110 protein-coding genes, 1 tRNA gene, 2 pseudogenes and 1 riboswitch (1 of these 114 running past the window's edge) are annotated in these 104,492 nt (G+C 66.9%); of the genes and pseudogenes, 75 read left to right on the top strand and 38 right to left on the bottom strand.

Annotation, left to right across the window (positions count from 1 at the left end):
* Positions 1 to 685: 685 nt before the first annotated feature.
* Complete coding sequence (locus tag ACFE87_RS04140; RefSeq protein WP_375458349.1) at positions 686 to 1,603, bottom strand: toll/interleukin-1 receptor domain-containing protein; 918 nt, start codon at positions 1,601 to 1,603, stop codon at positions 686 to 688.
* A 776-nt stretch (positions 1,604 to 2,379) separates the two neighbouring features.
* Between ACFE87_RS04140 and ACFE87_RS04135 the strand changes: the two genes are divergently transcribed.
* On the top strand, positions 2,380 to 3,504 hold the full coding sequence (locus ACFE87_RS04135; protein ID WP_375458348.1) for an ImmA/IrrE family metallo-endopeptidase: 1,125 nt from the start codon (positions 2,380 to 2,382) through the stop codon (positions 3,502 to 3,504).
* Here the strand turns inward: ACFE87_RS04135 and ACFE87_RS04130 are convergent.
* Together ACFE87_RS04130 and ACFE87_RS04125 are read right to left on the bottom strand one after the other, a co-directional pair.
* Positions 3,494 to 4,438, bottom strand: a complete 945-nt coding sequence (locus ACFE87_RS04130) for a hypothetical protein (RefSeq protein ID WP_375458347.1) — start codon at positions 4,436 to 4,438, stop codon at positions 3,494 to 3,496. The two genes, ACFE87_RS04135 and ACFE87_RS04130, sit on opposite strands and share 11 nt — an antisense overlap.
* Position 4,439: 1 nt before the next feature.
* Complete coding sequence (locus ACFE87_RS04125) at positions 4,440 to 5,462, bottom strand: thymidylate synthase (RefSeq protein WP_375458346.1); 1,023 nt, start codon at positions 5,460 to 5,462, stop codon at positions 4,440 to 4,442.
* Positions 5,463 to 6,103: 641 nt separating this feature from the next.
* Here ACFE87_RS04125 and ACFE87_RS04120 point away from each other — a divergent pair.
* From ACFE87_RS04120 to ACFE87_RS04095, 6 genes are all read left to right on the top strand, one after another.
* The gene (locus tag ACFE87_RS04120) at positions 6,104 to 6,685 is read left to right on the top strand and encodes a DUF3489 domain-containing protein (RefSeq protein ID WP_375458345.1); all 582 of its coding nucleotides are present in this window, start codon (positions 6,104 to 6,106) and stop codon (positions 6,683 to 6,685) included.
* Positions 6,682 to 7,182 carry a DUF2924 domain-containing protein gene (locus ACFE87_RS04115; protein WP_375458344.1) on the top strand — a complete coding sequence of 167 codons (501 nt, stop codon included), beginning with the start codon at positions 6,682 to 6,684 and terminating at the stop codon, positions 7,180 to 7,182. Before ACFE87_RS04120 ends, ACFE87_RS04115 begins: the two co-directional genes overlap by 4 nt.
* Positions 7,179 to 8,723, top strand: coding sequence for a recombinase family protein (locus tag ACFE87_RS04110; RefSeq protein ID WP_375458343.1), 1,545 nt, complete (start codon positions 7,179 to 7,181; stop codon positions 8,721 to 8,723). Before ACFE87_RS04115 ends, ACFE87_RS04110 begins: the two co-directional genes overlap by 4 nt.
* Positions 8,724 to 9,105: 382 nt before the next feature.
* Complete coding sequence (locus ACFE87_RS04105; protein ID WP_375458342.1) at positions 9,106 to 10,383, top strand: tyrosine-type recombinase/integrase; 1,278 nt, start codon at positions 9,106 to 9,108, stop codon at positions 10,381 to 10,383.
* A 65-nt stretch (positions 10,384 to 10,448) separates the two neighbouring features.
* Positions 10,449 to 11,177, top strand: coding sequence for a hypothetical protein (locus ACFE87_RS04100; protein WP_375458341.1), 729 nt, complete (start codon positions 10,449 to 10,451; stop codon positions 11,175 to 11,177).
* Between the two features lie 96 nt (positions 11,178 to 11,273).
* Positions 11,274 to 11,534 (top strand): hypothetical protein, encoded by a 261-nt coding sequence (locus tag ACFE87_RS04095; protein ID WP_375458340.1) that lies wholly within the window; start codon positions 11,274 to 11,276, stop codon positions 11,532 to 11,534.
* Positions 11,535 to 11,992: 458 nt separating this feature from the next.
* On the opposite strand, the gene ACFE87_RS04090 is transcribed toward ACFE87_RS04095, so the two are convergent.
* Positions 11,993 to 12,382 carry a hypothetical protein gene (locus tag ACFE87_RS04090; protein WP_375458339.1) on the bottom strand — a complete coding sequence of 130 codons (390 nt, stop codon included), beginning with the start codon at positions 12,380 to 12,382 and terminating at the stop codon, positions 11,993 to 11,995.
* Positions 12,383 to 12,459: 77 nt separating this feature from the next.
* Here ACFE87_RS04090 and ACFE87_RS04085 point away from each other — a divergent pair, with 77 nt between their 5' ends.
* The 5 genes from ACFE87_RS04085 (at position 12,460) to ACFE87_RS04065 (ending at position 15,832) form a co-directional block, all read left to right on the top strand.
* Positions 12,460 to 13,872, top strand: coding sequence for a phage/plasmid primase, P4 family (locus ACFE87_RS04085; RefSeq protein WP_375458338.1), 1,413 nt, complete (start codon positions 12,460 to 12,462; stop codon positions 13,870 to 13,872).
* A 128-nt stretch (positions 13,873 to 14,000) separates the two neighbouring features.
* Positions 14,001 to 14,456 (top strand): hypothetical protein, encoded by a 456-nt coding sequence (locus ACFE87_RS04080; RefSeq protein WP_375458337.1) that lies wholly within the window; start codon positions 14,001 to 14,003, stop codon positions 14,454 to 14,456.
* Entirely contained in the window at positions 14,453 to 14,722 is a 270-nt protein-coding gene (locus tag ACFE87_RS04075; RefSeq protein ID WP_375458336.1) for a hypothetical protein, read from the top strand. Before ACFE87_RS04080 ends, ACFE87_RS04075 begins: the two co-directional genes overlap by 4 nt.
* 560 nt (positions 14,723 to 15,282) lie before the next feature.
* Positions 15,283 to 15,546, top strand: coding sequence for an HGGxSTG domain-containing protein (locus ACFE87_RS04070; protein WP_375458335.1), 264 nt, complete (start codon positions 15,283 to 15,285; stop codon positions 15,544 to 15,546).
* Complete coding sequence (locus ACFE87_RS04065) at positions 15,506 to 15,832, top strand: helix-turn-helix domain-containing protein (protein WP_375458334.1); 327 nt, start codon at positions 15,506 to 15,508, stop codon at positions 15,830 to 15,832. The genes ACFE87_RS04070 and ACFE87_RS04065 overlap by 41 nt, the downstream gene beginning before the upstream one ends.
* Before the next feature lie 172 nt (positions 15,833 to 16,004).
* Here the strand turns inward: ACFE87_RS04065 and ACFE87_RS04060 are convergent, their stop codons facing one another.
* Positions 16,005 to 17,810, bottom strand: coding sequence for a response regulator (locus ACFE87_RS04060; RefSeq protein WP_375458333.1), 1,806 nt, complete (start codon positions 17,808 to 17,810; stop codon positions 16,005 to 16,007).
* 626 nt (positions 17,811 to 18,436) lie between these two features.
* Here ACFE87_RS04060 and ACFE87_RS04055 point away from each other — a divergent pair.
* Genes ACFE87_RS04055 through ACFE87_RS04045 form a run of 3 tightly spaced genes read left to right on the top strand, consistent with a single transcriptional unit; the run spans position 18,437 to position 23,419 of the window.
* Positions 18,437 to 18,937: a hypothetical protein gene (locus tag ACFE87_RS04055; RefSeq protein WP_375458332.1), complete on the top strand. Its 501-nt coding sequence runs from the start codon at positions 18,437 to 18,439 to the stop codon at positions 18,935 to 18,937.
* Between the two features lie 11 nt (positions 18,938 to 18,948).
* Entirely contained in the window at positions 18,949 to 20,709 is a 1,761-nt protein-coding gene (locus ACFE87_RS04050; RefSeq protein WP_375458331.1) for a hypothetical protein, read from the top strand.
* Positions 20,681 to 23,419 carry a hypothetical protein gene (locus ACFE87_RS04045; protein ID WP_375458330.1) on the top strand — a complete coding sequence of 913 codons (2,739 nt, stop codon included), beginning with the start codon at positions 20,681 to 20,683 and terminating at the stop codon, positions 23,417 to 23,419. The genes ACFE87_RS04050 and ACFE87_RS04045 overlap by 29 nt, the downstream gene beginning before the upstream one ends.
* Here ACFE87_RS04045 and ACFE87_RS04040 read toward each other — a convergent pair.
* The 3 genes from ACFE87_RS04040 to ACFE87_RS04030 all read right to left on the bottom strand — a co-directional run bounded on the left by ACFE87_RS04040 (position 23,416) and on the right by ACFE87_RS04030 (position 24,466).
* Positions 23,416 to 23,808, bottom strand: a complete 393-nt coding sequence (locus tag ACFE87_RS04040) for a hypothetical protein (protein ID WP_375458329.1) — start codon at positions 23,806 to 23,808, stop codon at positions 23,416 to 23,418. The genes ACFE87_RS04045 and ACFE87_RS04040 overlap by 4 nt on opposite strands.
* Before the next feature lie 129 nt (positions 23,809 to 23,937).
* Complete coding sequence (locus ACFE87_RS04035) at positions 23,938 to 24,213, bottom strand: PilZ domain-containing protein (RefSeq protein ID WP_375458328.1); 276 nt, start codon at positions 24,211 to 24,213, stop codon at positions 23,938 to 23,940.
* A gap of 4 nt (positions 24,214 to 24,217) precedes the next feature.
* Entirely contained in the window at positions 24,218 to 24,466 is a 249-nt protein-coding gene (locus tag ACFE87_RS04030) for a helix-turn-helix domain-containing protein (protein ID WP_375458327.1), read from the bottom strand.
* A 106-nt stretch (positions 24,467 to 24,572) separates the two neighbouring features.
* Between ACFE87_RS04030 and ACFE87_RS04025 the strand changes: the two genes are divergently transcribed.
* From ACFE87_RS04025 to ACFE87_RS03960, 14 genes and pseudogenes are all read left to right on the top strand, one after another.
* On the top strand, positions 24,573 to 24,740 hold the full coding sequence (locus tag ACFE87_RS04025; RefSeq protein ID WP_375458326.1) for a hypothetical protein: 168 nt from the start codon (positions 24,573 to 24,575) through the stop codon (positions 24,738 to 24,740).
* A 3-nt stretch (positions 24,741 to 24,743) separates the two neighbouring features.
* Positions 24,744 to 25,094, top strand: a complete 351-nt coding sequence (locus ACFE87_RS04020; protein ID WP_375458325.1) for a hypothetical protein — start codon at positions 24,744 to 24,746, stop codon at positions 25,092 to 25,094.
* A gap of 5 nt (positions 25,095 to 25,099) precedes the next feature.
* Complete coding sequence (locus tag ACFE87_RS04015) at positions 25,100 to 25,345, top strand: hypothetical protein (RefSeq protein WP_375458324.1); 246 nt, start codon at positions 25,100 to 25,102, stop codon at positions 25,343 to 25,345.
* Positions 25,346 to 25,405: 60 nt separating this feature from the next.
* The gene (locus tag ACFE87_RS04010) at positions 25,406 to 25,882 is read left to right on the top strand and encodes a hypothetical protein (RefSeq protein WP_375458323.1); all 477 of its coding nucleotides are present in this window, start codon (positions 25,406 to 25,408) and stop codon (positions 25,880 to 25,882) included.
* Between the two features lie 64 nt (positions 25,883 to 25,946).
* Entirely contained in the window at positions 25,947 to 26,636 is a 690-nt protein-coding gene (locus tag ACFE87_RS04005) for a hypothetical protein (RefSeq protein WP_375458322.1), read from the top strand.
* A gap of 3 nt (positions 26,637 to 26,639) precedes the next feature.
* Positions 26,640 to 27,341, top strand: a complete 702-nt coding sequence (locus ACFE87_RS04000; RefSeq protein ID WP_375458321.1) for a hypothetical protein — start codon at positions 26,640 to 26,642, stop codon at positions 27,339 to 27,341.
* Position 27,342: 1 nt separating this feature from the next.
* Positions 27,343 to 27,654, top strand: coding sequence for a hypothetical protein (locus ACFE87_RS03995; RefSeq protein ID WP_375458320.1), 312 nt, complete (start codon positions 27,343 to 27,345; stop codon positions 27,652 to 27,654).
* 623 nt (positions 27,655 to 28,277) lie between these two features.
* Positions 28,278 to 29,144 (top strand): ABC transporter permease, encoded by an 867-nt coding sequence (locus ACFE87_RS03990; protein WP_375458319.1) that lies wholly within the window; start codon positions 28,278 to 28,280, stop codon positions 29,142 to 29,144.
* Between the two features lie 6 nt (positions 29,145 to 29,150).
* Complete coding sequence (locus ACFE87_RS03985) at positions 29,151 to 29,894, top strand: ABC transporter ATP-binding protein (RefSeq protein ID WP_375458318.1); 744 nt, start codon at positions 29,151 to 29,153, stop codon at positions 29,892 to 29,894.
* Between the two features lie 393 nt (positions 29,895 to 30,287).
* Positions 30,288 to 30,372 (top strand): annotated as a pseudogene (locus ACFE87_RS03980) (integrase core domain-containing protein); the annotation flags it as partial.
* A 276-nt stretch (positions 30,373 to 30,648) separates the two neighbouring features.
* Positions 30,649 to 31,287: a Crp/Fnr family transcriptional regulator gene (locus ACFE87_RS03975; protein WP_375458317.1), complete on the top strand. Its 639-nt coding sequence runs from the start codon at positions 30,649 to 30,651 to the stop codon at positions 31,285 to 31,287.
* A 380-nt stretch (positions 31,288 to 31,667) separates the two neighbouring features.
* Complete coding sequence (locus ACFE87_RS03970) at positions 31,668 to 32,600, top strand: glycosyltransferase (protein ID WP_375458316.1); 933 nt, start codon at positions 31,668 to 31,670, stop codon at positions 32,598 to 32,600.
* A 13-nt stretch (positions 32,601 to 32,613) separates the two neighbouring features.
* Complete coding sequence (locus ACFE87_RS03965) at positions 32,614 to 34,107, top strand: hypothetical protein (RefSeq protein ID WP_375458315.1); 1,494 nt, start codon at positions 32,614 to 32,616, stop codon at positions 34,105 to 34,107.
* A gap of 301 nt (positions 34,108 to 34,408) precedes the next feature.
* Complete coding sequence (locus ACFE87_RS03960; RefSeq protein WP_375458314.1) at positions 34,409 to 34,606, top strand: hypothetical protein; 198 nt, start codon at positions 34,409 to 34,411, stop codon at positions 34,604 to 34,606.
* A 520-nt stretch (positions 34,607 to 35,126) separates the two neighbouring features.
* Here the strand turns inward: ACFE87_RS03960 and ACFE87_RS03955 are convergent.
* The 3 genes from ACFE87_RS03955 to ACFE87_RS03945 are packed head-to-tail and all read right to left on the bottom strand — an operon-like array spanning position 35,127 to position 35,916.
* Entirely contained in the window at positions 35,127 to 35,294 is a 168-nt protein-coding gene (locus ACFE87_RS03955) for a hypothetical protein (RefSeq protein ID WP_375458313.1), read from the bottom strand.
* Positions 35,291 to 35,608 carry a hypothetical protein gene (locus tag ACFE87_RS03950; RefSeq protein WP_375458312.1) on the bottom strand — a complete coding sequence of 106 codons (318 nt, stop codon included), beginning with the start codon at positions 35,606 to 35,608 and terminating at the stop codon, positions 35,291 to 35,293. Before ACFE87_RS03950 ends, ACFE87_RS03955 begins: the two co-directional genes overlap by 4 nt.
* On the bottom strand, positions 35,605 to 35,916 hold the full coding sequence (locus ACFE87_RS03945; RefSeq protein WP_375458311.1) for a hypothetical protein: 312 nt from the start codon (positions 35,914 to 35,916) through the stop codon (positions 35,605 to 35,607). The genes ACFE87_RS03950 and ACFE87_RS03945 overlap by 4 nt, the downstream gene beginning before the upstream one ends.
* 115 nt (positions 35,917 to 36,031) lie before the next feature.
* Here ACFE87_RS03945 and ligD point away from each other — a divergent pair, with 115 nt between their 5' ends.
* Positions 36,032 to 37,072, top strand: coding sequence for a non-homologous end-joining DNA ligase (ligD, locus tag ACFE87_RS03940; protein WP_375458310.1), 1,041 nt, complete (start codon positions 36,032 to 36,034; stop codon positions 37,070 to 37,072).
* The gene (locus tag ACFE87_RS03935) at positions 37,056 to 37,193 is read left to right on the top strand and encodes a hypothetical protein (RefSeq protein WP_375458309.1); all 138 of its coding nucleotides are present in this window, start codon (positions 37,056 to 37,058) and stop codon (positions 37,191 to 37,193) included. The genes ligD and ACFE87_RS03935 overlap by 17 nt, the downstream gene beginning before the upstream one ends.
* 681 nt (positions 37,194 to 37,874) lie before the next feature.
* Here ACFE87_RS03935 and ACFE87_RS03930 read toward each other — a convergent pair.
* On the bottom strand, positions 37,875 to 38,417 hold the full coding sequence (locus tag ACFE87_RS03930; protein ID WP_375458308.1) for a hypothetical protein: 543 nt from the start codon (positions 38,415 to 38,417) through the stop codon (positions 37,875 to 37,877).
* 562 nt (positions 38,418 to 38,979) lie between these two features.
* Here ACFE87_RS03930 and ACFE87_RS03925 point away from each other — a divergent pair.
* On the top strand, positions 38,980 to 39,255 hold the full coding sequence (locus ACFE87_RS03925; protein ID WP_375458307.1) for a hypothetical protein: 276 nt from the start codon (positions 38,980 to 38,982) through the stop codon (positions 39,253 to 39,255).
* Positions 39,256 to 39,854: 599 nt separating this feature from the next.
* On the top strand, positions 39,855 to 40,550 hold the full coding sequence (locus ACFE87_RS03920; RefSeq protein WP_375458306.1) for a Crp/Fnr family transcriptional regulator: 696 nt from the start codon (positions 39,855 to 39,857) through the stop codon (positions 40,548 to 40,550).
* A gap of 146 nt (positions 40,551 to 40,696) precedes the next feature.
* On the opposite strand, the gene ACFE87_RS03915 is transcribed toward ACFE87_RS03920, so the two are convergent.
* The gene (locus ACFE87_RS03915) at positions 40,697 to 41,089 is read right to left on the bottom strand and encodes a hypothetical protein (protein ID WP_375458305.1); all 393 of its coding nucleotides are present in this window, start codon (positions 41,087 to 41,089) and stop codon (positions 40,697 to 40,699) included.
* A gap of 72 nt (positions 41,090 to 41,161) precedes the next feature.
* On the opposite strand from ACFE87_RS03915, the gene ACFE87_RS03910 reads away from it, so the two are divergent.
* On the top strand, positions 41,162 to 41,338 hold the full coding sequence (locus ACFE87_RS03910; protein WP_375458304.1) for a hypothetical protein: 177 nt from the start codon (positions 41,162 to 41,164) through the stop codon (positions 41,336 to 41,338).
* A gap of 7 nt (positions 41,339 to 41,345) precedes the next feature.
* Here the strand turns inward: ACFE87_RS03910 and ACFE87_RS03905 are convergent, their stop codons facing one another.
* Positions 41,346 to 41,579: a DUF6894 family protein gene (locus tag ACFE87_RS03905; protein ID WP_375458303.1), complete on the bottom strand. Its 234-nt coding sequence runs from the start codon at positions 41,577 to 41,579 to the stop codon at positions 41,346 to 41,348.
* A 185-nt stretch (positions 41,580 to 41,764) separates the two neighbouring features.
* On the opposite strand from ACFE87_RS03905, the pseudogene ACFE87_RS03900 reads away from it, so the two are divergent.
* The 4 genes and pseudogenes from ACFE87_RS03900 to ACFE87_RS03885 all read left to right on the top strand — a co-directional run.
* A pseudogene (locus tag ACFE87_RS03900) lies at positions 41,765 to 41,944 on the top strand (SOS response-associated peptidase); the annotation flags it as partial.
* A 76-nt stretch (positions 41,945 to 42,020) separates the two neighbouring features.
* A complete protein-coding gene (locus ACFE87_RS03895) occupies positions 42,021 to 42,269 on the top strand; it encodes a hypothetical protein (RefSeq protein ID WP_375458302.1) in 249 nt (82 codons plus the stop codon).
* Positions 42,270 to 42,345: 76 nt separating this feature from the next.
* Positions 42,346 to 43,089, top strand: a complete 744-nt coding sequence (locus ACFE87_RS03890; protein WP_375458301.1) for an SDR family NAD(P)-dependent oxidoreductase — start codon at positions 42,346 to 42,348, stop codon at positions 43,087 to 43,089.
* Positions 43,090 to 43,701: 612 nt separating this feature from the next.
* Positions 43,702 to 43,905, top strand: a complete 204-nt coding sequence (locus ACFE87_RS03885) for a hypothetical protein (protein ID WP_375458300.1) — start codon at positions 43,702 to 43,704, stop codon at positions 43,903 to 43,905.
* 119 nt (positions 43,906 to 44,024) lie between these two features.
* Here ACFE87_RS03885 and ACFE87_RS03880 read toward each other — a convergent pair whose 3' ends face one another.
* The 6 genes from ACFE87_RS03880 to ACFE87_RS03855 form a co-directional block, all read right to left on the bottom strand.
* Positions 44,025 to 44,417, bottom strand: a complete 393-nt coding sequence (locus ACFE87_RS03880) for a DUF6883 domain-containing protein (protein ID WP_375458299.1) — start codon at positions 44,415 to 44,417, stop codon at positions 44,025 to 44,027.
* Positions 44,414 to 44,686, bottom strand: a complete 273-nt coding sequence (locus ACFE87_RS03875) for a DUF4926 domain-containing protein (RefSeq protein ID WP_375458298.1) — start codon at positions 44,684 to 44,686, stop codon at positions 44,414 to 44,416. Before ACFE87_RS03875 ends, ACFE87_RS03880 begins: the two co-directional genes overlap by 4 nt.
* A gap of 235 nt (positions 44,687 to 44,921) precedes the next feature.
* Positions 44,922 to 45,221 carry a hypothetical protein gene (locus tag ACFE87_RS03870; protein ID WP_375458297.1) on the bottom strand — a complete coding sequence of 100 codons (300 nt, stop codon included), beginning with the start codon at positions 45,219 to 45,221 and terminating at the stop codon, positions 44,922 to 44,924.
* Positions 45,222 to 45,281: 60 nt separating this feature from the next.
* A complete protein-coding gene (locus ACFE87_RS03865) occupies positions 45,282 to 46,250 on the bottom strand; it encodes a hypothetical protein (protein WP_375458296.1) in 969 nt (322 codons plus the stop codon).
* Positions 46,251 to 46,654: 404 nt separating this feature from the next.
* Positions 46,655 to 46,730, bottom strand: a tRNA-Ala gene (locus ACFE87_RS03860).
* A 76-nt stretch (positions 46,731 to 46,806) separates the two neighbouring features.
* The gene (locus tag ACFE87_RS03855) at positions 46,807 to 47,484 is read right to left on the bottom strand and encodes a class II aldolase/adducin family protein (RefSeq protein ID WP_375458295.1); all 678 of its coding nucleotides are present in this window, start codon (positions 47,482 to 47,484) and stop codon (positions 46,807 to 46,809) included.
* Positions 47,485 to 47,651: 167 nt separating this feature from the next.
* Here ACFE87_RS03855 and ACFE87_RS03850 point away from each other — a divergent pair, with 167 nt between their 5' ends.
* From ACFE87_RS03850 to ACFE87_RS03800, 11 genes are all read left to right on the top strand, one after another.
* Entirely contained in the window at positions 47,652 to 49,058 is a 1,407-nt protein-coding gene (locus ACFE87_RS03850) for a peptidoglycan-binding domain-containing protein (protein WP_375458294.1), read from the top strand.
* A 142-nt stretch (positions 49,059 to 49,200) separates the two neighbouring features.
* Positions 49,201 to 50,343, top strand: a complete 1,143-nt coding sequence (locus tag ACFE87_RS03845) for an ABC transporter ATP-binding protein (protein WP_375458293.1) — start codon at positions 49,201 to 49,203, stop codon at positions 50,341 to 50,343.
* Positions 50,344 to 50,378: 35 nt separating this feature from the next.
* A complete protein-coding gene (locus ACFE87_RS03840; protein WP_375458292.1) occupies positions 50,379 to 51,494 on the top strand; it encodes an ABC transporter substrate-binding protein in 1,116 nt (371 codons plus the stop codon).
* Between the two features lie 205 nt (positions 51,495 to 51,699).
* On the top strand, positions 51,700 to 52,533 hold the full coding sequence (locus ACFE87_RS03835; RefSeq protein WP_375458291.1) for an ABC transporter permease: 834 nt from the start codon (positions 51,700 to 51,702) through the stop codon (positions 52,531 to 52,533).
* Positions 52,530 to 53,324: an ABC transporter permease gene (locus ACFE87_RS03830; RefSeq protein WP_375458290.1), complete on the top strand. Its 795-nt coding sequence runs from the start codon at positions 52,530 to 52,532 to the stop codon at positions 53,322 to 53,324. The genes ACFE87_RS03835 and ACFE87_RS03830 overlap by 4 nt, the downstream gene beginning before the upstream one ends.
* 10 nt (positions 53,325 to 53,334) lie before the next feature.
* Complete coding sequence (locus ACFE87_RS03825) at positions 53,335 to 54,942, top strand: amidohydrolase (RefSeq protein ID WP_375458289.1); 1,608 nt, start codon at positions 53,335 to 53,337, stop codon at positions 54,940 to 54,942.
* A 110-nt stretch (positions 54,943 to 55,052) separates the two neighbouring features.
* Positions 55,053 to 56,060, top strand: coding sequence for a dimethylarginine dimethylaminohydrolase family protein (locus ACFE87_RS03820; RefSeq protein WP_375458288.1), 1,008 nt, complete (start codon positions 55,053 to 55,055; stop codon positions 56,058 to 56,060).
* 41 nt (positions 56,061 to 56,101) lie between these two features.
* Positions 56,102 to 56,338 (top strand): hypothetical protein, encoded by a 237-nt coding sequence (locus ACFE87_RS03815; protein WP_375458287.1) that lies wholly within the window; start codon positions 56,102 to 56,104, stop codon positions 56,336 to 56,338.
* A complete protein-coding gene (locus ACFE87_RS03810) occupies positions 56,335 to 56,616 on the top strand; it encodes a type II toxin-antitoxin system RelE/ParE family toxin (RefSeq protein ID WP_375458286.1) in 282 nt (93 codons plus the stop codon). The genes ACFE87_RS03815 and ACFE87_RS03810 overlap by 4 nt, the downstream gene beginning before the upstream one ends.
* Positions 56,617 to 56,625: 9 nt before the next feature.
* Entirely contained in the window at positions 56,626 to 57,390 is a 765-nt protein-coding gene (locus ACFE87_RS03805; RefSeq protein ID WP_375458285.1) for a class II aldolase/adducin family protein, read from the top strand.
* A gap of 18 nt (positions 57,391 to 57,408) precedes the next feature.
* Positions 57,409 to 58,335 carry a 2-hydroxyacid dehydrogenase gene (locus ACFE87_RS03800; protein ID WP_375458284.1) on the top strand — a complete coding sequence of 309 codons (927 nt, stop codon included), beginning with the start codon at positions 57,409 to 57,411 and terminating at the stop codon, positions 58,333 to 58,335.
* Here ACFE87_RS03800 and ACFE87_RS03795 read toward each other — a convergent pair.
* The 3 genes from ACFE87_RS03795 to rplS all read right to left on the bottom strand — a co-directional run bounded on the left by ACFE87_RS03795 (position 58,329) and on the right by rplS (position 60,795).
* Positions 58,329 to 58,553 carry a DUF2783 domain-containing protein gene (locus ACFE87_RS03795; RefSeq protein ID WP_375458283.1) on the bottom strand — a complete coding sequence of 75 codons (225 nt, stop codon included), beginning with the start codon at positions 58,551 to 58,553 and terminating at the stop codon, positions 58,329 to 58,331. The two genes, ACFE87_RS03800 and ACFE87_RS03795, sit on opposite strands and share 7 nt — an antisense overlap.
* Positions 58,550 to 60,250 carry an FAD-dependent oxidoreductase gene (locus ACFE87_RS03790; RefSeq protein WP_375458282.1) on the bottom strand — a complete coding sequence of 567 codons (1,701 nt, stop codon included), beginning with the start codon at positions 60,248 to 60,250 and terminating at the stop codon, positions 58,550 to 58,552. The genes ACFE87_RS03795 and ACFE87_RS03790 overlap by 4 nt, the downstream gene beginning before the upstream one ends.
* A 146-nt stretch (positions 60,251 to 60,396) precedes the next feature.
* Positions 60,397 to 60,795, bottom strand: coding sequence for a 50S ribosomal protein L19 (rplS, locus tag ACFE87_RS03785; protein ID WP_375458281.1), 399 nt, complete (start codon positions 60,793 to 60,795; stop codon positions 60,397 to 60,399).
* A gap of 296 nt (positions 60,796 to 61,091) precedes the next feature.
* Between rplS and ACFE87_RS03780 the strand changes: the two genes are divergently transcribed.
* The 10 genes from ACFE87_RS03780 (at position 61,092) to ACFE87_RS03735 (ending at position 69,566) form a co-directional block, all read left to right on the top strand.
* Positions 61,092 to 62,681 (top strand): ABC transporter substrate-binding protein, encoded by a 1,590-nt coding sequence (locus ACFE87_RS03780; protein ID WP_375458280.1) that lies wholly within the window; start codon positions 61,092 to 61,094, stop codon positions 62,679 to 62,681.
* Between the two features lie 151 nt (positions 62,682 to 62,832).
* A complete protein-coding gene (locus tag ACFE87_RS03775) occupies positions 62,833 to 63,813 on the top strand; it encodes an ABC transporter permease (protein ID WP_375458279.1) in 981 nt (326 codons plus the stop codon).
* 7 nt (positions 63,814 to 63,820) lie between these two features.
* Positions 63,821 to 64,771: an ABC transporter permease gene (locus tag ACFE87_RS03770; protein ID WP_375458278.1), complete on the top strand. Its 951-nt coding sequence runs from the start codon at positions 63,821 to 63,823 to the stop codon at positions 64,769 to 64,771.
* A gap of 61 nt (positions 64,772 to 64,832) precedes the next feature.
* Entirely contained in the window at positions 64,833 to 65,057 is a 225-nt protein-coding gene (locus ACFE87_RS03765; protein WP_375458277.1) for an antitoxin, read from the top strand.
* Positions 65,058 to 65,071: 14 nt separating this feature from the next.
* Positions 65,072 to 65,467, top strand: coding sequence for a type II toxin-antitoxin system VapC family toxin (locus ACFE87_RS03760; RefSeq protein ID WP_375458276.1), 396 nt, complete (start codon positions 65,072 to 65,074; stop codon positions 65,465 to 65,467).
* A gap of 49 nt (positions 65,468 to 65,516) precedes the next feature.
* Positions 65,517 to 66,527 carry an ABC transporter ATP-binding protein gene (locus ACFE87_RS03755; RefSeq protein ID WP_375458355.1) on the top strand — a complete coding sequence of 337 codons (1,011 nt, stop codon included), beginning with the start codon at positions 65,517 to 65,519 and terminating at the stop codon, positions 66,525 to 66,527.
* A complete protein-coding gene (locus ACFE87_RS03750; RefSeq protein WP_375458275.1) occupies positions 66,524 to 66,970 on the top strand; it encodes a DUF6978 family protein in 447 nt (148 codons plus the stop codon). Before ACFE87_RS03755 ends, ACFE87_RS03750 begins: the two co-directional genes overlap by 4 nt.
* On the top strand, positions 66,967 to 67,743 hold the full coding sequence (locus ACFE87_RS03745; protein ID WP_375458274.1) for a DUF1829 domain-containing protein: 777 nt from the start codon (positions 66,967 to 66,969) through the stop codon (positions 67,741 to 67,743). The genes ACFE87_RS03750 and ACFE87_RS03745 overlap by 4 nt, the downstream gene beginning before the upstream one ends.
* On the top strand, positions 67,740 to 68,789 hold the full coding sequence (locus ACFE87_RS03740; protein WP_375458273.1) for an ABC transporter ATP-binding protein: 1,050 nt from the start codon (positions 67,740 to 67,742) through the stop codon (positions 68,787 to 68,789). Before ACFE87_RS03745 ends, ACFE87_RS03740 begins: the two co-directional genes overlap by 4 nt.
* Before the next feature lie 36 nt (positions 68,790 to 68,825).
* On the top strand, positions 68,826 to 69,566 hold the full coding sequence (locus ACFE87_RS03735; protein WP_375458272.1) for a 2-keto-4-pentenoate hydratase: 741 nt from the start codon (positions 68,826 to 68,828) through the stop codon (positions 69,564 to 69,566).
* A gap of 92 nt (positions 69,567 to 69,658) precedes the next feature.
* On the opposite strand, the gene ACFE87_RS03730 is transcribed toward ACFE87_RS03735, so the two are convergent.
* The gene (locus ACFE87_RS03730) at positions 69,659 to 70,030 is read right to left on the bottom strand and encodes a YraN family protein (RefSeq protein ID WP_375458271.1); all 372 of its coding nucleotides are present in this window, start codon (positions 70,028 to 70,030) and stop codon (positions 69,659 to 69,661) included.
* Between the two features lie 3 nt (positions 70,031 to 70,033).
* Positions 70,034 to 71,002: a 16S rRNA (cytidine(1402)-2'-O)-methyltransferase gene (rsmI, locus tag ACFE87_RS03725; protein WP_375458270.1), complete on the bottom strand. Its 969-nt coding sequence runs from the start codon at positions 71,000 to 71,002 to the stop codon at positions 70,034 to 70,036.
* Positions 71,003 to 71,131: 129 nt separating this feature from the next.
* On the opposite strand from rsmI, the gene ACFE87_RS03720 reads away from it, so the two are divergent.
* Entirely contained in the window at positions 71,132 to 72,340 is a 1,209-nt protein-coding gene (locus ACFE87_RS03720; protein ID WP_375458269.1) for a penicillin-binding protein activator, read from the top strand.
* Between the two features lie 10 nt (positions 72,341 to 72,350).
* Here the strand turns inward: ACFE87_RS03720 and cbiB are convergent, their stop codons facing one another.
* On the bottom strand, positions 72,351 to 73,325 hold the full coding sequence (gene cbiB, locus ACFE87_RS03715) for an adenosylcobinamide-phosphate synthase CbiB (protein WP_375458268.1): 975 nt from the start codon (positions 73,323 to 73,325) through the stop codon (positions 72,351 to 72,353).
* Positions 73,325 to 74,212, bottom strand: coding sequence for an ABC transporter substrate-binding protein (locus tag ACFE87_RS03710; protein WP_375458267.1), 888 nt, complete (start codon positions 74,210 to 74,212; stop codon positions 73,325 to 73,327). Before ACFE87_RS03710 ends, cbiB begins: the two co-directional genes overlap by 1 nt.
* 213 nt (positions 74,213 to 74,425) lie before the next feature.
* Here ACFE87_RS03710 and cobT point away from each other — a divergent pair, with 213 nt between their 5' ends.
* The 6 genes from cobT (at position 74,426) to ACFE87_RS03680 (ending at position 81,002) form a co-directional block, all read left to right on the top strand.
* Positions 74,426 to 75,484: a nicotinate-nucleotide--dimethylbenzimidazole phosphoribosyltransferase gene (gene cobT / locus ACFE87_RS03705; protein WP_375458266.1), complete on the top strand. Its 1,059-nt coding sequence runs from the start codon at positions 74,426 to 74,428 to the stop codon at positions 75,482 to 75,484.
* Positions 75,474 to 76,241: an adenosylcobinamide-GDP ribazoletransferase gene (gene cobS / locus ACFE87_RS03700; RefSeq protein ID WP_375458265.1), complete on the top strand. Its 768-nt coding sequence runs from the start codon at positions 75,474 to 75,476 to the stop codon at positions 76,239 to 76,241. The genes cobT and cobS overlap by 11 nt, the downstream gene beginning before the upstream one ends.
* Positions 76,238 to 76,765, top strand: a complete 528-nt coding sequence (locus tag ACFE87_RS03695; RefSeq protein ID WP_375458264.1) for a tyrosine phosphatase family protein — start codon at positions 76,238 to 76,240, stop codon at positions 76,763 to 76,765. Before cobS ends, ACFE87_RS03695 begins: the two co-directional genes overlap by 4 nt.
* Positions 76,766 to 76,838: 73 nt before the next feature.
* Positions 76,839 to 77,035: riboswitch (cobalamin riboswitch) on the top strand.
* A 28-nt stretch (positions 77,036 to 77,063) separates the two neighbouring features.
* Positions 77,064 to 79,034, top strand: a complete 1,971-nt coding sequence (locus tag ACFE87_RS03690; RefSeq protein ID WP_375458263.1) for a TonB-dependent receptor plug domain-containing protein — start codon at positions 77,064 to 77,066, stop codon at positions 79,032 to 79,034.
* 190 nt (positions 79,035 to 79,224) lie between these two features.
* Positions 79,225 to 80,241 (top strand): FecCD family ABC transporter permease, encoded by a 1,017-nt coding sequence (locus ACFE87_RS03685; protein ID WP_375458262.1) that lies wholly within the window; start codon positions 79,225 to 79,227, stop codon positions 80,239 to 80,241.
* Entirely contained in the window at positions 80,238 to 81,002 is a 765-nt protein-coding gene (locus ACFE87_RS03680; RefSeq protein WP_375458261.1) for an ABC transporter ATP-binding protein, read from the top strand. The genes ACFE87_RS03685 and ACFE87_RS03680 overlap by 4 nt, the downstream gene beginning before the upstream one ends.
* Here ACFE87_RS03680 and cobD read toward each other — a convergent pair.
* Entirely contained in the window at positions 80,954 to 82,126 is a 1,173-nt protein-coding gene (gene cobD / locus ACFE87_RS03675) for a threonine-phosphate decarboxylase CobD (RefSeq protein WP_375458260.1), read from the bottom strand. The two genes, ACFE87_RS03680 and cobD, sit on opposite strands and share 49 nt — an antisense overlap.
* 174 nt (positions 82,127 to 82,300) lie before the next feature.
* Positions 82,301 to 85,204: an FAD-binding and (Fe-S)-binding domain-containing protein gene (locus ACFE87_RS03670; protein WP_375458259.1), complete on the bottom strand. Its 2,904-nt coding sequence runs from the start codon at positions 85,202 to 85,204 to the stop codon at positions 82,301 to 82,303.
* Between the two features lie 254 nt (positions 85,205 to 85,458).
* On the opposite strand from ACFE87_RS03670, the gene ACFE87_RS03665 reads away from it, so the two are divergent.
* Positions 85,459 to 86,652 (top strand): pyridoxal-phosphate-dependent aminotransferase family protein, encoded by a 1,194-nt coding sequence (locus tag ACFE87_RS03665; RefSeq protein ID WP_375458258.1) that lies wholly within the window; start codon positions 85,459 to 85,461, stop codon positions 86,650 to 86,652.
* A gap of 99 nt (positions 86,653 to 86,751) precedes the next feature.
* Here ACFE87_RS03665 and ACFE87_RS03660 read toward each other — a convergent pair whose 3' ends face one another.
* Complete coding sequence (locus ACFE87_RS03660; RefSeq protein WP_375458257.1) at positions 86,752 to 87,729, bottom strand: tripartite tricarboxylate transporter substrate-binding protein; 978 nt, start codon at positions 87,727 to 87,729, stop codon at positions 86,752 to 86,754.
* 125 nt (positions 87,730 to 87,854) lie between these two features.
* Here ACFE87_RS03660 and ACFE87_RS03655 point away from each other — a divergent pair, with 125 nt between their 5' ends.
* The 3 genes from ACFE87_RS03655 (at position 87,855) to ACFE87_RS03645 (ending at position 90,699) form a co-directional block, all read left to right on the top strand.
* On the top strand, positions 87,855 to 88,826 hold the full coding sequence (locus tag ACFE87_RS03655) for a Bug family tripartite tricarboxylate transporter substrate binding protein (protein WP_375458256.1): 972 nt from the start codon (positions 87,855 to 87,857) through the stop codon (positions 88,824 to 88,826).
* A gap of 81 nt (positions 88,827 to 88,907) precedes the next feature.
* A complete protein-coding gene (locus ACFE87_RS03650) occupies positions 88,908 to 89,804 on the top strand; it encodes an NAD(P)-dependent oxidoreductase (protein WP_375458255.1) in 897 nt (298 codons plus the stop codon).
* 94 nt (positions 89,805 to 89,898) lie between these two features.
* The gene (locus tag ACFE87_RS03645; protein WP_375458254.1) at positions 89,899 to 90,699 is read left to right on the top strand and encodes an N-acyl homoserine lactonase family protein; all 801 of its coding nucleotides are present in this window, start codon (positions 89,899 to 89,901) and stop codon (positions 90,697 to 90,699) included.
* Positions 90,700 to 91,038: 339 nt separating this feature from the next.
* Here the strand turns inward: ACFE87_RS03645 and ACFE87_RS03640 are convergent, their stop codons facing one another.
* From ACFE87_RS03640 to ACFE87_RS03605, 8 genes are all read right to left on the bottom strand, one after another.
* A complete protein-coding gene (locus ACFE87_RS03640; RefSeq protein ID WP_375458253.1) occupies positions 91,039 to 92,277 on the bottom strand; it encodes an ABC transporter substrate-binding protein in 1,239 nt (412 codons plus the stop codon).
* A gap of 233 nt (positions 92,278 to 92,510) precedes the next feature.
* Complete coding sequence (locus tag ACFE87_RS03635) at positions 92,511 to 92,711, bottom strand: GIY-YIG nuclease family protein (protein ID WP_375458252.1); 201 nt, start codon at positions 92,709 to 92,711, stop codon at positions 92,511 to 92,513.
* A 107-nt stretch (positions 92,712 to 92,818) separates the two neighbouring features.
* Positions 92,819 to 94,045: an ABC transporter substrate-binding protein gene (locus tag ACFE87_RS03630; RefSeq protein WP_375458251.1), complete on the bottom strand. Its 1,227-nt coding sequence runs from the start codon at positions 94,043 to 94,045 to the stop codon at positions 92,819 to 92,821.
* Positions 94,046 to 94,156: 111 nt separating this feature from the next.
* Positions 94,157 to 94,864: an ABC transporter ATP-binding protein gene (locus ACFE87_RS03625; protein WP_375458250.1), complete on the bottom strand. Its 708-nt coding sequence runs from the start codon at positions 94,862 to 94,864 to the stop codon at positions 94,157 to 94,159.
* Positions 94,851 to 96,677 carry an ATP-binding cassette domain-containing protein gene (locus tag ACFE87_RS03620; RefSeq protein WP_375458249.1) on the bottom strand — a complete coding sequence of 609 codons (1,827 nt, stop codon included), beginning with the start codon at positions 96,675 to 96,677 and terminating at the stop codon, positions 94,851 to 94,853. The genes ACFE87_RS03625 and ACFE87_RS03620 overlap by 14 nt, the downstream gene beginning before the upstream one ends.
* A 133-nt stretch (positions 96,678 to 96,810) precedes the next feature.
* Positions 96,811 to 97,764, bottom strand: a complete 954-nt coding sequence (locus ACFE87_RS03615) for a branched-chain amino acid ABC transporter permease (RefSeq protein ID WP_375458248.1) — start codon at positions 97,762 to 97,764, stop codon at positions 96,811 to 96,813.
* 118 nt (positions 97,765 to 97,882) lie between these two features.
* Entirely contained in the window at positions 97,883 to 98,785 is a 903-nt protein-coding gene (locus ACFE87_RS03610; protein ID WP_375458247.1) for an NAD(P)-dependent oxidoreductase, read from the bottom strand.
* A gap of 97 nt (positions 98,786 to 98,882) precedes the next feature.
* Positions 98,883 to 99,683 carry an SDR family NAD(P)-dependent oxidoreductase gene (locus tag ACFE87_RS03605; protein WP_375458246.1) on the bottom strand — a complete coding sequence of 267 codons (801 nt, stop codon included), beginning with the start codon at positions 99,681 to 99,683 and terminating at the stop codon, positions 98,883 to 98,885.
* 95 nt (positions 99,684 to 99,778) lie between these two features.
* Here ACFE87_RS03605 and ACFE87_RS03600 point away from each other — a divergent pair, with 95 nt between their 5' ends.
* The 5 genes from ACFE87_RS03600 to ACFE87_RS03580 all read left to right on the top strand — a co-directional run.
* Entirely contained in the window at positions 99,779 to 100,180 is a 402-nt protein-coding gene (locus ACFE87_RS03600; RefSeq protein ID WP_375458245.1) for a carboxymuconolactone decarboxylase family protein, read from the top strand.
* Positions 100,167 to 101,546 carry an MmgE/PrpD family protein gene (locus ACFE87_RS03595; RefSeq protein WP_375458244.1) on the top strand — a complete coding sequence of 460 codons (1,380 nt, stop codon included), beginning with the start codon at positions 100,167 to 100,169 and terminating at the stop codon, positions 101,544 to 101,546. The genes ACFE87_RS03600 and ACFE87_RS03595 overlap by 14 nt, the downstream gene beginning before the upstream one ends.
* A gap of 85 nt (positions 101,547 to 101,631) precedes the next feature.
* Positions 101,632 to 102,636, top strand: coding sequence for an ABC transporter substrate-binding protein (locus tag ACFE87_RS03590; RefSeq protein WP_375458243.1), 1,005 nt, complete (start codon positions 101,632 to 101,634; stop codon positions 102,634 to 102,636).
* Between the two features lie 152 nt (positions 102,637 to 102,788).
* Positions 102,789 to 103,463, top strand: coding sequence for a GntR family transcriptional regulator (locus tag ACFE87_RS03585; RefSeq protein ID WP_375458242.1), 675 nt, complete (start codon positions 102,789 to 102,791; stop codon positions 103,461 to 103,463).
* A 61-nt stretch (positions 103,464 to 103,524) separates the two neighbouring features.
* A protein-coding gene (locus ACFE87_RS03580; protein WP_375458241.1) for an MmgE/PrpD family protein crosses the window boundary here: on the top strand, positions 103,525 to 104,492 show its 5' portion. 331 nt of this gene lie beyond the right edge of the window; the window shows 968 of its 1,299 coding nt (coding positions 1-968); it begins with the start codon at positions 103,525 to 103,527; the stop codon falls past the right edge of the window.

The following is a 104,492-nucleotide window of genomic DNA, read 5'->3' as shown; positions in this document are numbered from 1 at the left end:
CAACGGCGGCGGATAAGGAAGGCGGGCACGCGCCCGCCATCGGCGCGAGTAGGATCGGAACTTGCAGCTCAAAGCGTTGGCAGAACCCGAAGGCTCGGTTGAGCGTGTCCGACATGAGCAACTCCTCACGGCAGGCCTAACCGGTGCAAAGCGGACCGAAAAGCCCGACGCCGTGCCCTACGGTTCAGCGAGCGTGAGCCACGTGTCCACAGGTAGCGCTACTCTCGTCCCAGTCGCGCCAGAAGCAGGCATTGTCATTCATCCCAAATCCAGACGTTCAGCAGGCCGACTCCGACTGGTTCAGCCCGGACGAAGCCCAACGCCTGCAACCCGCGTTTGAGCTGCCAGCAACGGACATCGTTATGACCCGAATGTCGAAGTTGGATCACCGCGTTCAGGGTGGCAGGCGCTAATCCGTACCGATGCGGATCTCTGGGCGACCCACCCAGACTTGATCTACACCCCGCACGGGGCACCGCAGGCCCTCCACGATGCCAGACGGCTGGCTCGGGGCTTCGGTCCTCGGGCGCGGCATCGGATCACACGCGATGGGATTCATCAACGTGCGGGACGTAGTCGGCAGCACTAAGTCTCGGAGCCAAGCTAATAACGGCCTGACCCAATGCCGTGTTGAACGAGTCAAAGCGGGCATTTCGCCAAAGCTGGTTCAGACATCACGAGGTCTTCAGAATGGGATGTCATCGTCGAGATCCCGAGCTTTCGGCCTTCTAGCGCTTGGGTCCATTTTCTCGATCAGGGCTTCTAAGCGCCCGGGCACTCCCCAGGAGGAGCCCACCTGTGTGTTGTCTCGAATTGCCGCTCTTACTCGCCCCGTGAATGATGGGTGCCAACTCGTCATATCTTCCAGATAGCCGGTCCTGACCCGAGCACTCTCAAAACTCCCGCTTTTCTCCAGCAAGCTAATCAGGACGTTTTGCATTGCCGCCTGAGATTGCTTGTTCTTTCGGTATGCGTTGAAGAGCTCGATGGCGAGGGCTGCGGGTGCCTTGCCGCTTCCATTAAAGGCCTGAAACCGGCCAATGAAGCCATAAGGATCTTGTCCTAGGCGCACGGCGAAGACCGGAATACCGCGCCCCATGGCGAACCCGATCTCCTGGTCCGTCCAGTTGCTAGCGTGAAAGTCGTCGTGAAGAAGCGCTACGAGAGAGTCGCATGTGGCAAGCCCATTCTCGATTTCGGTCTGCCACTCATATGTGGGCTCGATGTCCTTATGCGCGACGAACGCTGTAATGCCGTAGTGGGAGAGTGCCTCCTGAAGCTCACCAGTGAACTTCCGGTGGGCAGATAGGTGGGAGATAAAAACCTTTAGCGTGCCCTCCTTCCAAAACGAGGGATGCTGCACAGACGGAGTTCCAGGCATCGCAGCTGGCAGCTCAAAATGTTCGGCGAGGCCGTTCAGTGTCTCGTCGTCGGCATGTTTCGCCATTTCGACAACGTATGAGACTTTTTCTCCGTTCCAGTCGGAATCGGTCCGAAGCTTAAATTGAGTAAGAATTAGATCAACGAGAGGCCACTCCTCTGCTGCCAGCCGCTTCGAAACCTCGGTCAGGATCTTTACGCGTTGAGAAGGCGAGAGCGGCATCGGACATCTGGGGCTGAGTAGAAGCGCAGCTTTCTACCTGAGCCTAAGCCTAAGTCGAATGTGCCGTGCAGAAAATTTTCAGCTGGCACATCTGTGGCGCTCCCACAGCCCCGTAATGGGCTTTCGGTAGCGAGGTTGAACATAGCGATGTCCCGAACGCGGTCCCTCGTGCTACAAGCGGGTCGGAGGCCTTGTGTTTGTTCGCGGTGTGACGGCACGTTAGGTCACATGAGGCGAGGAACACACTATGTGCCATGCTCTTCACGAAAGCGCCTCCTAGCCGTCTGAGCGACGCGTTCGCGGGCGGAGGGCGCCGCAGGGGAACTTGGCTCGAGCTCCGGTCGCCTTTCTGCATGTGGACGGACGGATTGGCGGGCGTCGTGACCCTGCTTCCGCGCAGTCAAATCATCTACGGTCCAGTCGATTCGATCTTGGAAGATGGGCGTGATGGCTGGAACTCTGCACGATGGAGATCGCTTTTCGAACGAGGGGCCTGCGTTCATTGTGTCTAAACGGAACAGAAATGGACGATAGGTACGGCGCTGAGGCTGGTGCCCTGCTGAGAGGTCGTATCGCCGACATTCGGGCGGCTTCGTGCCTGGCCGAGGTTCCGATGCTCGATCTATCCGGGATGAGTGGCGGCGTCGCTCTTCCAGTAGGGATCAATTTGTCTCTTATATTTAAAGCAAACCACAGGACGCCGCCAATGACCCCTGACGGTCGGATCGATTGGCCCCGCGTCGACCGCGTCCTCCTTCAGCGCATTGAGCACGCTGGTGATTAACCCGGTCCGGGCCGAGGCGTTCGAGCCGGAGTGGGCGGAGCCGCCCGGCACCACCATCAGGGCAATCCTACACGCTCGCTCAATTTCGAAAGAGGCACTTGCTCATTTCCTGGGCGCGGACGTGCAAACCGTTCAACGGCTGCTGCTGGGCGTTGAGGCACTGGACGAGAACATCGCGATCCGGCTTTCAGAATGCCTCGGATCGTCGCGCACTTTCTGGATGGCTCGCGAGGCCGAATACCGCTCCGACATCGTGCGCGTCCAACAGCGCAATACGGCTTCGGACCCCGAATTCTGGGTAAAGCAGTTCCCTTCGCGCGAAATGGCCACCTTGGGATGGATCGGGCAGTTTAGGTCGCGGACCGAGGCCGCTGACCGATGCCTCGCGTTCTTCGGCGTCCCCGACGTGCCTACCTGGCAAGCTAGATACGCCGGGACGATTGCGGCGGCTGCATTCAGAATATCAGGATCAACAAAAAAGGATCCCGGCGCGGTAATCGCGTGGCTTCGCTGGGCAGAGTTGGCCGCGAGCCGCGTCCATTGTGACTCCTGGGACGCATCAGTATTTAGGGAACGGCTGCGTATAGCAAGGCGCCTGACCTGGCAAAAAGATCCGAGATCGTTCATTCCCAAACTGCGCCTTCTGTGCGCGGAGGCCGGCGTAGCGTTGGTTGTTGCCCGTACACCAAAAGGCTGCCCAGCCAGTGGAGCGACACATTTTCTTTCGCCTGAGAAGGCGATGCTGGTTCTAAGTTTCCGGTACCGGTCTGACGACCAGTTCTGGTTCACGTTCTTCCACGAAGCCGCCCACCTGCTGCTCCATAGGCCGGGTACTCTCTTTCTAGAAGGCGGCGACAGCGACGCGAGCACGTCCGAAGAGCGAGAGGCCAACGACTTCGCCGCGTCGGTCCTGGTGCCTCCGGCTCATCAAGATGAGCTCCTTTCGATTTGCGACAATCTAGACTCCATTCTCCGCTTTGCCAGCCGTGCGGGCGTCGCGCCGGGTCTGATCGTCGGACAGCTGCAGCACAAGGGCCTTCTCGGCAGAGACCGCCTCAATCGGCTTAAACGTCGGTATTCCTGGGATCAAATCGAGGCTGACGGGCTCATCCCCTAAACCTGGCGTATTTGCCTGGGCTTTTCTGCCAGTTGCACAGCGCGTCCTCCAGGGCTTGGCTGCCGAGCCCTGTTTGGCGCCCGAATTCTGCAAGTTTGGCGTCCAAGTGACGGGCCGAAAGGTCCGCCACGCGACTTCCGGCGTAAAGCAGGCGCGCCCCTTTCAGAGGGCCGGTCGCGCCCGTAAGAAACGTGGAGCCCGGGTCGATCGGAGCGATGCCGAGCTTCCCGAGCATAGCAAGGAAATCGAAACGTCCAAGGCGGCCGAAACGATGAACCGCGTCCATGGATCCGTAGAGCGCGGCGAAAACCGCTTGCGGGTCCTGTCCGACAGACTGATGCAGCTGCCGGACAAGGTCCGAGTGGGTCCTGGGTGGGGATACCCAGGCCACGTACGACGCCACAATCCGCGGAGTACCGGCAGCAGATGAGGCCCTTAAGCTTTCGTATTGACGGTGATTGCTGAAACGCCGGGTTACGCCATCGGAGCCCCGCAGAGTACCCTCATTGGAAACGAACCAGGACTGAAGGGCCGCCGGGCTTTGCGAAGTCGCCGCCCAGTTCCAATGGCCGCCTTGGCCGAGCCTTCCGTAAACGTCACGCGCCAGGCGCCATCCATCAGTGATGTGCTTTCCGAAGTGAGTTGCCAAGAACACGAGCCACCACGCCTCGTCAGCTTCGCCGCGGCGGCTGCGCAGGACCGCAGCCTTGAGTGGGTCAAAGAGCGGGGAGGAAGGATCCATCCTAGCCGGGTCATGCCTTGCGTCCCGAATGTGGTGCACGAATTCGATCCGGCGCAGGCTGTCTATGATCTGGGCCACCAAAGTCTCAAGGTGCCCTTCAGCGGCTATCCCCGGCAGTGAGCCTACCTCTTCCTGGTATTGCCCGATGGCTTCCGTCAGCGCGAGCGCACGAGCCTTGTCCGCGGGGCTCAAGTCAGCTCCGCCCTGTCGGAGCAAGCATGCCGGGCAAGTCTGGCTGAGACTCCAGCCGCCTGTGCGCTGCAATTTGGCGTCCGCGGATAAAGGCGTCGTACACAGGGCTTTCCATTTTAGCCTTCTCCTCGGCCAGCCGCCGCATGTCGCCGTTCCTATGTAGGACCTTGATACGAAGAAGCCGGGCGAGATCGAGCCAGTATCCAGGAATGCCGTCCGCGACCGGTTCTTGTCCTCCGAGCCTAATGGCCTGCTCGGCCTCGATCAGCCAAGCCACGGAATGCCATGGATCACCTTTTGGCATGGGAGGCATGCTCATAGGCGACTGCAGGCCTTCGCGCAGATAATCACGGGCAGAGAATTTGTCGCTTTCATAAAGGTGAAGACTTCCGACGAAGTGGCTATAACTTCCAACCTCCAAGCCGAGCGTTCTCGCTACGAGCTCTTGGATGAAGGTGAAGGCGAAGACGTCGCCTGGAAAGCCGCGGTAGGCGTCGTTCGATCGCATAGTTGCGATTGTGTGTAACTTGCCCTTCCGCGGAAGAAACTGAACTGTTGTGGTGCATGGAACGTCGCCGTTGCCTGGTATCAAGTCGGAGCGTTTGAATATCTGAGCTACGGCTTGCCGGGTGTCAGATTTCTGGAGCTTGTGCTCGAGCATCCTTACGAGTTGGGCCATCTGGCTACTCTCTCCACCTCCGAACAATCGTGGTCCGTAAGCTCCCGGCGCGCGGACAGCTCGCCGCGAGGCACCGATGAAGCTTCGATAGGCGGGAATATAGTATTCGATATGATCAAGACGGTCCGAGCCAGAATGGTACCACAATGTTTTGCCGACGAAGCTAAAGAGCGTTCCGCGGCCCTCAGTACGGCTAAATAGGGCAGTTGGATCCGACAATTTGAGCAGGACGCCGGTAAATTCGCGCGCTGTGCCCTTGCTGGAGCGGATCGGGTCGCCGTGCTTGGCTAAGCGACGAAGGATGTCGCTCAGAGCGTCGTCGAGCGTAGAGGACTTGAATAGCATCTAAAAGATTGTAGCCGGATTCGCGAAACGGAGAAGTCCCGCTGTCGCTACAATCCCAGCTTAGTTTACTGGGCGGGCAGTGGCTAGACGCCTTTGAACGAAGCTCGCATCTCGTTGACCCTCGGCGGCAGACACTTGCGGCAGGGGCGCCCAGGAAGCTACATCGGAAAGATCTCGATATTTTCGGGATCAGAGCGCCAAGTACGGACGCTCTGAGACGCGTTAGGCCAGAGACGCTGATTTCGGCTGCTAACCCAATTGGGCCTGCCGGAGGCAGACGTTCTGAACGTCCGCTTGGGGTCAACTTCAGACTCCAGGGCGGACCCAGTAGCGCCCCGGTCCAGTCCACAACGGTCGGGGCGGGCCGACACCGCCGGTATCTCCGACGTCCTTGCACAATACACTCGACTGTCGCGGCGAACGGAGCGTGTGTCCTGTCGTGGAGACGAGGGCACGGACGCGGCTGGGTTAGGTCAACGACCGCAACCGCCTCCTGCTCGCGCTCTGGGAGGCTCTGACCGCCGATCGATCGCCTCTCCGTGATCTCATCCTGCCCCGCCGGCTCTCGCCGATTGCGGGGCCCCGGTGGTGGCGGGCGAGACCCGTCCCGAGCCGAGGCTCGGACACTCTGGAGAGCACCGATGTCGAGCATCACCCTGAGTAAGACCGAGACGAAGATCCTGACCGAGGCCGCGGGCCGGGAGGGCGGGCTGCTTCTTCTGCCGGAGACCATGAAAGAGGTGAGCCGCCAGCGCCTGCTCGGCAAGTTGGAGAGCGCCGGCTTGATCGCTCCTGCGGGCCAGCATGGCGAGGATCCCACTCTGACCCCGGCTGGATACCGGGCGGTCGGGCTTCGGCCTCCCCGTGCCCGGAAGGGGAAGGTAGTAGACGTGACCACGGAAGCGGGATCCTCACCGGCCGATACTGCGCCTGTAGCCGAGGTAATCGGGTCGGACTCGGTCCGCCCCGGGACGAAGATGGCGCTGATTATGTCGCTGCTCGGCCGGCCGGAGGGGGCGAGTCAGGCGGAGATGATCGTCGCAACTGGATGGCTGCCGCATACGACTCGGGCGGCTCTGTCCCGCCTTCGGTCGGCCGGGCACGAGCTGTCTAAGAGCCCGCGTGAGGATGGCGTGACGGCATATCGGATCGCGGCTCCCGAGCCCGAGCCGAAGCGGCGCTCCCGCAAGGCAGCGGCTCCGGCCGAGGCGGCTGCCGCGTGACCGCACGGCATTTTGGTGGGGGTCGGCCGCCAGCCGACCCCCGTCTCACGGCCGATCTCGAGCGCCTCGCCGCGCTCGACCTCGCTGGTCTGCGACGACGCTGGCGCAGGCTGGTCGGGAGCCCGGCTCCCGCGCAGCTGCCACGCTCGCTCCTGCACCGCATCCTGGCCTACCGGGTCCAGGCTGCTGCCCTCGGCGATCTCGACCGCGACACGGCCCGGGAACTCCGCCGCATGGCAGAGGAAGGCCGTGAGGCGGAGGTGATGCCGCTGCCAGAGCTGCGGCCGGTGAAGCCCGGCACGCTGCTTGTGCGGGAGTGGGAGGGTACGCTCCAGCGCGTGATGGTGCTGGCCGAGGGTTATGCCTGGAACGGGGCTACCTACCCCAGCCTCACCGGCGTTGCCCGGGCCATCACCGGATCGAGCTGGAACGGCCCACGCTTCTTCGGCCTGCGGACCAGGAAAGCAGGATCACAGGACAGGAGGACGGGCCTGTGATCCAACCTGCCGTCCTGGCGCTCCGCTGCGCCATCTACACCCGGGTCTCGACCGAGCACGGGCTCGAGCAGGAGTTCAACTCGCTCGACAACCAGCGCGAGGCGGCCGAAGCTTATGTGAAGAGCCAGGCGCATGAGGGCTGGCGCTGCTTGCCGGGCCGCTACGACGATGGCGGCTTCTCGGGCGGCTCGATGGAGCGCCCTGCGCTGCAGCGGCTCCTGGCCGAGATCGCGGCCCGGCGGGTGGATGTGGTGGTGGTCTACAAGGTCGACCGGCTCACCCGATCGCTCAGCGACTTCGCCAAGCTGGTCGAGCTGTTCGACGCCCAGGGCGTGTCGTTCGTGTCGGTGACGCAGAGCTTCAACACCACGAGCAGCATGGGCCGGCTGACGCTTAATGTGCTGCTCTCCTTCGCGCAGTTCGAGCGCGAGGTCACGGGCGAGCGTATCCGAGACAAGATCGCGGCCTCGAAGAAGAAAGGCATCTGGATGGGAGGCGTCGTGCCGCTCGGTTACCGGGCTTCTGACCGCGCCCTGCACGTGGTCGAGGAGCATGCCGCGCTGATCCGCGAGGTCTATGACCGCTACCTCGCGCTCGGCAGCGTCACCCGGCTCGCGATCGAGTTGCAGGATGCGAACATCGTGGTTCCCGAACGGGTGGATGGTGGCGGGCGATCGTCAGGCGGCAAGCCGTTCAGCCGCGGCCATCTCTACGCCCTTCTGCAGAACAGGGTCTATGTGGGCCAGCTCTCCCACAAGGGCCGGGTCCACGCCGGGCAGCATCCCCCGATCGTCGATCCGGCCATCTTCGACGCAGTCAAGACTCAGCTCGCGGCTCACGCGCATCGTAAGGACCGCTCAAACACCCCGTCGGAGCATCTCCTGACCGGGCGCCTGCGGGATGATCGCGGCCATGCGATGAGCCCGACCCATGCTCAGAAGGGCAGCCGCCGCTATCGCTACTACGTCAGCCAGGCTGTCCAGCAAGGGCGCAAGCAGGAGGCCGGTAGCATCGCCCGCGTTCCAGCGGCCGAGATCGAGGCCGTGATCATCAAGGCGTTGCGGAGCGGCACAACAGCGTTATCCGATTCCAGCGATGCCGAGCTTGTCGAGACGATCCGGGAGGTGACGGTCCGACCGGATATCCTCGACATCGAACTCGTGACGGGCGAGCTGATCCAGGCTTCTTGGACACGCAGCCCGACGACCCGCCAGCGGGAGATCATCGTGCCGTCGGGAGGCGAGCCTGATCGCCTGCGGCCCGCCCGCAGCTTGGATCGCACACGGCTGCTGCGAGCCATCGCGCTGGGCCGTGGATGGCTGGACGAGATCGTCTCCGGCCGCATCGCCAACACGGATGCCATCGCGTCCCGCGAAGGCTGCAGCGAGCGCTCGGTCCGAATGACGCTGTCGCTCGCGTTCCTATCGCCGGAGATCGTCAGGACCATCGTCCAGGGCGGACTGCCGCGCGGCATCGGCCTATCCCAGCTCGCCGAACAGCCTGCGTCCTGGCACGCCCAGCACGATGCTCTTGGGCTCTGACGGCAGCATCTGCGGAAACGGAATTTAGGGCACCTGAGACTGGCGCCTGAAACGGCCGGAAAGAGACCTTCTAAACGCTTGAAGACGGTCTCTGCTTGCTGACCGGCCAGCTAAGTATCGGGAGAATCGATAGAACTCAGGCCGGTACCGAAAACGACGGTTTGGACAGACTGGGTGGTGGAGCTGAGCGGGATCGAACCGCTGACCTCTGCAGTGCGATTGCAGCGGACAAGGGATTACCCGGAATTAAGCGGGATTACCTGGGATCGCTCTGGCTTCCCAACCCCCTATGCGGTATGCCTTTTCGGGTGTCCGGCAGCGTTCTCGGCATTACCGAAGTTGCCGTGAGTTTCCCGCCCGCTGCTTACCTCCTGCTTACCCGATGGCCAAGCTGACCAAACGAACGGTTGATGCCGCCGCGCCGGATCCGACCCGGGAGCGGATGGTTTGGGATGGCGATCTCCCGGGATTTGGTCTCCGCGTGAAGCCGAGTGGCGCGAAGTCCTTCCTGATCCAATACCGGAACAAGAACGGCCGCAGCCGCCGGCTGACGATTGGTCGGTACGGGATCCTGACGCCGGACGAAGCTCGAGATATCGCTCGCACGCATCTGCTGCAGGTCGCAAAGGGCATCGACCCGGTCGAGACGCGAGCGGCTGACCGCACCGCCACGACGATGGCCATGCTCTGCCGCGAGTACCAGGGGCGCTGCGAGAAGGGCCTGGTCCTGACGAGGCGAAAGCGACCGAAGAAGCCGTCCACGATCTACATCGACGGCGGACGCATCGAGCGCCACATCATTCCGCTGCTCGGCAGCCGGACCGTCAAGGACCTCACCTCGGCTGATCTCCGCGGATTTCTGCGGGACGTAATCGGGGGCAAGACGGCTGCGGACGTGAAGACGAAGGTCAGGGGTCGGGCGCGAGTGACCGGGGGCAAAGGGACTGCGACGCGGACCATGGCGCTCCTCAGCACGATCCTGACCTACGCGAGAGATGAGGGATACCGTCCTGACAACCCGGCGGTCGGCATCAGGGTGCCGGCTTACAACAAGCGCACGGGCCGCCTCGATCCCGTCGAGTACCGACGCCTTGGACGACGGCTCGCCGCGGCGGAACGTGTCGGGCTTCGGTGGCAAACCCTTGAAGCGACTCGGTTGATTGCTCTGACCGGCTGCCGTCGTGGTGAGATCGAGGGATTGACCCGCGACGAGGTCGATTTCGGACGGCAGGCGCTCCGGCTCGTCGACACGAAGACTGGACCGAGCGTGCGGCCGATTGGGCGAGCCGCATGCGACGTGCTCCGCCGGGTGATGGACCGAAGCAAGGGCAAGTTTCTGTTTCCAGCCGTGCGGGGCTCCGGACAGTTCACGGGACTGCCGAAGGATTGGGCCAGGGTCGTCCGGCGCAGGCTCCCGGCAGTCACACCCCACACTCTGCGGCACTCGTTCGCGTCCGTCGGTGAGGATCTCGGCTTCACAATCCCGACCATCGGCGCGCTTCTCGGACACGCGGGAAGCGGGATCACGGCGGGCTACATCCATAAGCTAGATCCGGCGCTGGTCGCGGCTGCGAACCGGATTGCGAATGAGATCGCGGCCATGATGTCGAAAGCAAGCGCTGGGGCCGGCAACGTCGTCGAGCTACGGTACGGCAAATGAGGCCGAGCCGGATTAAGTGGGGCCGGCTTAGGTGGCGGCGTTCTGACGATGTCACGAGCGACGTGATGATGTCTCTCGCCCGGAGCGTGCTGGGAGAGCGGAACCGAGGCTTCGAGGGATGGGCCAGAGCTCGGTTCTTCATCGGCCTGTCTCGTGTGCTCACTGAATACGAGGATCGAGCGCGGTTGCACCAAGGCATCCCGGCGGACGTAATCAATAGGCGGCTTAAGACGGTTCGTTCTGCAATAAAGACACTGGGCCGGGTTGCTCGCGACGTTACGAAGGCCGAACGGTCGCTGCATTCGGCTGCCGACGCGATTCCCGCTTCGGATGTCAGATCGCGCGATATTGCACGCGACGTGCTGGGCGCGGTGATCAACGCGGGAAGTTCGGAACGGCTCAAGGCGATCGACAAGCGCCCTAACGGTCGGACGGTGTTCCTCATTCCTGATGATGAGGTGTCGCCTATTCATGCCGCGACGACGCTGTTTCGTTTGGCAAGTCGCCTGAGCGCGTGGTCGATTGAAGACACCCCGTCTAGGGCGCCTCGACCCGAGATAGCTCCGAAGAAGTGGCTGATCGGGCTCGCTCTTCCCGACGTGTTCCACCTGTCCTTCGGCGATCGGCCCGTCGAACAGCAGATTGATTTCACGTTAAGGTTCCTCGAAGTATTCAACATCCGTCCGGATCGTGGCGAAGCTTGGGACGCCGACACAATCCGCAAATATCGAAGGGCGTCATCGACCCGAGGGCGGATAGCCGACGCAAAGATTGCGCGGGCTGTCCCGCGATAGCACCCCTAAGACCCCCTAGCCTCCTCTCCGTAGCCACGAAGGGATGCGCGACGCTGAGCGTCAAGCATCGCCTCCCAAGCAGGAGAGGATCGGACGATGTACTACGTTCCGCAGAAGGGAGAGCAGCGCCTCCGCAGGCCTGAAGCCTCCAAGTACCTCGCCGAGAAATGGGGCATCCAGCTCTCGGCCCGCACGCTGACCAAGATCGCGTGCATCTCCAGCGACGGGCCGGTGATGGTCTACGACGGCCGGTTCCCGACGTATCCGGTCAGCGGCCTCGACGTTTTCGCTCAGGCCCGGCTCGGCGCCCCGGTTCGCTCGACCTCCGAGCGCGTCCTCCAATCCATCGCCGGCTAACGAAAACCCTCGCAACCGCCGTTAGGCAGAGCGAGGGCTGATCGTCACGATAATGGTTCTGGCAAGCTCCATATACGCGACGGCGGACCAGCGTTCAAATCCTTTCGGCGGCTCTATTTCTCATGGAGCCCCCAAATGCCTGGAAATCCCTTTCAACGTCATCTCGCCTCCGCCTCTCGCCGGCAGACCGTTTCACCATCGACTTCCGAACTTCGCCCGTACCTTGCGGACCGCGACGTCCTGCAAGCCGTCGTCACCCGACGTCTGGCGATGCGCTTCGGGATTACGGCCCCGATCGCGGCTACCGTCGCGGCGCTAGCCGGGCTCGGCCCGAATGACGGGAGCCGCGGATGAGCGGCCTTCCCTCAGTTGCCCGTCTCACGGGCACGTTCCTCAGCAACTTCGACCTGCTCCCGAGGGAGCGGGCTGAGATCGTCCGAAACGGTGTCGCTGAATCCTCAATCGACACGCCGACCCCGATCCGGGCCGGCCACGTCGTGTTCGCTGACGACGGTCGGTTCTCTTTCGAGCAACACGAGCGCAGCTTGTCTGTCCGGAGCGCTCGGGCTTTCCTGTTCCTCGTCGACGACATGCATGGCGAGCCCGCCGACATCGTCGCGTGGCAGCCCGCTCTCTCCCGAGTTGCATCCTGGCGCGGCGCCGCTTGGGGCATCGGGCAGTCCAAAGCTTACGACGTTCGGATGGCCGAGCACGACGGTTTGCCCGTCTGGCGCGATCCTCTCGACTGGCTTCGGGCTGGGCGACGAGGGATCGTCATCATTCGGCCGCGCCTTGCTGCCGCTTGGCTGTCCGATGCGGGCCCGCTTGTGGCCGAGGACTTCGAGCATGCCCGGGAGCTTCGGAGCGCCCTAACCCGCCCGGCGCCACGCATCCTCGTGCCGGCAGTGGCGAGGAGGGCGGCGGCATGACGGACTATGTCGACCTCGACGACCTTGAACCCGACGCTGCGTCCTATGACGAGGCCCCTCGTCAAGGGAGCGGCCGAAAGGCTGCCCACGATACCGGAACAGCGACGGAGGACGCAGCAGCCATCCGGTTCGCCGCGAAGTACGCGGGCCGACTCAGGTACTGCCACGACACCGGCGCCTGGTTCGGATGGGACAAGGTCGCTTGGCGGCCGAACCGGACGGGGCTCGCGTTCCGTTGGGCGCGCGAACTCGCCCGCGGTCTCGCGGAAGCCGCTCCTGCCAAGGCTCGCGGAACTATCGCTAAGACGTCGTTCGCGGCCGGCGTCGAGCGGTTCTGCCGATCGGATCCAGTGTTCGCGGTTACGGCCGAGTCGTGGGACACGGATCCCTGGCTGCTCGGTACGCCGGCCGGGACGGTCGATCTCAGAACCGGGAAGCTGCGCCGCTCCGATCAGGCCGACGGCATCACAAAGCTGGCCGCCGTGGCGCCCGCGGACGAACCCGATTGCCCGCTCTGGCTCGCCTTTCTGGATCAGGCCACAGGCGGCGACGTCGAGCTGATCCGCTTCCTGCAGCAATGGTGCGGCTACTCCCTCACGGGCAGCACCAGGGAGCACGCGCTCGTTTTCATCTACGGACCGGGCGGGAACGGCAAGTCCGTGTTCCTGAACGTGCTCTCGTCGATCCTCGGAGACTACGCGACGACGGCCGCGATCGACACATTCACGGCCTCAGCTGGCGACCGTCACACGACTGACCTCGCGATGCTGCGGGGCGCCCGCCTCGTCACCGCGTCTGAGACCGAGGAGGGCCGGGCCTGGGCCGAGGCCAGGATCAAGCAGCTGACAGGGGGCGACCTCATCACGGCGAGGTTCATGCGGCAGGACAACTTCACCTTCCTGCCGACCTTCAAGCTGACAATCGTCGGCAACCATCAGCCTGCGCTCCGTAACGTGGACGAGGCCGCCCGACGCCGCTTCCGGATCGTGCCCTTCGTCCGCAAGCCGGCCCAGCCCGACGCGACGCTCGAGGACAGGCTTCGGGCCGAGAGACCCGCCATCCTGCGGTGGATCATCGCCGGCTGCCTCGACTGGCAGGAAAACGGGCTCATCACCCCGGCCAGCGTCGTGTCGGCCACGGACGACTATTTCGTCGAGCAGGACCTCTTCGGACAGTGGCTTGCCGACTCCTGCGAACTCGACCCCGGAAACGATCACAAGTGGGAACAGACCGCGGAACTGTTCGCGTCCTGGACGGCGTACGCAAAAGCCGCGGGCGACGCGCCCGGCAGCACGAAGAGCTTCGCGCCGGCAATGCGCCGCCATGGCATTCGCAAGTCGATCGAAAACCGTCCGCGGCTGGGCAGGCATTCGGCTCAGGCAAAGGCAGCCATTCAGTCGGGAGGGTGACGGGTGACACATGGTGACACCTAGAATGGCATCCACCTCTTACGCGCACGTACATGCGCGCGCACGTGAGAGGAAACCGGAATTTGGCGTCACCAAGCGTCACCCGTCACCCGAACAGGAGAGTTTCCATGCTGATCGAGATCGATACCAACGTGATCATCAACACGAACCAGATCCAGACCGTTGAGGAGCTGCCCAGCGTTTCGACCCGAGGCGGTCGGTCCCGCGTCACGTTCGCTGATGGCCGGACGCTTGTGGTCAGCAGGGGCGTCGCCGCTCTTTCGAAGTTCACCGGTGTCATTCTGCCGGCCCCGCCTGGATACCAGGCCATCAGGGCGGTGGACGAAGAGGGCGAGCCGTTCTTCGCCACAACGACCGTCCTGGCCTTCCGATACGATGGGCTCGATGCCGGCCCTCTGTTTCCGATCACGGACGAGGGGCAATTCTCCGACGGCACGATCTGGGGGCTGATCCGACCTGACGGCACGGTCACGGATTACGACCGGGAGCACGACAGCGTCGAAATCTACAAGCGCCGCTTCGCCGAGGAATGCGCTGAGCTTCGCCGAAAGGCCGCAGCGTGACCTGGGGCCCGTTCGTTCCCGGCATAGACGCGGCCGAGCGTAAGGCACGGCTTCGGTCGCTTCGGGCTCTGGTCAAGGTTCTCACCGGCCCGCGGGGACACGATGCCAACCTTGCCCTCCTGAGGGCCGAGATCACGGACGGCGATTCCGACGTGCTTCGGGAAGCTCATGCGGAGTTCGGGCGGCTTGGCACCCTCGATCAGCGCCGCGTGCTCTCGAGCTTCGCGGACGTCCAAACCCCAATCCTGAAAGTGGTCCATGGGTGAGATACGGGCAGCACCGAGGTCGAAGGCTCGCGAGCGCCGGTTGCCTCAGATCAGCTTGGCGCCGTTCGATGCCGGCGGCGGTCGACCGGGCCTTACCATCAAGGTCGAACTCGGCTGCGAGGCGATGTTCGGCACGAAGGTCTCGGCCTTCATGGAGGATCAGATCTCGCTCCTCATTGGATCCGTGTCTCCGGACGGGGGCCATCCGAGCGAGCAGCGGATCCAGGCCATTCTCGCCATGGTCGCGGCCGTGAAGCCGAAGAACGAGATCGAATGCGCGCTCGCGGTCCAGATGGCCGTCACGCACATCGTCTCGATGGACCTGGTTGGTCGCGCCTTCCGGGCCGGCGATGCCGCGACACTGGACGCTCGAACAACGGCGGCGACCAAGTTTCAGAGGACGCTCCTCGCCCAGCTCGACACACTTGCCCGGATGCGTCGGGGCGGGAAGCAGACGGTCGTCGTCCAGCACACGACCGTGAACGGAGGACAGGCTGCCATCGTCGGCAACGTGACCGGGGGGAGGCGGAGGGGGCGGGCCGAAATCAAGGATCAAACTCATGCAGCGAATGACGGAAGAACCCTCGAGCTTGCGGCTGGCGCGCCGCTGTGGAGCGCGAACCCGATCCGGGACGCCGTGCTGCTCCCCGGCAACGAAGGGCAAGGCTCGATGCCGAATGCACGGCGGCGCTGCCGGTCACGGGGCACCTCGGAATGAGCGAAACGGGAACTACCGCCATGGCCGTTACACCTGCGAGGCGATCGCCGAACGTCGGCGCTTCCGTGACCTCCTCAGGATGGTCAGAACGCTCGATCTCGCGTGACGTGCCGCAGGTACTCATTCCGTTCGATCGACGTGAGGCTCTGACCCTGCGTGAGGCCGCGGACACCTCCGGCTTCTCGATCGAGACCGTGAGGCGCTGGGCGACGCTGAACGACATCGGGCGGAAGGTCGGAGGTACTTGGCTCGTGTCGAGGGTGGCGCTTGCCATGTTCCTGGACAGCGATAAGGCGGCGTTACGAGCTTATCTGGCAGGGGATCGTGCGAGCGGGTCGGTCCTTGCCTATTACAATCGGGACGGGGTGTGGCCAGAGGCCCGCGACGTCTGAGAGGGGATGGGTTGCGGATATTAAGCGCTCGCCTCCCAACGTCCTGATTGCGCCCATCCTCGCTCTTCAGAGCATGCCAGCCGCGTCCGCATATCGGACATCAACTGTGCAGCCGGTCCGTCCGAGACGGGGGGGGAACAGACATCTCGCCGTGACCTCTAATCGGCTCACCCTAAGGGCAATTGCTTAGCATGCCTTCGATTTTGGCTGTCAGCGCGTCCACTGCGAATGGCTTCGTCATGATCTCCATGCCTGGCTCCAGCCGACCGTTTCTGACGGCAGCGCTCTCTGCATATCCCGTCAAGAAAAGCACCCTCAGTTCGGGGCGCTGCACCCGCACTGCGTCAGCGAGCTGGCGCCCGTTCATGCCGCCGGGCAGACCGACATCGGTAAGGAGGAGATCGATGCGAACCCCGGTCTCGACGATCCGCAGGCCGGATTGACCATTCTCGGCCTCTAACACCCTGTAGCCGAGATGCGACAGCACTTCGACGATTACCATCCGCACCGCAACTTCATCCTCGACCACCAGCACGGCCGTGCCCGCTTCCGCATCCGGGGTCTTGGTGGCCGCAAGGGCTTCTCGCGCACCGTCCGCCAACCCGAGATGTCGCGGCAGATAGACCGATACCGCTGTGCCCTGGCCCGCTTCGCTGCTCAGGAGGACATGGCCGCCCGATTGCTGGACGAAGCCGTAAATCATGGAAAGGCCAAGGCCTGTTCCCTCTCCGGTCGGTTTGGTTGTGAAGAAGGGATCGAAGGCGCGCGCGATCACATCTGGGAACATGCCCGTCCCCGTGTCGGTGACGAACAGACCCATGTATTCGCCGGCCGGCACTTTCGCGGGCAAGGTGCTGGCCCCACTGCGCCAATCGGGAAAGACGCTGTTTCGGGTCTCGATCATGAGGCGTCCGCCGTCGGGCATGGCGTCTCGTGCATTGATCACCAGATTGAGCATCGCATTTTCGAGCTGATTGGGATCACACAGGGCTGGCCAGAGTTCGCCCGCCAGTTTGGTTTCGACCTGGATGCTCGGCCCAACTGTCCGGGTGAACAAATCCTCCATACCTGCAACAAGCCGGTTCACGTCCGTTGGCTTGGGATCCAGCGTTTGGCGCAGCGAGAAGGCCAGCAGCCGGTGGGTGAGTGCCGCAGCGCGGCTGACCGAGGTCATGGCCACGTCAATATAGCGACCGATGTCAGCCGTTCGGTCCTGGCTCATGCGCATTCGCATCAATTCCAGGGTGCCGGAGATGGCGGCCAGCAGGTTGTTGAAATCGTGCGCCAGACCCCCTGTCAGTTGGCCGACGGCTTCCATCTTGAGTGATTGGCGCAGGGTCTCCTCGATCCGTCCGCGCTCCTCGGCCTCGGTATGAAGCCTGGCGTTGACGTCCGTGAGCTCTTGCGTCCGCTCGGCCACTCGTTCCTCAAGCGCTGCTCGAAGACCTGCCTCACGGTTTCGCACCTCGCCGATCACGCGGATGCGGTCGACTGCGCCTGCGATCAGATTGGCGTAGCTGCGCAGAAAGAGGGTGTCGCTCTCGGTGAACTGGCGGGGGACGTGGCTGTCGATCTGGAGGATGCCAAACGGCGGCCTATCTTGTCCGCCAATAATGATGACGTTGGCCACCGCCCGAACGTTGTTGTCGATCAAGAACGCCGCGTACCTGAACCGCGTCTCCGTCGCGATGTCGGCGGAGATCAACGGTTCTCCGGTCAGGAGTGCGTGCCCCTCGGAGGTGTCCTCATCAGCGGTGATGGTGGCTATTCCGACGACGCCCGGTTTCCAGCCGACACCCGCGCGCACCCGCAGAGTCTTGCCGTCCTCCTGCAGCTCCACGACCTTGGCGAGGTCGGTTCCCAGGGCCTCGCCTGCCAGGCGGCAGGCTTCCGTCAGGATTTCATCCAGATCGTCCGACCTGAGGGCGAGTTCGCCAAATCGTGCGAGGGTCTGTTGGTGTCGCAGGACATCTTGCAATCCCCCTCCACCAGTCTCATCCAAAACGCACCCCATCAGTGGCCAGTCTGCAGATGATAGGATTTTAGCCTGTTTGGCGAGGTAAAATTTGCGCTTCATCCGCAACGAGCGGGCGAGCCGTCGGTGCTTCATCGATTGCCGCATTGAGCGAACTCGGCTCCGAAACGCCAAGTCAGCGAAGGCCTGCTATGGGGTCGGGAGTGGTCGCGGAGCGCAACCTCGGCTCTGCCAGGCCGGTCGCTGAAGCCGCCGTTCCGCTTCCGGGCTAGTCCCGGACGCTGCCTGCAACTTCGCGCAAGGGCCGAAATGGCGTCTACAACAGACGGAGCAGACAGCGAAAGGCCGGCCACAATCTCCACAATCATGTCTAGCCAGCCCCCTCTCAGATCGCGAGACTCCGGCACGGTCCGGAGGTTCGCCGATCATGTTCGATGCCGCTCCATTCGATGATGGTCGGGGCCGCTATCCCGACAAGCTAACAACGAATGTCCCGCGCGGGCTTCGGGCGGCGCTTCAGCGCGTTGCCGAACAGGAACGTGTCCCAGCGGCACAGATTGTGCGCGGCGCGATAGAGGCACGTCTCGCCGCAGCATTGCCGAAGCGTCGGCAGCCTGGGGATTGCCACCATGGCTAGCGCCGAATCCATCGACGCTCTTGCTGAGGCGATTACGGCGAAGCGGGCCGGCGCCCTCGAATTCCTCGACCTCGCGACCGAATTCCTGACCGACGCGCGCGCCCGCCTTCGGTATGCGCCTGGGGACACCTCCACGCTTGGCGACGCCCTTGAAATAGCCGAGGCCGCCATGACCGACGGGCGAGCCTCATTCAATGCCATGGTAGCGCTGGGCCGGGACCTGTCCACGCTCGTCATGACGGAGCCGCCTCGCGCTCCGGTCCAAACGACGACGATCGACCGCCGCCTTGGCGAGCTGACAGACCGCATCGCCTCCTCGGCCGAGAAGGAGCAGGCCGATCTCGGCGCTCTGGCGGATGTCGTCCGATGCCGGATTCCCGGAACGCCCGACGACGTGGCTCGGCTCTTCGAAAACATCCAGTCCTCACACGCGCAACTCGAAGCGTCCCTCGCGGAAGCCGGCGAGGTCGGCAACTGCGCCGGCTCCGCCTGAAGGATTCAGATATGGCGAACATCGGTGGCCTGGGTGGCCTTGGCGGATTTGACCCCGGAAATTTGTTCGCAGCGTTGGGGCATTCTCTCCTCACGTCCCCTAGCCATGCGCCTCTCTCGGGCTTCCCGGCCGGCATCGCTGCGGCGAATGCTCGAGGCGATCAGGAGAACAAGCGTGGTGCTCTGGCTCTCGCGTTGACACAGTCGGGCGTCCCTCAGGATGTTGCGGCCAAAATTGCCTACAACGACACGGCTGCGGCTCTGTTCATGTCACAGGCGAATAGCTCAAAGCAGGCTGCCATGGCGGCGCCGTATCTGGCAGGAGCCCGTACGGCAAACCCGATGCCGAACGACGACGGGACGCCTGCAGCCCCTGCCGCGCCTGGCTTCGCGCCGCCTGCCGCCGCGCCTCCCGTGCCGCGCCGCATGGGTTCCCTCGGCGGGCTGGGCGGCATCGCGGTCCCGGATACGCCGGCCATTGTCGCCAGCCCTGACGCCTCGTCCTTCCGGCCGCCTCCTGGCGCCCCTAAGGACCTGTATCGCGACGTCCCGGCCGATTACGGTGGAAACCCCGCGGCGCCTGCGCCGGCTCCGTTTCCGCCGGCTCGTCCGGCTGCGCTCGGCGTTCCCGTTCCCGCTCTACAAGACGAGACCACGCTGGCGTCCGGAGCCACGGCCAGGACGGATGCGAATGGCCTCCCCATCGGACAGGTCGCGTCGAACGCGAAGATCCCGCTGGCCGTGCCGAGCCTCGACATCAAGCCGTCCCGGCCGCCGCCGAACGTGGCGCCCGGCACGACGACGATGCGGGTATGGGCTCAGGACGAAATCAGGGAGGCACGTCGTGCTGCCATGGGCGGTCGGATGATGCCCGGCCCGATGGGCGAGGCTATCGCGAAGGATGCCGAGTTCCGGCTGAACCGCGCACTGAAATACCTCGATCCGAGCGAGACCGAGAAGGCGTTGACCTCCATCGGGATCCCGATCGGTTCGCCGGAAGGCAAGGCAATCATCCGCCAGCAGCTCGACAAGCGGCCGGAGACGGTCAAGGTTGCGGAATACGCTTATCCCGGGGACCCCAACCGTCAGCAGCAGGCTGTGCGCGCCGGTATGACGGACAACCGTCCGGAGGTCGTGCGCCTGGGCGAGGCCGCTCAGGATGCACCGGGCTTGGTGAGGTCCGGCATTGATACCGAGGCCGCACGAAAGGGCGCGGACACGCGGGCCACGTCGCGCGAGCAGGCCTATACGAGGGAGGCCGAGGGCGCGACACAGGGCGCACGGTCCGCAGGCCGGATCATGGCCGCCCTCAATGATGCAGAGGCCGCCTTTGACAAAGCCGCGAAGGGTGGCGGAACGGGACCACTTTCGTCCAGCAGGGTGGCAAGAAGCTTCGATGCAATGTCGCCGGGGTGGCTCGGTAGCGCGCGAACAAACGAAATTGCGCGGCAGGACTTCGACAACGCGATCGCGACCGTCCAGAAGCTGCCGTCGATCTCAAAGGCCAGGGCGCGGTCTCCAACTTCGAACGAACCTTGGCTGGTGCTGACCTTCCGTCGCTGCAATCCAGCGATCCCAGCACCTCCAAGAAGGCTTTTGCTCGACTCCGGACCCAGCTCAATAGCGCGCTCGCGCTCGACGCTAAGTACGGCCTGCACAAAGACGAGCGCCTGCCGCCGACCACGGCCACGGGCGCGCCCCTCACGACGATGCCTGACGGCACGACGATCCGACAGGTGCGGTGATGCCGACATTCGAACTCACCACACCTGATGGCCGGGTCTTCGAGGTCAACGCGACCGACGCTGCCACGGCGCACAGGGCTTTGACGCAGACGATCGGCAGCGGCACCTCGCCGGCCCCGTCTGCTCCGGCGACCTCGTCGGCGCCGGCCGGGCTGGGTTTCGACGAGGCAACCGGCGCCCGGGCCACTCAGGAGCGGTTCTCGGGCTACAACGGCATCCAGACTGAGACGGGGCCGGATGCGGCGCTCGGGTACGGTCTAACCCGCAAAGCGGACGAGATGCTGGTCGGGCCGGACAGCATCACGAACCGTGCCTCCGCCACGCTCCTGAACGCGGCCGAAATGGTCGGGATGGGGCTGCCTCGGAACATCGGCGCGGGCATTGCCACGGCACTCGGCAACGGTCGTACGTTTCGGCAAAACTTTGACCTCGCGGGCGATCATCTCTCGGCCCTCGGCCGGCAATCGCCTGGTGCGCGGGATTTGGGCGTCGCCGCGGGTGTGGTCGGCAGTCTGGGGCTTCCCGTCGCCAACGTGCTCGGCGGCGCCACGCTTGCACAACGGGCTGGCAACACGGCAGCGACGGTCGGCGGCTATTCAGGCATCGCCAGCCTCGCGGAGAGCGGGCTTGATCGCGTTGCGGAGCCCGACACGATCGCGAAGGCGATTAAGCACGCTGGCTTCGGAGTGATTGCCGGCGGGCTTACGCATGGCGCGATAGAGGTTGCTGCTCCTCGAGTTAGCCGTGCTGCTCGCGATTGGCTTGCGCCGGATGCAGCCCCAGCCTCCGCCCCGGCTGCTGCGGTGCCCGACGTGTTCCCGAAGGGTGTCTCGCCCGCCGTCGCTCGCGAAGCCGAGGCCGGCCAGTTCGGGATCAACCTGACGAAGGGCCAGGCGACCGGCGATTACGCGCAACAGGCCAGCGAGAACATGATGGCTCGGGGCGGGGGCGACACGCCCCCCGGCCAGGCCATGCGCTCGTTCTTTCAGGAACAAGAACGGCAGGTCGGGGCCGCTAAGGGCGACATCGGCCGGCAGATCGCGGGCGGAGCCGACCTGGTCGAGCGCCCGTTCGATGCCGGCGCCCGCGTGGGAGAGTTCGCCCGCAATTCGCAGCGCCTCGCGGAAACCGTGGCAGGCGGTGAGGAAGCGGCAGCGGCCCGCGCGAGCCAGGCGCTTGCTCCTGCCGATCCGATCAATGCCGCGACCGACGTGGCGGCGGGGGTACGCGGTCGAGCTGCGGCGGATCGCGCTCAGTTCAAGGGCAGCTATGATGAGGCGGCCCGAGAGCCCGGCGCGTTCGAGCCCGGCAGCTTCGATCGGATCGGCCCGTCTATTGAAGCCCGTATCGCGAACAGCGACCGACCTATCCCAATCGACCCCGCCCTGACGCCGGCCGCGTCTCGCGCCATGGCGGACCTGGGAAGGGCGCCACCGGCCGGCACGTCCATGGCGGAGGTGGATCAGGCGCGAAAGCGTCTCGTGGCTCTACGGGGCTCCACGGGCCAGAACGCGACCGATCGGGCGGCCATGGATCAGGTCATTCGGCACTACGACGATCATGTGGAGGACGCGCTCGCCAGCAAGCTCTTCTCCGGCAGCGATCGGGCGCTCGACTTGTACCGGACCGCCCGATCGCAGTTCGCCGGCTATCAGCGCACGTATCGGCCTCAAGGCGCTGGCGACGACGTTGGTCGGGCCATGCAGCAGATCGTGGACCGGAATGCTCAGCCGCAAGAGGTCGCCAGTCTGCTCTACGGCACCAGCCTGACCGGCAACACGGGTCGGGCCATGCGGCTCGCGGATCGCCTCAAAGAGGTTTTGCCGGCCGAGCTATGGGAGCAAACCCAGCGGGGCTATCTCGGCCGCATCGTGGGCGACGGCCTCGATCATGGGAAAATCTCCGACAACATTCAGAAGGCCCTCTCCGGCGAGGGGCGCGGGCTTACGTACAAGCTGCTGGGCGATGCTCAGGTCGCGGGTCTCCGCTCGATTCAGTCCGGATTGCGCTCGGCGGCTGCGGCGCGAGAGGCCGTTCCGGATTGGGTGAAGACGCTCGGCAAGGATGACTTCGAACCGAAAGCCGTCATCGAGAACCTGTTCGGGAAGTCTACGCTGACCGGGAACACGGCCTCGATCCAGTTTGCGAAGGGCGTTCGGGATGTCGTCGGGGCGGAGAGCGATACGTGGGCTGCGGTTCGGCAAGCCGGATGGCAGCACCTAGTGGCGAAGCCGGAAGGCGCGACGGCTGACTTTGGGCCTCAGGCCATCGCGAACCGGATCTCCAACTTCCTCGAGAAGGACGGGCGCGGCCTCGCAACCGTGATGTTTTCGGCCGAGGAGCGGGCGACCATGAAAGCGTTCGGAAACACGATGCGGACCCTCACGCCTGCCCGGATCGCGGGCGGCTCGGCCTCACCGAACAGCGATACGGCTCCGATGCTGGCCCGGTCGCTCGAGGCGCTTCGGAAGCACGAAGGCAAGCTCAACATGCTCCTGTCCGCGGTCGGGCTTGTGAGCGGCGGCCCGGCCGGCGCTGCGGCGGCCTACGGCGTCGCGAAAGGTGCCGGGGCTGTCGCGTCCAGGATTGCGGACCGGCAGGCCCTGGCGAGGGCTGCAGAGGCCGCGGCGGGCGCCCCTGCCGCTGCCGCGCCGGTGCGGCCTCGTCCCACTCCTCCCAAGCTGCCGCCGATCGCGGGGCCGCTCGGTCCGCTCCTCGGTCTGGTCGGGGCGAACTAATCCGGTTTCCAATGGCCGTACAGGATGCGAAATCGGAATTGCGGCCAGAAAATCGTAACTGCGAGCAGGAGCACAATCAGAAATGATGAGGCTGATTCCGTGCGCTTGAACTCTCGGAATAGATAGACGGTCGTGAACACGACGAGCGCCAGCACTGCGGCAAAGAGTAAGTCCGTGGCGGGGTGCCCACGGAAGGTTCGCCGAATCAGCGGATGGAACGCGAGGAGCGCCAGTATCACGGCGAGCCACAGGCTGAACAGCGAGTCGGTGTTCCAATAGTCGACGGCGGCGTATCCGATGGAGCCAACGACGAGGGCCAAGAGCATGCCCTCTAACGCGCGGACGGCGACGAGGCGGCTCTCGGTGGGATGGTTCTCGATCCGGTCCATGCCGGGCGATCATGCCTCAGTGCACCGGGGCCTGTCGATGCGGTTGCCCTTCTTGGCAGACCTCGCCGCGCTCGCGGCTCTGTCGTTCCTCGCCTCGCACAACCCTCTCCCGAGCATCCGACGCCGCCCTCACTCGGCGATCGTCGGCGGGTTTCCCGATGAGAGCACGAAGGTGACGCCGATCTCCTTCGCCCGCCGCCATACGACGCGACACTGGTGGGGCTCTCCAGAATCGAGGCTGAGCATGAACTGATCCGGGATGCCGACCGGCGACGCGATTTTCAGGCGCGCCCCGGTTTCCGAGAGGTCTCTGACCATGCAGTCGATCGTTGACGCGCCACCGTTAAAGACGATGTGCGCGCCTTTCAGGGTACGGTGACGCTGCGCTCGCCGGTGCTCCTCCATCCTTTTACTCGGCGATGATCGGCGGCAGCTCCGGCGGTTCTCCCGGTAAGCATAGGCACCCCTCAGCCGTGAACACGACGCCCGCGGCCTCGAATGCCCGCCGGATCGCAATCTTGTTGTTGGTGTGAGGCTCGCGCGCGCCACGCTCAAAATCAGTAATCGTCCTTTCGGCCAGGCCCGCCCGCGTCGCCAAATCCTCGCGTCGCCATTCGAGCCCGGCCCTGGCCGCCCTGCATTGTGCCCTCGTCAACATTCACTCGCTCCCGAAAACTGCACCCACGCTGACGATATTGCCGATATCGTGTTGACACTAATTGCCTGCGCATATAAGCACGGCAGCGGCAACTTCGGTAGCGCAAATGTCTTCCCTCCACTCCTTCACCCTCCTCGCCATCGAAATCCCCGGTCTCCGGAGCCGCATCGCTCGCCTTGAGCGGATGGCCGCTGGCCGGACCCTCAACGCAGACCAGGTCGCCTTCATTGCCGGCCTCAAGGCGCAGCTCGCCTCCCTCACTGGGGAGGCCTGAGCCATGTCCCTCCGCTCTTTCACCCTCCTCGCTCACACGGTCCGTGCCGAGAACCGCCCGGCCGCTCTCGTGGTCGCCGGCCGCTTCGTCCGCTCGGCGATCATGCGCGAGGCCGTCAGGCTCGCCCGGCAGCTCGCGCTTCGCTCCGGGCTGTCCTGGCGCCGTCGAATGGCGATTGGTCTGAGGACTGCATGGGGCCGGGCCAAGCAGGAACGCACTGACCAGGCCCGCACTGCCGCCGCCCTGAGCCGCCCGACTACTCCTGCGCAAACGCCTCGGTCTCGCCTCGCGCCGAGCCTGGATCGGGCCCGCGTCTTCATCAGCGGCTCCCGCTTCCACTCTCACGGCTGGTGAGGTCCATGTCCTGCCTCTGCCCCCGCCCTCTCGCCCCGGCCGAAGCCTCCGGGATGATCGCCGAGCTGGCGGCGCTCCTCGAAAAGGCATGGCGTCTCGACGGCCGCATCCGCGAGCGCGCCCCGGCAGGCCTTCTCGGAACCGTCGCCCCGGCCCTTAACGGCGCCGAGATCGACTTCCGCAGCATCGAACGGCTCAGGGCGATGTCGGCGGATCTCCGCCCGCCTGACGGGCTGACCTTCACCGCGTAGCGTACCCGCGCTGCTGAGCGGCCTCCCCTCCTCACCGATCACCCTCACGGAGACAGCACCATGTCGTCGAATGCTCTCGCACGCCTGCAGTCCAGGCGAACCCTTCTCACTGCGGCGCTGGCCGGCACCGCCGCCGGGAGTGTCGCCCTTGGCGGACAGGTTGCTCCTGCCGCTCCTCCGCAACCCGATCCGATTTTCGCGGCTATCGAGAAGGCGCGGACGTCCTACGCCGCATATAGCGAGGCCATTGCAGCCGAAGACAGAGCCATAACGAACCCGGACGTTTCCGACGTCGCATGCGACGAGGCAAGGCGCTTTGTCTGTGTGGCGGATGACGAATGGCGCGATGCATCGGACGCGCTTTACGGCACTCCGCCAGCCACCCCCGCGGGTCTCGTGGCCATGCTCGAAGCGTGGTGGGTCGAAAGCGAGACCGACTATGGCCTTCGCGAACCGGACCTGGAAGGCGATCGCGATAAGCGCACGCTCCGCAACCTGATCGACAGCGCGCAGACGTTCGGGACCTCGCTCTCCTGAATCTCCGGGTGTCCTAGCCGGGCGCCCATTCCCCCGCACGCTCTAACGCAACGGAGACATCGCCATGTCCACGAACGATCCCGCACGCCGGCATTCCCGCCGGGCCTTCCTGTCCAGCACGGCCGCCGTGGCCGCGGTCGGTCCAAGCGCCAACTTGGCGTCTGCATCCGCGGCTGAGCCCGATCCTGTCTTCGCCCTTATCGAAGCCGAGGGTCGAGCCTTCGACCTTTGGGGCGACGCTATCTCGACTTTCAGTCGAGCCGAGAGCGCCCTTTGGGAGAGCGAGTGGCGTCGGGGGCCTCGCGTCCTGGTCGGATATTTCACGCCCATGGTGCGGGGCCGCGAGTATGAGCCGATCCCACTTGGCGAACAGGTGGCCGAGCCCGTCTATCTGCGCGATCACGACGCGATCGACCGGGACTGCGACAGCGATCGCAAGGCGCCCGGTGCCGATCCCGCGAAGGTCGAGGCCCGCCGCGCCCGACTGCATCGCGAACTGGACGAGGATGCCGCGCAGATCGCCTCTGCGCCGGAGGTCATCAGGGAGGCTGAAACCGAACAAGCGAGGGACGAGGCCTTTGAACGTTGGGCAGAGGTCCGAGACGCGCTGCTCGCCGTGCCGCCGACGACACCATCCGGGCTGCTGGCGCTGGCCGTCCTTACTGAGGATCGGACCCATGACGGGATGGACGAGGACAAGTTTCTCGCCGGCCTAATCGCTGCCGTCCGGTCCCTCGTGGCCGGGAGGGCCTGAACCATGCCGAACCCATCCCGTCGCGGCCTCCTGGCCGGTATCGCTGCAGCCTCGGTTTCGACTGTCCCTACAATCGTCTCGGCCGCCACGAACGCCGACGCGGCCCTGATCGCGAATTGCGAGGAGACGATCCGGCTGCATGGGCAGGTCAACGCTTTATGCCAGCGCGCGAGGCTATTGCGGGAGCAGAACCCGACGCCGCCGCCGCCCGAGGCCCTGTTCCGGCGCAATTCCGATGGCTCTCTATTCTGGGGGTTCGTCGGGCTGATGCGTGAGGAAGACGGGCGCTACTGGTACGGGGATTGGTCGAGCATCCGGCGCCTGCAGACCGAGCGGTTCACCAACAACATGGTGACGTTCAAGGGCGACGAGGCCATTCAATATGAGGTCCGGGACGACGCCGCTCATGATCGCTCGGACGAGATCGTCGCCGCGTTCGATCAATGGGAAGCCGACATCGAAGCCGCCGCGGTAGCTTGCGGCGCCGCGGCCCTAGAGGCCGAAGCCGATCGCCTCAGTGATGCGCAGCGAGAAAAGTCGGCCGCCATCCGGAGCGCCGCCGCAACGACGATCGCGGGCTTGACCGCCAAGGCCCGATACGTCCTCGCCACGACGGGGCCGGTCGATACATGGCATGCCGATGGAGTGCCGACCGCCATGGAAGGCCTCATGCGCGATCTCCTCGCGATCGGCGAGGCGGCCTGATATGGGCGCCCTCGTCATCCAGGGCGTTCCGCCCGAACTCCTGAAACGGGAGGCGATCGAGGCGCATGTTGAGCGGCTGATCGCGCTTCTCGACATGCTGGACGGTGACACGGACCTTGAGCCCGATAGCGATGCGGAGCCGGCCGGCGACGAGGACGAGCCCTCGCTCGGGTGGCAGAACGGCCCGGGCTTCCGGGCCAGCGAGGGCCTTGATGATCGCGAGCAGGATGTCGGGGACGAGTGCGAGCCCGACGCCGACCGGGAGAACTGGCGGCAGCCGGCAGGTCTGAGTAACCCCGTTACCAGACGTTAACCGTAGAGAACGCCCGGGCGAACCCGATGTCAGTCAAGCGGGTTGCCGGGCCTGTCAGAGCAATTGAGACGTCCGGATGATGCAAATTGATGACGAAGTGTACATGGCTGCCGTCATCGTTGGAGCGATCGCCGTGGCGTGGTTCCTCATCGCGGCGGTCGATAGCGCATTAGGCTGATCGTCATGGCCGACGTCGGCTCGGCCGGCAGCGTCGCCCAATGCGTCAGCTCCAGGCCGATCGGACCGTTCATTGCGGCGCCCATCTGGGCCGGTCTGCGGATGCTCGGCCTCTTGCGGAGCCGCGTGAATCGGCTGCTGGCTTTCGTCTTCGGGCGTAAGATGCAGCTCCGTCGTGCCTTCCGGCAGAGTAGCCAGCTTGTTTGGTGCGGCCCTGCTCCGGTGACTAAAGCCGTCGAGCGCGTCTCCCCTTTGGACGCTCGACAGATCAGAGCGTGTAGCTTAAACGGCGCCCCTTCTGGCGGGATACGCCATCGTGAGCTCCCTGCGCCGGTGCCGCCAAGGCCAAGTCCGTTCTCACCCGAGTGGGTGGCAAGTTCGCTTCCGGACATTCTAAGTGCGAGGATGGTGGTGAAAGGCTGCAATAGGCCGATTAGGGATGCCACATGAGATCAGAAGACGTCACCGCAGTTGGCTCATCGGGTGTGGGCCAGGGGGTGCGTCCGGTCCAAACGGCCGACTCGTCACCCGTCTCTTTAGTGTTTCGCGACCTCGCCGACGGGGTCCGCCACTGGCGCATTTGGGGGATGCTGGCACTCAATGACGTCCGGGTGCGTTATCGGCGCTCGAAGCTTGGGCAGTTTTGGTTGACCTTGTCGATGGCGGTCACAATTCTGGCTCTCGGATTTGTATACTCGGATATATTTCAGATCCCGATCCAAACTTATCTGCCGTTGATTGCCGTCGGTCTGATCGTCTGGGCGCTTATTGCAGGGCTCCTCAATGAGAGCGCGGCCGTTTTCATCGACTCGGAAGGGTATATCCGTAGCGCCGCACTGCCGCGATCCGTTTTCATATTTCGGATGCTCCTGCGAAACTTGATCGCATTCGCTCACAACCTAGTGCTTGTGCCGGTCGTCTGGGTTGTCTTCGGGACGCCACTCGCGTGGAATAGCCTGCTGTTCATACCCGCGCTGGTCCTAACCCTTCTTGCCGGATTGTGGATCGCGATGGTGGTCGGCACGCTCTCGGCGCGTTTCCGAGACCTTCCGCCGATCGTCGCCGCATTCACGCAGATTGCCTTCTTCGTATCGCCAATCCTCTGGACCGAAAACGCACTCCGGGGCCGCATGCAGGCACTGCAGGATTGGAACCCCTTCGCGGCTTTCGTGCTCATTCTTCGGGAGCCGCTGCTCGGGCTTCCGCCGACCCCAGCCGCCTGGTATCTGGCCGTCGCTCTCAATCTGTTCGGAGGCGGCGTCGCGATCGTGTTCTTCGCACGGTTCAGAGCGCGCGTTGCGTATTATCTTTGAGGTAGTATGGCATCGATCAGCTTGCAGAATGTATCGCTCAGTTATCCTATCTACGAGGGCAGCTCGCGGTCTCTGAAGAACTCAGTCCTTAGAACAGTAGGCGGACAGCTATCGCGGACGAGCGGCCGCATCGATGTCCACGCGCTGCAGGACGTCTCGCTCGACCTCGCCGACGGTGACCGGCTAGCACTTGTCGGGCGCAACGGCGCTGGTAAGTCGACGCTACTCAAGGTGCTGGGCGGGATCTACGAGCCGCCAGCCGGCAGGGTCGTGATCGAAGGCCGCGTGTCGTCGCTGACCGACGTCAACATGGGTATGGACATGGACGCGACCGGTCGCGACAACATCGTCGCCCGGTGCATCTTTCTAGGCATGACGTTCGCGGAGGCGCGTGGCAAGCTCGCGGAGATCGAGGAGTTTACCGAACTAGGGGCCTTCCTCGACATGCCTGCCCGTACGTACTCGGCCGGGATGCAAGTCCGGCTCGGTTTCGCGGCTTCCACCGCAAGCCGCCCTGACATTTTAATCATGGACGAGATGGTTGGGGCGGGCGATGCCGCCTTCGCGGAACGGGCACAGCAGCGCATCACGCAGTTCGTCGAGCGGGCGAGCATTCTCGTGTTCGCCTCCCACAACAACGACATTCTAGCCCAGTTCTGCAACCGAGCGGTGTTGCTCGAGTCGGGTCGAATTGTCCTATCCGGATCGGTGGAGGCAGTCGTCGGCGCCTATCACGACGGTATTTCCTGACCTCGAGGGCGGAGCAGTTTGAGGTTGGGATGAGTTAAGGCCGGACTCCTGCGCCAGCCACGACGCGCGATCTGGGACGAGGCACGACGCGACCTGTTCGCTTACATCTAAGGTAACTACATAGCGCATCCACACGGCTCGGGTATGTCACGCCCGAGAGGGCAGTGCGGAAAGCGGGCTAACACGCGCCGGTCCGCCTGACGAGGATCGGAGGACTATCCGGGCCCTCGCTGTCGGCGGTCAGACCGGCGCCTTCGACTTTTGACGATGATCTCAATGCGCACCGCGACATTCCTGTGGTCGACGCCCCATTGGCCAACGATCTCTCAGCCGTCTCTCTGAATTGCGATAACGCACCGGGCTCTGGAGGACCGGCTCGAGAAGCGTCTGAGCGTCATCGAGAGCTGGCGAAAACACCACAACACCGTCCGACCCTACTCGTCGCTCGGCTATGTGCCGCCGGCTCCCGAGGTCGTCCTTGGGCGGCTGCGCAACCGCGACCAGCTCCGCCGCCTACCCCCAACCGTCGCGCCCAGGCCGACAATGCACTAAAGTTCAACCCGGACCACCACATGGGGGCTGGCCAAGCGATCTGCGCACTTCACGGCGGGAGAGCCCGCAGCTGATAATCGCTGGCTAAATAGAACCATTCAAAACGTTCGACGTCGAACACCGCTCTGCTCAAAGGTACACATTGCGCAATCAGACAAGTAGCTTGCTGGAATCTATTCCAGAACCGGACCTGAAGGCTCTAATGCCTTTTTTGGAGGAGAGAAAACTGCCGCGCGGCTTTGCGCTCCAGCTTCCGGGCGATCCAGTCAAGCGGGTCTACTTTCTGCGCCGGGGCTTCGCGTCAATCCTCATCGAAATCGGCACACGAACGATGGAAGTCGGTCTTGTCGGGCGTGAGGGGATGCTTGGCCTTCCGGCCGCCCTGGGCTCGGAGATCGCCCCCTACCGCGCCGTCGTGCGCGAGGATGTTCATGCATACCAGGTCTCCGTCGAGCGTTTCAAGGAGCTGATCAGCACGCACCCATCGCTCGGCGCCGTCATGCTGCGCTACCTGCAGGCAGGGGTGGCGCAGATCACCCATACGGCCTTTGCCAACGCGCATCTCACGATCGCGCAACGGTTGGCCCGCTGGCTCCTTATGGCCCACGACAGAGTGGACGACGATACCATCCGGGTCACCCACGCGGTCCTCTCGGATGCGCTCGGCGTGCAGAGGCCCGGAGTGACGCTCGCCCTGCACGAGCTAGAAGGCGACCGCTCAATCCGCTCCGTACACCGCGCGGTTATCATCCTGGACCGCGACAGCCTGATCGCAAGAACGTTCGGCTCCTATGGCCCGGCTGAGGCGGCTTATCGCCAGCTGCTCGGCCCACGGGCTTGAAAGCTCCCCGCACTAGGGACATCAGCAACCTTCGCCGCTCTTGACGTGGATAATCTGCATGCCGGGGACGGGACTCACGAGGCCAGGTCGGGCGTTTCCGTGGCGTCGCGACAGCCAGGACAGGTCCAGAAGATCAGAGCAAACGTACGACTTCAAACAACCGGTAGCCTGCGTGGACTAATCGGACTGCCCCTGAATGGCTGCTTTCGAACAATTGGGAAGAGTCGCCGCATTCCCTAGGCAAAAGCGTTTACATCTCTTCAGTACACAGCTAGATGATCTCCCCTAAGAGGACCGAGCCGACCGACTGCGTCCAGCAGCGGCTCGCGCGCGAAAGCTAGCGTATCGCGGCAAGGAATCCTGGGATGGGAACCGTGGCGTTGGTCATCATCACGATGACCAGACCGGCAGAGCTAGCGCGTCTACTCGTCGCAATTGGAGAGCAGGAGCGTCGGCCGGATTGCCTAATAGTCGTGGAGAACGGTCGAGACGCCGCAACGGCGGAGGTGCTCCGCGCCCACCCCATGGTTCAGCACCTCAGCAACGTCGGCAACCTCGGAGGTGCCGGTGGGTTTGCATACGGGATCCTGGCGGCACTAGCTCAGGGCGCCTCCAGCGTCTGGGTCATGGACGACGACGGCCTTCCTGAGGACAATCGATGTTTAGCCGAACTCGTGGCCCGCGCAGAGAAGACATCAGCCGACATCGTCTCTCCACTGATCGTTGACATCAACGACAGCAGCAAGCTTTCATTCCCTTATTATCTCGGTTTCAAGCGGCTGCGCTGCCGCAGATTGGTCCGGGCGATGCCCGAGATTCACGGCTTTGCGCATCTGTTCAACGGTGCTCTGCTCAGCGCAGATGCATGCCGCCGGTTCGGCGTTCCAGATTTCCGGCTTTTCATTCGGGGGGATGAAGTCGATTTCTTGAACCGTGTGCGCCGCGGAGGCGGCCAGATTCTCACCCTAACAAACGTCGGGTTCCGCCATCCTTCAGGCTCGTCGGAGACTGAACCGATACTCGGCGGATATTTGAACGCCGTGTTACCAAAGGGTGACTTGAAGCAGTTCTATTTCTTTCGAAACCGTGGCTATATAGTCAGAGAGCACCGGCTTGTTCTTCAGTTTTGCTCTGATTTGGTGCGGTATCCCGCTTACTTTCTCTTGAAGAAGCGCGGAGATTGGCGGGGCTTGTTGCGCTGGATCCGACTTACGGTACGGGGCTTCCGTGGAGACTTCACTCCTTTCGATCCGATCGCGGACTCCACCACTAGCATGGACCGCAGGACTGAACCTTTGTCTTCCATTCCCTAGCACGTGAGTTTTGATGCGGATTTTACTGTACAATTTCGAGCAGCCAGATGGAGCGAAGACGATCGGCGGAGGCGTTACGGTCTACTCGCGCAACCTGCTGGATGGCCTCTCGCGGGCCGGGCACGAGCTGATCTTCCTGAGTTCCGGCGAGCAATACGACTTCTTCAATCGCACTCCAAGACTTCGCTCGTTCAAACGTGGGACCCAACGTGCCGTGATAGTGAATTCTCCGGTTTTTGCGCCGGCCCATTCGAGTTTCCATGACCTTGAAACGTATCTCAGTTCTCCGACTCTCGACCCCGTTCCGAGTCAGATCAGAGAGCGTTACGGAGATATCGACGTATTCCACTTTCAAAACATTGAGGGACTGACAGCAGGATTCTTCGCGGCACTACGAGAGACATTCCCACGGGCTCAGTTGCTCTTGTCTGCCCACAACTATCACGTGGTATGTCCGCAGGTTAATCTCTGGTTTTCTGAGACGCGCCACTGTGTCGACTATGAAGACGGGCGCGCCTGCAGCCAATGCGTCCAAGGCGCCGGTCGACCGCGGTTGGAACTCAACATTCGTCGCATGGAAAAGATTTTAGCGTGTATCGGCGTTCAGAAACGGCCAATTCTGGCTTCCCTGATTAGGCAAGGGCTGCGGGCACCACTACGAGCAGCACGTCGTACACGGGCGCTACTGGCTCGGTTGCACTCAACGACGGAGCCGGCGCCGGCCGAGATGATCTTAGCCGTTCGGCCGGTCGACGCGCTTCCCTTCGCACGTTATCGGGCGCGGAACATTCATCTCTGCACAACTGTGTTCGATCGGATCGTTGCGGTCTCACGCCGGACCCGCGACGTATTAATCGAAAGAGGCGTCCCAGCGAACAAGATTTCAGTTTCCTATATCGGGACCGCTCACAAGGACCGCTTCACCGACCTTAGCCGGAGGATGGCTACAGAAGACGGTCTCCATCTTGCTTACCTCGGATATATGCGGCGTGACAAGGGATTCTACTTCTTTCTTGCATGTCTCCAACACATGCCGCGTGAGTTGGCAAGCGCCATGGCAATCACGATCGCTGCACGCGTTACGGATGACAAAGCGCTGGCGCAGATGAGGGCGATCGCGCCGTCCTTTAAGAGCTTCACGCTCTACGACGGCTACACTCACCATACGCTCGATAGCGTGCTGGAGGGCGTTAATCTTGGGATAGTGCCCGTCCTTTGGGAAGACAACCTTCCACAGGTTGCGATTGAGATGGTCTGCCGTGGGATCCCGCTGCTCACGTCCGATCGGGGAGGTGCGCAGGAAATTGGATCTAACAAGTCTTTCGTCTTCGCCGCCGGGTCGCAGACGAGCTTTTACGATCGGTTGGCCTCGATCGCGGGTGGACGCACGCCACTGGAGCGGTTCTGGATTCAGAACCCGAAGATCGTTTCAAATGAAGAGCATGTTGATGAGATCATGTCCCTTTATGCGCTCGGCACCCCTTTCGGGGGCAAGCGCTTGAACTAGCGACCGGTGGGGCCGATTACTTCTTCCGTCGGGACTGATAGTTCGCTCTTAATAGGTCGGGAGCGGCGATTGTCGGTCGGCTCTATATCGTACAGGCCGCTACGTAATCCACAGGCACCGGGCTGCCTGGCCCGTCCCATTACGCCGCCGTGCTTCAGCGCCGGGATGAGATCCACCGTGGCGGGCCTAGTCATTCGATCGTCATCGACCCGCAGGGTTCGTAGTAGCGCTTCCAAGTTCCTTCTGAGTGCCCGCCGTGCATGCCGTTGCGCGCTCCGGCGGGACGGCGCAAGGCTGTACGATGTTCGTGGTGATCTCAATCGGCCAGATTGGTGCGACTACCGCCACGATGAAGACCGTGGCCGACGTCGACCTCTACGTTGCCCAGCTCAGGGCAAAAGGGCACCGGGAGATCATGGTAGCCAAAGGTCCTGCGGTGCCGGAGCTCTACGACACGTGGCGCGACTCTCGGCCAGAGCCGCGGGCGAAGGGCATCTAAGGGCGTCATGCGAGACAGGAGGGCCGCCCGTCCTGATCATTACCGAGTATCGGTTCACGAGCCAGGCGGCACACTCCTGGCGACAAAGCCGCGAGCGGCATTTTACTATGTTTTAAGCAATCACTTCCCAGCCCCCTGTTCCGGGCTAGCATCGCCTTGGCTGTCACTGGTCACCTGAACCGCCCAGCTCTCGTGCTGGTGATAGCCGGGGCCCTGGTTCGTGTTAGTGAGCCAGGGCCCTCCCATCCTAGGCGATGGCGCTTGAGCGCAGTGAATTTGCAGACGCTGCTAGAGAGACCGTTCCAGAGCGCTCGCGGTCCACTCCTTACCCAACGGATCGATGATCCGGACCTCCTTGAAGCCGCGATCGGTCAACTCGTCCGCCTTGACGAGAGCCTGATATGCCGACCCGCAGGCGAAGCTGGCAGGCCCTGTTCTGCCGATTGCCTTCACAACGTACACGGCGCCCGCTCCTCCCCTTATAGGACAGAGCGCGGAACCTCAGTGGGTTACCGACGACTCAGGCCAGTGCCGGCTGTGTAGTACGTGTCGCTTCGATCACCTTCCCCTCGTCCTCATCAAACGTGACGGACAGGAGGTCGCAGGTCGCCTCGTCGGAGGCGTCGGCCGCGAGAGCTTCGTCGAGTGCGGCGAGGAAGGCGGCGTTCGGGGCTGGGCCGGGCGTCATCGGATGCCGAACCAGCGCTTGAGGCGCTCGACGTGCTCGGCGGGCGGAGTGCCCAGCTCCGGCTTACGAGCCGTGCCGACGTTCACGGCATCGTAGAACCACGCGATGGCATCCCGGTAAGTCAGGTCGAGAGCGGCCGTGGCCGGGCCTACATCGCCGATCTCGGCCCAGGCGGCCTTCAGCGCCTCGACCTGACTTGCGAACACGGTCGGATTAGGGGCACCGGACGCCGCGTGCAGGAGAGCGATGATCTTCTGCTTCTGCAGAGCGCCGTTCTGCTCATCCTCTGCGGCACGGTCGGGGTCGAATCTCATTCGTCGTCCGTCAGCCGCTTGAGAGCGTCGACCACCGTCTCGGCCAAATCGGCGAGGGCCGACACGGGGAGCGGGATATCGAGGCGCTGGCCCTGCACCGTCTCGATCTGCAAGACCATGATCAACTCTCTGAGCACGAGTTTGACCGTCTCGCCGCACATCGGAAGCAGGAAAGGACCTGGCCCGGGGAACGAGACTTCGGCCGGGTTGTCGTTCAACGCTTGGCTCGCGTCTGCACTCGGTTTCAGCAGCCCAAGGCTCTTGAGCGCCGCGGTGATTTCGGCTTCGTGATCGGGGCGGGATCTCATCTGGGTTGCCGATTAAAAGTGCGGCCGCGATCCTCTTCGCGCTCGCAGCAGGAGTCGAGTCGGCTATTCGAAGGGAGCTGACCCTACCTTAACCTACGCCCGCCATCCTCTATGGATGGCGACGCCACCCGACAAGCCGAAGCAGCGCCTGCGCGCAAGGCCCGCCACCGACACGGTCCTTCGCGGGCCGGACACGCGTCCGACACGCCAGGCACCGATCTTCCGCGACCCGATGCCGGAGCGGATCGAGCCGTGCCTTGCGACGCTCGCCACGAAACCGCCGACGGGCCCGCATTGGGCATTCGAGGTGAAGTGGGACGGCTACCGGCTGCACGTTCATGTCGAGCCGTCCGGCGTCCGCGTGATCACCCGTGGAGGCCACGACTGGACGCATCGCTTCCCGGCCATCGCCGCAGCTGCCGCTGAACTCGGGGCAGGGACGGCGATCCTGGACGGGGAGGCCGTCGTTCTCGACGAGCATGGTCGGTCCGACTACCCGGCACTGCTGCAGGCCCTGGGCGGCCGCGGGGGCAAGCGCGTCGCCCCGGAGGTGATGTTCTACGCCTTTGACCTCCCCTATCTCGACGGGATCGATCTTCGGGCCGGGACGCTCGACCAGCGCCGGGCCGTGCTCGAGCAGCTGCTGGCCGGCTCCGACCAGGCCGGCTGGATCCAGCTTTCCGAAGAGGTGCACAGCGACGGCGCGGCGCTGTTCCGGCATGCCTGCGAGCACGGGCTTGAAGGCATCATCGCAAAGGACCGTCGGAAGCCGTACCGCTCGGGTCGCGGCCTCGACTGGCTCAAGATCAAGTGCGTCGAGAGCGAGCGCCTCGTGATCGTCGGCTATGAGCCGTCATCCGTCGCCCGGGGCGGGCTCGGCCGGCTCCTCGTTGCGTGCCGCGAAGGTGACGGTCTCGCCTATGTCGGCGGGGTCGGGACCGGGTTCACGGAGACCTCGGCCCGGGCGCTCCGGCGCCAGCTCGACGGGATGGCGCGCGAGACCTCGCCCATCAAGCTCCGGCGCAAGGGCGTGGTCTGGACGGAGCCGACGCTCGTCGCCGAGGTCGAGTTCCGGGGCTGGACAGGAGACGGCAAGCTCCGGCATGCGTCCTACAAGGGGCTGGGCGAGGATGAGGCCGATGTCTTCCGACGCTGACGAAGTTCCCGTCACCGACGATCCGCTCGAAATCTGTCGCGCCAGCTACAAGAACGCCTGGGTGGCGTTGCGGATGATCCGCGACGCGGTCGAAACGCTCGGCCCCCCCCCGGCGCGCTGATGTCGGAAGAGGCCGTGCTGAGGTTCCACGGACCAGAGCCCGTGCACGAGGCTCAGGCGATCTGCGATGCGCTTACGAAGCTGCTCAGCCGATAGGCGCCAGAGGTCGCGCGGGTCGGCCGCCCGTTCCTCGACGTCGCGGCATCCATCCCTTCAGCGAGAGCCCTCGTTTAGTCGAGCATCTTGTGATGAAGGGCTGACTACTGCCTCCGAGACTGTCCAGACTGAGGAGGAGTGCGCTCGAGACACGCCCGGAAGGCGCGTTGGGTTCCCGCTGAAGTGGTACGCACGATGCTTCCATCTGCCCCGATAGGAATGCCGAGCTCACCGGCACACTTCTGACATCGAGGCCCGCATTGCTGCGCTGTTGCAGGCGGTGCCACGCAGGCCATCAACGCAGCAGCGGAGAATGCAGTAATCCAGGTTTTCATTTAGTCCCTCCCGGCTTCATCAAAACTGAAGGAACCACGTCGCTAACCAAGAGTCGATACGGTTGCTTTGAGTTCTTGCCAGCCGCTGCCAGACGTGGCTTTAGGCCGGCGGCCTGGGATAGTTTCATGCGCACAATCGTCAAACGTGCCGGGTGTCTGACGGACGGCCATGCCCATTCCCCGACGTGCCAGCCTCCATGCTCCGGGCAGAACACGAAGGAGCAGCAGTCGGGAGCGCCGATCGCGCGCGCTCAGCCGTTCAACTCTTCCCGCATCTTCTGGCCACCGATGACGCTGCGGGCATATTGCTCCCAGCTGGAACGGGTCCAGAGGAGGTTCGCGGTGAGCGCCTTGGCGGTGTTCTCGAGCTCGTCGAGCGCCCTCAGGTTCTCGACGAACAGCGCCGAGAGGTTCGCCGAGACGTCGCCCGACTTCGTGGTCTCGATCGAGGTCTCGAGCGTCTCGCCCGTCCGCCTGACCTCCGGGAGAATGCTCTCCAGGGTTTCGTAGAGGCGCGTGCGCTCCCGCTCGGCCGTCTCGAGGTGGAGACGCTGCTGCTCGAGGAGCCGCACCATCATGGTCCAATCACGCCCGCGGCGCGCCAGGTCCTCGGCAACCGCCGCGAACCCGCCCGAAATCTGACGCGGGAGGCCGGATGTCTGATGAAGCTCGATCTCTTGATCCGGTGCAGCGAGTTCGGCGGCGACATCGCTGCCCAGTCCAGTCAATGGGATCGCGTCACCCGGAAGCGGGTCGTCAGAAAGCTGCTCCGCGCTGGCGGTATCGAGGATCATGCTGAGTGCTCAAATTCAAGATGACAAACCAGCTCTTCGATAACTGCGCGCCCCTAAGAGAGCCAATGCTGATCAGATGTGGGGTTAACCGAACGCAGCTGAACCTATCCGCATACGAGAGACTGGCGCCGTCGTTTCCGAATCTCGGCGAACCGCGCCCGCTCGACCGGCTGAGGCGCCCGCGATCGACCTCCGTCTGCAACAGCGCAGCCTCTTCCCGTGCGAGGGTGTTGCGCGTGGCGGATGCTGCGCTGCAGTTCGGAGGGCGCCCGCCCGCCCGGCCCGGCGAGGACCAGGACCATTGGAGCGCGAGCGCCGCGCTCATTATCGTCCATCCATGGTCACGCTCGGTCGCCCGTACTCACCTACCACGTCACAACCAACCGGATCACGCCCGAGGTGTCCATCGGTCGGCCGGGACGGCGGTCAAATCGAAGGAGAGCAGCAGCCCCATTTCGATGTCCTTTCACAAAGAAGTGTTGTTAACAGATTGTAACTCTGTCTCTGAAGACCTTCCGGCGTAAGGTGAGCCTAAGGGGCGCTTCCTAGATGCAGGCACGCGATGAACAGGAATATTATTCTAGGCGGCTTGGCCGCCTTGACGATGGGCGGTGCGCTCGTGACTTCTTCGGCTCCGGCTGAGGCGCATTGGTATGGCGGTTATGGCGGTTATGGGTATGGCGGGTATCACCGAACCTATTACAGTAGTTACCCTCAGTATTACCGTCATCACTACAAGAGGCCCTTCGTCTACCGCTCCGGCTTCTACGGTGGCGGCTGGCGCCGCGGGTATGGTTGGGGCGGCGGCCGGGGCTACGGCTGGCGTCGGCACTGGTAAGCTGGGCTCGTTGGCCCGGGCCTTCGCCTGCGACTTAACCCGGTAGGCTTAGCTCCAAGCGATCAGGGACGAGCGCCTAAACTCTTCAATGGTCTTGGGCGGCATAGCCCCTCCCAAGACTCTTGAGTGTATGACCTGTCGAGGCTTGGCAGGGTAGGAGTTGCAGCCAGGGTGTCATCAGATCCAGGCAGCTCCATGACGTGCGACAGTGAGTTCGACGGACACGTCCCAGGCCAAGACCCAGCGCGCGTCCCGTCAACCGTCCACCACTCCCCGACGTGCCAGCCGCCGTGCTCCCGGCAGAAACGAGGTAGGTGCCTTGCGCAGTTCGCATCGGGTCGAAGGCGCGAGCGCAACCGGGTTGACCACGAGCATACGTTAGGCGACCACGACGGACGTGATCGCGACAGGGTGACTGATGCCAAAAGGCCAGCCCCGGCCCTCGCATCAACGGAGGCTTGGATCACCCCTGGTCCAGCTCCGTCGAGCGGCTCCTCCGGCCGCGCAGGGCCAAGGAAACGGAGGGCGGAGCCATGTCTAATCCTTTGACGCTCAAGTTGGAGCAGTTCACCAGCTTCACGGAGGCTGAGCGGGGTCGTTTGGATGAGCTCGTCACGGGTCGCAGGCGGACCTATGGGCCCCGCGACGTGATCGTCGAGGATGGGTCCGAACTACAAGAGATCCGTCTCGTCATCTCGGGCCTCGCGGCGCGCAGCAAGGACCTGAGCGATGGCAGCCGGCAGATTATGGCCTTCCTCGTGCCCGGCGATCTCTGCGACATTGAAGGTTTCGTCCTAAGAGCGATGGACCACCGCATCACGGCCGTCAGTGAGACAACATGCGCCCTAATCCCCGCTGCCGAGATCGAGAGCCTTCTGATCGAGTTTTCGTCTCTGACAAGGGCCCTGTGGTGGAGCACGATGACCGACTCAGCCGTGCTTCGAGCACGGATCATCGATCACGGTCGTAGGGACGCTCGCGAGCGCATCGCCCATCTTTTCTATGAGATGCTGATCCGCTACCGCGTGGTCGGGCGGACGACGGATCACACGTTCCCGTTCCCGGTCACTCAGGAGGAACTTGCGGATGCAACGGGAATGACCCCTGTCCACCTGGGTCGGATCCTGGGTGAACTCCGGGATGAGGGGCTCCTCGAGTGGAGGAGAAGGGTCCTCACCGTCCACGATCCTGCGGGGCTGAAGCGCGTCGCCCGGTTCGAAGCCGACTACCTACACCTGGACCGGACGGAAGCCCGAGACGGAAACGTGGCAGAGCGAGCTGGAGACCTCATCTGATCAGTTTTGGTCGCCTCGCTCAGTTCGGTCTCCGGCTGGAAGGCGAAAGCCGCCACCGGCTCGCTCATCGCCTTCCCCTCATGCTGATCAGGAAAAGGCCGACGCCTGCACCGGCAACGGCGGCCAAAAACGCCCTCGTCCTCCAGTCAGGCATCGGCCGCGGCCCGCTCGCTTACCAGCGGCGCCGGCGGCAGTTCGCCGTATTCCTCCACATCTCGGCCCGTTCCTGCACGGCGGCACAGTGCTCCAGCCACGCCTGTCGGTTGCCCGGGTGCTTTGCGCAGAGGTCTCGATAGCAGGCCTCGACAGCCGCCTTTGGCCGCCTCGCGCGTCGCCTCCCGGCCACGGTGCTTCTGGTAATCGCCACCGTGGCCCGAACTCCACATGCTCCACGACCACGCACCGAAGAGTTCGACGTGTCCGTCAGACACGAGCATGGCGCGCCCGATCGGAGCAGACCCATCGTAGGCCGTGCCGTCGTTCGGATCGTTGGTGTGGCCGCCGATCGACGTGACGCGCCAGGTGATCGGGATCGTCATGGTGTGCGAGGCTATGACAGCGCTGCCGATTCCGGAACGCTACGCTGCGAACGAAGGTCGAAGGGCGGGACGATGATCATCCGTGAGGACGCCGATATCGCCATGGTTGTGAGCGAAACCGTCGCGGCGCTGGAAGAGAGTACCCGGCACATCGGCAAGGCGGATCGAGCGATGACGAGCGAGCAAATCGCGGTAGTCGAAACTGCGATGGACGAGCTTCGAAAGGCTCTCGAGAGCAAGGGCCGGTGACCAGCGACTAGGTTGGCCCTGGGTCCACGGCGAAGCGGAAAGAGCACACATTGGCTCCGCTCTCATCCGTTACCCATGTCGTCCATTCCGGGTGATCCCAGAACGCCTCTCCCAAATCGCGAATTGCCTCGCCTGATGAACGCACTGCCGCAGCCCGCGCGGCCTTGGGGCCTGCGAGTAGCGTTCCCTCGTGGTCTAGGTACTCGACCCCGTCACGATAATGGAAAAAGTAGCGAGGCAAGCGCGTGCTCCGTTCGAGGCGGGAGCTCGACAACTCTCAGCCGCCGGAGCCTAGGGCATGACCGACGATGAGTTTCGATGCCATAATCTACGATGCCGTTCTCCAATCTAAGTTGGGACAATAGCCATCCGTCTTAGACCGCCCCCTTTGGGGGCAGAAGACGAGCGTTCGGCGCCCTGGCGTGAGTCGCGTCTATTCACCCAAAGGCCATGCCGGTCATCCTGACCGAACCCGGCGAGGTGGACGCCTGGCTCCGGGCGCCATGGTCCGAGGCATGCGCACTTCAACGGCCGCTGTCGGCCGCCGTGCTCCGTATCGTGGCGAGGGGCGGGCGGCAGGACCCGCCGAAAGGCATTGCCGCGTGATCCGCGCAGCGGTCCTCGCGTTGGCCGTGTTGGCGGCGAAACCGCCCATGCCCGGGACCGAACACCAGCTCAACTCATGGGCGGCCTCATCATGCTGCTCGCCATCTCGGAGCGGTGCGAGATCACAGTCTCGGCCGACGATCGTCAGCGAGTCGCCGCGGCCGGCCAGCGGATCCAGGACCGTATCGGAATGAGCGATGACGAGGTGGATAACGTGGCTCAGGACATCGCTGGCGACGTAAGCCGGCTCGACTGCGGCGGTGCCGGTCAGACCTTCGCGGATGTGATGCGGGAGACGCTGGCCGAAGCTGAACGGGTGCAGTGATCGACCCACTCGGCTGTTCGCCACGGTCCGCATAGGGTGTATCCACCCCGGGCGAACAGGAAAGGGTCCGACAGCGATGGATTTTTCGGGCAAGCTCGTCATCGTCATGGGCGGAAGCCGCGGCATAGGGCGCTCGATCGCCCTTGGCTTCGCTCAGGCCGGAGCCTCCATCTCGATCTGTGCGCGCAGCCCCGGCCCGCTCGATGAGACCAGGCAGGAGCTCGGGGCATGCGGTGTTACTGCGCATGCGGCGTCCGTCGACCTTGCCGACGAGGCCGCGATTGCTGCCTACGTTCCGAGCGCGGCTGAGGCGCTCGGCGGCCTCGACGTCCTGGTCAACAACGCCTCTGGTTTCGGTCAAACTGACGACGAAGAGGGTTGGGCAGCCTCGCTATCAGTGGACGTCATGGCGGTCGTGCGCGGCAGCCGTGCTGCGACACCGCTTCTCGGCCCCGGATCGAGCATCATCAACATCTCGTCGATCTCGGCTCTCCGCGCGACGTCGCGCTCGGCTCCTTACGGCGCCGTCAAGGCTGCGGTCATGCACTACACGGCCAGCCAGGCGAAGATGCTGGCCGGCCGAGGCATCCGCGTGAATTGCGTGGCGCCGGGCTCGATCGAGTTCCCGGGCGGCAGCTGGGAAAGCCGGCGCACGACCAACCCGGCGCTCTATGAGAGCACGCTCGCGCAGATACCGTTCGGGCGCATGGGCCGACCTGAGGAGGTCGCGAACGTGGTGTTATTCCTCGCATCGCCGGCCGCCAGCTGGGTGACGGGCCAGAGCATCGTCGTCGACGGCGGCCAGTTGGTCGGGTCGTAACGATCGGAGCGTCACGAGGTGTCTAGACCACCGGCGTCACGGGCAACAGCTCGGCCGAAGGCGAGGATCAGCGCGCTGAGCCTGTAGCGGTCAGGAGCGAGTTCAACCTGCCTCGATCGAGGCGCCCGCGCTGGCCTTGGCCCTCTGCGGGCGCCGGGGCGGACGTGTTCTGCATCCGCAACAGGCGATCCAGCCCGCCTGGATCGAGGAAACCGGATGCGTTCCAGGCGGCGAGGACCGCCAGCATCCCGACAGTCCCACACGCAAGCGCTGCTCTGGTCCCGAGCCTAACGGCGCCGCGCCGGGACAGATCAGGCCTGAGTGCCCTGGCAGAAGAGAGCCACCCGGACGAATGCCGCTCTGGCTCTGCAGCCGGTTTCGATCCGGGCTTTCTTCGGGGCCGGGCCATGCTCATACGCTGAGGCCGAAGCCGTTAGCGCTGAGCTAACGAGCCTTCAGCTTTGGAAAGTAGCCGGGCTGAGGCGCTGACACATGACCAACGCTTGACTCGCCCGCGGTCACGAGAACAGAAAGGGAACGTTTGGGGGTAGGAGACAGGCATGCGGCATGCTGGAGCGGACGTGAGCGATGGTTAGTTTGCCCCGACGGCACATGGATCCGGCGGAAGCTCAGGCCTTTGTCCAGGTGCTCGAGCGGCACCGGAGCGAGCTGGTCCGGTACCACATGCAGCTCCCGCTCAAGTCGCCCGCCAGAGCAGCGATCAAGACGCTCATGGATCAGCAGGCGGAGATCGTCACCCTGATTACCGGAGACCGAGATCACTTCAGGCTCAAGCCGCACACGGACAGGCACTGACGCACAAGAGGCTCGGCCGGCGAAGTCGGCAGCTTCGCCGCGTTCCCCGGGGCGGCGGTACATCCGCGCTCGCCCCGGTTCGCACGGTCGGGCTGATATACTGGAGAGAGGGCGAATTCCTACTCGGCGGGCCTCGCCGTGACGAAGGTAGCGAGAGGGAGCACCGTGCGACCGGTGGAAACCGTCGTGTCGGGTATCCAATTCCATGCAGTCAGAATCGTGGGCGAACGACCGTCGAGGCCGTTCAGGACGCCGACGGCGCTGATCTCTATTCCGTAACCTCTCGGGTGCGGGCGCGAGCTTACGTTGACGGCAGCCCGCGCCTGATCGACCAGCGCATCCATAAGGTGGATCGGCGCGCTGCGGTCGAAGCCGAACGCTAGAAAAAAAGCGGCCTTAGGGCCGCCTTTCACGTGCGTCAGATCCAGAAGGTAAGCGTGGATCTTCTTAGGATCGATGCTTAGGGCGAAGCTCGACAGCGATGTCACTTGCTGCAGCAGACCGCCGGTCATGCAATCTCGAGATCGTCCGCGGTGAGAGACGCCAAGCCAGCCGGGTCCGTAAACTCGACATCGTAAGCAGCACCGTCCTCCCAAACAGTGACGACAGTGCCTGTCGCCCCCGCCGGTATGGCCAGGCCGTCGAACGTCGTAGCTGGTACTCTGAGAGCCACGACGCTGAGTTCCGCGAGGACCTTCCGCTCAGGGACAAGAACCGGTCGCGGCCGGTACACGTAGGTCAGTTCGGGCTCGAGCGGAGGGTATTTCAGCACGGCTGACATGCGGACCTCCTTCCGATTTAGGCGTGGTTCCGATTGCATTCGTGCAAATGGGACAGCGCGCCGGCTTCCAGAAATGGATATGTCGTCGCGATTAACGGGCTGTCAACGGAAGTTTGCAGGCGTGGTTCACGGCCGCGGGCGCGACAAAAGGGCAAATCGGCGCGAGGCGTCATGAAGTCGCTTCGAGCGCCGACGCGCGCAAACCCCCTCAACCTTGTCGTCGAGCCGCTCTCGCTCAATCTCCGGGGCGCTCGACGACAAAGCCCTCGAGGCGGGCTTTTTCGGTCGCTGGCGTAGGGTCGGCTGGCTCGACAACGCTCATGGTCCACTCGACATCGAGCCCGGCTGAATGGATCAGTCGGCTGATCTCAACCGCATGCGCTTCCGGCCGGTTGCCGGCGACCGCGATGGACACGATCGGCTTCAGCGAGTCCTCCGTGCCCGTCTCGAGACCAACCATCCTCACCTCTGAGACGACCCCCGCTTCGATCAGCGGCTGCAGAGCAGCACGCACGCTCGCGACGATCTCGGCCATTTCAGCGCTCCTTCTGCAGGAAGCTGCGCCCGACCAGCCACTCCGTGACGATCCGGCAGATCACTTCTGCTTCGCCCGCGCCTTCGCGACGGCGGCCGGTTCTGCCCCAAGTCCAGGAAGCGGTTCCACCCGGTGCAATTCCGACCTATCGTCGATGGTTTGCCATTCCAGATCGGACAAGAGTTCCGCTTGGATCGTCACGTTCTCAGAGAACCGATGAGCGTTCTCGCGCAGCAAATTCTGTGCTGCCTCAGCCGCAGCTTCGCGTCCCTTACAGCGGACCTCGACAGTGTCCATCTCCCGCATCTCACGGTCACTGACCTGGTGCCAGACACGCAGCACAGCGAACCAAATACCTGTCCCGGTTCGTCGCCGTGCCTTGATCTCCCGTATGCGATCAGCCTGTGTGGCAACCCCTTCCCAGAGTGGGCGGTGTTCAGCCTCTTGGGCCGCAGTTTCCCGCGCTTCGAAAATAAGGCCCTTAAGAGCAGTCTCAGATAAGGCTTCGAGCTCGATCACAATAGACCCAATCTTAGAACCTAACTCGCTGACAGCGGACCTCGCTTCGTATGTTAGCGGCGGACGCTTTGCCGAACTGCCCTTTACTGACAGCAGCTGCTCCGCCTGCGCTGATCCTGGCCAGAGGTCGGCAGTGATCCTGTCAAGGATCTCAGCAGTAACATTCCACTTATTTTGAGATTGCCACTGCTTCTTCTTGAAATCAGGTCGAAGGTCTACGACCTTGCCCTCGCTTGCCGGCTCCTTGCGTTCGCCAAAGGCATAACTCAGTGCAATTGCGGCTTGCCGGTGAAGGTCGTGGTCTATCTTCCCTGCTTGGTCGAAGCTCCAATAGGAGCCTTCAGCATCGAGGATCCTGACCGGCTTTCCGTTCACGTTCTCAACGACAAGTCCCACCATACGTTGACGAGTGCCGGCGTAGGCTGGGAGCGCATCGTTGCCATGGACAAGCCCGTCGCACACACGGCGAGGAACTTTCCTGAGAACCCCGTCCTCCTCAAGGAGGTACATCTTGTACGTTATCGGCAACGTCGGTCACCCGCGGAGGTCGGCACCCAATAACAAATAGCGCGTGGCCGCAGCGGTCGCTAGCGACTTTTCGATCTGATCGGTCGGACCACGTTGGGCTTCCGCCCTGCCCTCCAATCCCGGCCGCAGTTGCTCGGAGCACCCCGACGCGGCTGCCGAACGTCGGCTGCTAGGGCGCGCCAAGAGTGAGAGGGGCCGCGCATTTTAGCATTCCCCTAAGCCGGCCTGGGGCCAGGCTGATGACGATCGCAGTTTGCGTGGAGACCTACGCCGACCAGGAGTTCGCTCGAGTCGGGGGCACCGACCAAAACCCGCGAACTGCTTACCTCCCGCTTACCTGCAAAGAGGCAACAGGGACGAGCGCGAAGCTAAAGCGTTGAGATGTTTGGTGGAGCTGAGCGGGATCGAACCGCTGACCTCTGCAGTGCGATTGCAGCGCTCTCCCATCTGAGCTACAGCCCCGGTCAGGGGCGGCCTTGTAGGGCGGTCTGGCGAGGGCTGTCAACGTTCTCCCGCGCCACGTCCCGACGATCGCTCTTCACGGCAACGCGTCGCGAGAGCCGGTGCGTTCGGACCGCGGGCCGTAGCTCCTGAACAGCTCGACGACGCGCGCGATCTCCTCGTCGGGCAGGATCCGCGGCTCTCCGACCTGCAGCGCCGCCGCGTATTGCCGGCAGAGCGTCTCGAGTTCCACCGCGATCCACATGGCCTTGGCGAGTGTCGGGCCGGTCGCGATGGTGCCGTGGTTTGCCAGCAGGCAGCAGGTGCGGTCCTCGAGCGCGGCCAAAGCGGCCCGGGACAGGGCCTCGGTCCCGAAGGTGGCATAGGGCGCGCAGCGCACGCTCGGGCCTCCCGCGATCGCGACCATGTAATGCGCCGCCGGGATGTCGCGGCCGCAGATCGCGAAGGCCGTGGCGTGGGTCGGGTGGGCGTGGACCACCGCGCCGACCTCCGGCCGGGCCTGGAGGATGTCGCGGTGGAAGCGCCATTCCGATGACGGTTTCAGGTCACCGTCGCAGGTGCCGTCCGGGCGGAGCCGGACGACGTCTTCGGGCCGCATCTCGTCATAGGGCAGGCCGGAAGGCGTGATCAGCAAATCGGCGCCGAGCCGCACGGAGATGTTGCCGGAGGTGCCCTGGGTCAGGCCGAGCGCGTTCATGCTGCGGCAGGCCGCGACGATGTCGCGCCGGATCTCGAGCTCGTCCGCGGCTCGCATCGCAGCAGGTCCCAGGCTGGCCCTCCGCAATCGCGGAGCGGGCGAGCCGTAGCGGCCCCGTTCCGGCCTCGTCAACGCTCTCTGCCCGGCCACGGGCCGAGATGGCGCTTCAGGCCGGCCCGCCCTTGTGGCAGGATCGACGCTGCTGCAGCGCGGGGGAGGCACGGATGGGCGGATCGAAGCCGAACGGTCTCGTGGTCCGGATCGGCTGGGCCCTCCTGGCCATGGCGCCGGTCGCCGCTCCCCTGCCCGCTTCGGCACAGATCGCCGGCCCGTCCACGGACGCGGCGCTCGCCGCATCGCTCGATTCGGCGCGGGCCGCCTTCGACCGCCTGCCCGAGGCGGACCGGATCGCGATCCAGGACGCGCTCGTCTGGACGGGCGATTACAGCTCGGCGGCGGATGGCAGCTTCGGCCGGCGCAGCTTCGAGGCGATCCAGGCCTATCAGCGCCGCAACCGGCAGGCCCCGACCGGGATCCTCGATCCGGCCGGCATCTCGGCCCTGGTCGCGGCCGGCGCGCGCGTCCGCAACGCCGCGGGCTTCGCCGCGGTCCTGGACCCGCCGACCGGGATCCGGCTCGGCATCCCGCAGAAGCTGCTGCCGAAGCAGAGCGCCAACGGAGCCGGCGGGTCGCGCTTCCAATCCGCCGACGGCCGGGTCACCCTCGACACCCGCGCCCTCGATGGCGACGGGGACGCGTTGAGGGGGATCTACGAGCGCAATCTCGCGATCCAGAGCCCCGGCCGGACCGTCACCTACCGGCTGTTGCGGCCCGACTTCTTCGTGGTCAGCGGGGAGACCGCGAACGGCAAGTTCTTCAGCCGCTATGCCGTCGGGCCTGCCGGCATACGGGCCATGTCGATCGGCTACGACAAGGCGCTGGCCGCCGATATCGACCGGATCGTCGTCGCGGTGGCGAACAGTTTTACGCCCTTTCCGCCCGCAGCCGGGATCGCCTCCGGAGGTCCGGGTCCGGTCCGTCCGCCCCTGTCCCCGTCTCGCCGGAGCGATCCGGCCAGCGTGCAGACCGGCTTGGCCGTGACGCCGAACCGCGTCCTGACCGCCGCCGCAGGGCTCGCCTCCTGCCGCGAGCCGCAGGTCGATGGCGCCCCGGCCCGGCTGGTCACGGCGGATGCGGCGCTCGCGCTGTTGGAGACGACGCGCCCGCACCGCACGGTTCCGCTCGCGCTCGCGTCCGCCGCCCCGGAGGAGACCGCGCTCGTCCTGTTCCTGGCTCCCGGCGAGGGTGGCAAGGCGGTGGCCGCGCCGGCGCAGATGCTCGGGAATGGCCGACTGGTGGCGCCGTTGCAGCCCGGCGGCGCGGGGGCCGTGCTCCTCGACCGCGCGGGGGCGGTCCTCGGGATCGTCTCGCTGGCGGCAACCGGATCCCGCGCCGTGGCCGGACTCGTGCCTCCGGCGAGCCACGGCTATGCAGGCTCGGCCGAGATCGCCCGGTTCCTCGGGCCCGATGCGCCCGCCGCCGCGAAGGCAGGCGACGCGCCTCGGGGCGGTGCCGCCGCGGCCATCGCGCCAGCGCTCGCCAGCGTCTCCTGCGCGGGACGGGGACCATGATGATGCCTGCCGCTTCGCCTGGTTAGCGATGCCATCGGCCTTGCTCGACCCGGGAAGGTCTGCTCATCTCGCGCCATCTGGCACCCGGCTTGCTCTCGTTTAGGTCCGAGCCCGCCGGCGGCTCCGAGGCGTCGAGAGGGTGATGAGCACGGGCGCGTTTCAATCGTCGCTGCGGATCGAGCATCTCTCGAAGCATTACGGTGCCGTGGCCGCCTTGGACGATGTCAGCCTCACCGTCGAGGCGGGAGAATTCCTGACGCTTCTCGGCCCGTCGGGCTCCGGCAAGACCACCCTCCTCATGTCGACGGCCGGCTTCGTCGAACCCTCCGCCGGCACGATCCGGCTCGACGGCCAGCCGATCCTTCATCTGCCGCCCGAGCGACGGCATTTCGGCATGGTGTTCCAGGGCTACGCGCTGTTCCCGCACCTCACGGTCGCCCGCAACGTCGCCTTCCCGCTCGAAGTGCGGGGCCGGGATCAGGCCACCGTGGAACGGGAGGTCCGGGCGGCGCTGGATCTCGTCCAGCTCGGCCACCTCGCCGGCCGCTTCCCGCGGCAGCTCTCCGGGGGACAGCAGCAGCGCGTGGCCTTGGCACGCGCCCTCGTCTTCGAGCCGCACCTGCTCCTCCTCGACGAGCCGCTGTCGGCGCTCGACCGCAAGCTTCGCCTCGAGGTTCAGATCGAATTGAAGATCCTGCACCGGAAGGTCGGCCGGACCTTCGTCTACGTGACGCACGACCAGGACGAGGCCCTGTCGATGTCCGACCGGATCGCCATCATGCGCGACGGCCGCATCGTCCAGCATGGCACGCCGCAAGATCTCTACGAGCACCCCCGCACGCGTTTCGTCGCCGACTTCCTGGGCCGCAGCAACTTTCTCGAGGGCCATGTCGAAGGGCGATCCGCGGCGGAGATCGCCTATCGGTGCGGCGCGTCCCGCTTCGTCCAGGCGATCCGGTCCGGCGATGTCGAGGCGGCGGCTGCCGGCGATGCCGTGACGGTCTCGCTCCGGCCCGAGAAGATCCGGCTGCTGGCGGAGGGCGAGCACGCGCCGAACGTGGCCGCCGGCCGCCTCGCCAGCTGGAGCTATTTCGGCACCCAGTTCCACCTGGTGGCGCAGGTGGACGGACTCGGCGACGTCGCCCTGACCGTTCCGGCAGGGCGCGGCCAGGCGCCTCCCGATTTGGACAGCGAGATCAGGCTCGGCTGGGACGCCCATGCCGGCACCATCGTCGCGAATGACAGAGCTGCCGAGGCGACGACGAACCTGGCCGAGGTCGCCTGACTCGAGCTCGGCCGAACCCAGAACGGGAGATGATCATGGACCCAACACAGAGCTTCGGAGCGGACCTGGCCGACATCGCCGAGGCGGAGCGCCGACCCGGTCTCAGCCGCAGGCAATGGCTCGCGAGCCTGGCGGCGCTCGGCATTGCGCCCTCCGCCCTCGCGACCATCGGCGGCTCCCCGGCGGGGGCCCAGGCCCTGAAGGAGGTCGTGCTCGCGAATTTCGGCGGCGACGCCGTGAAGGCCTTCACCGAGGCGTTCGTCGTCCCCTACGAGAAGCGGACCGGCGGCAAGATGGTGATCGACGGCTCCGGGCCGTCGAACGGCAAGGTCAAGGCCATGGTCGAGGCCCGAAACGTGACCTGGGACATCATCGATTCCGGGCTCGCGGGAACGGGCGAGCTCGGCCCGCTCGGTCTTCTCGAGGAGATCGATTACAACATCGTCGAGAAGTCGAAGGTCGTCCCGGACTTCGCCTACAAATACGGCGTCGTGAACTACATGTTCTCGACCGTGATGGCCTGGGACACGGCGCGGGTGAAGCAGAAGCCGACGCTGGCCGACTTCTTCGACCTGAAGAAGTATCCGGGCAAGCGCATGATGCGGAAGAACTCGCAGGCGATGTGCGAGCTCGCGCTCATGGCGGACGGCGTGCCCAAGGACAAGCTCTATCCCCTCGACGTCGCCCGCGCCTTCAAGAAGATCGCGACGATCAAGAACGAGGTCCTCTACTGGAATAGCGGCGCCGAGAGCCAGAGCCTGCTCCGCGACGGCGAGGTCGCGATGGGCTGGCTCTGGCATACGCGGGCGAACATCCTGAAGCGCGACACGAAGGGCCGCGTCGACTGGACCTTCGAGGGCGGCCTCCTGCAGCCGGGCCTGTGGGTGGTGCCGAAAGGCAACCCGGCCGGCAAACAGGCGATGGTCGCGATCGCCTCCATGCAGGCGCCCGAGGGGCAGATCTCGCTCTTGCGGGCGATGGGCAACGGCCCGGCCAATCCCGCGGCCGAACCGACCGTTCCGGCGGACCTGAAGGAGGTCGATCCGGGCTCCGCGGCCAATTCCGCGCTGCAGGCCAAGATCGACGCGGCCTGGTACGAGAAGCTCGGGGCCAAGACGAACCAGGACTTCCTGGATTTGATTTCGTCGTGAGGCGTCGGGTCGAGTTGGTGGACCGCCCCCTCCACCGCCCTTCAGGCGGTCCCCCTCTCCCAAAGGGGGAGGAGACGATGGGGCACCGTTCCGCCCCCGCCACCATCCATCGCCCGTGCAGGATGGGCGTCTCCTCCCCCCGTGGGGGAGGGGGACCGCCCGCAGAGCGGTGGAGGGGGCGCGCGCTGCCGACCGCCACTCACCCATGAGCAAGGGCGACCGCCTCTACGCCTGGCTGCTGGCGCCGGCTTTGGCGCTGATGCTCGTCTTCTACGTCTATCCGGTTGCGCGCGTCCTCTGGATCAGCGTGACCGATCCCGCGCCGGGTCTCGGCAACTACGCGCTCCTGTTCACCAGCGCCTCGATCCAGCGGATGATCGTGACCACGGCCCGGATCTCGGTCCTGACCACCCTGATCACGCTCGTCCTCGCCTACATCGTCGCCTACGTGCTGATCTTCTCGTCCGAGAGCGCGAAGCGGATGATGCTGGTCGGGATCCTGATCCCGCTCTGGATCTCGGTCCTGGTCCGGGCCTTTGCCTGGGTCGCGCTGCTCCGCCGCGAGGGGGTGGTCAACAACGCCCTGATGGCATCGGGCGCCATCGACCAGCCGCTCGCACTCATCTGGAACGAGACCGGCATCATGATCGGCATGGTCCATTACATGCTGCCGCTCGGAATCCTGCCGCTCTATTCCGCGATGCGCGACATCGACCTGCGCTGCATCGCGGCCGCCCGCGGGCTCGGCGCCAGCCCGTTCCAGGTTTTCCGGCGCGTGTTCTGGCCCTTGTCGCTGCCCGGCGTGATCGGATCCGGACTCCTGGTCTTCATCTTCTCGCTCGGCTTCTTCGTCACCCCGGCGATCCTCGGCGGCGGCCGCACGCTGATGGCCGCGGAATACATCAACGTGCAGATCCACGAACTCGTGCGCTGGGGCATCGGGACGATGGTGGCCTCGACCCTCGTAATCGTGGTCGTCGCCCTCGTGCTGCTACTCGGGCGGCTCGTCGACATCAGCCGTCTGTTCGGGTCGCGATGAGCGACCTCGCCGTCACCGTCTCCCGCCCGGTGCGCTGGAGCGCCTGGACCGTCGTCGCCTTCCTGATCCTGCCGATCTCGGTCGTGATCCCGATCTCGATGACGGACCACCGCTACCTCTCCTTGCCAGAGGAGCGGCTTTCGCTCGAGCATTTCCAGAACCTTCTCACCAGCGCGGCCTGGCTCTCCTCGATCGGGCAGAGCTTCGTGATCGCGATCGCCTCGACCGTCATCGCGCTCGCGGCCGGCACGCTGTGCGCGATCGGATGCTGGCGCGTGGATCCGCGGCTCGGCAACCCGGTCCGAATCCTGATGCTCCTGCCGATCATGATCCCGACCATCATCTACGCGCTCGGGCTCTACCGGTTCTGGATCGATCTGCGCCTGCTCGATACCTATACGGGCGTCGTCATCGCGCATGCCGTGACATCGATCCCCTACGTGGTGATCACCGTGTCGACCTCGCTCGCCGGCTTCGACCCGCGGCTCGAACAGGCCGCCCGCAGCCTCGGCGCCACCATTCCGCAGACGCTCCGGCGGGTGATCCTGCCCTCGATCGTGCCGGGCGTCCTGTCCGGCGGCATCTTCGCCTTCGTGCATAGCTGGGACGAGCTCGTCATCGTGCTCTTCATCGCGAGCCGGGCCATCTTCACCCTGCCCCGCCGCATGTGGGACGGGATCAACGAACATCTCGACCCGACCATGGCGGCCGTCGCCGTGATCCTGGTCGCCCTGTCCACCTGCCTGCTGCTGCTCGATCTCAAGGTCCGGGCGGCGCGGGCCCCCCTGTGAGCCGCCACGCTTGACCGATCCGACACCGCCCTCCCCCGCGAAACGGGCCGCCCTCGACTGGATGGACGCGAACGAGGCCGCGCTCTCGCGCGACCACATGACCATCTGGAACCTGCACGAGCCGTCCTGGCGCGAGTACAAATCCTGCGCCTGGTATGTCGCGCGGCTTCGGGCGGAGGGCTTCGAGGTCGAGGAAGGCTCGGCCGGCATGCCGACGGCCTTTTGCGCGCGCTGGTCGAACGGGCCGGGCCCGGTGCTCGGCGGCTATGCCGAATATGACGCCATTCCGGGCCGTTCGCAGGCGCCGGTGCCCTGTCGTCAGCCACGCGAAGGCGTGAGCCGCTTCGCGGCCGGCCATACCGATCCGCATTCCGCGCTCGGCATCGGCTCCTTCGCGGGCTTCCTGGCCGCCAAGCACGCGATGGAGACGCAGGGCCTCACCGGCACGCTGAAATTCTTCGGCGAGCCGGCCGAGAAGATGTGCGGCTCGAAACCCGTCCACGCCGCGCATGGCTATTACGACGACCTCGACGCGGCGATCTCCTTCCACCCGCATTCCTTCGCGGCGCTCGCGAATTCCTGCTTCTGGGACACGCATTCGGCCCCTTATTGGAGCCGCATCTACACCTTCGAATGCCCCGATCCCGAGACCTGGGGCCGGATCAATTCGGGCCAGGGCGGCTCGGGCTCGTCGGGCGTGCAGCATGGCCATTCGGCCGCCCGAGCGCCGGGAGCCATCGATGCCGTCTGCCTGATGTACACCTCGTCGAAATACATGAAGGAGGCGATGCTGCCCCATACCGGCAGCTGGAGCCTGAACGAATTCATCCCGGTCGCCGGGATGGCGGCAGCCGACAATCTCGCGCCGAATATCGGCCAGATCCAGTATTCGCTGCGCGCCCCGACGCTCGCCATGTGCGAGCAGGTCTTCGCCGTCCTCGACCGCAACGCCGAGCATTGCGCGGCGATGAGCCATTGCACGGTCGCGAGCGCCTGGATCACCAAGACCCGGCCGGGCCTGCCGAACCACGCCATGGCGGAGATCACCTACCGCAATCTCGAACTCGTCGGCGCGCCGCGCTGGAGCGAGGAGGCGAAGGTTTTTGGGCGCGAGATCCAGACGGGGCTCGGTCTCGTCCCGATGGATGACCCCTTCCTGCCGGAGATCCAGCGCCTCGTGCCGCCGCAGGAGGGCGAAAAATCCTTCCGGGCGCAGCTGCCGCCCTGGCAGGTCAACCTCGCGGCCGACGATTATGTCGACTACACGTGGCATGCTCCAACGGTCAGGCTCTATGTCGGCCGCCCCACGCTGGCCCCGCCCGAGCCCGGCTTCCGCTACCCGGAATGGACCCGCCACGCGATGGGCGGCGTGCCGGCCTGTATCGATCCGATGTGGGCGACCGCCGGGCGCGTGATCGGCGCGACGCTGGTCGACCTCCTGTCCAAGCCCGCCCTGCTGGAGCGTGCCCAGGCCGAGTTCCGCGAGCGCACCGGCGGCGGGATCGGCGGCTCGACATGGGTCGCCCCGCTCCTGCCGAAGGATTTCCAGGCGCCGGTGGATTACCGATGGCCGGAATATGTCACGACCGCGCGCGGCGAGGGCTGGACGATCCCGTGAGGGCCGGCCCTCCCCGCTCACCCCGGCGATAGCCGGGGTCCAGACACCGCCGTCTGGGTACCGGCTTTCGCCGGTAGGAGCGGTCAACGCAAAGATCAGGAGATGACCTCATGTCGATCATGACCGAGGGCGAATACCGCTACAACATGCTGATCAAGACCTTCGCCTCGCGGCCGGAGCCGGCCTTCGAGGACGAGGGCGAGCAGGCCGAGGTCTGGGGCCGGGCGTGGGGCTGTTCGAACGATGTCGGCACGCTCCGGCTCGTGCTGATGCACCGGCCCGGCGCGGAGCTGAACGTCGTCGACCCGGCGAAGCGCCTGCCGGAGATCGGCGCCTTCGGCGATCCCGAGACCGGCTGGTATTGGCGCGGCAACGAGATCCCGGATCTCGCCTCCATGCAGGCGCAGCATGACGGCCTCGTCGCGGCGCTCCGCGAAGAAGGCGTGGAGGTCGTGTTCCTCGACGAGGCGGCGCCCGGCCGGATGAAGTCGATCTACACCCGCGACAGCGTCATCGCGCTCGATGGCGGCGCCATCGTCACCCGGATGGGCCCGCCGATCCGGCGCGGCGAGGAATTGCCGGTCATGCGGGCGCTCGCGAAGCTCGGCATGCCGATCCTGCGCACCATCCACGGCACCGGCATCCTGGAGGGCGGCTCCTTCGCCTTCATCACCCCGAAGGTGGCCGTCGTCGGCGTGTCGAGCCGCGTCAACGAGGAGGGCGTCGACCAGCTCGAGGACGTGCTCCGCCGCCACGGGGTCGAGCTGCTGCGCGTCCACCTCACCGGCTACCGCCTCCATATCGACGGCGCCTTCGTGATGATCGACGTCGACACCGCGATCATCAACCCGACCCAGCTCCCCTTCTGGTTCCTGCAGCGGCTCGACGCGATGGGCATCCGGACGATCGAGGTCTGCCCGGACGATGCCGTCTCGACCATCAATTGCCTCGCCGTCTCGCCCGGCCGCGTCCTGATGTCGGACGGCGTGTCGGACCGAACCCGCGAGAAGCTGGAGCGCGCCCAGATATCGGTCCGGGTCGTGCCCTACGAGAAGGTCTATCTCGGCGGCGGCGGCATCCATTGCTCGACCGGCCCGCTCGTCCGGGACAGGATTTGAGGCCAGTGATAAGCTGTGACTCTGGCTGGATGGAGGTATCGATGGGCGCAGTGCAATCTCTTCGCGCATTCATCGACGGTGTCGAGGCGACGTGGTCGGCCGAGGATTTCGAGGAGCTCGTGGCCTATGCACGGGACATCGAAAGCCGCCGCACGGGCGTGTACATCCTGTCGGATGACGAGCGCGCGGCGATCGAAGAGGGGATCGCGCAGGCCGATCGGGGTGAATTCGCCACCGAAGAGGAGTTGGCAGCGGATCGGCGCCGGTTTGGCTTGTGAAGCTTCGGCTCACCCCGCGCGCGCGGCAGGACCGGCTCCGGATCTTCGACTACCTTGTGGCGCAGTCTGAAAGCGGCGCATCGAGCGTCATGTCGGCCTTGCAGCGAACGTTCGAGGTGATCGAGCAATTTCCTGAAGGCGGACGGCGGACGGACGGACGTCCGATCCGGTGCCTGACAGTGTCGAGCTATCCGTATGTCGTGTTCTACCGCGTCCGCGTGAACATGATCGAGGTCATCCACATCCGCCACACGTCGCGCCGGCCCTGGGCCGGCTGAGAGAACCCCATGAGCGCCAGACTCGCCCTCGATCCCGCCTCCGCCTTCGAACCGGCCGAATGGGCGCTCCGCTGCGATCTCGCCGCCGCCTACCGGCTGATCGCGCGCTTCGGCATGGACGACCTCGTCTACACGCATCTATCCATGCGCCTGCCGGGCCCGGGTGACCGCTTCCTGATCAATCCCTATGGCTGGATGTTCGACGAGATCACGGCATCGAGCCTCGTCGTGGTCGATGCCGAAGGCATGCCGGCCAAGGGCAGCGACGCGGCCGTCAACCCGGCAGGCTTCGTCATCCACTCGGCCATTCACCGGGCTCGGGCAGACGCGCATTGCGTGATGCACACCCATACCTTGGCCGGCATGGCGGTCGCAGCGCTCGATTGCGGGCTCCTGCCCGTGAACCAGATGTCGATGGAATTCCACGGCCAGGTCGCCCTGCACCCGTATGAGGGCATCGCCGACGACCTCGCCGAGCGCGAGCGCCTGGTCGCGGATCTCGGCGCGAAGCCGGCCATGATCCTGGCCAATCACGGCCTCCTCACGGTCGGCCGCACCGTGGCCGAGGCCTTCTACTACATGTACTATTTGGAGCAGGCCTGCCGCATCCAGGTCGCCGCGATGTCGACCGGCGCGAAGCTCTCGCTACCCTCGCCGGAGGTCTGCGAACACGCCGCCGGCCAGTTCGGGCGCGGCAGCCCGACCAAGGGGCAGCGGCCCTGGGCTGCGCTCCGCCGCCGGCTCGACCGCGAGGCGCCCGACTATCGGGATTGATGCTCCGCTGATCCTGCCATGACCCTCGTCTACAAGGCGAATGCCGCCCGCGGACTCGCCTGGAAGCGCATCCAGGCGGAGCGCGCGCCCGATCTCGCATTCCGGATCTGGCCCGATATCGGGGACCCGGCCGCCGTCCGCTACCTCGCCGCCTGGCATCCGCCCGAGCGGCCGGGCGAGACCTTTCCCAATCTCGAGATCGCCTTCTCGGTCGGGGCTGGCGTCGACCATTTCGACGCCGCCACGCTGCCGCCGCATGTGCCGCTCGTCCGGATGGTGGAGCCCGGCCTCGTGGACGCGATGGTCGAATACGTGACGCTGGCCGTGCTCGCGCTTCACCGCGACCTCGTCGCCTATGTCGACCAGCAACGCCGCGAGGTCTGGAAGGAGATCGTCATCCGGCCCGCCCGCGAGCGGCGGGTCGGCATCCTGGGTCTCGGGCAATTGGGCCAGCCGGCCGCCCTGCGGCTCCGCGAGCTCGGCTTCCGGGTCTCGGGCTGGAGCCGCTCGGGCGCCACCCTGGACGGGGTCGAAGGCTTCGCCGGAGCCGAAAGCCTGCCGGCCTTTCTCGGCGCGGTCGACATCCTGGTCTGCCTCCTGCCGCTGACCGAGAGCACGCGCGGCATCCTCGACCGCACCCTCTTCGCCCGGCTCCCGGCGGGCGCCTCCCTCGTGAATGTCGGCCGCGGCGGCCACCTCGTCGCGGCCGACCTCGTCGAGGCGCTGGATTCGGGCCACCTGTCGGCCGCGATCCTCGACGTGGCCGAGCCGGAACCGCCGCCGGCCGGCCATCCCTTCTGGCGTCACCCGAAGATCCTGCTGACCCCGCATGTCGCGAGCACCAGCCGGGTCGAGGATGCCGTCGACTTCGTCCTCGACACGATCCGGCGTCACCGGGACGGCCGTCCCCTCCTCGGCCTCGTCGATCGCGCGCGGGGCTATTGAGTCCCGCTCACGTCGCCCAGGCTTTCCCGGGCCGTCCGGATGGCCGCAGCGAGAAGGCCCTCGTCCCCGATGTGGTTCGCCAGGATCAGGACAAGCCTGGTGTCGAGCGCGGCGCTGTCCTCGTCGCTCAGACCGCGATGGGCCCGAAGCAGCATCTCGTAGACGGCATCCGCCCGTCCGGCGAAACCGTCCTCCAACCGGAGCCGGTCCGCCGTCATGCCGCCACCTGGGCCGCGCTATCCGCCCGGTCGGTTGCCCGGGCGAGCGCCGCCGCGATCCCGGCCGGGTCGAACCGTTCGAACCGCGCCGCCACATGGGTGTCGGGCCGGATCAGGATTGTCGTGCCGGAGGCGGCGTTGTAGCGGCGATGGGCCAGGCCCTCGACGTCGACGACGGCTCCGGGACAGCCCGGCTCGCGGGTGACAATCAGGATTTCGAGAGCGGACGAGAGCGAAGCGGACTGCGCGGCCGTGCCGGGATCGCCGAAATGCAGCAGCGTGAAGTCTGGGCCCAACGCCTGGAGGAGCCAGCCCGGAGAGCCATCGGGCAAGAGGATGGGCGCGTCGCAACATGGCGCGCCCGGTTCACCTCCCGCCTGAGAGGACCGCACGGGAACCCTCTCGCCGCCGGGGAGAGGCTGGTGGCCCTCCTCCGCCGGTGTCTGCAGCCCGCATCCGGCGAGACGGCAGGGCTTCGACAATCGCCCGGCATTGAGGAATGCGCGGGCGAAGGGATGCTGGCGGGCGAGAGCGAGGACACCGTCGCGGTAGCGGCGGTCGGCGGCGGTCTTCGGCGTCATGAAGGTCGTGGTGCGGCGCGAGGCCTCGATATTCTCGTCCGCGCCGCGCCCGCGCTCCTCGTCGTAGCTGTCGAGGAGGCTCGCGGGCGCCTTCCCTCTCGCGACCAGCGCGAGCTTCCAGCCGAGATTGTCGGCATCCTGGATGCCGCCATTGCCGCCGCGGGCGCCGAAGGGCGAGACGACATGGGCGCTGTCGCCGGCGAAGATCACCCGTCCGTGGACGAACCGCTCGAGCCGCGCGCAGCGGAAGGCATAGACCGAACACCATGCGAGCTCGAACGGGGTCGTCTCGCCGAGCACGGCGCGGACGCGCGGGATCACCCGCTCGGGCCGGCGCTCCGCCTCGGGATCGGCGTCGGGGCCGAGCTGGAAATCGAGGCGATAGACGTCGTCCGGCTGCTTGTGCAGCAGCGCGCTGCCGCCTGGATGGAAGGTCGGCTCGAACCAGAACAGGCGCTCGTTCGGGAAATCCGCCTCGACCCGCACATCCGCGATCAGGAAACGCTCCTCGAAACGCTGCCCCGCCAGGGCGAGGCCCATCCGGGCGCGGGTCGGCGAGCGGGCCCCGTCCGCCGCCACCACCCAATCGGCCGTGTGGCGATAGCGGCCGTCCGGCGTCGACATCTCGAGCTCGACGCCGGACTCGTCTTGCGTGAGACCGATGACCTCGTTCTTCCAACGCAGCTCGATCAGATCGGGAAAGTCGCGCGCCCGCTCCACGAGGAACTGCTCGACGTAATATTGCTGCAGGTTGATGAAGGCCGGCATCTTGTGCCCGCCTTCCGGAAGAAGGTCGAAACAGTAGACTTCCGCATCGCCGTGGAAGACGCGGCCGACCTGCCAGGTCACGCCTTTCGCCACCATGCGGTCGGCGACGCCGAGCCGATCCCAGATTTCGAGGGTGCGTTTCGCCCAGCAGATGGCGCGACTGCCCACCGACACGCGGTCGGATTCGTCCAGGACGACGACGGGAACGCCACGGGTCGCGAGGTCGATCGCGACCGCCAGCCCGACGGGACCGGCCCCGATGACGACGACGGGACGGCGGCCCGACGCGGCCCCGGTCAGTTCAGGCGCCGTCACATAGGCGAAAGCCTCGTGGTGATCGCTCAGCATCCGGTCCCCACCGGTCCCGCGTGATACGGCCCTGTTTGCCGCATCCCGGTCGGGGGCGCCATCCTGCCGGTTCCGCGCCGAGGCGAGGTGCCGAGGTCGGGATCGTGTTCGGGATTCCGAGCCCGACGACGCTCGGCCCTGAGACCTTACTCGGCGGCTTCGGGAGCCTTCTTGCGCTTGTCCATGCTGCGACGGTCGGTCCGCTCGGCGATACGGGCCGACTTTCCGCGGCGATCGCGCAGGTAATAGAGCTTCGCGCGCCGGACCTTGCCGCGACGCACGACCTTGATCGAGTCGATCAGGGGCGAATGCACGGGGAACACGCGCTCGACGCCCTCGCCGTAGGAGATCTTGCGGACCGTGAAGCTCTCGTTCAACCCGCCGCCGTTGCGGGCGATGCAGACGCCCTCATAGGCCTGGACGCGGGAGCGGTCGCCTTCGACCACCTTCACGTTCACGACGACGGTGTCGCCGGGCTCGAAATCCGGGATCGTCTTGCCGAGCTTCGCGATCTGCTCGCGCTCGAGTTCCTCGATGATGTTCATGACCAAACTCCGGCATTCCGCGAGGCATGTGCCGCGCGAGGATTTCGCCACCCTGTTGTGAATTGCCGCGGCCTATACAGGACCGGCTTGGGCCTGTCGAGCGCTCCCCTCCGCGGCCGGCTCCGCTGCAACCGTCCGGCGAGCGCCGCACGAGGACTGGACGCCCGGCGCGATCTGCGGATAGGCTCGATTTACGCCCGACCCGCCCGGGGAACCATGACGACGGCGCCACCGGAGGGTAGCGCCGACCGACATGGCCGGGCGACGGCCCACCGACCGACACGGAGATCGTTTTGATGAGGACACCCGGCTCCCTCTGGGCTCTGGCTTTGGCCGGATTGTTGGCCTCGGCGCAGACCGCGTCGGCCGTGACGCTCAGATATGCGAACCAGGGCGATCTCAAGTCGCTGGACCCCTATACGCTGAACGAGACGACGACGATCGCCCATCACGGCCACGTCTATGAGGGGCTCACTCGTCGCGGCAAGGACCTGGCGATCGAGCCCGGCCTCGCCGAGCGCTGGGAGACGCCCGAGCCGACGCGCTGGCGCTTTCATCTTCGCAAGAACGTGAAGTTCTCCGACGGGACGCCCTTCACGGCCGACGACGTCGTGTTCTCGGCAGACCGGGTGCGGGCTCCGGGCTCGAATTTCGCGACGCGGGTGCCTTCGGCCGCGAAGGTGGTGAAGATCGACGATCATACCGTCGATTTCGTCCTGCCCAGCGCAAATCCGATCATGCATTACCAGTGGGATACCTGGTACATCATGTCGAAGAGCTGGGCCGAGAAGAACAATTCGGTCGCGCCGACGCCTGCGGCCGCGACCACCCCGACCTACGCCTCGCTGAATGCGGTCGGGACCGGGCCGTATACGATCGAGAGCCACCAGCCCGGCGTGAAGACGATCTTCAAGAAGAACCCGAATTATTGGGGCAAGATCGAGGGCAATATCGACGAGATCGTGTTCACGCCGATCTCGAACGACTCGACCCGCGTCTCCGCGCTCCTCTCCGGCGAGGTCGACGTGATCGAGCCGGTGCCGCTGCAGGATATCGGCCGGGTGAATTCCTCCGGGGGCGCCCAGGTCCAGACCGGGCCCGAGGTCCGCACCATCTTCCTCGGCTTCGACCAGGTCCGGGACGAACTCCTGAACTCGAACGTCAAGGGCAAGAACCCCTTCAAGGACAAGCGCGTGCGGGAAGCCTTCTACAAGGCGATCGACGTCGACGTGATCAAGTCGCGCGTCATGCGCGGTCTCTCGACGCCGACCGCGCTGATGATCGCGCCGGAATTCTTCAAGTTGTCGAAGGACTTCGCCCGACCGAAAGCCGATCCGGACGCGGCCAAGAAGCTGCTCGCGGATGCCGGCTACCCGAACGGTTTCGAGGTCGGCATGAACTGCCCGTCGGATCGCTACGTCAACGACGGCGACATCTGCCGGGCCGCGATCGGGATGCTGGCCCGCATCGGCATCAAGATCAATCCGATCATCGAGCCGAAGGCGCAATACTTCGCCAAGGTGCTGAAGTCGGGCGGGTTCAACACCTCGTTCTACATGCTCGGCTGGACGCCCGGCACCGGGGATTCGCACAACGTGCTCTTCGAGATCATGGGCTGCCGCAACGACCCGAAATCATCGCGGGGCGACACCAATCTGGGCGGCTATTGCAACCCGAAATTCGACGAGCTGACCGATCAGGTCCTGGGCGAGTTGGATCCGGGCAAGCGCGACCTGCTGATCAAGCAGGCCTACCAGATCTCGATCGACGACTACGCCTATATCCCGCTGCACCAGCAGGCTCTGGCCTGGGGCGTGTCGAAGAAGGTGAAGCTGGTCCAGCGGGCCGACAACCAGGTGCTGCTGTACTGGGCCTCGAAGGAGTGACGCGAAGGTGGGCCGTCATTCCGGGGCTCGCTGAAGGCGAGAACCCGGAACCCACTGCTCGCACGACGTCGACCGTCACCTCCCGTTCGTTCCTCGTTCTCGGGTTCCGGGTTCGCCGCGTCGCCGCGGCCCGGAATGACGGCGGTCGAGCATGATCGCCTTCCTGCTCCGACGCGTCCTCCAGGCTCTGGGCGTGTTCCTGGCTGTCGGCGTCATCGCTTTCTCGATGTTTCGCTTCGTCGGCGACCCCGTGAACCAGATCGTGTCGATCGACACGCCCTACGAGGAACGCGTCAAGGTCCGGGCGTCACTGGGGCTCGACGATCCGGTGCCGGTGCAGATCCTGCGCTATCTCGCTCGCGCCGTGCAGGGTGATTTCGGCATCTCCTATCAGTTCCGGCAACCGGTCTCGGCGCTCTTCGCCGAACGGCTTCCGGCCACGCTCGAACTCGCCTTCTGCGCCACGATCTTCGCGCTCGGCTTCGGGGTGTTGCTCGGGGTGGTGTCGGCGCTTCGTCGCGGCACGGTCTTCGCGTCCGTCCTGAATGCCGTATCGCTTCTGGGCATCTCGCTGCCGACCTTCCTGATCGGAATCCTCCTGATCTACCTGTTCTCCGAGACGCTGCGCTGGCTGCCCTCCTTCGGACGCGGCGACACGGTGCGGGTCGGCGGCTGGACGACCGGCTTCCTGACCACGTCCGGCTGGCGCGCTTTGGTCCTGCCCTCGATCACGCTCGGGCTGTTCCAGCTCACCCTCGTGATGCGCCTCGTACGGGCCGAGATGCTGGAGGTATTGCGCACCGACTATGTCCGCTTCGCCCGCGCCCGCGGCCTGCGGACGCGCGTGATCCATTTCAGTCATGCGCTGAAGAACACGCTGATCCCCGTCATCACCATCGCGGGGCTTCAGCTCGGCTCCGTCATCACCTTTGCGATCATCACCGAGACCGTGTTCCAATGGCCCGGGATGGGCGCGCTGTTTCTGCAGGCCGTGCAGAATGTCGACATCCCGATCATGGCCGCCTACCTGCTGCTCGTCGCCGGAATCTTCGTCGCGATCAATCTCGCGGTCGACATCCTCTACACCGTCGTCGACCCCCGATTGCAGGTTGCCGGAGCCAAGGGCGGATGACCCGCGGATGAGCGTCGAGACGGGCCTCCTCGGCGAGGCCACCGCGCCAGGCTGGTTCGCCCGCGGGCTCGATTCCGACCTGTTGGCGAGCTTCAAGGGATCGAAGCTCGCGATGGTGGCCGCCGCCGTGACCTTGCTCCTGTTCCTGGTGGCGCTGCTGGCGCCTCTCCTGTCTCCGCAGGACCCGTTCGACCCCGCCCAGCTCGAACTCATGAACAGCCGCCTTCCCCCCATCTGGTCGGCCGAGGGACAGAAGCCCTTCCTCCTCGGTACCGACGACCAGGGCCGGGACATCCTGTCGGCGATCCTCTACGGGCTCCGCGTCTCGATCATGGTCGGTTTCCTGGGCGTCCTGTTCTCGGCCGCGCTCGGGATCCTGCTCGGCCTCGTCGCCGGCTATGTGGGCGGGGCGATCGACGCGGTCATCATGCGGATCGCGGACGTGCAGCTCACCTTTCCGGCGATCCTGATCGCACTCTTGATCGACGGCGTCGTGAAGTCGGTGCTAGGCGGCCGGATCACGACCAGCGCCATCCTGACCGTCCTCGTCTTCTCGATCGGCCTCTCCTTTTGGGTCCAATACGCCCGCACGGTGCGGGGCTCGGTGATGGTCGAGAAGAACAAGGATTATGTTCAGGCCGCGCGGCTGATCGGGCTCTCGTCGCCGGTGATCATGGTCCGGCACGTCCTGCCGAACGTGATCGGGCCGGTCTTCGCCATCGCGACCATCAACTTCGCGCTTGCCATCATCACCGAGGCGACGCTGTCCTTCCTGGGCTCCGGCATGCCGGACACCCAGCCCTCGCTCGGCACCCTGATCCGGATCGGCAACCGCTACCTCTTCTCCGGCGAATGGTGGATCGTCGCCTTCCCCGGCGCGACGCTCGTCGCGCTCGTGCTCGCCGTGAACCTGCTTGGAGACTGGCTCCGCGACGCGCTGAATCCGAGGCTGCAGTGACATGCCCTGGACACCACGGACAGAGCCGAGGTATATACGCGCCGTCGATACGGAACGTGCCATGCCCGTGACGAGGGTCTTTCAATCCGGCAACAGCCGCGCCGTAAGGCTTCCGAAGGGGTTTCAGCTTCCGCTGGGCGAGGTGGAGATCTCTCGTCGCGGCGACGAAATCGTGCTTCGGGAACGGACGTCGAACGTCCAAGATGCGGTGGACGCCATGCGGGAGCTCGCGCGCCTGATCGAGCTGCCTGAAGATCGGCCGCCTCAGCCGATCGAGCCCTGGTGACGGCGCCCCGGTACATGCTCGATGCCGATATTTGCATCGCGCTGGAACGTGGTCCCGGTCCTCATCTCGCGGAGCGACTGCTCGCGCTCGAGCCAGGCGAAGCTGTGGTATCACTCGTCGCCTACGGCGAGTTGCGTGTGGGTATCGAGAAGAGCAGACATCGAGACCGCGCCCTGAAAGCTCTCGACCGGATTACGGCAGCCTTTCCTGTCGCGACCCCGGCAGTCGCGGTCGCCCAGGCCTATGGATCGATCAGGGCCGATCTTGAGCGGCGCGGAACCATCATCGGCGAGAACGACCTCTGGATAGCCGCGCATGCCCGATCGGTAGGACTCATTCTCGTTTCTGCCAATGAACGCGAGTTCAGACGCGTGCCCGGCCTCTCGGTCGAGAACTGGGCCGCTGAATGACCCGGCTTCCGCCGACACGCTTCGGCCCCGCGCTTGCACCATGAGCGGTATGACTCCCGTCCTCGACGTCCGCGACCTCACCGTCGAATTCGTGACCCGTCGCGGCACGCTGCGGGCGCTCGACCGCGTCTCCTTCGAGATCGGCCGGGGCGAGGTGCTGGGGGTCGTCGGCGAATCCGGGGCCGGCAAGTCGGTGACGGGCTCGGCCGTGATCGGCCTGATCGATCCACCGGGCCGCATTGCCGCCGGCGAGGTGACGCTGTCGGGCGAGCGCATCGACAATCTGCCCCCCGAGAAGCTCAGGCGAGTGCGCGGAAAACGCATCGGCATGATCTTCCAGGATCCGCTGACGAGCCTGAACCCGCTCTTCCGGATCGGCGACCAGCTCGTCGAGACCATCACCACCCATACCGACCTGTCGACCAGCGCCGCCCGCCAGCGCGCGCTCGATCTCCTCACCGAGGTCGGCATCTCGGCGCCGGAGCGGCGCATCGATTCCTACCCGCATCAATTCTCGGGCGGCATGCGGCAGCGGGTCGTGATCGCGCTCGCGCTCTGCGCCGAGCCCGAACTCGTGATCGCGGACGAGCCGACGACCGCGCTCGACGTCTCCGTCCAGGCCCAGATCATCACCGTCCTGAAGCGGATGTGCCGCGACCATGGCACGGCCGTGATGCTGGTGACCCACGACATGGGCGTGATCGGCGAGACGGCCGACCGGGTCGCCGTCATGTATGCCGGCCGCGTCATCGAGATCGGGGCCGTGTCCGACGTCGTGCGCCAGCCGCTCCATCCCTACGCCCAGGGCCTCATGGGCGCGATCCCGACGCTCGCCGACACGGCTGACCGCCTCGCCTCGATCCCGGGCTCGATGCCGCGCCTCTCCGCCATCCCGCCGGGCTGCCCCTTCAACCCGCGCTGCCCGCATCGCTACGAGCCCTGCACGACGATCCGGCCCGAACTGATCGAGCCCGGCACCGGCGCGCTGCCCGCCCCGGGCCACAAGGTCGCCTGCCATCTCTACGACCCGGCCCTCGCGCCCGCGAAGGTGGCGGCGTGAGCGCAAATATCCTGCAGCAAACCGAGGCCGACGCGCTTCTAGCGCTGCCGAAGAGAGCGGTCACAGATCGTGAGGTGCAGTTTCCGGATTTAGGGAAAGGATTGAGCCTCGACCTCGTGTCGATCGATGGTCGGGAGGCTTTCCTGCTCGATATTGGCCGAAGTTATGTCAAGCTAACGAAATCGACCTACCAGACCCGAGCCAGGGCTACTATCATCTTGGCACGTCTCGATCTGGACGGCGCTCCTCACACAAACCCCGATGGTACGGAACTCGGCTGCCCGCACCTGCACCTCTATCGCGAAGGATATGGCGACAAATGGGCCTTCGAAGTCCCTACGCACGCCTTCACTGATATCGGCGATAGGAGAAGGGCGCTCTCGGATTTTATGGTATATTGCGCCGTTGATCCGATCCCTTTCAGGTTCGATCTGTTGTCATGACTCAGCTCCTAGACATCGGGCAACGAGTAAATGAGTACCACAATTGGCTTAAACAGAAGACCTCTGTAAAAGGCCTTGGATCCGGCTGGGCCGAGATAACAACGCCGTTCCTGAATCGGCACAACGATCACATCCAGATCTTTGCTCGCCAGGAGAGTGAATTTTACGAGCTCAATGACGACGGAGAGACCCTTCGTGATCTCGAAATTTCTGGCTGTTCGATCGACACGCCTCGGCGGAAAGGAATGCTCGATACTACGCTGAATGGTTTCGGCGTCACCCTAGAACGAGGAATTCTTCGCGTCAGGGCAACGCAGCACAATTTTCCTATGCGCAAGCACAGCCTTGTACAAGCGATTGCTGCCGTGAACGATATGTTCTACGCATCATCCCCCTCGAATGTGGCCAACTTCTTCAAGGAAGACGTTGCAGGTTGGCTCGAAGCTGAAGATATTAGGGCCGTCGTTGACGTGCAGTTCGTAGGCAAAAGTGGTTTCCAGCATCGTTTTGACTTCGCCGTTCCCCGATCGCGGGCCGCGCCCGAGCGCTTGATCAGAAGTGTAAATCGGCCAACGAAAGACAGCGCTCTCAGCTTCATTGTGGCCTGGAGCGACACGCAGGAGGCCCGGCCAGTAGACTCGCGCGCACTGGCTATCCTGAACGACAACGAACACCCCGTGGTGCCGGCCGTTATTGAGGCCCTGCACCATTATCGTATCGAAACCGTGCTTTGGTCGGAGCGTTTCGAACATAAGCAATTGCTTGCCGCATGAGAAGCAGTGCTCCCGCATTCGCCGAAATCCGCGATCTCCGCCGCGTCTTCGACGTGTCGAAACCGCTCCTCAACCGCATCGTCGATCGCGAGCCGAAGCGCTTCCTGACGGCGGTCGGCGGCGTCACCTTCGACATCGCGAAAGGCGAGACCTTCGCGCTCGTCGGCGAATCCGGGTCGGGCAAGTCGACGGTCGCCCGCATGGTCGTCGGCCTGCTGGAGCCGAGTGGCGGGGACGTCACGATCGACGGGATCCCCATGCAGGGAAGCGCCTCGGCCGAGGCGCGGCAGCGCCTGCGCCGACGCATCCAGATGATCTTCCAGGATCCGTATGCGAGCCTGAACCCGCGCTGGCGGGTGGACCGGGTCGTCTCGGAGCCGATCCGGGCCTTCCGGCTGATCGACGGCGAGGCCGCGATCCGGGCGCGGGTCGGCGAACTCCTGGCTTTCGTCGGGCTGCATCCGGATGACGGCCGCAAATTCCCGCACCAATTCTCGGGCGGGCAGCGCCAGCGGGTCGCGATCGCGCGCGCGCTCGCCTCGGATGCCGAATTCATCGTCTGCGACGAGCCGACCTCGGCGCTCGACGTCTCGGTCCAGGCCCAGATCCTGAACCTGATGCGCGACCTCCAGGACCGGCTCGGCCTCACCTACCTGTTCATCTCGCACAATCTCGCGGTCGTGCGGCACATGGCGACCCGGATCGGCGTCATGTATCTCGGCCGCATCGTCGAGGTGGCGGACAGCCGCGAGCTCTTCGCCGCCCCGAAACACCCCTATACGCGCATGCTTCTCGACGCGGTTCCGGACCTCGCCCATATCGGCCGGCGGCGGGAGCCCGTCCGGGGCGAAATCCCGAACCCGATCAGCCCGCCGTCCGGCTGCCATTTCAACCCACGCTGCCCGCATGCGAACGACCGCTGCCGCAGCGAGGTGCCGCTTCTCGCCGACGGGGTCGCCTGCCACGCGATCCACGAGGGCCGGATCCGGCCGGAGCCGCCGGCGCTGGCGCCGGTTCATGCCATCCACCCGGCCGCGACAGGCTGAGACGATGCCGGCCGTCCGGCCCGGCGGGAAGCTTGCATGACCGCCTTCTCTGTTGCCGACGCCGCCGCACGGCTGATCGAGGCCCGGCGCACACGCCGTCCGATCGCGCTGCCGGAGGCGGGGCCGACCTCCACGGACGAGGCCTTCGCCGTGCAGGACGCGGTCGCGGCCTCGCTCGGTCCGGCGGCGGCCTGGAAGGTCGGACGAGGCGGAACGGCAGCCCCGATCGCGGCTTCGCTCGTCCGACCCTCACCCTGCATCTGGCCGGCCGCCGAGCTCCTCCGGATCGGCATCGAGGCCGAGATCGCCTTCCGGATCGGGCGCGACCTCGGCTTCGGGCCGACGCCGCCCGGCGAGGACGAGATCCGCTCCGCGATCGCGTCCATTCACCCGGCGGTCGAGATCGTGGACAGCCGCTTCGACATCTGGCCCGTCCCGGACCGGTTTTGGGCGCTCGCCGACAACCAGAGCAACGGCGGCTTCGTCTATGGGCCGGACGGAAACGTCTGGGACGGCTCGCCTCTCGGCTCGGCCGATGCGACCGTGACAGTCGACGGCGAGCCCATCTTTTCGGAGCGGGGCACCAATCCGGGCGGCGAGCCCTTTCCGTTGCTGGTCTGGCTCGTCGGACATCTGGCCGGGCGGGGCAGCGGGCTTCCGGCCGGCAGCTTCGTCACCACCGGCTCCCTCTGCGGCATCCTCTGGGTCGAGCCGGGTGCAGAGGTCGTGGCAAATGTGGGGGATGTGGGTCGCGTGGAGCTGCGGCTGCCGCGCTGAGCCACCCAGCCGCTCGTCCCGGCGAAAGCCGGGACCCAGCCTTGGGCCGCCTCCTCGTTCCTGGGCCTCGGCTTTCGTGAGGGTGAGCGGCCTCAGTCGAGCCCGAACGCGTCCGGCATGTGGCGGGGCCATTCGCCGGGGGCGAGAAACACCGCGTCGGCCCGGAAAGTGAGGCTGGCGACCGACGGATGGCGGGTGATCCAGGCCCGGGCGGCTCGGCGAATTCGGCGGCGCTTTCCCTCGTCGACCGATTCCAGCGCACCCGCCATCGTGGCCCGGATCTTCACTTCGACGAAAGCGACCGTCCGGCCGCGCCGCATGACGAGGTCGATCTCGCCTCCGGCCTCGGCATAGTTGCGGGCAAGCGGCCGGTAGCCTTTCGCCATGAGCCAGAGCAGTGCCAGCCGCTCCGCGCCGCGGCCGCGAAGGAGCGTGAAACGCCGCCGCCCGGCTGCCGTCCGCACCGGTCAGGGATCCTGGGCGAGGCGCGCCAGGGCGAGCGCCCGGGCATAGACGTCGCGTTTCGCGAGGCCCGTCTCGCCCGCGACCAGGGCGGCCGCATCCTTCACGGTGTGCCGGCCGAGCGCCGCCGCAAGCTTCTCGTCGAGGCTCGCCATGGCGTCCTCGGTCCGGTCCGCCGCCGTCGCGGGGGCGACCAGGACCACGATCTCGCCCTTAGGGGCGGCTTCGCCGGCGTAGGCGGCGGCGAGCGCCGGCAGGGTGCCGCGCCGGACCGTCTCGAAGAGCTTGGTCAATTCCCGGGCGACCGCGGCCGGCCGGTCGCCGAGAACCGCCGCCGTATCCGCGAGCGATGCCGCGAGCCGGTGCGGCGCCTCGTAGAGGACGAGCGTCCCGGGGATCGTCGCGAGTTCCGCGAGCCGGGCGCGGCGGGGGCCGGATTTGTTCGGCAGGAAGCCCTCGAAGAAGAAGCGGTCGGTCGGCAGCCCCGAGACGACGAGCGCGGCCAAGGCCGCCGAGGCGCCCGGGATCGGCACGACCCGGATCCCGGCCGCGATCGCCTCCTCGACCAGGCGATAGCCCGGGTCCGAGACGAGCGGGGTGCCGGCATCGGAGACGAGCGCCAGCGCCTGGCCCTCCTGGATCCGGGCGATCATGCGGCTGCGGGTCGAGCCGACGGTATGCTCGTGGTAGGAGACGAGCGGCGTCGTGATCCCGTAATGGGCGAGCAGCGTTTTCGTCACGCGGGTGTCTTCCGCCAGGACGGCATCCGCGGCCGCGAGGGTGGCGAGGGCCCGCAGCGAGACGTCGGCGAGGTGGCCGATCGGGGTCGCGACCACGTAGAGTCCGGCCGGCAGGGGTTCGGCTTCGGCCGCGAGACCGAAGGCCGTGAAGGTCGCGGGACCGCGGCCGGCGCCGGGCGAGCGCCCGGAGGGGCGGCGCGTGCGATCCGTGCGATTGTCGATGGGACGGTTCATGATGCTATGTCGCACCGGAACGGCCGAGGCGGAAGCATCCTCTACGGAGGCGGCCGTTCAGCACATGTCGTCCATGATACAGGATCGCGAGGGGCCGTGCCCCGCCGCGACCCCGCCGGAGATAGCCCGATGACGTCGCCCCCGATCCTTCGCCGGACCGCGCTCGCGGGTGGCGCGCTCGTCGCCATCACGGGCCTCGTCGGCTGCAACGACAGGCGCCTCCGGGCCGATGTCGGTCCCCTCACGGAGGCCCCTCCCCCGACCCCGTCCGCTCCCGCATCCAGCGGCGTTACGATAGGAATGGGCAGCGTCAAGGTCGCGCTGATCTTGCCCCTGACAGGTCCCGGTCAGGGCGCCATCGCGGGCCAGTCCCTCCGCAATGCGGCCGAGCTCGCCATGACCGAGTTCCAGGGCGCCGACGTCACCATCCTGGTCAAGGACGACAAGGGCACGGCGGAGGGCGCCCGCGAGGCCGCGAACGCCGCGCTTGCGGAGGGCGCCGAACTCGTCATCGGGCCGCTCTTCGCCCCCGCCGTTTCGGCGGCCGGGCAGGTCGCGCGCGCGGCCGGCAAGCCCGTCATCGCCTTCTCGACGGACACCACCATCGCCTCGCGGGGCGTCTATCTCCTGAGTTTCACGCCGCAGCCCGAAGTGGAGAGGGTCGTCTCCTACGCGACCGGGCAGGGCCGCCGCTCCTTCGCGGCCCTGATACCGGAGAGCTATTACGGCAACGTGGTGGAGGGCGCCTTCCGGGAAGCTGCCGCGAAAAGCGGCGCCCGTGTCGTCGCCGTCGAGCGCTACGCGAGCGGCCAGCCCGGCCCGGCCGTACAGCGGCTCACTGCGATCGTCTCCGGCGATGCCGCGCAGGCTGATGCGATCTTCATCCCGGATAGCGGCGAGTCGCTGGCCGCGGTCGGCACCGCGCTCGGCGGGATCAGCTTCAACCCGGGCCGCGTGAAACCGCTCGGGACGGGCGTCTGGAACGACCCGCGGGCGACCAGGATCGCGGCCCTCCAGGGCGGCTGGTATGCGGCCCCCGACCAGGCCGGCTTCGCCGCCTTCTCGGGCCGGTACAGGGCCAAGTTCGGCTCCGAGCCGAGCCGCATCGCGACGCTGTCCTACGATGCCGTCTCGCTCGTCGTGGCCCTCGCCCGGACGCAGGGCCCGGGCCGGTTCTCGGACAGTGTCCTCCTCGGAGCCGCTGGGTTCTCGGGCGTCGACGGTACCTTCCGGTTCCGGTCGGACGGCGGCAACGACCGCACGCTCGCCGTGCTCGAACTCCGTGACGGCACCACGGGCGTGGTCAGCCCGGCGCCGAAGACGCTCGGGGCGGCCTGAGGTCGAAGGTTCACCAGCCGAGGGCGAGCGCCAACCCGAGCCAGAGAGCCGCGTGCAGCGCGCCCGCCGCCACCATGACGCGGAGCGCGCGATCGATGTCGCGCGGGGTGGCGTCGCCGCCCTCCGGATTGAGGAAGGGCTCGTCGACGGGGCCGGCGGCGTAGACACGGGGCCCGGCGAGCCTGAGGTTCAGAGCGCCCGCCATCGCGCTCTCGGGCCAGCCGGCATTCGGCGAGCGGTGGATGCCGGCATCGCGGACCATGACCCGCCAGGCGATGCCGATCCGGCCCCCTGCGGCCGGTGCCGCGAGGGCGATGGCGAGGCCTGACAGCCGGGCGGGGACGAGATTCACGAGGTCGTCGAACCGGGCCGCGGCCCAACCGAAGGCACGGTGCCGCGGCGAGAGGTGGCCGATCATGGAATCGGCGGTGTTGACGGCCTTGTAGGCGACGAGGCCGGGCAGCCCGAGAAGCGCGAACCAGAAGGCCGGCGCGACCAATCCGTCGGAGACGTTTTCCGCCGCCGACTCGATCGCGGCCCGGGCGATCCCCGCCTCGTCGAGGCTTGCCGGATCGCGGCCGACGATCATCGACACCGCATGCCGGGCCGCCGTGATCCCGCCTGCCGCGAAGGCGAGGTCCACCCGGCGCACGTGGTCGTAGAGGCTACGGCCGGCGAGGAGAATGGAGGCCGCGAGCGCGAGCCAGAGCAGGCCGGCGGGCAACGCCCGGAGCCCGACTTCTATCGCGTAGCCGGAGGCGAGCGCGACGGCGACGAGGGCCAGAAGCCCTACGGCGCCGGCCGCCCGCCGGACGGGGTCGCTCCAGCGCTCCAGGTTGAGGAATTCGTCCCCGGTCGCGACGAGCCGGCCGAGCCACACGACCGGATGCGGCCACCGACGCCACAGCCAGTCCGGGTCGCCGACCAGCGCGTCGAGGACGAGCGCGCCGACGAGGATCCAGAGCGCGTCACCGGAGAAGACCATCAATGCAGCCGCTCGACCTCCGCGGCGAGCCGGTCGATCGCGTCCGCGAGCGAGGGGCCGCCGCAATAGGCCGTGAAATTCTCGGGCAGGACGATGCGGAGCGCCGGCGGATAGAGCCGGTCGAGGGCCGGGTGTTTGAGGAGGGCGCTGCCCTGGTCCTCGGCGGCGCCGTCCTCGCTCGAGACGAGGAGCAGGTCGGGCCGCAGTTGCACGACGGTCTCGAGGTCGACCATGCGGCCAAGCCCTCGGCTGAGCGCCGCCCCCGCATTGCGGAGCCCGACCAGGTCCAGGAGCGAGGTCGTGAGCGTATCGCGACCCGAAACCCAGCCCCGGCGCTGGATCGGCAGCACACTGACATTCGTCGCCGCTGCGGCCCGCCGGGCACGGGCGACCGCGGCATCGATGCGGGCCACGGCCTGTTCGGCCCTGTCGTCCTGGCCGAGCAGCCGGCCGGCCTGGCGGATCTGCGCACGCGCCTCGTCCACGGATCGCACCGCATCGAATTCGACGACGCGCAGGCCCTTGTCGCGCAGGAGCTCGCGTGTCGCGCGCTTCGTGAACCGCCCGGCCAGGACCAGGTCCGGCCGGATCGCCAGCACCTCCTCGGCCGTCCCGGAGAGACGCGGGAAGCGGGCCGCCTCCGCGGCCGCGTCGGACCGGAGCGGGTCCCGGGCATAGGGCGAGAGACCGCGGATCTGCCCGGCGTCGGCGAGCCGGACGAGAAGCTGGTCGGTGCAGAGGTTGATCGAGACCGCGCTCGGCTTGGCGACAGCGGGGGATGCGAGCGCGAGGAGGATGGCCGCGACTGCGCCGAAGCGCCGGCACCTAACCCCGTCATTCCGGACGCGGCGCAGCGCGGAGCGATGCTCCGCAGATCCGGAACCCACGGCTCGCACCAGGTGTGGCCCTCCTTCCGGTCTGTCCCCCGTCCATGGGTTCCGGGTTCCGCTTCGCGGCCCCGGAATGACGGACGCCAAGCTCTGCGCGAAAGTCATTCTCCAGCCGGCCCTATCCATCTCGCGAGCTTTGCACCGAAACGCCCGCCCCTGTCATGACCGGCCCTCGTTGCCGCACTCTCTTCGTTCGGGCATGGGACGGCCATGAGCTCCGCCTCCGAGAATCTGGCCTGGCTGCCCGTCGTGCCGGCGCTCGACCCGGCGCTCGCGTCGCGCCTGCGTTGGGCTGTCGACAGCCTCGCGAAGCCGCCGGGCTCGCTCGGGCGGCTCGAGAACCTCGCCGTCAGGCTCGGGACGATCGCAGGCAGCATCCCGCCCCCGCGGATCGAGCGGGCGACCCTCCTCATCTTCGCGGGCGACCACGGCCTGTGCGAGGAGGGCGTGTCGGCCTATCCGTCCACCGTCACGGCCGCGATGGTCCGGACGCTGCTCGCCGGCCGGGCCAGCGCCAATGCGCTCGCTGCCGCGGTGGGCGCCGAGACAACCGTGATCGACATCGGCATCGCGGCGGATCTTCCGGCCCATCCCGGCCTGGTCGACGCCAAGGTTCGCCGTGGAACCCGCAACGCGGCCCGCCAGCCCGCGCTCACCGCGGACGAGGTCGAAGCGGCGCTGGCAGCCGGTGTCGCTGCCGCAGGGCGCGCCGTCGATGCGGGTGCCGATGCGATCCTGCTCGGCGAGATGGGGATCGGCAACACGGCCGCCTCCGCCCTCCTGATGCACCGCCTGCTGCCGGCACCGCTCGCAGATTGCATCGGCCCCGGAGCCGGTCACGATCCGGAAGGGCTCGCCCGCAAGCGCGCGGCGCTGGCCCGGGCAGCCGCCCGGACGGCGGCGACCGAGCCGCTCTCCGTCCTGGCGGAGTTCGGCGGGCTCGAGATCCTCGGCATGGCAGGCGCCGCGATCGGGGCCGCAGCCCGGCGCCGGCCGGTGGTGGTCGACGGCTTCATCGCGGGCGTGGCCGCGCTCGCCGCCTTGCGCTTGAGGCCGGGGATTGGGGACGCGCTCGTCTTCGCCCATCGTTCGGCCGAGACGGGCCACGCCCTCCTCCTCGCGGAACTCGGCGCCGAGCCCTTGCTCGATCTCGGTCTCCGGCTTGGCGAAGGCACGGGCGGGCTTCTCGCCCTGCCGCTGCTGCGGGCCGCGTCCCGCCTCCTCACCGATGTCGCGACGCTGGATGAGGTGCTGGCCGGTGTCGCCTAGGCTCGCCCCGGAGGGCAGGCTCCTCGCTGCAGCGTTCCAGATGCTGACGCGGCTGCCGATGCCGGCCGTCTCCTTGGACGACGACTGGCTGGCGCGGTCGGCCAAATTCTTCCCGCTCGTGGGTCTGCTCGTCGGCGCGCTCTCGGCCTGCGTGCTGACGGGCGCCGCCCTTCTCTGGTCCGGGCCGATCCCGGCCATCCTGGCGGTCGCCGCCGGTCTCCTCCTCACCGGCGCGCTGCACGAGGACGGGCTCGCCGACACATTCGACGGGTTCGGCGGCAGGAGCCGCGAGGCGCGGCTCGCCATCATGAAGGACCCGCACCTCGGCGTGTTCGGGGCGCTGGCGCTGGCCGTGACGCTCGCCCTCAAGGTCGCGGCCCTCGTCGCCCTTGCGCCGCCCCTCGCAGCCGCGGCGCTGGTCGCCGGCGCCGCCGCATCGCGGTTCGGCGCCGTCCTCGTCATGTGGCGAACCGGCTATGCCGGCGACCGCCATGCCGCCAAGGTGCTGCACGGCTCCGGCCGTCCGAACGCCCGCGAAGTCGGCGTCGCGCTGGTTCTCGCCGCCCTCCCCCTCCTTCTGCTCGATCTCGCGACCGCTGCCTGCGCCCTTATGGGGGCGGCCCTCTTCGGTCTCGTCCTTGCCTGGCGAGCCTGCCGCGGCGTCGGCGGCCATACGGGCGACGTGCTCGGGGCCGTGATCGCCGTGTCGGAGGCCGGCTTCCTGCTCGGCGCGGCGGCGGCCTTCGGGCGGCCGTGACCCGGATCGTCGTCTGCCCGACGGAGCATGCCGTCCGCTCCTGCGAGGCATTCCGGCCCTCGCACGCGGTCAGCCTCGCCGCCCCGGGCGGAGCCGTTCCGGACCTCGCCTGCGAAAACCGGCTCGTCCTCCTCTTCAACGACATCGCGGAGCCGAGGCCGGGGCTCGCCGCCCCATGCCGGGACGACATTGCGGCCCTCCTCGCCTTCGGCGCGTCCTGGACCGGGGCCGCGCCGCTCCTCGTGCATTGCCAGGTCGGGATCAGCCGCTCCACAGCGACCGCCTTCATCCTCGCCTGCCAGCGCGAGCCGGACCGCACGGAGATCGCGGTCGCCGAGGTCCTCCGGGCGGCCTCGCCCTGCGCCACGCCGAACCCGCTCATGGTCGCGCTCGCGGACGACCTCCTCGGCCGGGCCGGCCGCATGGTCGACGCCGTGCGCCGCATCGGACGTGGCGCGGATTACCGCTCCTACGAGCGCTTCGAGCTTCGCCTCGCCGCACGGGGCCCGTCGACCCCGGTGTGACCCGGAAGCCGCATGCGGGCGCGAGCGCCGGACGGCAGGCCGGCAGCGCTTGCGCCCGGCGCATCCCTCATGGTCAGGTCGACGCGCTTTCGGTGCCCCGATTCCGGGGTGAAACGGGAATGCGGTGAGGATCTCGGATCCGATGCCGCGGCTGCCCCCGCAACTGTAGGCGGAGAGTCTCGCTCCGACATGCCACTGGCTCAGGCCGGGAAGGCGGAACGGGACGACGATCCGCGAGCCAGGAGACCGGCCGAAAGCGTCACCAGACCCCGCGGCGGTGGGCCGCGAAGGAGTTGTCATGACGCTTTTGCGACCCGGCGCTCTCGCGCCCGTTCTCCTATGCCTGCTCGCCAGTGTCTCGGCGCGGGCACAATCCGCCCCGGTCGAGCTTCCCGACATCGTCGTCACGGCCGACCGGCAGCCCGAGCCGATCGCGCGCTCCGGGAGCGCGATCTCGGTCGTGACCCGCGACGAAATCCAGCGCTTCAACCCGACGTCCTTCGTGGACGCGCTGCGCAGCGTGCCGGGCCTCGACATCACCGAGACGGGCGGTCCGGGCGCGACCACCTCCGTGCGGCTCCGGGGCGCGAATACCGGGCAGACGCTGGTGCTGATCGACGGCATCCGGGTGAACGATTCCGTGCCGGCGAGCGGTGATTTCGACTTCGCGAACCTGCTCCCGTCCGCGATCGACCGGATCGAGGTCCTGCGCGGGCCGCAGAGCGCGCTCTACGGTTCGGACGCGATCGGCGGCGTCATCAACATCATCACGAAGTCCGGCGGCGGCGAACCTCGCTTCGAGGCCCGGACCGAGGCCGGCAGCTACGGTACGCTGAACACGAGCGCGACCGCCTTCGGCTCGGCGGGTCCCTGGTCCTACGCCTTCTCCGGAGGCGGCCAGAAGAGCGCCGGCTTCTCGCGCTACGGCTTCCGCATCGGCCAGCTCGAGCGGCGGTTCGGCGGCTTCGAGCCCGACGGTTTTTCACGTTGGGGCGGCTATGGCCGGCTCGGCTATGATGCGGGCGAAGGCGTGAAGCTCGAGTTCGGAATCTTGTCCTCGAAGACCACTTCGGAGCTCGACGCCGCCTCCTCGACCCTGCCCCGCCTGACCCAGGCCACCGGCCCGACGCGCATCTTCCCCGACACCCCGGGCGAGGCCGAGCGGCGGTTCACGCAGGTCTTCGCCCGCGGCACGGCCGAACAGGGACCGCTGACCCACAGCCTGACCGTCTTCGCCAACCAGACCGACCGCTACTTCCGCGAGACGAGCTACCGCACGAACGTCCTGCGGCAGAATACGACGACGACCAACACCGACTTCTTCAGCGACCGTCTCGGCGCCGAATACCAGGGCACCCTGAAGCTCGACGCGTTCGGGTCGCTGATTTTCGGCGGCAAGTTCGAGACGGAGCGGGGCCGCACCTTCTCGCAAACCCTCTCGCCGGTGCCGCGGCCGCGCTTCGGCACCTTCGACGGCGAGCAGAACACGCGCGCCCTCTTCGCGCTCTACAGCCTGCCTGTCGGGGAGCGCATCATCCTGACCGTCGGCGGCCGCCACGACGAGGTCGGCCAGCGCGACTTCGATACCTGGCGGGCCACCGGCGCCTATCTGATCCCGGAGACCGGGACGAAGCTTCGGGCGAGCGGCGGCACGGGCGCGAAAGCCCCGACGCTGTTCCAGCTCTTCTCGCCGCAGAACGGCAATCCCGCCCTGTCTCCCGAGACCAGCATCGGCTGGGACGCCGGCGTGGACCAGACCGTCCTGGACGGACTCGCCAAGGTCTCGGCGACGGTGTTCGGCAACAGGTTCCAGGACCTGATCGAGTTCGACTCGGTCACCCAGCGCTATTTCAACACCTCGCGGGCGAAATCCTCCGGGGTCGAGATCGAGGCGTCGCTGACGCTGGTGCCGGACTGGGTGCGGATCTCCGGCGCCTATACGAACCTCAACGCCAAGGACGAGCGGACCGACCGCACCCTGCAGCGACGGCCGGATCATGTCGGCCGGATCTCGGTCGCGCTCACGCCGCTCGACGGGTGGCTGGTCGAGCCCCGGGTGACCATCGTGTCGCGCCGCTTCAGCGGCTCGAACGAGACCCAGCGGCTGCCGCGCTACGCCCGGCTCGACCTCTATAGCGAGTACAAGATCGACGAGACCTGGCGCGTCTTCGGCCGGATCGAGAACCTCACCGACACCCGCTACCAGGAGGTCCTGAACTACGGCACCACCGGCCGCGCCGCCTATGCCGGGCTCGGCGCCACGTGGTAGCCAGGGCGATGGCGTTCAGCCCCCTCCACCATGCCGCCGGCTTCGCCGGACGGCATGGTCCCCCTCCCCCAGAGGGGGAGGAGACGGTGCCGCTCCATCCCGCGTGGGTGCTCTGCCGTGATAGTGCCGCCTGGTCTCCTCCCCCCATGGGGGAGGGGGACCACCCGAAGGGTGGTGGAGGGGGGAGGCCGTGACCCGTCCCGAAAGCCGAACGCTCGTCCCACTCGTCCTCGCGACCCTCCTCCTCGCGCTCTTCCTCGTCTCCCTCGGGATCGGCCCGGTGCGCCTCGCGCCCTGGACCGTGGCCCGCGCCCTCCTCGGCTTCGGGACCGAGACGGACCGGATCATCGTGGCCGAGATCCGCCTGCCGCGGGCGATCCTGTCGGTCGCGATCGGGGCGGTGCTCGGCCTCTCCGGGGCCTCCATGCAGGGCCTTCTCCGCAACCCGCTAGCCGCGCCGTCGCTCTTCGGCGCGCCGCAGGCTGCCGCCTTCGGGGCTGTGGCCATGCTCTCGCTCGGGCTCGCGGACGCGCTCTCCTACGCCCTGCCGGCGGCCGCGATCCTCGGCGCCTTCCTGTCGGTCTTCGGCCTCGTCGCCATCGCGGGACGGCGGGCGGGGCTGACGCTCCTGATCCTGTCCGGGCTCGCCATCTCGAGCCTGGCCGGGGCTGCGACGGCACTTGCCCTCAACCTCGCGCCGAACCCGTTCGCGGCGCTCGAGATCGCGTTCTGGCTGCTCGGCTCGCTCGAGGATCGCTCGATGCGGCATGTCGCGATGGCCCTGCCCTTCATCGCGGCAGCAGTCGTGATCCTGTTCTCCTGCCGGGGCTCGTTCCGGGCGCTGACCCTCGGCGAGGAGGCGGCGCAGAGCCTCGGGATCCGGGTGTCGGCTCTCCGCTTCGCCGTGATCGTCGGCGTGGCGCTCGGCGTGGGCGCGGCGGTCGCGGTCGCCGGCACGATCGGCTTCATCGGCCTCGTCGCGCCGCACCTCGTGCGGCCGCTGGTCCGGTACGATCCCGCCCGGCTGCTGCTCCCCGCCGCGCTCGCCGGCGGCATCCTTCTGACGGCCGCCGACATCGCCGTGCGGCTGATCCCGTCCACGACCGACATCAAGGTCGGCGTGCTGACGGCGCTGATCGGCGTACCGTTCCTGCTCTACCTGATCGTGCGGGAGCGGCGCCGCCTCGGCGCCGGGATGCTCGCGTGACCCTCGTGCTGCAGGACCTCACCGTGCTGTTCGGCGAGCGCCCGGTCGTGGACCGCGTCTCGCTGACGCTCCCGCCCGCCTCCCTCGTCGCGCTCGTGGGACCGAACGGCGCCGGCAAGACCTCCCTCTTGCGTGCGCTGGTCGGGCTCGTGCGGGCCACCGGCACGGCCCGGCTCGACGGCGCCGACCTCGCCCGGATGGCGCCGCAGGCCCGCGCCCGGGCGCTCAGCTACCTGCCGCAGGGGCACGAGGCGCATTGGCCGCTGCCGGCCCGGGACATCGTCGCGCTGGGCCGGATCCCGCACGGCGCGAGCGACCCATCGCGGCTGCGGCCGGAGGATTCTACGGCCGTCGACGACGCGATGCGGATCACCGGGACCGGCTACCTCGCCGACCGGCCCGTGACGACGCTCTCCGGAGGCGAGCGCGCCCGCGTTGCCTTGGCCCGGGTCTTCGCGGTTGGCGCCAGGCTCATCCTCGCCGACGAACCGACCGCCGCGCTCGACCCGCGCCACCAGATCGACGTCATGCGGGCCTTGCAGGAGGCCGCCCGCGCCGGCGCGCTCGTGATCGCGGTGACCCACGATCTCGGCCTCGCGGCTCGCTTCGCCGACCGCGTCGTCGTCATGATGGCCGGGCGGGTGGAGGCGGACGGCGCACCTGACGCGGCGCTCGCGCCCGAGGTGCTGCGGCGCGTCTTCGGGGTCGAGGCCTACCGGGCCGAGCATGGGGGCCGGATGGTGGTGGTGCCCTGGTCATAGCGCCGGAGCGCGGCCGCGAGCCGGTCGAACCCAGCCTCGTCCGGCGGCAGCCCGAACCGGAGGAGGTCCGGCGCCCAGGTGAAACGCCGGACCCAGATATGCTCCGCCGCGAGAGCCTCATGCAGCGCACGGGCTTCGGGATGGCGCGCCAGCCGGTAGAGGCTCGTCCCGCCGACGATCTCGAGGCGGCCCGCTTCTAACACGCGATCCAGCGCGGCCGCCTCACCGGCGAGTCGCGCCCGCATGCCATGGGCCCAGCCATCATCCGCCAGGGCCGCGGCCCCGATCGCGAGCGCCGGGCCGGAGACGGCCCAGGGCCCGAGGGCGGCCCGGATCGCGTTTGCGATAGGCTGGCCCGCGACCGCGAAGCCGAGCCGGAGGCCGGCGAGTCCGTAGAACTTCCCGAACGATCGCAGGACGACGACCGGATAATGCGCGACCAGCGCGACGCTCGTTCGCTTCGGGACGATGTCGGCGAAGGATTCGTCCACGATGAGCCAGCCGCCCCGCTCCTGGCAGAGGCGGGCGGCGTCGAGCAGCTCTCCGTCCGAAAGGAGCCGTCCGTCGGGGTTGTTCGGGTGGACGACGACGAGGTGGCGGGCGTCGTGCGGGCTTCGAGGCTCGCCCGCCCACGTCGCGGGACCGGCTCGCACCTCAGCCTGAGGACGTGAGTGGATTCCACGACCCTCCTCATCCTGAGGTGCCCCGCGAAGCGGGGCCTCAAAGGACGCGCCACGCCCTGGCTGGCCCACGAACGCGGACACGTCTGTGATTTCGTGCACGTCCACCCCGGCCAGCCGCCAGCTCGCTTCGTGCTCGGCATAGGTCGGGCCTAGCACGGCCACGCCGCCCGGCGGTGCGAGGCGGGGCAGCCACTGGATCAAGGCCTGGGTTCCGGGCGCGGCCACGATCCCGGCTTCATCCGGGACACGGTACGCGGCCCGGGCGGCTCCGAGCAGGCTTTCCGCGTCGGGAGCCGAAGGCAGCCGCTCCCAACCCTGCCGCGCCAGCGCCTCGGGCACGGGCCAAGGATGGGGATTGATGCCGGTCGAGAGGTCGAGCCAGGGCGGATCGCCCGCGCCGTGGCGGGCCATCGCCTCCGTGAGATCGCCGCCGTGGATCATGGGCCCGAACGGAGTCGCCGCCTCTCCCTCCCCGGAGGGGAGGGCCGAGTCGGCGAAGCCGAACCGGGGTGGGGACACCCGGCCCCGTGACCCCACCCCGGTTCGAAGCTGCGCTTCGACTCGCCCTCCCCTCCGGGGAGGGACAGCGGCCGCGGCCGCGGCCGGGATGACGGGTCAGGCGCCAAGGGCCCCATCCAGCACCCGGGCGACATGCAACGCGTCCCGGCCCGTGCCGTCGTGGATCTGGTGGCGGCAGCTCGTGCCGTCGGCGACGACGAGATCGTCCGGTCCCGCTGCCCGGACCGCCGGGAGGAGCGCCAGCTCGGCCATCGCGAGAGACACGTCGATCGTGTCGGCCCGATAGCCGAACGCGCCGGCCATGCCGCAGCAGGAGGATTCGATCGGCTTCACGTCGAGACCCGGTATGGCGCGGAGCACCTGCTCCACAGCGCCCATCGCCCCGAAGGCTTTCTGGTGGCAATGGCCGTGGAGATGGGCCACCCGCCCGCCCTGGTCCCGCAGCGGCAGGCGCACGCGACCGGCCGTCAGATCGGCCGCCAGCGCCTCCTCCAGCAGGAACGAGGCGAAGGCCAGGGGATCGGCCTCGGCCTTGGGCAGGAGCGAGCCGAACTCGTCCCGGAAGGTGAGCAGGCACGAGGGTTCGAGTCCGACCACGCGCGCTCCGCGGGCGACGTAGGGTGCCAGCGCGTCGAGGGTGCGGCGCGCTTCGCGCCGGGCCGCGTCGACCATCCCGGCGGACAGATAGGTCCGGCCGCAGCAGAGCGAGCGGCCTCCCTCCGGCGCCACCCGGTGCAGACGGTAGCCGGCGGCCACGAGCACCCGCTCGGCCGCGTCCAAATTTTCTGGCTCGAAAGCCCGGTTGAAGGTGTCCGCGAAGAGGACGAGGTCGAGCCCATCCCCTCGTACCGCCTCCGGGCCGGAGGGCGCGCGGTGCTCGCGCCAGGGTTTTCGCCAGCGCGGCAGCGAGCGGCGGGACGACAGGCCGAGGAAACGCTCGGTCGCGCGCGCGATCGGGCCGATCCGGTCGCGCAGGTTGAGGAGCGGCGCGAGCCGGGCCGCGACGGGCGCATAGCGCGGAAGATGCGCGACAAGCCGCTCGCGAAGCGGCAGCCCGTGCCGGGCATGGTAGTGGGAGAGGAACTCGACCTTCATCTTCGCCATGTCGACGCCGGTCGGGCATTCGCGGCGGCAGCCCTTGCAGGAGACGCAGAGGTCGAGCGTCGCCTTCATCTCGTGCGACGTGAAGGCGTCCGGCCCGAGCTGGCCCGAGATGGCGAGGCGGAGCGAGTTGGCGCGGCCGCGGGTGACGTGCTGCTCGTCCCGCGTGACCATGTAGGACGGGCACATCACGCCGGAGGTCTTCCGGCAGGTGCCGTTGTTGTTGCACATCTCGACGGCGCGGCCGAAGCCGCCCCAATCCGACCAGTCGAGCGCCGGCCGGACCGGCTCGGCCGTATCGTAGCCGGGCGGGAAGCGCATCAGCGCGCGGTCGTCCATGCGGAGCGGCCGGACGACCTTGCCGGGATTCAGCTCCGCCTTGGGGTCGAAGGCATCCTTCACCTCCTCGAAGGCCGCGACGAGCCTGCGGCCGAACATCCGCTCGTGAAACTCGGAGCGCGAGATGCCGTCGCCATGCTCGCCCGAATGCGACCCCTCGAAGCGCCGGACGAGGTCGCAGGCCTCCTCGGCGACCGCCCGCATCGTGCGCGCGCCCGCCTCGCCCTTCATGTTCAGGATCGGCCGCACATGCAGGCAGCCGACCGAGGCATGCGCGTACCAGGTGCCGCGCGTGCCGTGGCGGGCGAAAAGCTCGGTGATGGCGCTTGTGTAATCGGCCAGGTACTCGAGCGGCACCGCGCAATCCTCGATGAAGGAGATCGGCTTCCCGTCGCCCTTCATCGACATCATGATGTTGAGGCAGGCCTCGCGCACCTCCCAGACCGAGCGCTGTCGCGGCGGCTCGACGACCTCGACCACGCTGTCCGGGAAGCCGTGATCGGCCATGGCCTGGTCGAGACGGCGCAGGTCCTGCCGCAGCCCGGCGAGGTCGTCGCCCGCGAACTCGACCAGGAGCAGGCAGTTCGGCCGTCCCTTGGTGATGTCGGCGAGCGTGCGCCTGAACATCGGGATGTCGGCGCCGAGCACGAGCACGTTCTCGTCGACGAGCTCGACCGCGACCGGTCCGAGTTCGACGAGATGCCGCGTCGTCTCCATGGCGGACCGGAAGGACGGGAAGTGGCAGACGCCCATCACCCGATGAACCGGCAGGGGCGACAGCTTCAGCGTCACGGCCGTCGTCAGCGCGAGCGTGCCCTCGCTGCCGACCAAGAGGCCGGCGAGGTTCGGCCGCTCCGTCAGGAGCGCGTCGAGATTGTAGCCGCCGACCCGGCGCTGCACCTTCGGGAAGACCCGGTCGATCTCGGACCGCTCGCGGTCGGCCAGCGCCACCATGCGGTCGGCCAGGCTCTCGGCCGCCTGTGATCCTGTGATCCCGGGATCATTGGCTCCCCGGATCCCTGACCTGATGGCGGTCCCGTCCGGCAGCAGGGCTTCGATCGCGAGCACGTTGTCGACCATCTTGCCGTAGCGGATCGAGCGGGCGCCGCAGGAATTGTTGCCGGTCATGCCGCCAATGGTGCAGCGGCTCGCGGTCGAGGGCTCGACCGGGAAGAAGAGGCCGTCGCGGCGCAGCCGCCCGTTCAGGTGTTCGAGGACGAGACCCGGCTCGACCGTCGCGGTTTCCGCGGCGAGATCGAACTCGCGGATGTTGTTGAGGTGGCGCGAGAAGTCGACGACGAGGCCCTGCCCGACGGGCTGCCCGTTCTGCGAGGTGCCACCGCCGCGCGCGACCACCGAAATGCCCGCCTCGCGAGAGATCGCGAGCGCGGCCGCGACGTCGTCACGGCTCTTCGGGAAAACCACGCCGGCCGGGATGATCTGGTAGATCGAGGCGTCGGTCGCGTAGCGACCCCGGGTGAAGGCGTCGAAGCGAACCTCGCCCTGCAGGGCCTGGGTCAGGCGGCGTTCGATTGCGAGATCGCGGGAAAGAGTGGTCATGCGGCCCCCCTCCACCAGGCTTCGCCTGGTCCCCCTCCCCCAGAGGGGGAGGAGACGATGCGGCCGCCTCCTGCGTCTCCTCCCCCTTTGGGGGAGGGGGACCGCCCGAAGGGCGGTGGAGGGGGCTCGCTCGGACGTATCCTTGCCTCGTGTGTCGAGACGGGGTCCGCGGAGGCGAACGTCCTGAGATTGACCATCCTGCCGCGATACCCGATCAGATGCCGGGAAGGAAACGCCGCCCGGAGGACCCGACCATGAGCTACCATCCCGGCCGCCATTTTTTGCAGATCCCCGGCCCGTCGAACACGCCGCTCCCCGTCCTGGCCGCCATCGCGAAGCCGACGATCGACCATCGCGGGCCGGAATTCGGCAAGCTCGGCCGCGAGGTGCTGGCCGGGATCCGGACGATCTTCAAGACCGAGAAGCCGGTCGTGATCTACCCCGCCTCCGGCACCGGCGCCTGGGAGGCCGCGCTCCTCAACACGCTCTCGCCCGGCGACCGGGTGATCATGTTCGAGACCGGCTGGTTCTCGACCCTGTGGAGCCGGATGGCATCGAAGCTCGGCATCGAGGCCGAGGTGATCCCGGGCGACTGGCGCCACGGCGTCGATGCCGGCGCCATCGGCGCGCTCCTCGCCGAGGACAAGGAGAAACGGATCAAGGCGGTCTGCGTGGTCCACAACGAGACCTCGACCGGCGTGGCCTCCGGCATCCCGGCCGTGCGGCGCGCGATCGACGCGGCCGGCCATCCGGCCCTCCTCATCGTCGACACGATCTCCTCGCTCGGCTCGATCGATTACCGGCACGACGAATGGGGCGTCGACGTCACCGTCGGCGGCTCGCAGAAGGGCCTGATGCTGCCGCCCGGCCTCTCCTTCAACGCCGTCTCGGATAAGGCCCGGGCGGCCGCGAAGACCGCGAAGCTGCCGCGCTCCTTCTTCGACTGGGAGGAGATGTTCGCGATCAACGACAAGGGCTTCTTCCCCTACACGCCGTCGACCAACCTGCTGCAGGGCCTCAAGGTCGCGATCGACATGCTGCACGAGGAGGGGCTCGACAACGTTTTCGCCCGACATGACAGGGCAGCGGAGGCGACGCGCCGCTGCGTCCGGCATTGGGGCCTGGAGATCCAATGCGCCGACCCGGCCGAATATTCCTCGGTCCTCACCGCGATCCGGCTGCCCGAGGGCCATTCCGCCGACGCGCTCCGGGCCGAGATCCTCGAGCGTTCGAACATGTCGCTCGGCAACGGCCTCGGGCCGCTGGCCGACAAGGCCTTCCGCATCGGCCATCTCGGCGATTTCCACGACCTCATGGTCACGGGCGTGCTCACCGGCGTCGAGATGGGTTTGCGCGCCCGCGGCATCCCGCACCGCGCCGGCGGCGTCGCGGCCGCGATGGACTATCTCGGCGGCAACCGGGGCGCGATGGCCGCCGCGGCGGAATAGCGGACGCGGCTTGTCCCTCCCCCTTGCTCAGGGGAGGGCGTATCCGGCCGGGTGGCTCCGGCCAGAGCCTCTCACGATGCCGGCGGCGCCCTTCCCTGATCAATCGGCGAACACGCCCGCCTTGCGGATCACGGGCGCCCATTTCGCGACCTCCGCGACGAGATGGGCCCGCAAGGCCTCCGGCGTCACCCGGCTCTCCTCGATCGGCTGCAGGCTGAGCGCCACGAAACGCTCCTTCACGGTCTGGTCGCGAAGCGCCGCCCGAAGCGCCACGAGGAGCCGGTCGATGACGGCGGGCGGCGTGCCGCGCGGGGCATAGAGGCCGTACCAGGTCGAGACGTCGAAACCCTTGAGGCCCGCCTCGTCGGCGGTCGGCACCTCCGGCAGGTTCGGCAGGCGCGACAGGGTGGAGACGGCGAGCGCCTTCATCTTGCCCTCCTGCACGTAGGGCGTCGGGCCGTTCGCCGGATCGCACCAGAGGTTGAGCCGTCCGGCCATGACGTCGATGAGGGCCGGCCCGCCGCCGCGATACTGGACGGTGGTGAGCTTCGTGCCGACCCGGTCCATGAGCAGCAACCCGCACAGGTGCGAGGCCGATCCGATCCCGGCATTGCCGAGGAGGACCCGGTCGGGATTGGCCTTGATATGGGCGATCGCCTCGGCGAAGGACGTGCCCGGAAAGTCGTTCGGGGCGACGATGATCATCGGAGCGTCGGTCACGAGGCCGATCGGCGCGAAATCCTCGACCGGGTCGTAGGGCAGCTTCCGGAACAGGGTCACGCTGGTCGCCTGGCCGACATGCATGAGGAGGATCGTGTAGCCGTCGGGCGCGGCCTTCGCGACGCGGTTCGTGCCGATGGTGCCGCCCGCCCCGACGGCATTTTCCACCACGATGGTCGGTCCGAGGGCGGCCCCCATCGCGGGGCCGAGGAGCCGGCCGATGATGTCGCCCGGGCCTCCCGCCGAGAACGGCACCACCATCGTGACCGGCCGGTTCGGGAATTCCTGCGCCCCGGCCGGCGCGCACGCGACGCCACATGCCCAGAACAGCAGCACCAGTCCGACCCGCGCGATCATGCGCCCCTCCCTTTTCGATGCCCGACTTGTCCCGGGCGCGAAAACCGCGGAGAGACAGACGGGTTGCGGCTGAGCTGACTGTCTGACAATCTGTTTGTCAAGAAACAGGCGCGTGGGAGGTTCGGGTGGGTTTGCTGGCGCGCGTCGTCCTGGGTCTTGTCCTCCTGACGGGACCGTCCTGGGGACAGTCCTTCCCGAGCCGCCCGATCACGCTCGTCGTGGCAGCAGCGGCCGGCGGCACGACGGACGTGCTCGCCCGCTTCGTCGCGAAGGCGATGAGCGAGAATCTGCGCCAGTCCGTCGTCGTCGAGAACGTGGTCGGCGGCGGCGCGACGGTCGGGACCCGTCGCGTGGTCCGGGCGGAGCCCGACGGCTATTCCCTGATCTTCGGCAATATGGGGTCGCTCGCCGCCAATCTGTGGCTCTTCCCTCAGCTCGGCTTCGACCCGCGCCAGGACCTGGCGCCGGTCGGCCTCGTGGCGACCGTGCCGATGGTGCTGTCGGTCAGCAACAAGAGCGGCGTGCGCGACCTCGCCGGCTTCCTGGCCAAGCTCCGCGCCTCCGACAAGGGCGTGAATTTCGGCCATGCAGGCCCGGGCACCACGGGCCACCTCGCCACCGCGACCTTCCTGCACGTCACCGGCACGAAGGCGACCGACATCGCCTATCGGGGAGCCGGGCCGGCCATCAACGACCTCCTCTCCGGCGTGATCGATGCCGTAATCGACCAGACCGTGACCATGATCCCGCTCCATACGGGCGGCAGCGCCAAGGCGATCGCGGTCACGGCCAAGGCGCGGCTCGCCCAGTTGCCGGACGTGCCGACCTTCGCGGAAGCCGGCGCGCCGCAATTCGACCTCGCGGTCTGGAACGCGATCGCGGCGCCCGCCGCGACGCCCCGTCCGGTGCTCGACCGGCTCGAAGCCTCGCTGAAGCTGGCGCTCGCCGACCCCGACCTCCGGCGCCGCTTCGCGGATCTCGCGGCGGAATTGCCGGAGGCGGACCAGCAAGGGGGCGAACCGCTGCGCCGCCTCATCGCAGCCGATGCCGAGCGCTTCGGCGTCATCATCAAGGCCGTCGGGTTGAAGGCCGAATGACAGTGCGGCTACCCGCTTCTCCCCTTGCGGGAGAAGGGATGCCGCCTACGAGTTCTGATCAGAAATCCAAGGAGATCATACATGGCTGAAACGATCGGCTTCATCGGCCTGGGCAATATGGGCACGCCGATGGCGACCCGGCTGGCGGAGGCCGGACACGGCCTCGTCGTCCACGACACCCGCGACAACGTCATCGGGCCCTTCCTCGAGAAGGGCGCCGCCCGCGCCGGCTCGGCCGAGGATGTGGCGTCGCGGGCCGAGACGGTCCTGGTCAGCCTGCCGACGCCCGACATCGTGGAAAAGGTGGTGCTCGGCGAGGGCGGCATTTCCGGGGGGTCGATGGTGAAGACCGTCGTCGACCTGTCGACCACCGGCCCGCGGGTCGGCGCCGCGATCGCCGCGAAGCTGAAGGAGCGCGGCATCACCTTCGTCGATTGCCCCGTCAGCGGCGGCGTCGGTGGCGCCAAGGCCGGCACGCTCGCCGTCATGGTCTCGTGCCCTCGGCCGACCTACGACCGGCTCGAGCCGATGCTGAAGAACATCGGCAAGGTCTTCTTCATCGGCGAGGCGCCGGGCTCGGCCCAGATGATGAAGCTCTGCAACAACCTGATGTCGGCCTCCGCCATGGCGATCGCGGCCGAGGCGATCACGGCCGGGGTCAAGGCCGGGATCGACCCGGCCGTGATGGTCGACGTGATCAACGTCTCCTCCGGCATGAACACGGCGACCACGCAGAAATTCCCGAAATCGATCCTGAACCGCCGCTTCGATTACGGCTTCTCGACCGGGCTCATGTTCAAGGACGTCCGGCTCTGCCTAGAGGAGGCGGAGGGGATGGGCCTCGATCTCGAGACCGCCAAGGCGGTGCGGTCCATCTGGCAGAAGATGAACGACCAGTTCGGGCCGGAGAGCGACTTCACCCGCATCGTCGAGATGGTGGAGCGGCCGGCGGGGGTGACGGTCGGAAAACCTGGGTAGCAACCCCGCTCACCCCGGCGAAAGCCGGGGTCCAGCCTGCCCCGCGAAGATCGATCCCGGCTTTCGCCGGGATGAGCGGCGACGGAGAACACAGATGGCCGAACTCGAACCCTACGAGATCCACGCGATCCGCTACGCCCACAACACGCACGCCACCACGCGCGAAAACTTCCTAGGCGGAGACCCGCACGACGCTCCGATGCCGCTCGACTATTTCGTCTGGGCGATCCGAGGCAACGGCCGCACGGTCATCCTCGACACGGGGTTCGACGAGGCGATGGGGGCGAAGCGCAAGCGCGGTTTCATCCGCTCGCCGGGTGAGGGCCTGCGCTGCATCGGCATCGACCCGGACGCGATCGAGGACGTGGTCGTCAGCCACCTGCATTACGACCATTGCGGCAATTACGGCCTCTTTCCGCGCGCCCGCTACCACCTCCAGGATGCCGAGATGGCCTACGCGACCGGCCGCTGCATGTGCCACCCGGTGCTTCGGGTGCCCTTCGAAGTCGAGGACGTCACCGCGATGCTCCGCAAGGTCTTCGAGGGTCGCGTCACCTTCCACGACGGCGACCGCGAGATCGCGCCCGGCCTCTCCGTCCACCGCCTCGGCGGCCATTCGAAGGGACTGCAGGCCGTGCGCGTGTGGACGCGGCGCGGCTGGATGGTGCTCGCCAGCGACGCGAGCCATTTCTACGCCAACATGGAAGGCGGCCGGCCCTTCCACCTCCTCCACAGCGTCGAGGACACGCTCGAGGGCTATCGCCGCCTCTACGAGCTCGCGAGCGACCGGGCGAATGTCATCCCGGGCCACGACCCGATGGTGCTGGAGCGCTACCCGGCCTCGGCGCCGGGGCTCGAGGGGATCGCCGTCCGGCTGGATGCGGATCCGCGCTGATCATCCGCTCACACCGGCGAATGCCGGTGCCCAGGGCGGGGCTGGATCCCGGCTTCCGCCGGGATGACAGGGGTAAGGGCTGGATCGCCCGCTCACACCGGCGAAAGCCGGTGTCCAGGGCGAGGCTGGATCCCAGCTTCCGCCGGGATGACAGGGGTAAGGGTTTGATCGCCCGCTCACACCGGCGGAAGCCGGTGCCCAGAACCAGCGTCGAAGCTGGGTCCCGGCTTTCGACGGGATGACAAGGGTAAGGGCTTGATCGCCCGCTCACACCGGCGGAAGCCGGTGCCCAGGGCGCGGGCTGGATCCCGCCTTTCGACGGGATGAGCGGGGTGGAGCCTACACCCCCTTGCCCCAGAACGGCTTCGCGGTCGCGAGCTCGGTCGGGAACACGGTGTAAGGCACGCCCCCCTGCCACTGGATCACGGTCAGTCCGGCCCCGACCCGGCGGCCCTTCTCGTCGAACTTGATCACGCCGCCGGGGAAGAATTTCGACGGCCCTGCGTCCATCGTCCGGAGCGCCTCGGCGACGGCGAGGCGATCCGCCTTGCCGGCCTTTTCCAATGCATCCTTGATGATCCACATGTCGCCGTAGGTCGAGACGGTGTTCTGATTGGCCCACGGCTGCTGATAGCGCGTCTTGAGATCGGCGATCAGCTGCTCCTCGCCCTTCACGCCCCAATTGCCGACGCAGGACAGCACGCCCTGCAGGAGGTCGGCCGAGACCGTGTTCAGCATGTCCGGCATGGCGATGGCGATGCCGAAGGAGATGGTCGGGACGCGGCCCTGGCCGAGGCCGAACTCGTTCATCTTCTCGAGGACGAGCTTCGCGTCCGAGATCACGGTGGGCAGGAAGAAGAACAGGTCCGGCCGCGCCGCCCGGACCTTCTGGACGAGCGGCGTCGCGTCGGCGATCGGCGGCGTGAAGGTCTCGTCGACGACGAGTTTCAGGCCCAGCCGCTGCAGCAGTCCCTCGCGCATCGGCTTCACGGAGGCGATCGAGGCGCCCGTATTGTCGGTCACGATCGCGACGGTCTGCGGACGCTTGCCAGATGCGGTCTCGGCGAGCTTCAGGATTTCCGGAAGCGCCTGCTCGGCCTGGGCGGCGGCGGTTGCCGAGGTCTGGAAGACGTATCGGAAGCCGCGCTCGGTGATCAGGTCCGAATAGGACAGCGTCAGGACCGGGATCTGCGCCCGCTCGGTGACTTCCGTGACGGCGAGCGTGAAGGAGGACAAGTAGGCGCCGCTCGCGGCCACGATCCCCTTCTCCTGCGCGACCATGCGCTGGGCGGCGTTCTTGGCCTTCTCGGTCGAGTCGCCGCAATCCAGGACGACGAGCTTCAGCTTCGCCCCGCCGAGCGCCTTCACGCCGCCGGCCTTGTTGATATGCTCGATCCCGAGCTCTCCGCCCTGCCGCATGTCCTCGCCGAAGCGGGAATACATGCCCGAGATCGGGACGAGGAGCGCGACCTCCACCTCGGCCGGGTTCTGCGCGCGGGCGAGGTTCGGGGCGGCAACGGCCGCCGCCGCGGTCGTGCCGAGGAGCGTGCGTCGGGTGATGGTGGTGTCGGTCGTCATGGTGTTTCCCTCCCTTGTGTTGTTGTGGTTCGCTTCGTCTTCTCATCCGCTCATCCCGGCGAAAGCCGGGATCCAGTTGCGGCCGGGTTCCTGGATCCCGGCTTTCGCCGGGATGAGCGGTGGGGTGCTTCCCCGAGCCGGCATTTTCTATTGGTTCAGGATCTCGTAGAGATCATCCCAGTTCGGATTAGCACTCTCGATCAGCTGGATCTTCCAGCGCCGCTGCCACTCCTTCATCTGCCGCTCGCGCTGGAATGCAGCCTCGCGAGTTTCGAAGACGTCGTACCAGACCAGTGTCTTGACGCCGTACCGGCGGGTGAAGCCGGGATTTCTCCTGTCCTGTGCTGGTAGACGCGCCGCCCGATGTCGTCCGTCATCCCGATGTAGAGCGTACCGTTCCGCTTGCTGGCGAGGATGTAGACGTAGAACGCCACCTGGCCCTCCGCTCACCCCGGCGAAAGCCGGGGTCCAGAACCCTCGTCAGCCTAGATCCTGCACTTGGCCTGGATCCCGGCTTGCGCCGGGATGAGCGGAGGAGACCTTAGCCCCGCTTCGGCCAGAATGGCTCCGCCATCGCGATCTCCTTCGGGAAGACCGTGACGGGCACCCCGTTCTGCCATTGGACGATGGTGACGCCGGCCCCGACCCGGCGGCCCTTGTCGTCGAATTTCAGCTGGCCGCCCGGATAATATTGCGCCGGCCCGCCATCGAGGGTGCGGAGCGCCTGGGCGACGGCCTCCTTGTCCGCCTTGCCGGCCTTTTCGAGCGCGGCCGCCATCAGCCAGATGTCGCCGTAGGTCGAGATGACGTTCTGGGTCGCCCAGGGCTCGTTGTAGCGCTTCTTCACCTCGGCGATGAGCCGCTCGTGGCCCTTGAAGCCCCAATTGGCCACGATCGTCATCACGCCCTGCATCACCTGCGGCGAGACGCTCTGGAGCACGTCGGGCTCGGCGATGGTGATCGAGAAGGAGATGGTCGGAACGCGGCCCTGGCCGAGGCCGAACTCGTTCATCTTCTCCACCAGCAGCTTCGCGTCCGAGACGGCGTTCGGCATCGCGAAGAGGAGATCGGGCCGCGCCGCCCTGACCTTCTGGATGAGCGGCGTCGCGTCGGAGAGCGGCGGCGTCCAGACCTCGTCGACGACGAGTTCCAGGCCGAGCTGCTTGAACAGCGTGTCCTTCAGCGCCTTGGCGGTCGCGACCGAGGTCGCGGTGTTGTCCATCACGATCGCGACCGTCTTCGGCCGCTTGCCGGAGGCCGATTCGGCGAGTTTCATCAGCTCCGGAAGGCCCTGCGCCGACTGCGAGCTGGCGGTCGCGGCGGTCTGGAAGATGTATTTGAAGCCGCGGTCGGTCAGGAGATCCGAATAGGACAGCGTCAGCACCGGCAGCTGGGCGCGCTCGGTCACCTCGGTCACGGCGAGCGTGAAGGACGAGAGATAGGCGCCGGTCGCCGCGACGAGGTCGGTCTCCTGGGCGACCATGCGCTGGGCGGCGTTCTTGGCCTTCTCGACCGAGTCGCCGCAATCGATCGGGACGAGCTTCAGCTTCGCGCCGCCGAGCGACTTGATGCCGCCGGCCGCATTGACGTCGTCGATGCCGATCTCGGCGCCCATCTTCATGACCGAGGCCGGCCGGGCGTAGAGGCCCGACAGGGGCACGATCAGCCCGACCTTCACCTCGGTCGGGTTCTGGGCGAAGGCGGTGGGCGGAACGGCGAGCGCCGCCGCGGTCGATCCGATCAGGGTTCGGCGAGTAAGCTGGGTCATGGGCGATCCTCCGGTTGCTGATGTTGCCCGCTCGCACCGGCGAAAGCCGGTGCCCAGAACCAGCGTCGAAGCTGGGTCCCGGCTTTCGCCGGGACGAGCGGGAGGTTGCGGTCACATTCCCAAATACGCCTGGCGAATGCGGTCGTCGGCGCGGAGCGCCTCGTTCGGGCCTTCGAGCACCACCCGCCCGGCTTCCAGCACATAGCCCTGGTCGGCCTGGTCGAGCGCTTCGGCGACCCGCTGCTCGACGAGCAGGATCGTCAGCTTCGCGGATTGGCGGATGTCGAGCAGCCGCTCGAAGATGAAGTCGGCGACGGTCGGGGCAAGCCCCATCGAGGGCTCGTCCAGCATGAGAAGGCGCGGCGAGGAAGCGAGGCCGCGGCCGACCGCCAGCATCTGCTGCTCGCCGCCCGACAGCGTGCCGGCGAGCTGCTCGCGCCGCTCCTTCAGCCGCGGGAACCAGCCGAAGATCGCCTCGATATTCCTCGCCCAGTCCCGCCTGCCGGCGTCGGTATAGGCGCCCATTTCCAGGTTCTCGTAGACCGAGAGCGAGGCGAAGACCTGCCGGCCCTCGGGAACGTGGGCGATGCCGAGATGCGGCCGGCGGTGGGCCGGAACCGAGGCGAGGTCCTGTCCCTCGAACACGATGCGGCCGCCCGAGGGCCGGAGCGTGCCCGAGATGGTGCGGAAGATGGTCGTCTTGCCGGCCCCGTTCGGCCCGACGATCGCGACGAACTGCCCCTCGTCCACGCGGATCGAGACCCCGTTCAGGACCGGGATCGCCGTGTAGCCGGCATGCACGTCCTCAAGCGTCAGCATGGGCCGCCCATTTCTTGCCGAGATACGCCTCGATGACGCGGCGATCGGTCGTGACCTCCTTCGGCAGGCCCTCGACCAGCACGGTGCCGTGGTCGAGCACGACGAAGCGGTCGACGAGCTGCACCATGGCGCCCATCGTGTGCTCGATGATCATGATGGTGATGCCGCTCTCGGCCAGGCGCCGGATCACCGCCAGCACGTCGCCCACCTCGGCGTGGCCAAGGCCGGCCAGCGTCTCGTCGAGGAGGAGCAGGCGCGGCTGGCCGGCGAGCGCGCGGGCGAGTTCCATCAGCCGAAGCTGTTTCGTGGTGAGCTCGCCGCCGAGCCGGTCGGCGACGTCGGCGAGGCCCACGGCCGCGACGGCCTCGTCGGCCCGCCGCCGCGCCTCCTCGTCCGTGTCCGCCGCCACATAGGCGCCGACGACGACGTTGTCGGCGACGGACATGCGCAGGAATGGCCGCATGATCTGGAAGGTGCGGCCGACGCCCGCCTTGCACAGGGAATGCGGCATTCGCCCGACCACGTCCTGCCCGTCGAGGAGCACGCGGCCGACATCGGGCGCCAGGAAGCCGTTCAGGAGGTTGAACAGCGTCGTCTTGCCGGCCCCGTTCGGGCCGATGATGCCGAGGATCTCGCCCCGTCGGACCTGGAAGGAGACGTCGCCCACCGCCTTCAGGCCGCCGAAGGATTTCGACAGGTGCTCGACGGAGAGGATGATGTCTGACGAGGCGGGCGCGCCCCCTCCACCGCCCTTCGGGCGGTCCCCCTCCCCCAGAGGGGGAGGAGACCCGAGCGGCTGCGGCGTCGTCTCCTCCCCCCTTGGGGGAGGGGGATCAGGCGAAGCCTGGTGGAGGGGGCCGCCGGCCTTCCTCCGACCCCGCACCATGTCCCGCACCCGCCAGTAGATCCCCTCCGGCGCGAGCAGGATCACGGCGACGATCGCGAGCCCGAACACCACGCCCTGGATGCCCGGGATCTTCGCCCCGAGTTCGGCGTGAAGGATCTCCGAGATCGGGATCAGGATCACCGAGCCGATCACCGGACCCCAGACGGTGCCGACGCCGCCGAACATGGCGACCGTCAGCGCCTGGGCCGAGACCAGCATCCCGAAGACCGAGGGCGGAGTCACGACGAGGAGGACGACCGTGTAGAAGCCGCCCGCCATCCCGGCGATCGCGCCCGAGACCGCCATGGCGCGGAGCTTCCAGCGCAAGGTGTCGATCCCGGCGGCCTCGGCCGCAGCCTCGTTCTGCTTGATGGCGAGCAGCGCCCGGCCGAACCGGGTCACCTCGATCCAGCGCGTGACGAGGACGGTCCCGACCAGCATCACGAGCGCCACCGCCGTGTTCAGGCGCGGATCCTCGAACTGCATATAGGCGAGCGGCGCGTCGCGCCGCATCGGGATCGTGAGTTCCTGGTAGCCGAGCCACTCGAAGACGTAGAGGAGGGCCAGCGGGTAGGCCAGCATCGCCAGCGCGAAGTAATGGCCGCGCAGCCGGAAGGTCGGGAAGCCGACCAGGATGCCGGCGACGGCGCCGAGCGCGCTCGCGATCGGGATCGTGATCCAGGGCGACAGGTTCAGGTAGACCTGGCCCAGAACCGTCGTATAGGCGCCGATGCCGAAGAAGGCCGCGTGGCCGAACGAGACGAGCCCGGTATAGCCGCTGATCACGTTCCAGGAGAGGCCGAAGATGGCCCAGACCAGGACCAGCGTCATCATCAGCTGGTAGTAGGAATTGGTGATGAAGGCCGCGACGATCGCGTAGGCGACGACGAAGAGCGCGAAAGGCCCGAGGGAACGAAGCGCGCTCATGACGGCACACCGTCCTGGCTGACACGAGCTCCTACCCGCTCGTCCCGGCGGAAGCCGGGACCCAGGAAGCGAGCCGGGCTGGATTCCGGCTTACGCCCGAATGAGCGGCTAAGGTTTGGCCCGGCGCACATCCTCATGTCCGCTCCGAGACGCGGCCGAAGAATCCCTGCGGCCGGAAGAAGACGATGGCGAGGAAGACGACGAAGATCGCCGTGTTCTGGAGCTGCGTCGGCAGGACCAGGGTCGAGAGCTGCTGGACGAGGCCGATCGTCATGCCGCCCCAGAAGGCGCCCCCGATCGACCCCATCCCGCCCAGCACGACGCCGGCATACATGACGATGACGTAGTCGAGCCCGACGAAGGGCTGGAACGGCAGCGTGGTGGCGAGAAGCCCGCCCGCGATCGCCGTCACGCCGATTCCGAGCCCGAAGGCGAGGCGATGCGAATGCGCGACGTCGATGCCCATATAGGTCGCCGCGTCCGGGTTGTCGGCCGAGGCGCGGAGCGCCTTGCCGAGCCGCGAGCGGCCGATCAGCACCGTGAGCGCGACGATGACGGCGACCGAGATCGCGGCCGCCACGCCGCGCGCCTGGTTGATGAAGAGCATCACCTCGCCGCCCAGCAGCGGGACCGTCCAGGCCGTGGACGAGAGCGGCGTCCGGATCGAGATCAGTTGCGAGCCGAAGGCGATCAGCGCGCCGTTCTGGACGATGAGCGCGATCCCGAGGGTCAGGATCAGCTGCGCGTAATGGCCCTCGCCTTCGAGCTTGGCCGAGCGGGTGCCCGACACGCGCGAGATCAGCAGCGCATGGATCGCGATCCCGACCAGGAAGAGGAGCGGACCGGCGAGCAGGATCGCCGCATAGGCCGTGACGCCTCCCCCGAGCCCGAGCGCGGCCGAAAGGCCTGCGAAGACGAAGAAGCCGGCATACATGCCGAGCATCATGAAATCGCCCTGGGCGAAGTTGATGACCCGCATCACGCCGAAGATCAGCGCGAGCCCGACGCACATCAGCCCGTAGATCGCGCCGACGAGCAGGCCGGCGACGAGGGCCTGGAGGACGTTTTCCAGAAGCTGGGCGCTCATGATGCGCTGCCGGGCTGCCGCTCACCCCGGCGAAAGCCGGGGCCCAGATCGCGCGCGTGGCCTGGGAGGACCTGTGTCCTGGGTCCCGGCTTTCGCCGGGACGAGCGGAGGTGGACGCTCACGTCTTCGCCCCTCCGATTTCCACGCCGGCCCATTCCTCGAGCAGCTTGGCGACGTAGGTGAAGTCCGCGTCGTAGCCGAACCGCGCCTTGGTCACGGCCAGCATCTGGCGGACCGCGGAGCCCGCGACCATCGGGATGCCCATGGCCTCGGCCTCCTCGATGCAGAGCCGCACGTCCTTGTAGGACAGCCCGGTCGCGAAGCCGAAATCGAAGGTCCGGGTGAGGACGGCGCGCGGGAACTTGTCCTGCGAGGCGCTGTTCCGGCCGCTGGACGCGTTGATGACGTCGATCATCACCTTGGCGTCGACGCCCGATTTCACGGCCATCGCCATCGCCTCGGACGTCACGACGAGGGCGGAGGCCGCGAGGAGATTGTTGGCGAGCTTGGCGGATTGGGCGAGGCCCGCCTTCTCGCCGACGTTGAACAGCTTGCCGAACACCTTCAGGATCGGCTCGACCCGGTCGACGGCATCCTTGGGGCCGGAGACGATCACGGCGAGGGTCCCGGCCTTGGCACCCGTCACGCCGCCGCTGACCGGGCAATCGATCCAGGCGATCCCGCGCCCGGCGAGTTCGCCGGCCACGAGCTTCGCGATGCTGGGCCCCGTGGTCGAGAGGTCGATCACCACCTTCGCCCGGCTCCCGCCGGCAAGCCCCTTGTCGCCCAGGCAGACGGCGCGGACGACGTCCGGGTGGGGAAGGCTGATCAGGACGATATCGGCCTGCGAGGCCACGTCCTCGGCCGAGGCGGCGATCACGGCCCCGCGTTTGGCGAGCGGCTCGAGGGTGGCCGCGACGGTGTCGAATACGACGAGCTTGTGCCCGGCCTCGATGAGGCGCCCCGCCATCGGCGCGCCCATGCGACCGATCCCGACGAAGCCGATCACCTCATCCGCCATCCCGCGTCTCCTCACATTCAGCGGCCCTGTCCCGAGCCGTTCCACATCGGCCTAGCATACCGAACAATCCGGATACAGCCTGACCGTCAGACAATCTTCAGCTGACCGACCATGCACCGTCGAGCGGCAGGGCGGCGCCCGTGATGTCGCGGCCGCCCGGCCCGCACAGGAACAGGATCGTGGCGGCCACGCCTTCGGGCGCGATGAAGCGGCGGCTCGGCTGGCGCGTCGCGAGATAGTCGCGGGTCGCCTCCTCCTCCGACATCCCGGATTCTTCGGCGAGGCCGCGGATTCGCTCCGTGATGGCCGGCGTCGGGATCGTGGCCGGACAGATCGCGTTGCAGGTGATGTCGAGGGTCGCGGTCTCGAGGGCCACGGCGCGGGTGAGCCCGATCAGCGCCGTCTTCGTGGTCACGTAATCGGCCCGGTTCGCGGCCCCGATCAGCCCGTAGATCGACGAGACGTTGACGATGCGGCCGAAACCGCGCGCACGCATGCCGGGCAGCGCGAGCCGGATCGTATGGAAGGCGGCCGTGAGATTCACGGCGACGGACCGGTCCCAACCCTCGACAGCCATCTCCTCGATCGGTCCGAACTGGCGCACGACCGCGTTGTTCACGAGGATGTCGATCCCGCCGAACTCGGCCGTGACCATCGCAGCCAGATCCTCGATCTCGGACGGGCGGGCGAGGTCCGCGCCATGGAACAGGGCCCTGACCTCATGGGCCGCCTCGATCCCGGCCCGAGCCGCCTCGGCTTCGGCGGGATCGCACAATCCGTGCAGGACGACGTCGCAAACCGCCCCGGCGAGCGCATCGGCAATGGCGAGGCCGAGCCCGCCGGTCGAGCCGGTCACGAGCGCGCGCCGTCCGGTCAGGGCGCCCTTGTCCTCCGTCATCGCAACTCGACCGCCCGCCGCTCACACTGAATTGTCAGGTTGACAGACAGAAAGCGGCCCTGTCAAAGCTGGGCAACGACATGCGGGAGGGGACATTGGCGAGCCGTCCGGAATTCCAGAGCGACCTCTTCCAGAAGGGCAAGCAGATCCGCGGCGAGGTCGCCGGCGCGGACCACCTCGAGGCGATGCTGGCCAAGGCGGACGACTTCTCGGCCCCCATCCAGCAACTGGTCACCGAATATTGCTGGGGCGCCGTCTGGGGCCGCGACGGCTTGGAGCGGAAGACCCGCTCCATGCTGAACCTCGCCATGCTGGCCGCGCTCGGCCGCGGGCATGAATTCAAGCTGCATTGCAAGGGCGCGCTCACGAACGGGGTCACCCGCGACGAGATCCGCGAGATCATCATGCAGATCGGCATCTATTGCGGCGTGCCGGCCATGATGGAATCGACCCGCCACGCGCAGGAGGTCTTCAAGGACGTCGATGCCGGCACGTAAGCCTACCCCGCAGACCCCCGACGAGGCGGGCGTCTCGGAGACGCTCGCCCGCTACGTGGTCGAGAGCCGCCTCGCCGACATCCCGGACGACGTGAAGCACGAGGCCCGGCGCGCGCTCCTGAACTATGTCGGCTGCGCCATCGGCGGCGCCGGCGAAGAGGGCGTCGAGATCGCCATGCGGGTGATCGGCCCCTTCTCGGGGGAGCGGACCTCCGCCGTGCTCGGCCGCCGCGAGCGGCTCGACCCGCTCAACGCCTCGCTCATCAACGGCCTCTCGTCGCATTATCACGACTATGACGACACGACGCCGAAGAACTACAGCCACACGACCTCGCCGGTCGCCTCGGCGCTCTTCGCCTATGCGTCGGCGAACGCCGTCTCCGGCCAGGACCTGTTCGAGGCCTTCATCCTCGGCTTCGAAGCCGCCTCGCGGGTCGGCAACTCGGTCTATCCCGGCCATTACGACACGGGCTGGCACATCACGGGCACGATCGGCGTGATCGGCGCGGCCGTCGCGATCGGCAGGCTGCGCGGGCTGCCGCTCCGGAACATGATCTGGGCGATCGGCACCGCGACCACGCAATCGGCCGGCCTGCGCGAGCAGTTCGGCTCGATGGGCAAGCCCTTCCATCCGGGCCGCTCGGCCCAGAGCGGGTATCTGGCCGCCCTCCTCGCCGAACAGGGTTTCACCAGCGGCAATTACCCGATCGAGAGCCCGCGCGGCTTCGCGGCGGTGCTGTCGCCGTCGCACGACTTCTCGAAGATCACGGACGGGCTCGGGGTCGATTTCGACCTGCGCGAGAATACCTACAAGCCCTATGCCTCCGGCATCGTCATCCACCCGACGATCGACGCCTGCAGCCAGATCAGGGCCGCGCACGGGCTCGACCTGACCGACGTCGAATCCGTGCAGCTGACGGTCGCGCCGATCGTGCTCGACCTTTGCAACAAGAAGTTCATCGCGACCGGGCTCGAGGGCAAGTTCTCCGTCTACCATGCGGCCGCGATCGGCCTCGTTCGCGGCCAGGGCCGGCTCGGCGAGTTCACCGACGAGACGGTCAACGACCCGGAGATCCGCCGCATCCGCGAGAGCACGCATGCGGAGCGCGACGCCTCGCTCGAGGACGACGCCGTGATCGTCGAGGTGCGCCGGAAGAGCGGCGAGCCGATCCGGCTTTCGCTCGACCACGCGCTCGGCAACATCCACCGGCCGCTCTCGGATGCGCAGCTCGAGGACAAGTTCCGCGACCAGGCGCGCCAGCACCTGACGGATGGACAGATCGACGACCTGATCGGCCTCTGCTGGCAGGTGGACACGCTGGATCGGGCCGGACGCATCGCCGAGGCGGCCGTCCCGAAGGGCTGAGCCCACCTCCGCTCATCCCGGCGAAAGCCGGGATCCAGGTGAGCGGGATGATCGAAGAGCCGCTCGGCGGCCGGGAGGACACACCATGATGCGCCGCTTTGGTCTCGCCCTCGCCCTCCTCGCCGCGATGCCGCTCGCGGCCCGGGCTGAAATCGACGAGCTCCGCATTCCGGTCGGGGCCGGCGGCATCGGCTTCCTGCCGCTCCTCGTCATGGAGAAGCAGAAGCTCGTCGAGAAACACGCCCTCGCGGCCGGGCTCGACAAGCTGAAGGTCAGCTGGATCAGCTTCGGCGGACCTTCCGTCGTGAACGACGCGCTCCTGTCCGGGTCGTCGCATTTCGCGCCCGCCGGCCCGCCGGCCTTCCTGACGATGTGGGGCCGCACGCGCGGCGCCCAGAAGGTCATGGGCGCTGCCGCCATGACGTCGATGCCGATGTACCTGAACACGAACCAGGACCGGATCAAGACGCTCGAAGACATTCGCGACGGCGACAAGATGGCCGTGACCGCGGTCAAGGTCTCGATCCCGGCCATCATCATGCAGATGTATGCCCGCGACAAGTTCGGGCCCAAGGAATACGATCGCTTCGATCGGTATACGGTGTCGATGACGCATCCGGACGGGGTCATCGCGCTGTTGTCGAAGCGGCTCGAGGTCAACCTGCATTTCACCTCGCCGCCCTTCCACCAGCGCGAGCTGAAGGATCCGGCGATCCGCAACATCATGAATTCCGACCAGGTGATGGGCGGCGCGACCACCTTCACGATGCTCTACACGACGACCCGCTTCCACGACGAGAACCCGAAGACCTACGGGGCCGTGATGGCGGCGCTCCGCGAAGCGCTCGCCTTCATCAAGCGCGAGCCGCGCGCCGCGACCCGCATCTTCCTGGAAGCCGGAGACGGGCGCGGCTGGACCGAAGACGAGATCGCGGCCGTGATCGAGTCGCCGGACGTCGTCTTCACCACGGCCCCGCAGAACGTGATGAAATACGCGACCTTCATGCACGAGGTCGGTACGCTGAAGATCCGGCCGTCCTCCTGGAAGGACCTGTTCTTTCCCAACGCCCATGACCAGGACGGGACATGAGCCGTCCCAGGCGCGTCGCGGCGGACCGGGGGCACCATCCCGGGCGGTGGAGGTCGCGCCACTTGTGGATGGTGCTCGCACGGGCCTTGCATGCCACAGCTGACCCGGCGTCAGGTCCCTAGACGCCCGCGCGCGGGACCGCGAGCCAGCCCATGACAACGACCGACCAATCCATGCGGGTCGCCCCCGTGGCGGCCCCGATCCGATCCCAAGTGGTCGAAACGCTGCGCACCGCCATCACGAGCGGCCGTTTCGCCCCGGGCCAGAGGCTCGTCGAGAAGGACCTCTGCGACCTCCTCGGCGTCAGCCGCCCCTCCGTGCGCGAGGCCCTGCGCGAGCTCGAGAGCGAGGGCCTGATCCGGACGATCCCGAACCGCGGGCCCCTCGTCTCGATGCTGTCGGCCGAGGATGCGGCCAGCATCTACCAGGTCCGCGGCGTGCTCGAGGCCCTGGCCGCAAAGCTCTTTGCCGAGAAGGCGACCCCTGAACAGGTCGCCGCGCTGTCGGACAGCGTCGACCGGCTCGCCGCCGCCTACGGGTCGGGCGAGGTGGAGCAGATCCTGGTCGCCAAGAAGGCCTTCTACGACATCCTGCTCGACGGCTCCCAGAACGTCATCATCCCGTCGATGCTGCGCACCATGAACGCGCGCATCACGCAGCTCCGGCGCGTGTCGCTGTCGAGCCCGAAGCGGCTGCCGGGCTCGATCCGGGAGATCCGGGCCGTCCTCAAGGCGATCAAGGCCCGGGATCCGGAGGCCGCCTTCCAGGCCTCCCTCCGGCATATCGCGGAAGCCTCCAAGGTCGCGATGACGAAGCTCAAGGATTGAGGAGAAGGCGATTCCGGAAGCCCACGCCCCCGCTTCGCTTTCGGCGACCTTCGGGGCCTTCGTGGCCGAGACGGACGGGGCGGCGATACCGGCCCGGATCCGGCACCAGGGCCTGCGGGCCATCCTGAACGGCTTCGGCACGGCGCTCGGCGCCGCCCGCGATCCGGCCGTCGAGACGGCTGTCCGGGCGATGCGGGCCTTCTCGCCGGGCGCGGACGCGACATTGATCGGCCGGCCGGACCGGCTCGATCCGCCCGGCGCCGCCTTCGCGAACGCGATCGGCATGAACCTGCTCGATTTCGACGACACCCATCTGCCGACCATCATCCACCCGACCGCCCCCGTCCTGCCGGCGGTTCTAGCGCTCGCCGAGCAGCGCGGCCTGTCGGGCGCTGAGGCGCTGACCGCCTTCCTGCTCGGAGCGGAGGTCACCTGCCGCATCGGCGACATGGTCTCGCCCGGACATTACGCGCGCGGCTGGCACATCACCTCGACCTGCGGCGTTTTCGGGGCGGCAGCGGCGAGTGCAAGGCTTCTCGGGCTGGACGCCGAGAGGACGGGCCATGCCATCGGGATCGCGGCCGGTCTCTCCGGCGGGCTCGTCGAGAATCTCACGACGGCGGCCAAGAATGCGGGCGTCGGCAACGCGCCCCGGAACGGCATCCTGGCGGCGCTTCTCGCGGCCGAGGGCTATGTCGCCGCTCCCGCCGCGATCGAGGGCAAGCTCGGCTGGGCCCAGGCCTGCGGCGACATGCCGGACGTGCCGCGCGCCCTGGACGGCCTCGGCAAGAGCTGGGCCTTCGAGCTGAATGCCTACAAGCCCTATCCGTCCGGGATCGTGTTCCACAGCGTGATCGACGCCTGTTTCGAGATCCGGGCGTCCCACGCGCTCGCGGCCGACCAGATCGAACGCGTGGTCGTCCGGGGCAGCCCGCTCCTGCTGCAACGCGGCGACCGCGTCGTCCGGAACGAGCGCGACGCCCGCGTCAGCCTGCACCACGCCGCCGCGATCGTGTTCCTGTACGGGGC

This window comes from uncultured Enterovirga sp. (assembly GCF_964242715.1).
Lineage (GTDB): Bacteria > Pseudomonadota > Alphaproteobacteria > Rhizobiales > Beijerinckiaceae > Enterovirga.
Note: the sequence above shows the minus strand (reverse complement) of the source record. Positions and strands in the feature narration are given on the sequence as shown.

Coding starts and splice junctions, on each gene's coding strand:
- ACFE87_RS03820 (WP_375458288.1), top strand. CDS start 55,053: ATGTCGATCATGACCGAGGGCGAATACCGCTACAACATGCTGATCAAG.
- ACFE87_RS03830 (WP_375458290.1), top strand. CDS start 52,530: ATGAGCGACCTCGCCGTCACCGTCTCCCGCCCGGTGCGCTGGAGCGCC.
- ACFE87_RS03865 (WP_375458296.1), bottom strand. CDS start 46,250: ATGTACCTCCTTGAGGAGGACGGGGTTCTCAGGAAAGTTCCTCGCCGT.
- ACFE87_RS03855 (WP_375458295.1), bottom strand. CDS start 47,484: ATGCGAGCCGCGGACGAGCTCGAGATCCGGCGCGACATCGTCGCGGCC.
- ACFE87_RS04125 (WP_375458346.1), bottom strand. CDS start 5,462: ATGCTATTCAAGTCCTCTACGCTCGACGACGCTCTGAGCGACATCCTT.
- ACFE87_RS04010 (WP_375458323.1), top strand. CDS start 25,406: ATGTCGTCGAATGCTCTCGCACGCCTGCAGTCCAGGCGAACCCTTCTC.
- ACFE87_RS03965 (WP_375458315.1), top strand. CDS start 32,614: ATGCGGATTTTACTGTACAATTTCGAGCAGCCAGATGGAGCGAAGACG.
- ACFE87_RS03885 (WP_375458300.1), top strand. CDS start 43,702: ATGGATCCGGCGGAAGCTCAGGCCTTTGTCCAGGTGCTCGAGCGGCAC.
- ACFE87_RS03630 (WP_375458251.1), bottom strand. CDS start 94,045: ATGACCCAGCTTACTCGCCGAACCCTGATCGGATCGACCGCGGCGGCG.
- ACFE87_RS03795 (WP_375458283.1), bottom strand. CDS start 58,553: ATGACGGCGGACCGGCTCCGGTTGGAGGACGGTTTCGCCGGACGGGCG.
- ACFE87_RS03935 (WP_375458309.1), top strand. CDS start 37,056: ATGTCTTCCGACGCTGACGAAGTTCCCGTCACCGACGATCCGCTCGAA.
- ACFE87_RS04030 (WP_375458327.1), bottom strand. CDS start 24,466: ATGTTGACGAGGGCACAATGCAGGGCGGCCAGGGCCGGGCTCGAATGG.
- ACFE87_RS03775 (WP_375458279.1), top strand. CDS start 62,833: ATGATCGCCTTCCTGCTCCGACGCGTCCTCCAGGCTCTGGGCGTGTTC.
- ACFE87_RS04015 (WP_375458324.1), top strand. CDS start 25,100: ATGTCCTGCCTCTGCCCCCGCCCTCTCGCCCCGGCCGAAGCCTCCGGG.
- ACFE87_RS03665 (WP_375458258.1), top strand. CDS start 85,459: ATGAGCTACCATCCCGGCCGCCATTTTTTGCAGATCCCCGGCCCGTCG.
- ACFE87_RS03975 (WP_375458317.1), top strand. CDS start 30,649: ATGCCTTTTTTGGAGGAGAGAAAACTGCCGCGCGGCTTTGCGCTCCAG.
- ACFE87_RS04095 (WP_375458340.1), top strand. CDS start 11,274: ATGTACTACGTTCCGCAGAAGGGAGAGCAGCGCCTCCGCAGGCCTGAA.
- ACFE87_RS04020 (WP_375458325.1), top strand. CDS start 24,744: ATGTCCCTCCGCTCTTTCACCCTCCTCGCTCACACGGTCCGTGCCGAG.
- ACFE87_RS03995 (WP_375458320.1), top strand. CDS start 27,343: ATGGGCGCCCTCGTCATCCAGGGCGTTCCGCCCGAACTCCTGAAACGG.
- ACFE87_RS03790 (WP_375458282.1), bottom strand. CDS start 60,250: ATGCTGAGCGATCACCACGAGGCTTTCGCCTATGTGACGGCGCCTGAA.
- ACFE87_RS03755 (WP_375458355.1), top strand. CDS start 65,517: ATGACTCCCGTCCTCGACGTCCGCGACCTCACCGTCGAATTCGTGACC.
- ACFE87_RS03745 (WP_375458274.1), top strand. CDS start 66,967: ATGACTCAGCTCCTAGACATCGGGCAACGAGTAAATGAGTACCACAAT.
- ACFE87_RS03915 (WP_375458305.1), bottom strand. CDS start 41,089: ATGACGATCCCGATCACCTGGCGCGTCACGTCGATCGGCGGCCACACC.
- ACFE87_RS03590 (WP_375458243.1), top strand. CDS start 101,632: ATGATGCGCCGCTTTGGTCTCGCCCTCGCCCTCCTCGCCGCGATGCCG.
- ACFE87_RS03780 (WP_375458280.1), top strand. CDS start 61,092: ATGAGGACACCCGGCTCCCTCTGGGCTCTGGCTTTGGCCGGATTGTTG.
- ACFE87_RS04055 (WP_375458332.1), top strand. CDS start 18,437: ATGGCTAGCGCCGAATCCATCGACGCTCTTGCTGAGGCGATTACGGCG.
- cbiB (WP_375458268.1), bottom strand. CDS start 73,325: ATGGTCTTCTCCGGTGACGCGCTCTGGATCCTCGTCGGCGCGCTCGTC.
- ACFE87_RS03925 (WP_375458307.1), top strand. CDS start 38,980: ATGAACAGGAATATTATTCTAGGCGGCTTGGCCGCCTTGACGATGGGC.
- ACFE87_RS03845 (WP_375458293.1), top strand. CDS start 49,201: ATGAGCACGGGCGCGTTTCAATCGTCGCTGCGGATCGAGCATCTCTCG.
- ACFE87_RS03640 (WP_375458253.1), bottom strand. CDS start 92,277: ATGACGACCGACACCACCATCACCCGACGCACGCTCCTCGGCACGACC.
- ACFE87_RS03610 (WP_375458247.1), bottom strand. CDS start 98,785: ATGGCGGATGAGGTGATCGGCTTCGTCGGGATCGGTCGCATGGGCGCG.
- ACFE87_RS03585 (WP_375458242.1), top strand. CDS start 102,789: ATGACAACGACCGACCAATCCATGCGGGTCGCCCCCGTGGCGGCCCCG.
- ACFE87_RS04120 (WP_375458345.1), top strand. CDS start 6,104: ATGTCGAGCATCACCCTGAGTAAGACCGAGACGAAGATCCTGACCGAG.
- ACFE87_RS03815 (WP_375458287.1), top strand. CDS start 56,102: ATGGGCGCAGTGCAATCTCTTCGCGCATTCATCGACGGTGTCGAGGCG.
- ACFE87_RS03595 (WP_375458244.1), top strand. CDS start 100,167: ATGCCGGCACGTAAGCCTACCCCGCAGACCCCCGACGAGGCGGGCGTC.
- ACFE87_RS03890 (WP_375458301.1), top strand. CDS start 42,346: ATGGATTTTTCGGGCAAGCTCGTCATCGTCATGGGCGGAAGCCGCGGC.
- ACFE87_RS04025 (WP_375458326.1), top strand. CDS start 24,573: ATGTCTTCCCTCCACTCCTTCACCCTCCTCGCCATCGAAATCCCCGGT.
- ACFE87_RS03670 (WP_375458259.1), bottom strand. CDS start 85,204: ATGACCACTCTTTCCCGCGATCTCGCAATCGAACGCCGCCTGACCCAG.
- ACFE87_RS03990 (WP_375458319.1), top strand. CDS start 28,278: ATGAGATCAGAAGACGTCACCGCAGTTGGCTCATCGGGTGTGGGCCAG.
- ACFE87_RS03850 (WP_375458294.1), top strand. CDS start 47,652: ATGGGCGGATCGAAGCCGAACGGTCTCGTGGTCCGGATCGGCTGGGCC.
- ACFE87_RS03800 (WP_375458284.1), top strand. CDS start 57,409: ATGACCCTCGTCTACAAGGCGAATGCCGCCCGCGGACTCGCCTGGAAG.
- ACFE87_RS03875 (WP_375458298.1), bottom strand. CDS start 44,686: ATGTCAGCCGTGCTGAAATACCCTCCGCTCGAGCCCGAACTGACCTAC.
- ACFE87_RS03945 (WP_375458311.1), bottom strand. CDS start 35,916: ATGAGATCCCGCCCCGATCACGAAGCCGAAATCACCGCGGCGCTCAAG.
- ACFE87_RS03740 (WP_375458273.1), top strand. CDS start 67,740: ATGAGAAGCAGTGCTCCCGCATTCGCCGAAATCCGCGATCTCCGCCGC.
- ACFE87_RS03650 (WP_375458255.1), top strand. CDS start 88,908: ATGGCTGAAACGATCGGCTTCATCGGCCTGGGCAATATGGGCACGCCG.
- ACFE87_RS04105 (WP_375458342.1), top strand. CDS start 9,106: ATGGCCAAGCTGACCAAACGAACGGTTGATGCCGCCGCGCCGGATCCG.
- rplS (WP_375458281.1), bottom strand. CDS start 60,795: ATGAACATCATCGAGGAACTCGAGCGCGAGCAGATCGCGAAGCTCGGC.
- ACFE87_RS03605 (WP_375458246.1), bottom strand. CDS start 99,683: ATGACGGAGGACAAGGGCGCCCTGACCGGACGGCGCGCGCTCGTGACC.
- ACFE87_RS03805 (WP_375458285.1), top strand. CDS start 56,626: ATGAGCGCCAGACTCGCCCTCGATCCCGCCTCCGCCTTCGAACCGGCC.
- cobT (WP_375458266.1), top strand. CDS start 74,426: ATGAGCTCCGCCTCCGAGAATCTGGCCTGGCTGCCCGTCGTGCCGGCG.
- ligD (WP_375458310.1), top strand. CDS start 36,032: ATGGCGACGCCACCCGACAAGCCGAAGCAGCGCCTGCGCGCAAGGCCC.
- ACFE87_RS04085 (WP_375458338.1), top strand. CDS start 12,460: ATGACGGACTATGTCGACCTCGACGACCTTGAACCCGACGCTGCGTCC.
- ACFE87_RS04040 (WP_375458329.1), bottom strand. CDS start 23,808: ATGGACCGGATCGAGAACCATCCCACCGAGAGCCGCCTCGTCGCCGTC.
- ACFE87_RS03735 (WP_375458272.1), top strand. CDS start 68,826: ATGACCGCCTTCTCTGTTGCCGACGCCGCCGCACGGCTGATCGAGGCC.
- ACFE87_RS03765 (WP_375458277.1), top strand. CDS start 64,833: ATGCCCGTGACGAGGGTCTTTCAATCCGGCAACAGCCGCGCCGTAAGG.
- ACFE87_RS04100 (WP_375458341.1), top strand. CDS start 10,449: ATGATGTCTCTCGCCCGGAGCGTGCTGGGAGAGCGGAACCGAGGCTTC.
- ACFE87_RS04070 (WP_375458335.1), top strand. CDS start 15,283: ATGCAGCGAATGACGGAAGAACCCTCGAGCTTGCGGCTGGCGCGCCGC.
- ACFE87_RS03930 (WP_375458308.1), bottom strand. CDS start 38,417: ATGATCCTCGATACCGCCAGCGCGGAGCAGCTTTCTGACGACCCGCTT.
- ACFE87_RS03620 (WP_375458249.1), bottom strand. CDS start 96,677: ATGAGCGCGCTTCGTTCCCTCGGGCCTTTCGCGCTCTTCGTCGTCGCC.
- ACFE87_RS03615 (WP_375458248.1), bottom strand. CDS start 97,764: ATGAGCGCCCAGCTTCTGGAAAACGTCCTCCAGGCCCTCGTCGCCGGC.
- ACFE87_RS04140 (WP_375458349.1), bottom strand. CDS start 1,603: ATGCCGCTCTCGCCTTCTCAACGCGTAAAGATCCTGACCGAGGTTTCG.
- ACFE87_RS03625 (WP_375458250.1), bottom strand. CDS start 94,864: ATGCTGACGCTTGAGGACGTGCATGCCGGCTACACGGCGATCCCGGTC.
- rsmI (WP_375458270.1), bottom strand. CDS start 71,002: ATGAACCGTCCCATCGACAATCGCACGGATCGCACGCGCCGCCCCTCC.
- ACFE87_RS04035 (WP_375458328.1), bottom strand. CDS start 24,213: ATGGAGGAGCACCGGCGAGCGCAGCGTCACCGTACCCTGAAAGGCGCG.
- ACFE87_RS03770 (WP_375458278.1), top strand. CDS start 63,821: ATGAGCGTCGAGACGGGCCTCCTCGGCGAGGCCACCGCGCCAGGCTGG.
- ACFE87_RS03840 (WP_375458292.1), top strand. CDS start 50,379: ATGGACCCAACACAGAGCTTCGGAGCGGACCTGGCCGACATCGCCGAG.
- ACFE87_RS03645 (WP_375458254.1), top strand. CDS start 89,899: ATGGCCGAACTCGAACCCTACGAGATCCACGCGATCCGCTACGCCCAC.
- ACFE87_RS04000 (WP_375458321.1), top strand. CDS start 26,640: ATGCCGAACCCATCCCGTCGCGGCCTCCTGGCCGGTATCGCTGCAGCC.
- ACFE87_RS03760 (WP_375458276.1), top strand. CDS start 65,072: ATGCTCGATGCCGATATTTGCATCGCGCTGGAACGTGGTCCCGGTCCT.
- ACFE87_RS03950 (WP_375458312.1), bottom strand. CDS start 35,608: ATGAGATTCGACCCCGACCGTGCCGCAGAGGATGAGCAGAACGGCGCT.
- ACFE87_RS03690 (WP_375458263.1), top strand. CDS start 77,064: ATGACGCTTTTGCGACCCGGCGCTCTCGCGCCCGTTCTCCTATGCCTG.
- ACFE87_RS03960 (WP_375458314.1), top strand. CDS start 34,409: ATGTTCGTGGTGATCTCAATCGGCCAGATTGGTGCGACTACCGCCACG.
- ACFE87_RS04080 (WP_375458337.1), top strand. CDS start 14,001: ATGCTGATCGAGATCGATACCAACGTGATCATCAACACGAACCAGATC.
- ACFE87_RS03835 (WP_375458291.1), top strand. CDS start 51,700: ATGAGCAAGGGCGACCGCCTCTACGCCTGGCTGCTGGCGCCGGCTTTG.
- ACFE87_RS03910 (WP_375458304.1), top strand. CDS start 41,162: ATGATCATCCGTGAGGACGCCGATATCGCCATGGTTGTGAGCGAAACC.
- ACFE87_RS03955 (WP_375458313.1), bottom strand. CDS start 35,294: ATGACGCCCGGCCCAGCCCCGAACGCCGCCTTCCTCGCCGCACTCGAC.
- ACFE87_RS04050 (WP_375458331.1), top strand. CDS start 18,949: ATGGCGAACATCGGTGGCCTGGGTGGCCTTGGCGGATTTGACCCCGGA.
- ACFE87_RS04090 (WP_375458339.1), bottom strand. CDS start 12,382: ATGCTCGAAGTCCTCGGCCACAAGCGGGCCCGCATCGGACAGCCAAGC.
- ACFE87_RS03870 (WP_375458297.1), bottom strand. CDS start 45,221: ATGGCCGAGATCGTCGCGAGCGTGCGTGCTGCTCTGCAGCCGCTGATC.
- ACFE87_RS04045 (WP_375458330.1), top strand. CDS start 20,681: ATGCCGACATTCGAACTCACCACACCTGATGGCCGGGTCTTCGAGGTC.
- ACFE87_RS03660 (WP_375458257.1), bottom strand. CDS start 87,729: ATGATCGCGCGGGTCGGACTGGTGCTGCTGTTCTGGGCATGTGGCGTC.
- ACFE87_RS03880 (WP_375458299.1), bottom strand. CDS start 44,417: ATGACCGGCGGTCTGCTGCAGCAAGTGACATCGCTGTCGAGCTTCGCC.
- ACFE87_RS03895 (WP_375458302.1), top strand. CDS start 42,021: ATGGGCGGCCTCATCATGCTGCTCGCCATCTCGGAGCGGTGCGAGATC.
- ACFE87_RS03985 (WP_375458318.1), top strand. CDS start 29,151: ATGGCATCGATCAGCTTGCAGAATGTATCGCTCAGTTATCCTATCTAC.
- ACFE87_RS03720 (WP_375458269.1), top strand. CDS start 71,132: ATGACGTCGCCCCCGATCCTTCGCCGGACCGCGCTCGCGGGTGGCGCG.
- cobD (WP_375458260.1), bottom strand. CDS start 82,126: ATGATCCACGGCGGCGATCTCACGGAGGCGATGGCCCGCCACGGCGCG.
- ACFE87_RS04005 (WP_375458322.1), top strand. CDS start 25,947: ATGTCCACGAACGATCCCGCACGCCGGCATTCCCGCCGGGCCTTCCTG.